Below are 115,343 nucleotides of genomic sequence, written 5' to 3' on the forward strand. Positions count from 1 at the left end.
CTAGGCCACTACTCAAAGCCGGCGACTTCCAGACCGCGACTACACCCTCGATTGGGATCAGCCCCGAAACCCATCCCGCGGTGCTCAGGCGCGCCACCCTGGGGGGTGCCCTGGCCGCGGTGCTCGTGGCGGGCGCCGTCGCCCCCGCCCAGGCCCTGGACGTCCCGCCGCGGCCCGAGGTGGGCGCCGTTCAGGACCAGGCCGACCTGCTGACGGACGGCCAGGAGGAGCAGCTCAACCGGTTGATCGGCGAGAAGAATGATGAAAACGAATACATCCGCGCGGCGGTCCTCACCGTGAACGACACCCAGGGCGAGAACATCGAGGATTACTCGCGCAAGGTCGCCACAGACTGGGGCGTGGGGGACGACGGGCGCAACAACGGCGTGCTGATCGTCGCGGACATGGGGGAGCGCGAGCTGCGCATCGAGGTCGGGGACGGCGCCCGGGAGGTGCTCTCGGACTCGGACGCCGAGAACATCATGGAGAACCAGCTCGAGCCCGGGTTCAAGGACGGGGACTACGCGGACGCGTTCACAAAGACGGTCACCAAGGTCTACGACGAGGCCGATCCGCAGGCCGCGGCGGACCGGGCGGCGAAGGGGCGCACGGTGGCCACGGTCATTTTGTCGATCGTCGGCGTGGTCGTGGTCGTGGTCGTGCTCGGGGTCCTGGTGATCGTCTGGCGCTGCCGCCGGAGCACCAGGCAGATCATGGATCAGGCGAAGCGGGAGATTGAGCAGTACGAGCGGGAGCATCCGGGCGAGGGGATCAGCGCGAGCATGCGCCGGGCCTACCTGAAGTACCGCCTGCAGAACCCCAAGGCGCCGGGCCTCAACGACGATCCCGTGCGCCGCACGGGCAAGGACGGCATCGAGCGGGAGGTGCACTACGCGCCCACCTTCCAGAGCTGGCTGCCGCTCTACGCGGTTTCCCCATCCCTGTACTCCGGGGGCGTGGTCAACGCCTCGAGCTCGTCGTCCGGCAGCTCCGGCGGCACGAGCTCGTTCGGCGGGGGCGGCGGCTTCACCGGGGGCGGGGCGTCCGGGAGCTTCTGAGCGGCACCCCCGCGGCCTGAACTGTTTTCGCGATGGCAAATCAGGTCGTGGCCAGGGGGTCATGACGAGACCCGCTGTGCCCCTGGTCACCCAGGGCGGCCATCGTGATCGCCATGCTCCCGTTCGGGTCCTGAGGCTGCCGGATCCTCCTACGACCGCGCTGCGGGACACCCTCACCGCGGTGTACGACCGGGCGACCTCGCAGGCCGCCTCCGACCGCGCCTTCTCGAAGTCGGGGTTCATTCTCCGATCGGGGCGGTGCTGCTCCTTGTCGTGGCGGACGTGCCGACCTTGGTGATGCGGGGCCTGCCGCGGAGTCCCGCCGAAGGGCGGCTCCAGCGGCCCCGCGTACGGCAACAGCTCGGGCCCGTCCGATGCCTCCGGTTCCTCATGCTCGTTCGGCGGCGGTGGAGGATTCTCCGGGGGTGGCCCCTCGGGGGGGCGTGGGATCCGGCCCGGTGCGCGGTTCACACTTCCCGGTTCACGACGACCCGGTGGCCGAGGAAGATCTCCCCCCCCACGAGGACCACCCGGTCACCAAGAGTTCCTGTTCACCGGGCTCCTGGAGCTGTGCGCATCACACGCACCGGCGGAGGCCCCGCACCTACAGGGAGGCGGATGGCCGCCGATCCTGTGCGGACAGGGGAGGTCCGGGGAAAGCGGGGCACCATGAAGCCGATCGAGCACCTGCGGCCGTCCCGGCTGCCGGCGGGACCGCTGCTGTCCGCCGTGGTCCTGGGGGCCGGCACCCACGTGCTGGTCTCCCTGGGCGACACGGGCGCCTGCCGCCGCGCTCACGGCCGTCTGGCACGCGTCCCGTCCGCGGCACCGCGAGTTCGACGCCCGCTGTGGAGGCAGGGTGCCGTGGAGATATCACGCCGTAGCGGTACCACGGGCAGCACCCGCACCGGGCGTCGTCGTCGGCACCCGCCGCCACCGGCACCGCCGCAACGGCGGGCGTCACGGGCTCACACGGCGTCGAAGACGTTGAGGTAGCGCCGGATCCGTTCACTGTCCGAGGCAAAGAAGTCCTCCGGGGCGCCGTCGAAGCCGATCCCGCCGTCCGCGAGGAAGACGATGCGGTCCGCGACCCGGCGGGCGAAGCCGATGTTGTGCGTGACCACCACCAGGGAACGGCGCTCGCGGGCCAGGTCCACCATGACCCTGATGACCTCGGCCTCCAGCTCGGGGTCCAGGGCGGAGGTGGGCTCGTCGAAGAGCAGGTAGTCCGGCTCCACGGCCAGGGCCCTGGCGATCGCCACGCGCTGCTGCTGCCCGCCGGAGAGGTTGTCCGGGTACTCCTCCAACCGGTGGCCCATTCCCACGGACTCCAGCAGCTCCACTGCGCGAGCCCGGGCCGTGACGCGGTCCGCCTTGCCGTTCAGTGCCGGGGGCATGGCCACGTTGTCCAGCACCGTCTCGTGCGGGAAGAGGTTGTAGCCCTGGAAGACCATGGCGGAGCGGCGGCGGATCGCGGAGATCTGCCTGCGGGTCAGCTGCGCCCCGAAGGTCACGGAGTCCCCGTTGATGTCCAGGCGCCCGGACTCGGGGACCTCGAGCAGGTTCATGGTGCGCAGCAGGGTGGACTTCCCGGAGCCGGACGGCCCGAGGATCACGGTGGTCTCCCCGTTGGGCAGCGCCAGAGTGATCCCCCGCAGGACGGTGGTGTCCCCGAAGCTCTTGGAGACGTCTGTCAGCTCAAGCATGGGAACTCCTGATGTAGCGGTTGGACACCCGTTCGAGGCGGGACTGCAGCAGCGAGAGGACAGTGAAGATCGCCAGGTAGATCACAGCCACCTCCGCGTAGAGCGCGAGGGGCTGGAAGTTGGTCGCGGCGATCTGACGGCCCACCTGGAACACGTCCGCCAGGGTGATGACCATGACCAGGGAGGTGCCCTTGACCAGGTCGATGAGGTCGTTGCCCAGGGGAGGCAGCGCGATCCGCAGGGCCTGGGGCGCGACGACGTGGCGCACCGTCTGCCAGCCCGTGTAGTTCAGCGTCCGGGCGGCTTCGAGCTGGCCCCGGGGGATGGACTGCACGGAGGCCCGCAGGGTCTCCGCCGCGTAGGCCCCCGTGTTCAGGGTGAACGCGAGGATCGCGGAGGTCCACGCGGAGAGCGTGATGCCGGCGGCGGGCAGCCCGTAGAAGATGATGAACAGCTGCACCAGGATCGGGGTGCCGCGGAACAGCCACACGTAGAAGCGGGAGATCCACTGCAGGGGGCGGATGCCGCTCAGGCGCATGGCGGTGGCGAGCACCGCCACCACCAGGGCGAGGACGAAGGCGATGATGCTCAGCGGGATGGTCACCTTGACGGTGGCCAGCAGCAGCTGCGGAAGGGAATCGGCCCAAAGGCTCAGGAAATCGGTCATGACTCCGGGGTGAGGTCGGTGGACACGTATTTCTCGAAGATCTTGGCCAGATCGCCGTTGTCCATGTGGGTGGTCAGGGACTTGTCCACGGCGGCTCGCAGCCGTGGCTGGTTGCGGGCCATGAGCACCGCGGACTCCGAGGCGTCTCCCACCTGGCCGTCCAGGAGACGGATCCTGGCGTCAGGGCGCTGCTCGAAGAACGCCTGGAACGTCACGAAATCGTTGGCGGTCATCTCCACGCGCCCGAAGGTCACGAGCATGATGGCCTCGTCGAACCCCGTGGTGGGCACCAGCTGGGCCCCCAGGGCGGCCATGCTCTTGCCGAAGTTGGAGGTCTCGGTCTGGGCGGAGGTGTGCCCGGAGATCTCGTCAACGGACGTCAGCGGGGAGTCCTGGGCGACCCCGGCGCGGCCCTGGGAGATCGCGTAGGGGATGGAGAAGTCGAAGTTCTCCCTGCGCTCGGCCGTGGGCGCGATGTTGTTCATGACAAGGTCGTAGCGGCCCGCGTCCACCCCCGCGATCAGCGAGTCCCACTGGGTCTCAACGTAGGTGGCGCGCACCCCGAGGTCCTTGGCGATCAGGTCCCCGATCTCCTTTTCATAGCCCACCAGGGCGCCGGAGTCGTCGTGGTAGCCGTACGGGCGGAACGTGCCCTCCATGCCGATGCGCACCTCACCGGTGCGCTGGATCCTGGTCAGCAGGTCCTCGGAGGCACCCGAGTCCTCGGAGCCGCCGCCCGGTGAGCAGGCGGCCAGCACGGCAACCAGCCCCGCCAGGCCGGTGCCGCTGAGCACGGCCCGGCGGGATGCTCGACGTGAGTCCACGGTGGGTTCCCCTCTCAGGCCGCGTCGAGGGCCTGGGCGAGGTCCGCGATGAGGTCCTCGACGTCCTCGATGCCCACGGCCACGCGCAGCAGGTTCTCGCTCAGGTGCGCCAGCTCGCGGTCCTCAGGTGAGTATGCCCCATGGGTCATGGATGCGGGGAGGCAGATCAGAGACTCGATGCCGCCCAGGCTCACTGCGAAGCCGAAGATCTCCAGGCGGCCGAGGAACGCCCGGACGTCCTTGCCTGGGAGGAGCTCGAAGGAGAACAGCCCCCCGAGCCCGTCCGCCTGGGCCTCCTGGATCCGGGCCTCCTCCTCGTCGAAGGATCCGGGGACGAGGACTCGCGCCACCTCGTCCCGGCCGCGCAGGAACTCTACGATCCGGTGGGCGTTCTCCTGCTGGCGGTCCAGGCGGATGCCGAGGGTCTTCACGGACTGGATCAGTCGGTAGGAGTCGATGGGGGAGAGCACCCCGCCCGAGACCATCTGTGCCAGGTGCAGCTGCTGGGCCATCTCGTCGTCGTTGGTGCTGACCACGCCGCCCAGCAGGTCCCCGTGGCCGCCGAGGTACTTGGTGGCGGACTGCACGGTGACGTCCGCGCCCAGCTCCAGCGGGCGCTGCAGGTACGGGGTGAGGAACGTGTTGTCCACGACCACCATGGCGCCGTGGCGGTGGGCAAGCTCGACGACACGTCGGATGTCGGTCACGCGCAGCGTGGGGTTGGACGGCGTCTCGAGGAACACGATGCGCGTGCTCTCGTCGAAGTCCTCGTCCGAGAGCCGGTTGAGGTCGTCGTGGAAGTGCGTGGTGATCCCGCGCTTGGGCAGCTCAATGGTGGCCCACCGGTAGTTGCCGCCGTAGACGGGCAGGCCCATGATCACCGAGTCACCGGCGTGCAGGGTGCCGAGCACGGCCCCGGTGGCAGCCATGCCGGTGGCGAACGCGAAGGAGTGCCGGGCGCCCTCGAGCGCCGCCAGGGTGGTCTCGGCATCGGTGCGCGTGGGGTTCGACCCGCGCTGGTACTCGAAGGGACCCTCGCCGCCCTCGGTGGGCTGCAGGAACGTGGAGGCGGTGTGGATCGGGGGCACCACGGCACCCAGGGCGACGTCGTGCAGCGCGTGGATGGTGCGTGTGGTGAAGCCGGCCAAGAGTTCCTCCGTCGTGAGTAGTCAGAGAGGCCAGGTCTACACGGATCGGCGCGCCGGTGCGAGTCTGTTGCGCCGGAAGTCGTGATGTGGCGCACCGGGGTTTCCCGTCCCGGTGCTGGTCGGGGGGGGGCGTCCTGCGCCCTGCCCGAGTTCGTCTGGGCGCTCACCCCGACCGTGCTCACCCCCGGCGGGCGGCCACCTGCTCCAGCAGCATCCGGTGCAGGGTGGTGTCCCCCGTGAGCTCCGGGTGGAAGCTGATGCCCAGCACGCTGCCCTGGCGCACCGCCACCACCGCACCCCGGTGGCGCGCGAGAACTTCCACGCCGTCGCCCGCACGGGTCACTTCGGGGGCGCGGATGAAGGCCGCGCGCACCACGTCACCGGGCGCCACGACGTCGCTCGCTGGGCCCTCCCACGCCAGCTCCACCTCCGCAGAGGCCACCTGCGAACCGAACGCGTTGCGGTTCACGCTCACGTCCAGCACCCCGAGGGACTGCTGGCCGGGGGCCGGATCCTCGATCTCGGAGGAGAGCATGATGAGCCCGGCGCACGTGCCGAGCGTGGGCAGGCCTCCGCGGACCACCCGTTGCAAGGAGTCGAACAGTCCGAACGTACGGCACAGCCGGTCCACCGTGGAGGACTCCCCGCCGGGCAGGATCAGCGCGTCGATGCGGGGGGCGCCGTCCGGGTCCACGAGATCGTCGGCGGAGCGCACCTTCACGGCGTGGGCGCCCAGGGACTCCACCGCGCGCACGTGCTCCACGACGCCGCCCTGCAGGGCGAGCACGCCCACAGTGGGGTGGGCGCTCGGGCCCGGCAGGGCGGCGTCGTCGTGCGGGTGGTGCTGCGAGGGGGACCCGCTCACCAACCGCGCTCCGCGAGGCGGTGCGGTGCGGGCAGGTCCGCCACGTTGATGCCGACCATGGCCTCGCCCAGGCCTCGGGAGGCCTCCGCGATGCGGGCGGGATCGTCGTAGTAGGCGGTCGCGGCCACGATGGCGCGGGCGCGCTCGGCGGGGTTGCCGGACTTGAAGATGCCCGAGCCCACGAACACTCCGTCCGCGCCGAGCTGCATCATCATCGCCGCGTCCGCGGGGGTGGCCACGCCGCCGGCGGTGAACATCACGACCGGCAGGGACCCGGCGCGGGCCACCTCGGCCACGAGCTCGTACGGCGCCTGCAGCTCCTTGGCCTTGACGTACAGGGCGTCCGGGGCAGCGGTGTACAGCGCCTGCAACTCCGCGATCTGCGCTCGGATGGTGCGGATGTGCTTGGTGGCCTCGGAGACGTCGCCCGTGCCGGCCTCGCCCTTGGAGCGGATCATGGCCGCGCCCTCGGTGATCCGGCGCAACGCCTCACCCAGGTTGGTGGCGCCGCACACGAACGGGACGTCGAAGCGGTGCTTGTCGATGTGGTTGGCGTAGTCCGCGGGAGAGAGCACCTCGGACTCGTCGATGTAGTCCACTTTGAGGTGCTGCAGCACCTGCGCCTCCACGAAGTGCCCGATCCGCGCCTTTGCCATCACGGGGATGGAGACGGTGTCGATGATGGACTCGATGAGGTCCGGATCGCTCATCCGGGCCACACCGCCCTGGGAGCGGATGTCCGCGGGCACACGTTCCAGTGCCATGACGGCCACGGCACCGGCGTCCTCGGCGATCCGTGCCTGCTCCGCGGTGACCACGTCCATGATCACGCCGCCCTTGAGCATGTCTGCGAGACCGCGCTTCACGAGGCGCGAGCCGGTCACAGGGGTGGGGTTCTGGGCGGAGGTCTGGGTGGCTTCAGTCATGCCCACCATCGTGGCCCGGAAAGTGGTCCAATGGTAGGACCAGAATTTGAGAGATCGACTGGTCCACTCTGAAGGACGCGCGGTGCGTCCGCCACCGAGCCCGAGGAGAGCCCGTGCGCCATCCCCGCGAGATCGACCTGCCGCTCACGCTGGACCGCACCCCGGGTGCGCCCCTGGGCGAGCAGCTCGTCCGGCAGGTCCGCGAGCTCGTGGCCCGGGGCGTGCTGCACCCTGGTGATCCCCTGCCGTCCTCGCGTGCGCTCGCAGCCCGGCTCGGCATCTCGCGCGGGACTGTCACGGCCGCGTGGGATGTTCTGAACGGCGAGGGCTATCTGGTGGCCGACCGCGGCGCCACGCGGATCACACCCTCCCTCGCGCCGGTCGTGCGGTCGGCTCCGAGCCTCCGCACGACCTCACCGGGGGAGCAGCGCAACGCCGCCGCGCGGCGTGGGGGTTCGGGTACGACGTCGCCCGGCGATCCTTCCAAGGCATCGGCGGGGTGGACGCCGGCACGGCGGGGCGCGGCAGGTTCGGCGCGGAACCGGGTCGCTCGGTCCGGCTCCCACCTCGACCTCCGGCCGGGCGCAGGCCCCGTGGTTGCCCTGGACACCCCCGCCTGGCGCGGTGCGTGGCGGGACGCCGCGGGAGCCACGGCCTTGGGCGACAGCGCGGAAACATCCCTGCGGGGGCATCTGTCCGACCATCTGCGGCTGAACCGGGGGATTGTCCGCGCGCCCGAAGAGATCCTCGTGACCGCCGGAGTGCGGGACGGGCTGCAGCTGGTGCTGCGCGTGCTGGGTACCGCGCGCCGTCGTCCCCTGCGCGTGGCGGTGGAGAATCCCGGCTACCCGGCCCTGCGCCGCGTGGTCGAGGCCACCGGGCACACCGCGCTGCCCGTGCGGGTGGACCAGCACGGGCTGGACCCTGCGGTGCTGCCCGCCGGTCGTTGGGGCGGGGCCGGCAGGTGGGACGTGGCCGCACTCCCGGACGTCCTGGTGGTCACACCCGGGCACCAGTATCCCCTGGGCGGCACCATGACGGTGGATCGCCGGGTGGAGCTGCTCGGCTGGGCCCGTGAGCACGGCACGGTGGTGGTCGAGGACGACTACGACTCCGAGCTGCGCCACACCGGCCAGCCGCTGCCCGCGCTCGGGGCCCTGGACACCCCCGCGGACACCGTGGTCACCCTGGGCAGCTTCTCCAAGGTCCTGGGCGGCTCGGTGGCACTCGGGCACCTGGTGGCCCCCGCACCGCTGCTGCCCGGGCTGCTCGCCGCCCGCGCAGACCTGGGCTCGCCCGTCTCGCTCGTGGGTCAGGACGCGCTGGCCCGTTTCATGGGCTCGGGCGAGTTCCAGCGGCACACGGCCAGGATGCGCCGATCCTTCCGACGACGCCGCTCGCTCGTCTCCGCCGCCCTCGCCGGGATCCCCGGTGTGGCCGTGGCGCCCATGGCCGGCGGGGCCCACGCGGTGGTGGAGGTGGCGGACGAGTCCCGGGTGCTCGCGCTCGCCCGGGAGCGCGGCGTGCTGGTGAGCGGGCTGCGGGAGTACTGGACCGCGCGCCCCGGCGAGGACGGCGTGGGAGGGGGCGCGGCGGCGGTGTCCTCCGCGGAAGGGCTTGTCCTGGGACTCACGGCATCGGACGAGGACCTCACGCGCGGAACCGCGGTGCTGCGCCGGATCCTGAGGGAGGCGGGCGGCTCCTAGGCAACTCCCCGGGGCGCCCTCGTTAGACTGGCCGGAACAACCACGGCAGATCAGGAGTTTCGGCGTGCCCCAGCAGATTTCCGCCCCGCACGGTGGGCAGAGCCGCCCCGGCACCAGCGCGGCGGACGTGCGCCACGACCTGTGGGCGCCCGTGCTGCTGCGCGCCGTGGTTGCGCTGGTCTTCGCGGCGGTGACCGTGTTCTGGCAGCAGCCGTCCCTGACCACCGGCCGGTGGCTCATGGCGTTCTTCCTGGTGGGCACCGGGATCTCCGCAATCTTCCTGCAGGTGCGCCTGAACCGCCGGGAGGACGTGGACCTTGGGGCGAGCCGCAGCATCCCCCAGTCCTACGGCGTGCTCTACGTGCTCGGCGGAGCGCTCACCGCCGTGGTCGCCAACAGCGACTGGCTGCTCGTCCTGCTCTGCGCCGTGATCATGGGGCTGTGCGGCATTACAGAGCTCGTCCTGGGCATGCGCTTCCGCCGCGAGTTCCCCCTGGGGCGGGACTGGAGCCTGTGCGGCGTCGTGACCGTGTTCGCGGCCATGGGCATGGTGCTCGTGGAGAACCTGGGGACCAAGGCGGAGCTCGGGGTCGCGGGCGGCGCCGCTATCATCCTCGGCGTGAGCCAGCTGGTTGCCGCACTGAGCCTGCGCCACGATGCGCGGGCGGCGGACGGCACCGGCCGGGGCCCGGAGCGCGTGGCCTGACCGCGTAGACTGACATGTCGGGTTGATGGGCGTGACCCACCCCCGAACCACACCCAGAGCATCGCCAGGAGGAATCACGTGGCCCAGCGCAGTGAGCACGACGGCCGGCGCAAAACCGACATCAAGGGGCCCCTGGTCATCTCCGTGGTCCTGGCGGTCGTGGCGTTCGTGGTCGTCTCCACGGTGGCCGCCGGTGGCACCGACAACGCCGCACGCGTGGGCCTCGGCCTGATCGCGGCGGGCATCGCGTTCATCGCCTCCGTGGTCGTGTGCGCCACCCTCATGCTGCTCGAGAAGCCCAACGCCGAGGAGCTGGGACAGGGCACCGGGGTGAACCGTTCCTCCGCCAGGATCTTCGCCGAGAGCCAGGCTCGGCGAGAGGCGGAGCGCGTCCGCACCGAGGCGACCGACGGGGCGGCCGAGGGGAAGACCTCCGGCGAGCCTGAGTTCGGCCAGCGCGTGCGCCCCGACACCACGGGCGAGGAACCGGGTTCGAGCGCCCGCTGACAGATCTTTGGTGCGCGGCCGTGGCGACGCCGCCACGACGCCGTCGCGTCCCGTGACGAAGGGCCCCGGAGAACCGTTCTGGTTCTCCGGGGCCCCTCCCATGTGCCGGTGGGTTCAATCGGGTGCACCGGTTTCCTCGGCGTCCGTGGTCCCACTGGGGTCGCCCGGGGTGTCGTGCCGGGCCCCGTGCTCAGCGGGCGAAGCCCCGCAGCCGCAACGAGTTGAGGACCACGAACACTGAGCTGAAGGCCATGGCCGCACCCGCGACCATCGGGTTCAGCAGGCCCAGCGCAGCCACCGGAATGGCCACCGTGTTGTAGGCGAAGGCCCAGAACAGGTTGGACTTGATGGTGGCCAGCGTCCTGCGGGACAGCCTGATGGCCAGGGGGATCGCGGTCAGCTCGCTGCGCACCACGGTGATGTCCGCGGCCTGCATGGCGGCGTCCGTGCCGGAGCCCATGGCGATGCCCAGGTCTGCGCGGGTGAGCGCGGGGGCGTCGTTGACGCCGTCGCCCACCATGGCCACCACGCGGCCCTGCGACTGCAGCTTTTCCACGGCCTCGACCTTGCCGTCCGGGGTGACGTCCGCGACCACGTCCTGCGGGTCGATCCCCACGGCGGCGGCAACGGAGCGTGCCACCGCGGCGTTGTCACCGGTGAGCAGCATGGGGCGCAGACCCAGACGACGCAGCTCGGCAATGGCCTCCGGCGCCTCCTCCTTGATCGTGTCCTGCAGGTCCACGAATCCGGCCAGCCGCCCGTCGACCGCCACGAGGATGGTGGTGGCGCCGTTCTGTCGGGCGCGGCTCAGGGCCGTGGCCTCCTCGGAGTCGAGCTTCACGCCGTTCTTCGCGAGCCACGACTCCCGCCCGACGACGACCGCCCGGGCGTTCATGCCGTCCGGGACGTATCCGCGCACCCCGCCGCCGGGGGCGGACTCGAAGCGGGTGACGTCGTAGCGGTGCGGGGTCGCCGCGGCGATGGCCTGGGCGATCGGGTGCTCCGAGTAGCGCTCCACGGCCGCCGCGAAGTCCAGGACCTGGTCCTTCGACCACGAGTTCAGCGGGGCTACCTCGCTCACGGCCATGCTTCCGTGGGTCACCGTGCCGGTCTTGTCGAGCACCACGGTGTCCACGGAGCGGGTGTCCTCGAGAACTTCCGCGGAGGTGATGAGGATGCCCAGTTGGGCGCCGCGCCCGGTGCCCGTGAGCATGGCGGTGGGGGTCGCCAGGCCCAGGGCGCACGGGCAGGCGATCACCAGTACGGAGACGGCCGCGACGAACGCGCGGTTGAGGTCTCCGGTGACGACCAGCCACACCACCAGGGTCAGCAGGGCGACCCCCATGACTACGGGTACGAACACGGAAGAGATGCGATCCGCAAGCCGGGCCACGGGGGCCTTGGTCGCCTGGGCGCGGGCCACTGTGCGGCCCATCGAGGCGAGGACGGTGTCCGCACCAACGTGGGTGGCGCGGGCCAGGAGCCGTCCGGTGGTGTTGACGGTGGCGCCGGTCAGTTCGTCCCCGGGGCCCACCTCCACCGGGACGGATTCCCCGGTCAGCATGGAGGCGTCCACGGCGGACTCACCCTCCACCACCACGGCATCCGTGGCGATCTTCTCCCCCGGGCGCACCAAGAAGGTGTCACCCACGGCGAGCTCGGACACGGGGACGGTGCGCTCGGTGCCGTCCTGGTCGACCACGGTCGCCTGCTGCGCGCCGAGGTCCAGCAGCGCCCTGAGCGCCTCGCCGGAACGGGACTTGGCGCGTGCCTCGAGCCAGCGGCCGAGTAGGAGGAAGGTGGTCACGAGTGCTGCGGATTCGAAGTACAGCTGGTGGCTGGACATGTCCATGGGCGTGCCCGGGTGGGCATGGGCGGTCATGCCGGGGTCCACCACCAGGTGCCACACCGAGAACAGGTAGGCCGCCGCCACGCCCAGGGACACGAGGGTGTCCATGGTGGTGGAGAGGTGGCGTGCGCCCACTGCGGTGGCCCGGTGGAACGGCCAGGCCGCCCATGTGACCACGGGCAGGGCGAGCAGCGCGGCCACCCAGCCCCAGTGCGGGAACTGCGCGCCGGGGACCATCGACATCACGAGCACCGGCACGGAGAACGCGGCGGCCACCCAGAACCGCTTCCGCAGGTCGGCCATCCGCCGCTGGGCGGGGGTGGTCTCGAGAGCGGGGTCGCGGTGCTCGTTCGCCTCGCGGTCGCCGGGGTCCTGGCGCGGTGCGGCGCCCGGGGACGGCGACGACGTCGTGCCCCGCGCGCCTGCCGCGCGGACACCGGGTGCCCCGCCGGAGTCTGACGACGAACCGGAGAGTCGCGCGGTCCTGGAACCGGCGGCGTCGGAACCCGAGTTGTCGGAACCCGCCGCGCCGGGGGACGTCGCCTCGGCGCTCTCCCCGCGCGACGTCGTCGGCTGCCCGCCTCCAGTGATGGTGGCCTGGTAGCCGGCGCGCTTGACGGTGTCGAGGATCTGCTGGTCGCTGACATCCGCCGGCACCTGGACCGCGGCGGACTCGAGCGCAAGGTTGACCGCGGGCTGCACCCCCTCGATCTTGCGCAGCTTCCGCTCGATCCGGCCCACGCAGGACGCGCAGGTCATGCCGGTGATCTCCAGGTCCAGCTCGCGAAGGGGTCCGTGGACCTGGGGGTCCACGGTGGCTGTGCGGGAGGTGTCGGGGTCAGACAACGCTGTACCCGGCTTCCGCCACGGCCTCGGTGACAGCCTGCAGGTCCAGGTCCCCGGTGCTCTCGATGGTCACGGGGGAGATCCCGCCGGAGTTCAGGTCCACGTCCACGGCGGTGACGCCGGGGACCTCGGCGAGTTCTTCCTTCACGGACGAGACGCAGTGCCCGCAGGTCATTCCGGAAACGTTCACGGTGGTGGTCATGGTGTTCTCCTTGGTTCTCGAGGGTTCTCGGGGGGGGGGCTGACGGCCCCGTGTGGTCTGGGGCGCTCAGCTCTTGACCAGGCGTGCGATGGCCGCGTTGGCCTCCGCGAGCTTGCTGTCCATCTCGGAGGTGTCCCCGGTGTCGTGTGCGTGCTCCACGGCGTGCTTGACGCAGTGGCCCAGGTGCTCCTCCATGAGCCCGAGACTCACGGACTTCAGGGCGGACTGGATGGCGGAGATCTGGGTGAGGACGTCGATGCAGTACGCGTCCTCCTCGACCATGCGCTGGATGCCGCGCACCTGGCCCTCGATGCGCTTGAGGCGGCGGGCGTACGCGGTCTTGTCCTGGGTGTAGCCGGGGGACGGGGTCTCGGAAGCGCTCATGCCTCGAAGTTATACCCTAGGGGGGTATTGTCGCAATGTGGTGGTGGACATGTGCGGGTGCAGGACGGTGCGCATCGAGGCGCGCAGCAGGTCGGTCATCGCGGTCGTGCTGGCCGTGGCGGTGGCCGCGCGCGCCTGCCGCCCGAGCACGGTGGCGAGCCCACCGGCCACGAAGTAGGCGCGCGCCCGGCGCTCGGTGTCCAGGTCCTCGAGCGCGGTGCCGTAGGAGGCCAGGGAGATCCGTTCGGTGAGCCACTGCTCCACGATGGGCCGCACCCGTGAGGCCAGCTGCTGGTTGCTGATCATCACCACGGGGCCGGTGCCGCGGGCGTGCACGAACGTCACCAGGCGCTCCAGGGGGTCGTGGCCGGGCGTGCCCTCGAACTCCTCGAGATCCTTCGCGGTGCGGGCGAGTTCCTGGCGCACGATGTCCGCGTACACGTCGTCGAGCCCGCAGTGGTGCTGGTAGAAGGTGCCGCGGGAGATCCCTGCCTGCTTGCACAGCTGGCTGATGGTGATGCTGCGGGCGTCGTGCGCCTCCAGCAGCTCCAGGCACGCTTCGCGGATCGTACTGCGCGTGTGGGTCACACGGATGTCCTGCGGGCGGTCCGGGTGGGGGTCGGCGGGGTCGTCCATGACGTCCAGGGTACGGCGACGCCGCGGGCGCGCTCCGCGCGCCCGGCAGGTCTCAGGGCGGGCGGGGTCCTTGGGGGCTGTTGGGTGGCGGGCGTGAGGGTCTTTGGCGCGACCGCGGATTGCAGGGAGGTGCGCCGAACCAGGGCGGGATCCGGGCCGAAGGGTTCGTCGCGATGAGGAGGCGGCTGGAGCAGTGGAAGAGCGCGCCCCGATGATGCGCAGCACGATGCCAACCGTTGTCCGTTCCGCTTCTCACTTCCCTTCCGAGGAGCCGGAGGGGCTCGGTATGAAGCCCCCCCGTTACCGGGGGGGGCAACGGTGCCGATGTGCAGTGGGGGCCGCCCGGGCCGACGTCGAGGCTCCCGTGTTCTGGGAGGCCGGGCCTCTGCGCGCCTCGGTGCCATGGGGCTTCACGGTGCGGGCGGCGGCGTCATCCACTCGCAGATCCGGACGCGCGGTCGGCGGACCGGATGGCTGGAGATCGTGGCGACCCAGGGCTTTCGTCCTGCCCGGTGTTGTCGGCGGGTGAAGCGCGCTAGTGTGACCCAAATCATAGCCTAGCCACATCAGGGAGTGACATGACTCAGACCCACGACCGTGCAACCGATCCCGGCGAGAGCTCCGCAGTGAGTGACGACCCGCAGGCGGCCAGCAGCGCCGTCGAGACGTGGCTCGCCGCCTTCGACCGGGCACTCCGTGCGCCCGACGAGGACGCGTTGCGGGAACTCTTCGCCGAGGACTGCTACTGGCGTGACTTCGTGGCATTCACGTGGAACCTCAAGACGCTCGAAGGCATCGATGAGATCGCGGCGATGCTCCAGGCCCAGCTGCCGACGGTCGATCCGCACGATTGGCAGCTCGCCGAGCCCGCATCGGGCACGGCCGAGAACGCAGAGGCATGGCTCAACTTCATGACCGCCGCCGGGCGTGGCTGGGCTCACCTGAGGCTCGTGGACGGACGTTGCTGGACACTGCTGACCACCCTGCAGGAACTGACGGGGCACGAGGAGAAGAAGGGCCCCCGCCGTGAGCTCGGCGTCACCCACGAGATCACCCGGGGGCGCAAGACGTGGAAGGAGTCCCGGGCGGAGCGGGACGCCCGGCTCGGTTTCGATGAGCAGCCGTACGTGCTGATCATCGGCGGGGGTCAGGGTGGCATCGGGCTCGCCGCACGGCTGCGACGTCTCGGCGTGCCGACGATTGTCGTCGAGAAGAACGAGCGGGCGGGTGACTCGTGGCGCAAACGCTACAAGTCGCTGCACCTGCACGACCCGGTCTGGTACGACCACATGCCCTACCTGCCCTTCCCCGACGACTGGCCGATCTTCCCGTCGAAGGACAAGATGGGGGACTGGCTCGAGCACTACGTGGACATCATGGAACTCGACTACTGGGCTGGCACACGGTGCCTGGGCGCGCAGTTCGACCAGGGCACGGGCACGTGGACCGTGCGGGTGGACCGCCGTGGCGAGGAGGTCGTCCTGCACCCCACCCAGCTCGTCTTCGCACTGGGTGTCTCCGGTTACCCGAACACCCCCCGTTTCGAAGGTGCCGATGACTTCGCCGGATGGCAGGGTCACTCCTCCGAGTTCACGGGTGGGGAAGAAGATCTCGAGGGCAGGCGAGCTGTGGTCATCGGGTCGAACAACTCGGCCCACGACATCGCGGCGACCCTGTGGGAGAAGGGCGCCGAGGTCACGATGATCCAGCGTTCCTCCACGCACATCTCCCGCAGCGACTCCCTGCGGGAGCTGGCGCTGGGCGCGCTTTACTCGGAGGAGGCCCTGGAGAACGGGGTGACCACGGAGAAGGCCGACATGCTCTTCGCCTCGTGGCCGTACCGGCTGCTGCCGGCTGCGCAGATTCCCGTGTACGAGCAGATGGCTGAGCGGGATGCGGACTTCTACCGTGCGCTCACCGATGCCGGTTTCGAGTTGGACTTCGGCGAGGACGGTTCAGGCCTGTTCTTGAAGTACCTGCGACGGGGATCCGGGTATTACATCGACGTGGGAGCATCGCAGCTGATCATCGACGGCCGGATCCAGCTGGAGCGCGGTCAGGTCACCAAGGTCGTGCCGGAGGGGGTGGTCATCGACGGCGACCGGCTGGTCCCCGTGGACCTGCTCGTCTATGCGACCGGGTACGGGTCGATGAATGCGTGGCTCGCGGATCTCGTCTCGCCGGAGGTTGCCGACGCAGTGGGCAAGTGCTGGGGGTACGGCTCGGACACGACCCGCGACCCCGGTCCCTGGGAAGGGGAGCTGCGCAACATGTGGAAGCCCACAGCGGTGCCGCAGTTGTGGATTCACGGCGGCAATCTGCACCAGTCCCGCCACTACTCGAAGTACCTCGCGCTGCAGCTCAAGGCCCGGGAGCTGGGGATGGACACGCCCGTCTATCAGCTGCAGGAATCGCACCATGTGCGGTGACCGCGAGAGAAGGGTCGAAGGGCGGCTCCCGCCGCCCCGTCAGGCGGCGGTCTCGGGTGCCGGGGTGAAGGCGGGTGCTGCATCCGTGTAGTCCAGCGTCACCCGGGCGAACGGGGCGCCGATGATGACTTCCAGCCCCGGGATGAGTTCGTAGCGGATCTCGTCCTTGATCCGCTGGTTCTTCAGGGCGGGAGTGAAGACCAGCGTGACCGTGAGCTCGGGAGCCAGAGGGCTGCCCGTGATGCTGAACTGCGCGGAGGCCACGGAGGGGTAGATCTGGATGCCCCTCGTGGCGGCGCGGGCCACGGCGTCGAGCGGCACGCCTGGTACGCGGGCGGGAACGGGAGAAGAGGGCTCGGCTGCGGTCGTCCCGAGGGGGCTCGACGTCGGTTCATGAGGGGGCAGCACGGCAGCCCCTCCCCTCCACCTGTAAACCGCCTGGCGGGGCGGTGGCAGGTTAGTGTGACTTCCACCCAAGCGGGTGGTCTACCGGAGTGTATGCGCACGACATGAACTTCCCGCACCAGGACGCGCCGTGGAGCGCCTGCATGACGTCTGGTTGCTCGGTGCGAGGTTCTCTGCCTTGCTAGAGTCTCCCACCATGTCGGTCGCAAAGCTCTCGGTGAGCCACCAGAACTACCTGAGGGCCATCTGGAACCTGGGGGAGTGGTCCGCGGAGCCCATCAGCACATCGGCGCTGGCCGCGAAGGTCGGTCTGCGGCTGTCCACCGTCTCGGATGCGCTCAAGAAGCTCACGGAGCAGGGTCTCGTGGCGCACAGCCCGTACGGCGCCATCGAGCTCACCGAGCAGGGCCGGGCGCTCGCGGTGGAGATGGTGCGCAGGCACCGGCTGATCGAGACGTTCCTGGTGGAGATGCTCGGCTACCGCTGGGACCAGGTGCACGACGAGGCGGAGCACCTGGAGCACGCCGTCTCGGACTTCATGATCGACCGCCTGGACGACCTCCTGCGGCACCCCTCGCGCGACCCGCACGGCGATCCGATCCCCGCCAAGGACGGCACCATCACCCCTCCCGACGCCGTCTCCCTCACCACCGTCCCGGACGGTTCCCGCGTGCGCGTGGAACGGATCTCGGACCGGGACTCGGGACTGCTGCGCTTCTTCGCCGAGCAGGGCATCGGCGTGGGGGTCCCCCTGGACATCCGCTCCGGCGGCCCCTACTCGGGTTCGGTCCAGGCCGTACTGGACGACGGCGCTCGCAGCGTCCCCCTCGGGCAGACCGCCACCGACGCGGTCTGGGTCTCGCTGGGCGAGGTCGGTTCCTGACAGGACCGGGGCCGTCGAGGCGAGCCCGGCAAGCCCAACGACAGAGAGAGGGGTGCGAGGGCGGAGACTTTCTGTCCCCTGGCCCTCGGGCGCCACCCTGCGCCAGGCCGCGGGTCAGAGGATGCAGAACTCGTTGCCCTCGGGGTCCGCCATGACGGCCCAGCCCAGGTCGTGGCGGCGGTCGTCGACCATGACTGCCCCCAGTCGAAGTGCCCGCGCGACCTCCTCCTCCTGGGAGGCTCCCTGGGGAATGAGGTCCATGTGGGCCCGGTTCTTCACCTTCTTGGCGTCCGGGACCCGGAAGAAGAGCACGATGTAGCCGTCGGGGGTCACCAGGTAGCACTCGTCGGAGCCCGGGTGGTAGCAGTCGGGTTCGTGGATCGCCCAGTTCGTGAGCTCGCGCCAGAACTCGGCGACGGCGTGCGGGTCGATGGCGTCCCAGGTGGTGTGCGACAGGCGGAGCGACATGAGGGGCCTCTTTTCTCGAGTGGTCGGCCGGTGCGTGGCTCTCACGGGTGAAATTGATGTTGCTTGTGAGAGTCAAACCCGGATCCCCCTCACATGCAAGACTTGACCTGTCTGTGAGGAGGGTGCATGGCGGCGTTCAGCCACATTTCGGGCGACCGGATGCTCGACCTGGTCAATACCGTGGAGTGGCGGCTCGGCGGCCCCGCGCGGGAGGAGGATCTGACCTCCTACGACCGCGTGCTCACGTGGTGCCGGGAGTCCGGGCTGCTCGATGCGACTGAGCAGGAACAGCTCCGGGTTCTTGCCGGAGAGGATCCGTGCACCGCCGCCGCTGAACTGGATCGGGTCGTTGCGCTGCGCGAGCGGCTCTACGAGGCCCTGTTCCACGGTGACGAGCACGCCGCAGAGACCATTGCCACTGCCTTCCGGGACACCTTGGGCCACTCCCACCTGTCCCGGCGCGGTGCGGGCTGGTGCTGGTCCGACAACGAGCTCACGCTGGCGACCGTCCGCCACCGCATCACGCGCGGCCTGGTGGAACTCATGAACCGGGACGACCTCGACCGCCTCCACCAGTGCGAGGACGCCACCTGCGGATGGGTCTACCTCGACACGTCCCCCCGGCGGAACCGGCGCTGGTGCGTCACGAGAGATTGCGGGGACCGGAACCGCTCCCGCGCCTACTACGCTCGGCAGCAGGAACGGAAGCGAGCCGCCCGGGCCAGGGACCGGAGCTCATAGCGCTGCCGCCCGGGCAACCTTGGCCCGGCGGGGATCGACGCCTGCCCGACGCGCACACGCAGGTCTCGTGTCGCAGGGGAAGGGCACGGGACGCCCCGACCCCGCCCGGGCGCGGAGGCGACCTACCCCGCCACCGCCCGCCGGCGACGTCGTGCCGCCAGCCTGCTGCCCAGCACCCCGTGCGCGGGGCTGAGCAGGTACGCGAGCGCGAAGACCGCCGCGTGGACGAGCACCACCAGCCCGCCGGGGGAGGCGTTGAGCCAGTAGCTGAGGTAGATGCCCAGCACCGCGGACGTGGCCGAGACGCACGGCGCGATCACCAGCATGACCCCGAACCGGTCGGTGAGCAGGTGCGCGGTGGCGCCCGGGATGATGAGCATGGCCACCACGAGCACCACCCCCACCACCTGCAGGGCGGCCACGGAGGTGACCGCGAGCAGCCCCAGCAGCAGCCCGCCCAGGAACCGGGGGGAGAGGCCGATCGCGTGCGCGTGCTGGGGGTCGAACGCGTAGAGGGTGAGGTCCCGCCGCTTGAGCACCATCACCGCCAGCGCCACCACTGCCAGCGCGCAGATCTGCAGCTGCTCCGCCGCGGAGATGCCCAGCACGTTGCCGAAGACGATGTGGCTGAGGTTCGTCTGGCTCGGCGTGACGGAGATGAGCACGAGCCCCAGTGCGAACAGGGACGTGAACACGATCCCGATGGACGCGTCCTCCTTGACCCTGCTGGTCCCGCGCAGCCCGCCGATCAGCACCACGGCCAGTACGCCCGCGACCAGTGCCCCCACGGTGAACGGGATGCCCAGGATGTAAGCGAGCACCACGCCGGGCAGCACCGCGTGGGACACGGCGTCCCCCATGAGCGACCACCCCACGAGCACCAGCCAGCACGAGAGCACCGCGCACACGGACGCCGCCGCCACGGTGGTGACCAGCGCGCGCAGCATGAACTCGTACTCCAGCGGCTGGGTGAACAGCTCCAGGGCGCTCATGCGCGGCCTCCTCGGTGCGTGGTGGGTGCGCCGGGTCCCGTCACGGCGGCGGATCCGTTGCGCGGGGGCACGACGCCGCCCGGGGCCGTGACGGCGCCCGGCGCCGGGGTGTCCCCCGCGGCAGGGCCCGGTGGCGGACCCTCGTGGGCCGCGCCCGCGGTGAGCGGCGTGCGGTCCGCGGGAGCGGCGTCGTCGTCCCCCGGGGACCGCGTGGAGGACGGGTCGGAGAGCACGTCCATGCCGAACGCGCGCACGAGGTGCTCGGGTGTGAGCCCCTCCGCGACCGGCCCGTGGAAGAGCACATGGCGGCGCAGCAGGACCACGCTCTCGGCGAGCTGCGGCAGTGCGTGCAGGTCGTGGGTGGCCACCACCACCGCGCAGCCCTGTGCGGCGAGCTCGTGCAGCAGCCTCACGATGGTCGCCTCGCTGCGCTTGTCCACGCCCGCGAACGGTTCGTCCAGGAGCAGGGTCCGCGCGCCCTGGGCGATCGCCCGGGCCACGAACACGCGCTTGCGCTGCCCGCCGGACAGCCGCCCGATCTGCCGCCCGGCCAGCTCCGTGAGCTCCACCCGTTCCAGCGCGTCCGCCACGGCGGTCCGGTCCGCGGGACGCGCCCGCCGGGTGGGGCCCATGTGCCCGTAGCGCCCGGTCATGACCACGTCCCGCACGGACAGTGGGAACGTCCAGTCCACGTCCTCGCTCTGCGGCACGTACCCCACCACGCCCTGCTTCCGCGCGGTGCGGGGATCCAGCCCGTCCAGCCGCACCTCGCCGGCCTCCAGGCGCACGGTGCCCATGAGCGCCTTGAACAGCGTGGACTTCCCGGAGCCGTTCATGCCCACCAGCCCGGTGACCTGCCCGTGGGCGATCTCCAGGTCCACGCCGTCCAGGGCGCGCACGCGGCCGTAGTCGACGACGACGCCGCTCGCCCGGATCGCGGGCGTCACCGCGCCCTCCCGGACAGGCCGTTGGCAATGGTGTCCGCGTCGTGGCGCAACAGGTCCAGGTAGGTGGGCACCGGGCCGTCCTGCTCCGAGAGGGAGTCCACGTAGAGGGTGCCGCCGTAGCGGGCGCCGGTGGCCTCCGCGACCTGCTGCATGGGCTTGTCCGAGACGGTGGACTCGCAGAACACCGCGGGCACCCTGTGCCGGTCCACGAACTCGATGGCGGAGCTGACCTGCTGCGGGGTGGCCTCCTGCTCCGCGTTGACGGGCCAGATGTACTTCTCAGTGAGCCCGGTGTCCCGCGCCAGATAGGAGAACGCGCCCTCGCACGTGACCAGCGCGCGCTCGTTGCGGGGCAGGGCCTCCAGCTTCCGGGTCAGGTCCGTGCCGATCGCGCGGATCTGCTCCTTGTACTTCTCCCCGTTGTCCCGGAACTGCTGGGCGTGCTCTCCGTCCAGCTCGCTGAGTGCGGTGACGATGTTGTCCACGTAGCGCTCGCCGTTGCGCGGGCTCATCCACGCGTGGGGGTTGGGGGTTCCGGGGGTGTCGGCGATGTCCAGGGCTTCCACGCCCTCGGAGACCACCTTGTGGGCCACGTTGGCGGACGAGGTGAACTGCTCGAGCCACTGCTCCAGGTGCAGGCCGTTGTCCAGCACCAGGTCCGCGCGGGAGGCCTTGGTGACGTCCTGTGGAGTGGGTTCGTAGTCGTGGATCTCCGCGCCCGGTTTGGTGATGGACTCCACGCTCACGTGGTCACCGGCCACCGCGGCGGTCATGTCCTGCAGCACCGTGAACGTAGTCAGCACGGTGGGCTTCTCGGAGCTGCCGCCGCCGGGCTCGGCCCCCGCGCAGCCTCCCAGCACCAGCACACCCGCGGCTGCGGTAGCCGCCACTGCCCATCCCGGACGACGTCCCATCCCAATTCCTCGCTCCCGTGGATCCTAAAGTTCGGTGTACCGAACTTTAGACCGGGGAGGTGGCCCGGGCAAGGAGCGACGTGGTCCTACCTCCCGGCGGGCATGACGGTCCCGGGGGCGGGCTGGGCGTCGAAGCGCACGCCCCGCGGGTCCGGGGGCAGGGCGGCCATGATCAGCAGGGCGATGCTGCCCAGGAACGGCACGAGGATCAGCAGGAACCACAGCCCGGAGAGGTTGCAGTTGTGCAGGCGTCGCACGGACAGGGCGGCGGTGAAAATGGCCAGCAGTACCACCGCGAGCAGCAGGACCAGAGACAGCAGCAGCAGAGCGATCGCGAATCCGCCGTCCACGTCCGGCCAGGCCAGGTAGCCGCGGTCCTCCGCGAGCACGTAGGCCCCCGAGAGCAGGACCGTGTACAGCGCGATCCACCAGTACTCGGAACGGGAAGCCCGCCCGGAGAACGTGGTGCCCCTGCGGACGAAGTTCTTGACGGCCTGCCACGGACCCACGGGTTCGCCGGGCTGGGTGTCGTAGTACACGGGCTGAGGGGGCAAGCTCATGGGTGGTGTCCTCCTGCGGGGTTATCGGATGCGCGCGGTCCGCCGGCCGGCCCGGAACGAACCCGACCGGCACGGGGTGAACCACCCACCGTATCGAGGAACCACCCAGCCCACATCGGCCGCACGGCCAGTGTCCCGTGCGAGGTGAGCCGCCCGCGCGTTCGTGAGATTCTGGGGGCATGGCTTCAAAGATCGAGGACTACGCCCTGCTGTCCAACATGCGCAGCGGGCCGCTGGTCTCCCGGCACGGGTCGGTGGACTGGTGGTGCGTGCCGCGCTTCGACTCCCCGGCACTGTTCGCGGCTTTGTTGGGCACCCCGGACCACGGACGCTGGCTGCTCGCGCCGTACTGCGCGGTGGACGACGACGCCGCGGTGGACATGTCCCTGCCCGGTGTGATCGCGGTGGAGCGCTTCTACGCGGAGAACACGTTCGTGCTGCACACGGTGTGGTCCACGGACACCGGCACGGTGCGCGTCACGGACTTCATGCCGCTCAACGCCCGCACCGAGCTGATCCGCCGGGTGGAGGGCCTCACGGGTGAGGTGGAGATGTTCCAGGACCTCCGGCTGCGCTTCAACTACGGCTCGTCCGTGCCGTGGCTGAGCCGCTTCGACGTGCTCGAGGACGAGTCGGAGGACGCCGAGGCCGAGTCCGTGCTGGTGGGCATGGCCGGTCCGGACTCCGTGGTCTTCCACGGCGATCCGCTGCCGGAGGCGGATCCGGACAAGACCAAGCGCCGCCACGCGGGCTCGTTCACGGTGGCGGCCGGTCAGACCCGGGACTTCACGCTCACGTGGTTCCCGTCCCACGGCGTGCCCCCGGAGGCGATGGACGTGAACGAGACGCTGACGGCCACCGTGAACCTGTGGCAGGAGTGGACAGAGCGCTACGAGCCCTACGACCCCCTCACGGATCCCGCGGCCATGAACCACACGGACCCGGACGAGCAGCCGCCCGCGCTGCACGCCTCCGGTGCGGGCGCCGGGGACCTCGACACCTCCGAGCGCCCCTCGGCACGGGACGTGGGTCGTCACGGGGACCGCCCCCACCACGAGGGCGCCGCCCTGGGCGGGTTCACGCTCACGGCCACGGACGACGAGCCCGCGGACCTCGTCCGGCGCAGCCTGCTGGTGGTGCGCGGACTGATGCACCAGGCCACGGGCGGGCTGATCGGCGCCCCCACCACGTCACTGCCGGAGGTCGTGGGTGCGGAGCGCAACTGGGACCACCGGCTTTCGTGGCCCCGGGATGCCGCGTCCGCGCTGGAGGTCATGCTGGACCACGGCCACGACCGCGAGGCCGCCCAGCTGCGCAACTGGCTGCTGCGCGCGGTGGCCGGGGACGTCAACAACCCCTCCAACATCTACACCCTGGACGGCTCACCCCAGATCCGTGAGCGCCTGGTGGACCTGCCGGGCTACGAGCGCTCGCGGCCCGTGCGCGACGGCAACTCCTCCGGCAGCCACTACCAGTCGGACGTGGCCGGGCACGTGCTGCGCGTGTTCGAGATGCTGCGCCGGCGCGGTGTGCAGGAGGACCACCTCTCGTGGCCGCTGCAGCAGGCGCTGCTGCGCGCCGTGGTGGCCAACTACGAGGAGAAGGACCAGGGAATCTGGGAGATGCGCGGTGAGCCCCAGTACTACACGCACTCGCGCGTGATGATGTGGGCCGCCATGCAGGCGGGTGTGGACGCCGTGCGCATCCACGGCCTGCCCGGGGACGTGGAGACCTGGGAGGAGCACCGCGACCAGCTCGCGCACGAGATCTGGACCAGCGGCTACGACCCCCAGGTGGGCTCGTTCGTGCAGTACTACGGCTCCACGGACGTGGACGCCTCCCTGCTGCAGCTGCCCATGGTGGGTTTCGTGGCCTACGACGACGAGCGCATGCTCGGCACCGTGGAACGCATCCGCACCGAGCTCACCGATAGCTCGGGGCTGCTGCACCGTTACCGCAACCTGCCGCAGCTCACGGACCTGGACGACGCCGAGGCGTTCGCGTCCTCGATCGGCCAGGACGGCTTCGCGGGGCAGTCCGCCCCGTCCATCTCCGCCACGCTGCAGCTCGCGGAGCAGCTGGCCATGTGCGGGCACACGGAGGAGGCCGTGCGGGTCACGGATCTCGTGCTCTCCACGGCCAACGATCTGGGTCTGCTGGCCTCCACCTACTCGCCGTCCCAGCACCGCGCCACGGGCAACTTCCCGCAGGCCGAGGCGCACCTGCACCTGATCCGCGTGATCGACATTCTGCAGGCGGAGCTCGGCTGAGCGCGGTGGTTCCAGGGCGCGCCGCCGGGGTCGACGACGCCGCGTGGCCCGCTGCCGGACGACGGGCCGGGGAGATGCGCGGGCGGCGTCGTGCGAAGCGTGAGGTGTGTTGCACGGCGCCGTGAGGGAGATTACTGGCGATGCCGCGCGCCACGGTAGCGTGGTGAGACCAGCCACGCCGGGCCCGGTGAGACTTGGCTGGTGGCCGAGGGAATGCCTCGGCACCTTCCCCGGGCCGAGACTCTTGGAGGCGCTGCAATGGCACGCACCGTCAATACCGGATCCGATCCCCATTCGCTCGCAGATCCCGCCGTGGATCTCGTGCGCACGTGGCTGCAGAAGGCTCAGGACAACGAGCGCAAGAGCAGGCAGAAGAACCCTGCCGAGGACCGCCTCGCCGCCGTGCTGCAGGACCCCAACGGGCTGGAGTTCACGGTGGGTTTCGTGGACCGCGTGATCCGCACGGAGGACACGAAGGCTGCGGCAAAGGCGCTGCAGGACATCGCCAAGCTGACCCCGCAGTCCATGCCGGCCGCGGACCGGGCCCAGATCCAGGCGGGCGTCGTGCTCTCCGGCGCGCTGCCCTCCGTGGTGGTCCCCGCGGCGCGCACCCGTCTGCGTCAGATGGTCGGCCACATGGTCGTGGACGCCCGCCCGGGCCCGTTCGGCAAGTCCGTGAAGGGCCTCAAGCAGCACGGTCACCGGCTGAACATCAACCTCCTGGGCGAGGAGGTGCTCGGCGAGGACGAGGCGAAGAAGCACCTCGCGGACGCCGAGGGCCTGTTGCGCCGCGAGGATGTGGACTACGTCTCCCTGAAGGTTTCCTCCGTGGTGCCGCAGCTGTCCCACTGGGGCTTCGAACGCACCGCCGAGCGCGTCGTCGAGCGCTTGCTGCCGCTGTATGAAACGGCCGCCACCAAGGGCACCGGCAAGATGTTCATCAACCTGGACATGGAGGTCTACTCGGACCTCGAACTGACCATCGAGGTGTTCCAGCGGCTGCTGAACAAGCCCCAGCTGAAGAACCTCGAGGCCGGCATCGTCATCCAGGCCTATCTCCCGGACGCCCTCGGCGCCATCCAGCGGCTCTCCGAGTGGTCCGGGCAGCGCGTCGCGGACGGCGGCGCACAGATCAAGGTCCGCCTGGTCAAGGGCGCGAACCTCGCCATGGAGAACGTGGACGCGGAAATGCACGGCTGGCCGCTGGCCACCACGGAGTCCAAACAGGCCACGGACACCAACTACAAGCGCGTGCTCACCTGGCTGTTTCAGCTCGAGCGCATGAAGGGCATGCGGCTGGGCGTGGCCGGTCACAACCTCTTCGACATCGCCTTCGCCCACCTGCTGGCCGGGCAGCGCGGCGTCACCGACCGCATCGAGTTCGAGATGCTCCAGGGCATGGCCACCTCCCAGAGCGAGGCCGTGTCCACGGACGTGGGCCAGCTGCTGCTGTACGTGCCGGCCGTGAAGCCCGCGGAGTTCGACGTCGCCGTGTCCTACCTGGTGCGCCGCCTCGAGGAGAACTCCGCGAACGAGAACTTCATGTCCGGGATCTTCGAGCTGGGTCCGGACAACTGGGTGTTCCAGCGCGAGGAGGGCCGCTTCCGGGCCGCGCTCGCCGAGCTGGAGACAGAGCCGCAGGCCCCGGGTCCGCGCCGCGTGCAGGACCGCACCACGGAGACCGCGGGGGAGCAGGCCACCCTGCCGCTGGACGAGCCGTTCCGCAACGAGCCGGACACGGACGTCTCCGTGCCCGCCAACCAGCGCTGGGCCGGGGGCCTGGCCGAGAAGATCGGCAGCAGCGAATGGTACGCCTCCGTGGCCGTGCCCGAGCTGCTGAAGGACATGGACCAGGACTCGGACGAGGCGATGCAGGCCGTGAACGACGTCGTGGCCACCGCCAAGGCCGCCGGCAAGCACTGGGCAGCCACCCCCGCCCGTGAGCGCGCCGAGATCCTCAACCGCGCCGCGGACATTCTCGCCGCGCGCCGTGGCCACCTCATGGCCGTGGCCGGTGCGGAGACCGGCAAGGTTCTGGAGCAGAGCGATCCCGAGGTCTCCGAGGCCGTGGACTTCTGCCGCTACTACGCCCGCCGCGCGCTGGAGCTGGAGTTCGTGGACGGCGGGGACTTCGTGCCGCACGCCGTGACCGTGGTGACCCCGCCGTGGAACTTCCCGCTGGCCATCCCCACGGGCACCACCGTGGCGCCTCTGGCCACAGGTTCGGCCGTGATCCACAAGCCGTCCCCCGAGTCTCGCCGCTGCTCCACCGCGGTGTGCGAGGCGCTGTGGGAAGCCGGTGTGCCGCGCGATGTGCTGCAGCTCGTGGACGCCGTGGAGGGTGAGGCCGGCAAGGCGCTGATCTCCCACCCGGACGTGGAGCGCGTGGTGCTCACCGGCGCGTACGAGACCGCGCAGCTGTTCGCCTCGTGGGACCCGGAGCGTCCGCTCACCGCGGAGACCTCCGGCAAGAACTCCCTGGTGATCACCCCCAGCGCGGACCGTGACCAGGCGGTGTGGGACCTCGTCTCCAGCGCCTTCGGCCACGCGGGGCAGAAGTGCTCCGCGGCGTCGCTCGGCATCCTGGTGGGCTCCGTGGCGAAGTCCGAGCGCTTCCGCCGCCAGCTCGTGGACGCGGCGTCGTCGATGGTCGTGGACTGGCCCGAGAACCTGCAGGCCACCGTGGGCCCCACGGTGCAGCAGCCCTCCGGCAAGCTGCTGAAGGCGCTCACCGAGCTGGAGCCCGGCGAGGAGTGGCTGATCGAGCCCAAGCAGCTGGACGACTCCGGCCGCCTGTGGCGCCCCGGGATCCTCACCGGCGTGAAGCCCGGGTCCTTCTTCCACCTGACCGAGTGCTTCGGCCCCGTCCTGGGGCTCATGTCCGCGGACAGTCTTGACGAGGCCGTGAAGCTGCAGAACGCCACGGACTACGGGCTCACGGCGGGCATCCACTCGCTCGACGCGGACGAGATCCTGCGCTGGATCGACACCGTGCAGGCCGGCAACCTCTACGTGAACCGCGGCATCACGGGCGCGATCGTGCAGCGCCAGCCCTTCGGCGGCTGGAAGCGCTCCTCCGTGGGCCTCGGCGCCAAGGCCGGCGGTCCGAACTACCTGGCCTTCCTGGGCCGGTGGACGCGGGCACCGTTCTCGGACTCGAGCACGGACCGCGGCGCGGCCGGCGCATGGGTCCTGGACCCGCGCGTGCACCGTGCGCTGGACGCCGTGACCCCGCTGATCTCGGACAATGACCTCGTGTGGCTGCGCCGTGCCGCGCAGTCCGACCAGTCCGAGTGGCAGCGTGAGTTCGGCCAGGTCAAGGACCCCACGGCTCTGCGCAGCGAGGCCAACCTGTTCCGCTACCGCCCCCGGACCGTGACGGTGCGCGCCCGTGAGGGTGCGTCCCTCACGGACGTCCTGCGCGTGGGCCTCGCGGCGGTGCGCTCCGGCTCGCAGGTGGTGCTCAGCGCCGCCGAGTCCCTGCCGGAGGCCGTGAACGGGCTGTTCGCCACCGTGCTGAACCCGGCCACGGACGCCGAGTTCGCGCACGCCCTGGACAGCGGCTCCCTGGGTGCGCTCGGCCAGCTCTCGGACCTGCGCGTCCTCGGCGACGACGCCCTGGACGTCCGCCACGGCGCCCGCGTCCGCGTGATCTCCCCGTGGGGCGGTTCCGAGGAGGACCTCAAGGACCTCTATGCGGTGCGCGCCGAGCACCCGGACATAGCCCTGATCACCGAGGACGTGGTGGGCACCGGGCGCGTGGAGATGATGTACATGCTGGCTGAGCAGGCCGTGTCCATCACCATGCACCGCTTCGGCAACCACAGCCAGTCCATGCAGCGGGTGGTGGACGAGATGGTGCGGTGACCGGGCGGCGTCATGCCTGCCGCCCGGCGGCCTGCGGGTCGCGGGCGCCTGGCGCTCCAGGGCGGACCGGCTGCTGACCCCGGACTCTCGAGGTCTGGCATCGGAACGGACGCGAGCCGCGCTCCCGGGGGACCGGGGGCGCCGCTCGTGCTGTGCCCGGACTCGGCAGGGGCGATGCGATACCGCGAAGCACGGGGCGTTTCGCGGGCCTCAGATCCGGTGGGTGTGCCTCCGTTGCTGACCGCGCCGGATCCCGCCACTCACCACCAGGAGCAGCGTCACCAGCAGCGGCCAGCCGATGAAGCCGCGCCAGGCCAGGTCGGTGAACGCGATCGGAGCCGCCGTCACGACGGCCACGAGGGCGCGCAGCCAGGGAAGTGGGATGTCGTTGTGGTAGCCATCCCACCGCGCTAGAAGGACACGTGACGGCGGCACCATGGTCGCTCGGCCAGTTGTTGGCGGCTTGCACCATGGACCCATGACGGGATTCGGGACTGCTACCTGTCACCTATCCGTGCAGCAGACCCGTTCGGCCACGAGAACATGGGGGAGGTCGTCGAGGTCGGTAGTGGCGTGGAGAAGGTCAGGGTCGGAGACCGGGTTGTGCTGCCGTTCAATATCTCGTGCGGATTCTGTAAGAACTGCGAACGCGGGCTCACGAACTATTGCCTGACGACGCAACCCGACCCGTCGACCGCCGGTGCGGCCTACGGGTTCGCCGCAATGGACCCGTACGGCGGTGGCCAAGCGGAACTGCTCCGGGTGCCTTTCGGTGATCACAACGCGCTGCGCCTGGGTGAAGATGCGGAGGAGAAGGAGAACGACTACGTCATGCTCTCCGACATCTTCCCCACCGACTACCACGCCACCGAGATGGCCGGCGTGATCCCGGGCGACAGTGTTGTTATCGCCGGGGCGGGTCTGGTCGGGCTGATGGCCGCCCTGTTCGCGATGATCAAGGGCGCCGCGAAGGTGATGGTGGTCGATCGTCACCCTGACCGGCTCGCGTTGGCCGAGCAGATCGGCGCGATCGCCATCGATGACTCCAAGGTCGATCCCGTGCAAACCGTTCTCGACGAGACGATGGGGCTGGGAGCCGACCGGGGCTGCGAATGCGTGGGTTACCAGGCCCACGATCCCCAGGGAAACGAAGACACGGCCGCTACCCTGAACATGCTCATCAACGCGGTGCGCTTCACCGGACGAATCGGCACCGTCGGCGTGTTCGTCCCCCAGGGCCCCGGAAGCAAGGATGACCTGCGCCAAGCAGGGAAAGGCGGCCATCGACTTCGGCACGCATTGGTTCACGGGTCAGACCATGGGTAGCGGTCAGGCCCCGGTCAAGCGGTACAACCGCCAGCTGCGGGACTTGATCGCCGCCGGCAAGGCGACCCCCTCGTGGATCGTCTCCCACGAGGGGGTCGCTGGACCAGGCCGCCGATGCCTACAAGAACTTCGACGCCAGGTCCGAGGGTTGGACGAAGGTCCTCATCAAGCCCGGGATGTCGACGGAGAAGAAGGCGAGCTGATATGTCCGAGACGCTATAGGGCATGAGAGTCGCCATCCTCGCCGCGGACGGGGTCGAGCGAGTCGAGCTCGAACAGCCCCGCGAGGCACTGGAGCGGGCCGGCGCACAGACCGAGGTGCTGTCGATCCATGACGGTGAGATTCAGACGCGTGAGAACGATCTGGATGCAGCAGGCACGTTCACCGTTGACGGGTTGGTCGCGGACGCCTCTGTCACCCACTATGACGCCCTGCTTCTCCCGGGCGGCACGGTGAACCCCGACCACCTCCGGGTTGACCCCGACGCGGTCTCCTTCGTCCGCGAGGTCGTCGAAAGCGGTAAGCCCGTTGCGGCGATCTGTCACGGGCCGTGGACGCTGATCGAGGCCGGTGTGGTCGAAGGCCGCACCTTGACGTCCTTCCCGAGCATCCGCACGGACCTGCGCAACGCCGGTGCTGACGTCGTCGACCAGGACGTCGTGGTGGACGGGAACCTGATCACCAGCCGCTCGCCCGATGACCTGCCTGTGTTCTGCGATACAATCGTGACGCAATTTGCGAGCAATTCGACCCAGGAAGAGGTGATGTCATGAGCGTGACCAAGGGACTGCTTGTCAGGCTGGAGGCCCTGCCCGGCAAGGAAGACGAGGTCCAGGAATTCCTCGGCATCGGGCGAGGGCTCGTTGAGGAGGAACCGGCCACCGTCGCGTGGTTCGCGATCCGTCTCGGTCCGTCCTCCTTCGGAATTTTCGACGTGTTCCCCGATGACGCCGGCCGCGACGCGCACCTGTCCGGCGCAGTTGCGACCGCTCTCGGCGAGCAGACCGGCAAACTGTTCAGCGAGCCCACGATCGAGAAGCTCGACGTCCTGGGCTCCAAGCTCCCCGCCTGACACCACAGACCGGGAGTACTGGCCCAGAGAGGAAGGGTCGCTGCGCGCGGTGACTTCGGGCTTACACAGCCCGCTGACGTCGTGGCAGCGGCCCCTTCTCTTGCGGCCTATCGCTAATCACCAACAGATCGAGGAACCGCGATGACAGGAACTGACGACGGCGCTGCCACGACGCGTTCACCCGAGGTAGCAGTGATCGGGGGCGGGATCATCGGTCTGTCGACGGCGTACGCGCTGCAGGAGCAGGGCGTGCCGGTGCGCTTGTACGAGGCTGGTCTGCCCGGGACGGGTCAGTCCGCAGGCGAGTCGCGGATCTTCCGGCATGCCCACGACGACCCGCGACTCGTCGCTTTCGCGCGCGAAAGCCGCGGGGTATGGGATGAGTGGGCCGAACACTTCGACGTCGAGCTGGTCTCATCAGACGGTGTCCTGGCGATCGGAGACAGCGCCCTGGCGCGGCTGCGGGTGCTCGACCAGGTCGGCGGCGTGGAAGCGCACGAGATCGACGCGGCCGAGGTCGCCCAGCGGATGCCGCTGCTCGCTGGGTACTCGGGGCCAGCGGTGCTCGACGAGTCGGGCGGCGCGATCCGCACCCGCGCCGCGATCAAGGCACTCACGGGTGCCCTCGCAGATGCGGTCACCACCGGTGAGGTCATCTCCATCGATCCCCTCGCCGACGGGACGGTCGAGGTGCGCAGCGTCACCGACCGGGCTGTCTACTCCAAGGTGGTCGTGTGCGCCGGCCGCGAAACCGCCCGCCTGGCACGCAGCGTCGGCCTGTCGCTGCCGGTTCGCCTCGCCGCACACGTACGGCTGACCTTCGACGTGAAAGCCGCCGCCCCGGCACGAGTCGCGTGCCTGCAGGACAGCAGCGGCGTCTTCGGCGAAGTCGGCGTCTACGCGACACCGCTACCGGGCAACAGCAGCTATTCGGTTGGACTCAGCGACACCGTCGGCGTCCGCGACGACGGAACTTTCATCGACCCGGCGGCGATTCGATCGCTGGACGAACGCGCACGCGAATACGTGACACGGGCGCTGCCCGGTCTCCACCCAGAGCCGCGCGACTTCCTCCACTGCTGGGTGACCGACCTCCCGTGGAGTGAGGACGGCGTGGCCGTGTGGGAGGCAGACTCTGTCTTCTTCGTGGCCGGTCACAATTTGTTCAAGCAGGCACCTGCACTGGGTCGCGCTCTTGCCCGGGCTGCGACCGGCGGCGGTCTCCGCGCCGAGCTCACGCCCGAAGCGCGCCTCGGCGAGGCCCAGGGCTAGCCCCCGGTCTTTCATGACGGCGGTCGGGATCGTGTCGGAGCCGTGTGGTCGAGTGCGCCCGTGTGCGGAGTGATTGCGGGTATGACGACGGGCCGGCTGGCGCTGCCGGGCTGCGGTTTTCCGGGTGGTGATGTCGTGGGCGGACGGGCCAGGTCGGGCCGGTTGCGGGATGGCGGCGATGTTCGCGAAGGCCGCGACGATGGCGGTTGCCCAGGGCCATGACTCCGGGATCTTGAGGCGACGTCGGCGTTGCCTGCCTGCAGCTTGGCGGCGAGGAACTCACTGGTGTTGTCGCACCAAACCCCGATCGGGTGGTAGCCGAAGGGCCGTTTGAACGTGGCGGCCGCGTTCTCCTTCTGGCTGTGCGCGATCACGCTCGTGGCGTCGATCTCTAGCACGATGACGTCGGCGAGGTTGGTCCCGGCGACCTTGGAGGCCGGGATGCCGCCGGGCAGTTGGGCCCACATGTGGCGCCGGACCCGAGCACGGGCGGCCGCGATCTTATTCCGTCGACCGGGCGTCATCGACTTCAGCGTGCGCCACACCGTCGGCCGTCACGGACAGGCCCGTCTTCCACGAAGTACGCTTCACCTACGGAGTGCCTTCCAACGCGGAGAACTTGGGACATCGCAATCACAAGTTTCCCCTGCTGTGCAGGCGCTTCCGTGCTTCTACGCGCCGATCACTCCGCGGCGTCGTGAACGATCCGGGCTAGCAGTTTAGTTGCGGTGGCAGCTCCAGCTCCTCCTGCAAAGAGGCCTCCGAAGCACTGCACCGTAGCCGCGTGCTCGTCAGGGGAGGGGCCTTGACCTCGAAATTTGGACCCGTGAGCCATGCATGCCCTGCATCGGGGTGCGATCAGCCGGTCAAGGGCAGGGGGTACTGCTCATCCCACTACGACAAGTGGCAACGGCAGCGTCCGAAGGAACAGTAATAGGCCTACAAGAAATCGCCCCCGGCCTAAGGATTCTGGCCGGGAGCGATCGGGTTCAACTCAAATGCTGCGATTTTCTGGCCCAGTACGATGTTACCGAAATCGCAATGATTGCTGTAGCTATCAACAGGACCACAAACGGCCCCCCATTTGAAAGCGTCAGAGCCAAGGCGAGGGCAACGCTGACCCAAGCTGCGATGATTGCATACATGCCAGTTCTTTGCTGGTTCACTTGCAGTCCTTCCAGGTCATCAGCAGGATGCAGCAGCGCCCACAGCGCCCACAGCGCCACCGCCAACGGCCCCGCCAATGGCGGTGCCAGTGGCCCATCCTGCAGCAGTTCCGGCCCCGGGCACGACGCTGCCGATGGTAGCCCCGGCAGTGCCACCTGCGATGTCCCCGGTCCCAGCACCCCCGCCGGTGCCGAGTGCGCACTTCCAGCCTCTGCTCACGGCTGCAGTCGCCATCGGATTATTGGTTGCCCTCGTCTTGGGATTCCACTGCAGGACGTTGATTGTCACAACGCCGTCTTTTTCCGCGTACTTCAAGGCGACGGTCTTGCCATTCTCGTCCTTCTCCTGAGAGGGAAGCGCCTGCTTGGTACCGTCCTTGGCGACCACAGCAGAGCCATCCTGGGCAGGCTTGTCGCCCTTGGAAAGACGGAACGCCATGTTGGAGTCATCAACCTTCTTGATGTTCCCCTGAACCTTTGCCACGTCGGCCTGGCTCGCTTGCTGTGACTGAGGGGCAGGTGCTTCGGCCGCCATTGACGCAGCGGCCATACCGCCAAGTAGTCCCAAGGAGAGAGCCGCTCCTGGTGGCGCGGTGATTAGTGTGCATCACGAGAACTTACGGAGGAGGCCGTGGTGATCGCAAACACAGGAGGGTCAATGCTACCAAATAGTTACATAAATTGGCCGTTTGGCTAGACTTCAAAAATTTTGAAATGACCAACCGGTTTGACTTCATCCTCAAACGGGCTTACGGCTTGCAAAGCCGATACACCTTTGGTGGTGGCGCGATAGCCATCATCTCGCGGGATGAGGGTGGGTGGAGGGGGAGCGGAAAAACGCTCATAACAGACATGATGTTAAATATGGGGCGTGAGGTGCAGCTCCACACCCCCCAGAATGGCCGATAATCGGGGCAGAACCTCTCCTTATGCGCTGCGCACGCGCCCGGCGGCGCCCCTCACGCCCCCGTCAACGCGTCCACGAACACCTTCTGGATGTCCTGCGGCGTACGCGCCACATGGGACGAGCCACCGGTGGCTTCCGCGATCTGCTGCAGCACCGTGGCGTCCGCGTCCTTCGAGACCCCCACGGTGATGATCCGCACCGGGTTCTCGGTGTCCTGCTCGGCCTTCAGCGTGCTCAGCAGCTCGTCCAGCGCAATGGAGCCGGGGTCGTGGTTCATGCCGTCGGAGAGCACGATCACCGTGCGCAGGTGATCTGGGGCGTCGTCGTGGAGTACCTGGCGGTAGGCAGCCAGGGTGGTGTCGTACAGCCCTGTGTAGCCGTCCGGGGAGAACGTCAGGGACTGCGCGTCCCGGGAGAGCTGGTCCCGCTGGGTACCGCCGCGCACCGGTGCGGAGAGCTCGCGCACGGGGGTCACCGACCGGTAGTCCTTGTCTCCGTCCAGGTGCCGCTCGAACGTCCAGAGCCCAAGCGCATCGTGCTCGGGGAACAGCCCCACGGCAGTGGCGGCTGCGGCCTTGGTGAGGTCCATGCGCGTGGAGCCGTCGGGCAGTGCCGTGGTGCCCATGGAACCTGAGATGTCGATGGCCACGAGCGCGTGGAAAGGCTCCGCGAGGTGCTGCCACTGCTCCAGGGCATGCGTCAGAGCGGCGTCATCCGCGGTGGGAGCCTCCGAGACGGGGCGGCTGCCCGGGGTGCTGGCCACGAGCGAGGTGTCCGCGTGCTGGGCGCGGTAGTCCTGCCACTCGCCGCGCGTGACCACGGTGGTCGAGGGGTGCTCTGCACCCGCGGCGTAGGCGGGGGCGCTCGGGTCTGCAGGCGCCGGAGAGCTCGGTGCAGGGTCCTCCGCGATCTGCTGCAGGCGCTGTGCTGCGTCCTGGACGGGGGCGGCGTCCCCCTCGGAGCGGGCCCGCCGTTTCAGTGCCTGCTCGGTGACCGACCGGTCCGCCTGGCCGACCTGCACCTCGCCCAGCGCGCGCGAGATCAGCTCGCGGGTCCCGGTGTCCTCGCCCGGGGCGCCCAGCTCCACGGCAGGGTCCTGCAGCACGGCGGACCAGGTCTTCGCGTCCGTCTCGGAGCCGGCGACGACGACGGGCTCGTCACCGCCCCCACTCGTCTCCCCGGAGGCGCCGGACGCCGTCGGAGAGCCGCCGTCCGTGGGATCGCCGCTCGCGTCGTTGTCCCCCCGTGGGATCAAGAAGATCGCGGCGAGCAGGAGCAGCACGGCCACCACCCCGAGGGCCAGCCAGATCAGCAGTGTGCGGCTCAGCCCCCGGCGTTCGGCGCGGTGCGCCCCGCGGTCTCGGTGCATTCCAGGCTCGGTCATCGTCTCGGTCCCCCATCCCAGGCGGCAGGCCTGCGCCGAGGCGCTACCGGGCCCCGACACCCACTCGGAAACCACACTACGTGGCCGGGACCCGGTGCGGGGTCATCCGGGTATCGGCACAGATGGGGACAACGCGTCGGCCACCTGCGGTCCCGGGTCCGCGAGACGGATCAGCTCCGTCATGAGCCGTGACCCGATGCCCTCCCACTGCCGCTCGGGTGCGACCGAGACCGGTCCGATCCCGCGCACGGGGGTTTACCCGCATGCCCCTCCCCGTGGCCTTGAGGCGGACCATGAATTCCGGGCCGTCGTCGTCGGGGAGCGCGCGGCGGATGTCGAGGTTCATGGCGCCACTGCGCGCAGGGTGGCGCAGGGTTCGCCCAACGTTCATTCGAGGGTGCGATGAGAATCGTTCACAGCGCGCTGGGGAATGGTTCTCACCGAGGCGGCCGTTCCGACGAATGCTGGCGCTCTCCTTGGTTTTTGCGAATATGAGCGCGGTGCTACCGATTGGCGGCACCGTCACCTATGGCCTGCGTGCTCTACGATGCGGCAGGCCCAAAGGAGCTAAGACGATGGCAAATGGCAATCGCGCAGTGGTGTTCCACGGCACCGGCAACATGCAGGTGGACACGGTGGAGTACCCAAAGCTCGTCATGCCGAATGGGAAGAAGGCCCCGCACGGCGTCATCCTCAGGATCGTGGCCACGAACATTTGCGGTAGCGACCTGCACATCTACCGCGGCTCGTTCCCCGTGCCTGAGGGCATGCGCATGGGCCACGAGATGACCGGGGAGGTCGTGGAAGTAGGCTCGGACGTCGAGTTCTTGAGCGAGGGGGACCTCGTCTCCGTGCCGTTCAACGTGGCGTGCGGCCGTTGCCGTAACTGTCGTGCCGGACGCACCGAAGTGTGCGAGACCACCAACCCGGACACCGCGTGCGCCGCGTACGGGTTCAACCTGGGCAACTGGGACGGCGGACAGTCTGAGTACATGTTCGTGCCGTACGCGGACTTCCAGCTGCTGCGCTTCCCGGACCGGGACCAGGCCATGGAGAAGATCCGGGACCTCGCTCTCCTCTCCGACATCCTGCCCACCGCATTCCACGGCCTCATGGAGGCGGGCGCCAAGCCCGGTTCTACGGTCTACATCGCGGGCGCCGGGCCCGTGGGCCGCTGCGGGGCCGCCGCGGCACGGCTGCTCGGGGCGTCCTGCATCATTGTGGGCGACTACAGCAAGGAGCGGCTGGATCTCGTGCGGCAGAACGGCTGCGAGACCATCGACCTCTCCGAAGACGTCCCGCTGACCGAGCAGATCGAGGCGATCCTGGGCGAGCCCATGGTCGACTGCGCGGTGGACTACGTGGGCACCGAGGCCCACGGCATCGGCTCCGAGGCGGAGAAGACGGATCCCGCATATGCCGTGAACCAGGTCCTGGACGCCACCCGCGCGGGCGGTGCCACGGGTATCATCGGCGTCTACGGCCCGGATCCGCTGGCGTCCTCGAAGGCGGAGCAGGAGGGTACGTACCCCATCGACTTCGGCAAGGCATGGATCAAGTCCCCGCGCATCTCTGCTGGCCAGGCGCCCATCATGCACTACAACCGTGAGCTCATGATGTCGATCCTCTGGGACCGCATGCCGTACCTGAGCAAGATGCTCAACACCAAGGTCATCAGCCTCGACGAGGTGCCTGAGGCCTACGCGGCCTTCGACGCGGGCTCGGATGACAAGTACATCATCGACCCGCACGGCATGATCAAGGCCTGAGCAGCCACCGTCTGACCGGACCGAGTCCGGACAGACGGAGGAACCGCGGACGACGACGAGCCCCACCGTACGGCACTCACGGTGGGGCTCGTCGCTGCTTGAGAAGGTCTCCGTCAGGCCATGACGGCCTTCAGGTACGGTGCCGTGGCGCTGTCCGCGTGCGCGGCGACGTCGTGCGGCGTGCCCGCCGCGACCACATGGCCGCCGTCGGCTCCCGCACCGGGGCCCATGTCCACCACGTGGTCCGCCTGGGCAACCACGCGCATGTCCAACTCGGCCATGACCACCGTGTTGCCTGCGTCCGCCAGGCCCTGCAGATGGTTCATGAGCCGGTCGCTGTCCGAGGGATGCAACCCGGCGGTGGGCTCGTCCAGCACGTAGAGGGTGTCCCCGCGCGAGGCCCGCTGCAGCTCGGAGGCGAGCTTGACCCGCTGCGCCTCACCGCCGGAGAGCTCCGTGGCGGGCTGGCCCAGCCGGAGGTAGCCGAGTCCCACGTCCCGAAGCACGCCCAGGGTGTGGTGGATGGCGTCCTCGCCCTCGAAGAACGTGTGCGCCTCGTCCACGCTCATGGCCAGCACATCCGCCACGGAGCGCTCCCGCCACAGCACCTCCAGAGTCTCGGCCTTGTAGCGGGTGCCGTGGCAGTCCGGGCAGGGTGCGTAGATGCTCGGCAGGAACAGCAGCTCCACCATCACGCTGCCCTCGCCCTCGCACGTGGGGCAGCGACCGCCGGCCACGTTGAACGAGAACCGCCCGGCCTTGTAGCCGCGCCGTTTCGCCTCGTCGGTTGCCGCGTAGAGCTTGCGGACGGCGTCGAACAGCCCGGTGTAGGTGGCCACGTTGGAGCGCGGGGTGCGCCCGATGGGCTTCTGGTCGATCACGACGACGCGCCGCACGCTCCCCGGCAGGGAGACGACGTGCCCGCGCACCTCGTCCGCGGCGTCGTCGGCGGTCAGCAGGTCCGCCTCCGGGTCCCCGGTGATCTCCGTGTCCTCCTGGCCGCCGTGGCCCAGCCGCTCGCGCACCAGCACCGGCAGCGCCTGACTGACCAGGCTGGACTTGCCCGAGCCGGAGATGCCGGTGACGGCGGTGAGGCACCCAGCGGGGAGGCTCACGTCCAGGCCGCGCAGGTTGTTGCGCGTGACGCCTTCGAGCTGCAGCCACCCCTGCGGCGTGCGGGGCTCGCGCGCCTCGGCCGACGGCGCATGCTCGGCGAAGAGGTAGCGGCGTGTCGCGGACTCGGGAACGTCCGCGAGACCGCTCGGCTTACCGCTGTAGAGCACCCGCCCGCCGCGCTCGCCGGCGTCCGGGCCGATGTCCACGAGCCAGTCCGCCTCGTGGATCACGGTCAGGGAGTGCTCCACCACGAACAGACTGTTGCCGCGATCCTTGAGCCCGTGCAGGATCCCGATGAGCGCGTCCAGATCCCGGGGGTGCAGGCCCGCGGAGGGCTCGTCGAGCACGTAGACCACCCCGAAGAGCTGGGAGGAGAGCTGGGTGGCCAGCCGCAACCGCTGCCGCTCACCACCGGAGAGTGTGGGTGTGGTGCGGTCCAGGGAGAGGTAGCCCAGGCCCAGGTCGATCATGGGCTCCAGCCGCGCCACGAGGTCCGCCGCGAGGCGCTGCGCGGCGGCACGTTTCTCCACCGAGAGGTTCGGGGTGCGCCGGACGTCCGGTGCGGCGTCGTGCGAGGCACCTCCCTCCGCGACCCGCGAGGCGGTGGAGGCGGCGCGGGCCTCGGCGTCGAGCAGGTGGTCCTCCAGGTGCTGGGCCTCACCCGGGGTCCAGTCCTCCGCGGTCACCGAGCGCGCGATCTCCGCCACGCGCGCGAGCGGCAGGTGCGAGAACTCCGCGATGTCCAGGCCCTCGAACGTCACGGACAGGGACTCGTGCTTGATCTTCTTGCCGTGGCACTCCGGGCACAGTTCGCTCGTGAGGTACTGGGCCGCGCGCTTCTTGGTGCTCGGGCTCTTCGCGTTGGCGAAGGTGTCCAGCACGTAGCGCCGCGCCCCGATGAACGTGCCCTGGTACGTGGCCTCCGCACCTTCCTCCTGGGCCTTGCGCGTCTGGTTCGGGGTGAGCCCGCGGTACACGCCCACCGTGGGACGGTCCTCGGTGTAGAGGATCCAGTCCCGGTCCTTCTTCGGCAGGTCCTTCCAGGGAGTGTCCACGTCGTAGCCCAGGGAGACCAGGATGTCCCGCTGGTTCTGCCCCGCCCACGCCACGGGCCAGGAGGCGACAGCGCGCTCGCGGATGGTCAGCGACGGGTCCGGGACCATGGTGTCCTCGGTAACCTCGTAGACCCGCCCGATCCCGTGGCAGGTGGGGCAGGCGCCCTGCACGGTGTTCGCGGAGAAGTCCTCCGCGTAGAGCATGGCCTGATCCGGCGGGTACCAGCCGGCGCGGGAGTACAGCATCCGGACCAGGCTCGACAGCGTGGTCACCGTGGCCACGTCCGAGCGCGCTCCACCCCCGCCGCGCTGCTGCTGGAGCGCGACGGCGGGCGGCAGCCCCTCAATCACGTCAACGTCCGGGACACCCGCCTGGTCGATCAGCCGGCGCGCGTACGGCGCCACGGACTCCAGGTAGCGTCGCTGCGACTCCGCGAACAGCGTGCCGAAGGCGAGGGAGGACTTCCCCGAGCCGGACACCCCCGTGAACACCACGATGGCGTCCCGGGGGAGGTCCAGAGAGACGTCCCGGAGGTTGTTCTGGCGCGCGCCGCGCACCACTACGCCGTGCTGCCAGGATGCGGTGTCGTTCTGTTCAGTAGTCACCTGGTCCACGCTACCCGGGGGTGCCGTCAGACGGAGCGGACCTGCCGTTCGGAGGTGTCCGGCATGGGGGACAACCAGCCATACAGCGTCCTCGGCACCGTCGACATCCCCGCGGGCGCCGCACGACCGCCGACCACGGGGCGCAGTCGAGTGCTGCTCGAACGCCCCGCAGAGCGACCCGGACCGGGGCCGCGCTCGCCCCGATTGAGCACCATGGGAAGGACGTGGAATTCGAGCGCACGGGTAATCTCAACCTGGCCGGGGAGCCTCACCGGGTGCGGTGGCTGAACGAGCCCACTGCCGAGGACGGTTCCAGCGTCTTCCTGGATGAGCGCGCAGTGCGTGGGCAGGTTCGCCCCCACGCACCCCGCCGGCGGTGGAGGAAGCGAACGTGTGCCATGGTCCACCCCGCCAAACTGGCCCGGGTGGTCACGGAGCTGGGTGGCGAGATCCACGAATACAGCCGCGCGACCGACCTGGGCACCTCGGTGACGGCGTGGTGGCCCACACCGACGCCGGGCTCGTGCGGGCGCCTCGCGCCGTGCTGGCCACCAACGTGTTCTCGTCCTGCTCAAGCACAACAGGCTCAAGTCCGCACCGGTCTACGACTACGCGATGATGACCGAGCCGCTCACCGACGGGCAGCTGGACCCGATCGGGGGGCGCAACAGGCAGGGCCTGGCGGATCTGGTCAACCTACCGGCTCAGCGGGGACAACGGGGTCCTCTTCGGCGGCTACACCCCCGCTGCTCAAGACCCTGGGCGCCATGGGCCTCGGCCTCGACTCCTGAGCCCGGCGGGGGGCGGTCCTACCGCGGTCAGAACAGCAGCACCAGCACCACGATGACCGCCACGATCACTGCGAACACGATGGCCCAGTTGCGGGCCACGTGGCGGTCCTCGGCCCGGGTCTGCTCGCTGTCCGGGTCCCGGTCCGCGTACCGGTCGCTGCCCACGCCGTAGTACAGCTCGTTGGTGGACGGTTCGCGCGGGGGCGCCGGCGGTCCGTGGCGGTCGGACGAGCCCGAGGGACTGGACGGGTGGGCGGCGTCGTTCCCGTCCTGGGACTCGCCGCTGGTGGGACGTCCCGAGAGGCTGCCCGGCTCCCAGGTCTGCAGCGGTGCGTTGACGCCAGGGCCTGCGATCGAGTCGCGCACGGGCACGCCCTCACCCGGGTAGCGGTGTCCGGGCCGGGAGGGCTCGTCCAGCTCGTCCTCGCCCAGCATCTCGGAGGCCGGGATGCCGGTGGTCGTGACCGCGGGGCCCTGCGAGCCGACGGGAGCCTGCGGCGTCGGCATCGAACCGGGCGCGGACGCCGCCGCCCCACCGTCCCGGGGGTTGTGCGCCGCCGCGCGCAGCACCTCCGAGAAACGGGCCAGTGGCTCCCGCTGTGCGGGTGCCACGTCGTGGGCGACCTGGTCCGCGCGATCCGCGACGGAACGCAGCACTGCAGCGTCGGACAGCCCGAGATCCCGGGCCGCCATGGCGAGTTCGAGGGGCGGGTGAGAAGGGTCCGCGGTGGTGGCCCACTCCAGCAGGCCGGTGCGGACGAGGGAGGACAGGGATTCCCGCAGGGCGGGCTGGAGCGCCGGGACGTCCGCGAGCGCGAGCAGTTCGAGTGGCGGGGTGCTGCCGTAGCCGTGGGCGGCCTGGTCCAGCGGGCCGCGGTGGCCGAAGAGGGCTGCGAGCATGGCGGCCGCCGCGTACCGGTCCTCCACAGTGCGCACGTCCGAAACGCGGCGCATCAGTTCCGCCTGGGCAGGGGAACCCGCCTGGCGGACCGTGTCCAGCAGTGCGGGGTCCGCGCGCACCAGCCGCGCCGGTTCCTGCAGGGCCCGGGCGAGCTCCGGATCCAGTGAGTCACTCATGGCGTCCGCCTTTCTCAGTCGTGGAGAAAGCCTACGGGAGGTCGAGGGCGCGGTGCGGGTCTAGGGTGATCGACTGTGACCCGCACCCCATCTTCGCCGACGCGCAATGCCCCCGGAATCCTGCTGGCGGTGCTCATGGCCGCAATGGCCGCCGGGCCGGTGTTCAACTACGGGGTGGGTGCGCTGAGCGCCACCATCGTGGAGAGCTACGGGATCACCGAGGGGCAGTATGGGTTCATCATCACGGCGGTGTTCGTGGTAGCGGGTCTCGCGGCGCCACTGCTGGGAGTGCTCGCGGACCGCATCGACACCCGCGTGCAGCTCACCCTGATCTTCGGGGGTGTGCTGGTGGCGTTCCTGCTCAGCGCCACGTGGCAGTCCTACGCCATGCTGCTGGTTGCGGCCCTGATTGCGGGTCTCGCGCAGTCCTTCTCCAACCCGGTGACCAACCGCATCGTCGCGCAGCGCGTGCCGCTGGCCCAGCGCTCCGCGTGGATGGGGTGGAAGCAGTCCGGGGTGCAGGTGGGTCTGCTGGTCGCGGGCCTCACGTTCCCGGTGGCGGGCGCGGCGTTCGGCTGGCGGGGTGCCGCACTGTTCGGCGCGCTGCTGTGCGTTCCCCTGCTCGTCACGGGGTGGACCGTGGTCACCCGGCTGCAGCGCCGCGCCCGCGAGAACACCCCGACGACGCCGCCCGCTCCCTCTCCCGCCGCACCCTCCGCCACGGCGTCGTCGGGGGCGCTGCCGCCCGCGGTGTGGCTGCTGACGCTGACGTCCTTCCTCAACGCGGTGGGCACGCAGGGCGTGAACGTGTACGCGTCCCTGTTCGCGGTGCGTGCCATGGGGTACACCGTCACGGTGGCCGGGCTCCTTCTGGGCGCGATGGGAGTGATCGGGATCGGAAGCCGGATCGGGTGGGGCCGGGTGAGCGGCAGGCTCGGCAGACCCGCACCGCTGATCCAGGTCATGAGCCTGGGCGGGATCGTGGGGCTCGGGCTGCTCGTGCTCGCGGAGACGACGCAGCAGCACTGGCTCATGTGGCTGGGCGTCGCCTTCCACGCCGCGCTGCCGCTGGCCGCAAACGTTGTGATCAACTCGGGAATCGTCGCCGCCGTGTCCGGGGAACGGATCGGTGTGGCGTCCGGACTGGTGGCCACCGGGATGTACCTGGGCTTCGCGCTGGGGCCCGTGGTGGTGGGCCAGCTCGTGGACCTCACGGAGGCGTTCACCGCCGGATGGGCCGCCGTCGCTGGGGCATACGTGCTGTGCTTTGTGGCCGCGCTGGTGCTCGGGCGGGTGCAGGCACGCAGAGCCTGAGATGTGAACGGGGCCCGGGGCGCGCAGCGCTCGCTTGGGCCTGGTCCCCCGGCCCGTTGCTTGTGGGAAACCGCACGGGGAGGCGGCCCTGCCGCGTGCCCCGGCCCCCGCACATGTGGTGCGATGGACCCATGAGCACACCTCGCACGGACCTCTCGCAGACCCTCCCCCGCCTGGATGGCAGCAGCTACAGCGCGTACAAGCAGCTCAAGGGTTTGTGGCGGCTCGGGGAGGTGGAGCTCGTCCTGGACCGCGTGCAGTCGGACCCGTACGCCCCGCCGTCCCTCGCGCGCGTGCGGCTGCCCCTGCGCAGCACGGGGATCCCGAGTGGGCTGATCGCCTCGAAGGACCGACGCGTGGCGGCCGGGGACTTCCTCACCCGGCAGTTCTCCCGTGCCGCCCGTGAGCTGGGCCCGCGCGGTGGCAAGGACTCGGGCGGGATCTCCATCCAGAGCACTGGCCAGGAGATCCTCGAGCGCTCGTCCGTCCTGGTGCCGGACCCCGCGGCCACGGATGCGCACGTGGAGGTGCGCTGCGAGATCGCCCTGCCCGCCGCGGGCCGCCGCATCAGGGGCCATGCCGCGCACCGGCTGCTCACCGAGGTGCTGCCGGGCGTCGTCGAGCGCGCGCTGCGGTACGAGAACCTGGACGCCCACGCCCTGCAGGCCCACGTGACCTCCCACCTGGACGCCCAGCACCTGCGGAAGCAGCTGCCGCAGCGTGGACTCGTGGCGTTCGTCGCGGACAGCGCCGTGCTGCCGCGCGCCTCGGGGCACCGGGACGAACCGCTGGCCCGGGGCGCCGTCCCGTTCGAGACGCCTCCGGAGCTGCGCGTGGAGCTCGAGCTCGAAGACGGGTCGACCGTGAGCGGCATGGGGATCCCCGAGGGCGTCACGGTGGTCGTGGGTGGCGGCTACCACGGCAAGTCCACGCTGCTGCAGGCCCTGGAGCGCGGGGTCTACAGCCACGTGCCTGGCGACGGCCGCGAACGCGTGGTCACCCTGCCGAGCGCCATGTCCGTGCGCGCGGAGGACGGCCGGGCCGTGAACCACACGGACGTCTCGCCGTTCATCAACAACCTGCCCACCGGCGCGGACACCCGCGACTTCAGCACGTCCAACGCCTCCGGCTCCACGTCCCAGGCGGCCGCCACTGTGGAGGCCGTCGAGGCACAGGCGGCGGTGCTCCTGCTGGACGAGGACACGTGCGCCACCAACCTCATGGTGCGGGACGAGCGGATGAGGGCCATGGTTCCGGGCGAACGCGAGCCCATCACCCCGTTCGTGGACCGCGTGGGCGCCCTCTACACGGAGCGTGGGGTGTCTTCCATCCTGGTCACGGGGGGCTCCGGGGCGTTCCTGGACGTCGCGGACCTGGTGGTGGCCATGGACGCCTACCGCGCCGTGGATGTCACCGACCGCGCCCGGCAGGTGGTGCGGGACTTCCCGCGCCCCGAGGACATTTGTCCTGCGGCATCCTTCGGGGAGATCCGCCCGCACGTTCCTGGCGGTGCCTCGGAAGCACCCGGCACGGTCCCGGCCGAACGCGGTGCCACCCCGTCCGGACCAGGTGCCGCGGGGCACGACGCCTCCCGGCCCGGTCCGCGCCATGGCGCCACCCAGCGGGGCGGCAGGGACAAACCCGCTCGCGCTCGCGGTCTCGACACCATCCAGTGGGGCCGCGAGGACGTGGACCTCTCCGCTCTGAGCCAGCTCGTGGACCCTTCGCAGACGGAAGCGATTGCGCGGCTTCTGGAGGAGGTCGAGCGCACGGCCGACGGCCGCACTCCTCTGACCGAGCTGGTGGACGCGGCACTGGAGCGGGTGGTGCGGGACGGACTGGACGCCCTGGCCCACCACCGCGGCCACCCGGGCCATCTGGCCCTGCCCCGTGCGCAGGACGTGGTGGCGGCCTACCACCGGGTGCGCCGATGAGGGGCAGCGCGTGATCTCGGCAGCGGTGTGCGTCCCCTCGTACGGCTGCTCCCTCGGGGCAGAGGAGGGGCAGAAATCCGCGGCGGTGGAGCGCCGGCGGTGCACAGGCCGAGACTCGCGGAGGAGAAGGGGAGGAGAGACGCGCAGGTGGGGAGCGACGTCGTCCGGGGTTAGTTATCCACCGCGCGGCGAATGTCCTCCAGCGAAGTCAGCTCGCCCGCGTTGATGCGTTCGCGCACCGACTCGTACTGCTCCTGGGAGGACGCGAACGGGATCTCTCGCCCCTGGGCGTCCAGCAGGCGGCCGTCCACGAACTGGTCGCCGTCCTGCAGTGCGCCGGCCTCGCGCGGGGAGAGCACCCGCAGCCCCACGGTGTTCATGCCCATGGCCTCGGTGGTGCGCCGGCTGCGGCCCACCTCGTTGAAGAAGAAGTTCAGGAGCAGCGCGGCCACGGCGGCGGACGAGATACCGGAGGAGAAGATGATGCCCACCCAGTCGGGGAACGCGTCGTAGAAGGTGGGGACCACGATTGGGACCATGCCGAAGGACAGGGAGACGGCCACGATGATCAGGTTCATGCCGCCCCGGTAGTCCACGCGGGCCAGCGTGCGGATGCCCGAGGACATCACGGTGCCGAAGAGCACAAAGCCCGCACCGCCCATCACCGGCAGGGGGATGGCGGCGATGACCTGGCCGAGCACGGGCAGCATGCCCAGTAGCACCATGAACACGCCGCCCAGTGCCACCACGTAGCGGCTCTTGACCTTGGTGATCGCCACCAGCCCCACGTTCTGCACGAACGCCGTCTGCGTGAACGAGTTGAACACGGGTGCTACGGCGGAGGAGAGCATGTCCGCGCGCAGCCCGTCCGCGATGCGTGCGGAGTCGATCCGCGAGCCCGTGATCTCGGACAGGGCCAGGATGTCAGCGGTGGTCTCCGCCATGTTCACCAGGATCACAATGCCCATGGCCACGATCGCCGCCATGTGGAACGTGGGCGCACCGAAGTGGAACGGCGAGGGCAGTGCGACCCACGGCCCCTGACCCACCTGCGAAAAGTCCGCCATCCCCGTGGCCCACGCGAGCACTGTGCCGGCCACGATGGCCACAAGGATGGCCAGACGCGAGAGCACGGCACCCCCGAACTTCGAGAGCAGCAGCACGGCGAGCAGGGTGAACCCGGCCAGGCCGATGTTGGCGAGGGAGCCGTAGTCCGGTGCGGCGGCGTCGTCGCCCATGGACCACCCGGCCGCCACCGGGACCAGGGTGACGCCGATGGTCGTGATGATGGAGCCCGTGACCACGGGTGGGAAGAAGCGCAGCACGCGGGCGAAGAACGGTGCCACCAGGAAGCCGAACGCGGAGGCCACCATGATGGAGCCCATCACCGACTGCATCCCGCCACCGGTGGCCAGCACGGAGAGCATCGTGGCGATGCCCGTGAAGGACACCCCCTGCACGAGCGGCAGCTGCGAACCCACCCGCGGCAGCCCCCACGACTGCAGGAACGTGGCGAAACCGCCCACGAACAGGGCGGCAGCCACCAGCAGGGCTGTGGTCGAGGCGTCGTACCCGGCGGCACTGGCCACCACGAGCGGAACAGCGATCAGCCCGCCGTACATCGTCAGGATGTGCTGCACCGCGTACGCCACCGTGCGCCCGGCCCCCAGCCGTTCGTCCTCCGGGCGGGCGACCCGCTCGCCGGGCAGGGTGGACGGTGCTGAACTGGCCATGGGGATCCTCGATCAGGAAGGGCAGGAGGGGACAGGGAAAGTGTAGGCGCGGTGGGACCGGGTTCCGATCTGGGGCAGGGAGGGCAGAGCGACCGGGCGGCACCGTGGGCCGGACGGCTGCACGTGCGTGCCGTGAAAACCGACTAACCTACGGGAATGGCCTTTCACGCGGACTCCACCGAACTGGACAACAAGGAAATCCTGACCTGGGAGGGGTTCGGCGCCGCCAGCCGTGAACTCGCCCAGCAGATCGTGGACTCGGAATTTGTGCCGGACATCATCATCGCGGTGGCGCGCGGTGGTCTGCTGCCCGCCGGGGCGCTGTCCTACGCAATGGGCGTGAAGCTCTCGGACGCCGTGAACGTCGAGTTCTACACGGACGTCCACGAGACCCTTCCGGACCCGGTGCTGCTCGCCCCCATGCTGGACACGGACTCCATCAGCGACAAGAAGGTCCTGGTCGTGGACGACGTCGTGGACTCCGGACGCACCCTTTCCCTCGTCCTGGAGCTGCTGCGCGGCTATGGCGCCGAGTGCCGCTCCGCCGTGGTCTACGAGAAGCCCCGCTCGGAGGTCCGTCCAGACTTCTCCTGGAAGTCCACGGACGAGTGGATTGTCTTCCCGTGGTCCGCGCAGGAGCCGGTGGCCAAGCAGGGCTGATCCGCCCGTCGACGCCGCCCCGCGCGCTGCAGAAGCTCAGCAGGTGCCGTCTACCGAACAGCAGATGGCACCTGCTCCGTTAAAGCACGCGATTGCGGGGGGCGGGGCGTGGGGGTGCTGGTGCGTGAGGTGCTACTTCTTGACCCGCTCCCACACCAGCCCGGCCGTGGCCTCCGCAATGGCCCGCTCCTCGTCCGTGGTCACCACGAGGACCTCGATTGCGGAGGTCTCCGTACTGATGCGGGCCACGTCCCCCCGGGGGGCTCCGTTGAGCGTGGGGTCCAGGGTGATCCCGAGCGCGCCCAGCTGGTCGCACACCAGGGCGCGGAACTCGGGGGAGTTCTCGCCGATGCCCGCGGTGAAGATCAGCGCGTGGGCTCCACCGACTGCCACGTGGTAGCCGCCGATGTACTTCGCCAGGCGGTAGGCGGCCATGTCCAGCGCGATCTGCGCCCGCCGGTCCCCGGAGCCGGCCCGCTGCGCCACGGCCCGCATGTCCGAGTTCCCGCAGACGCCCTGCAGACCGGACTCGTTGTTGAGGATCCGGTTCATGTCCTGGGCGCTCATCCCGGGGTTGCGCTCCAGCATGGCGGTGACCACGGAGGGGTCCAGGTCCCCGCTGCGGGTGCCCATGACCAGTCCGGCCAGGGGGGTGTAGCCCATGGAGGTGTCGTAGGAGCGGCCCTCGCGGATGGCGGTGGCCGAGGCGCCGTTGCCCAGGTGGGCCACCACGGCGTTGAACTGCTCCCGCGGGATGCCCAGGAACTCGCAGGCCTTGCCGGTCACGTAGTCGTGCGAGGTGCCGTGGAACCCGTAGCGGCGCATCCCGTCCATCTCGTACCACTGCTCGGGAATGGCGTAGCGCCAGGCCTTCTCGGGCATCGTGCGGTGGAAGGCGGTGTCGAACACGCACACCTGCGGCATGCCCGGATACGTCTTCTGGATGGCACGCAGCCCGAGGGCGTGCGCGGGGTTGTGCAACGGGGCGAGCGGTGCGAGGCGCTCGATCGCGCGGATGATCTCGTTGTTGACCAGCACGGGCGCGGAGAAGCGCTCGCCGCCGTGGACCACGCGGTGCCCCGCGGCGTCAATGGTGCGCCCGCCGAGCTCCTCGTCCAGGCGACGCGAGAGGATCTGCAGGGCCTGGGTGTGGTCCTTGACGTCCGAGGTGCCGATGTTCTCGATGAGCCCCTTGGTGATCACCTCACCGCCTGCCATGCCCGCGGTGGCCGTGGCGAGGGGGACGTTCTCGTTGATCGCGGGCATGGAGGAGGTGTACACGCTGGGCTCGGAGCCCTCCGGCGTGACCTCCCGCACCTGGTACTTGATGGACGAGGAACCGCAGTTGACGACGAGCACGAGCATGACGAGATCCTCCGGGATCGGCGGGCGGGCGAACACCTCCGATTTTCTCACGGCCCCCCGCTGGGTCCGCCGCGAGTCGGCCACGCCGCAGTGGGCCGGGCAGGGGATACGGCTCAACGCCGTGGTGCCGGGGGTGGTGACCGGCCCCGTGCTGCTGTGGCTCGCGAACCCCGCGAACGCCCACACCACGGGCCAGACCATCGTCTGCGACGGCGGCGCGGACATGGTGCTGCGCGGTGACGACGTCTGGGCCTGGAACGACACGATCCGGGACTGACCCGCCCGGGCAACGCCGTCGTCCCGTGGGGCCCCGCGGACGACGGCGCTCGCGGCCTTCCCGGCGCAGCCCACCGGCGTGCCCCCGGACGCGACACGCGTTGGCGTGACCCCGCCAGTACGACTCCCGGCGCGGCGGGCTCAGCCCCGCGGGCTCACAGCGTCTGCGCCTGGATCGCGGTGATGGCCACCGTGTTGACGATGTCGTCCACGGTGCAGCCGCGGGAGAGGTCGTTCACGGGCTTGCGCAGTCCCTGCAGCACGGGGCCCACGGCCACCGCGCCCGCGGACTGCTGCACGGCCTTGTAGGTGTTGTTGCCGGTGTTCAGGTCCGGGAACACGAACACGGTGGCCTGCCCCGCGACGTGCGAGCCCGGCAGCTTGGACCTGGCTATCGAGGCGTCCACGGCAGCGTCGTACTGGATGGGGCCCTCCACCTCGAAGTCCGGGTTCGCGGCGCGCACGAGCTCGGTGGCCGCGCGCACCCGCTCCACGTCCTCGCCGGAGCCGGAACCGCCGGTGGAGTAGGAGAGCATGGCCACGCGGGGGTCCACGCCGAACTCGCGGGCGGTCTGCGCGGAGGCCAGGGCGATGTCCGCGAGCTGCCGCTCGTCCGGGTTCGGGTTTACAGCGCAGTCGCCGTAGACGAGCACGCGGTCTGCGAGCAGCATGAAGAACACCGAGGAGACGATGTTCACGCCCTCCCGGGTCTTCACAAACTCGAGGGCCGGGCGGATGGTGTTCGCGGTGGTGTGTGCGGCGCCGGAGACCATGCCGTCCACGTCCCCCATCTGGACCATCATGGTGCCGAAGTAGGAGCCGTCCATCATGCGCTCGAGCGCCTGCCCCGTGCTCACGCCCTTGTGGGAGCGCAGCCGCACGTACTCGTCCGCGTACTTCTCGCGCAGGGCGTCGTCGTGCTGGAAGTCCACGAGGTCCAGGCCGTCGGCGTCGAAGTCGAGCTCGATGCCCTCGGACTGCGCGAGCGATCGGACCGTCTCGGGATCGCCCAGCACGGTGAGGTCGCAGAAGTTGCGCCGGTGGATGAGCTCCGCGGCGCGCAGGATGCGGGGGTCGTCGCCCTCGGGCAGCACGATCCGCTTGCGGTCCGCCCGCGCGGACTCCACGAGCTCGTGCAGGAACCGCAGGGGGGTGCGCCGCACGGGCCGCGGCAGGGTGAGCCGCCCCGAGAGCTCGTCGCTGTCCACGTGCTCCGCCCACGCGCCGCGCGCGGCGGCGATCTTGCGGGAGTGCGCGCCGGCCAGGGTGCCGCGCGTGCCGGCCACGGCCTGCGCGGTGGTGAAGGTGTCCCGCTCGGTGGTCAGCACGGGGAACGGAGCCGCGCCCAGCAGCGAGCCCACCGCGCCGGCGGGCCGGAAGCCTCCGGTCAGCAGCATCCCGGCGGGCACCGGCAGCGTGGGCGCCAACGACGACGCCAGGGTTGCCGAGACCACGTCCGTCCGGTCCCCGGGGGTGATCACCAGGTCCCCGTCCGCAATCTGGTCCAGGAAGTTCCCGGCGGTCATCGCGGCCACCTTCACGGCCTTGATGTCGCGGTCCAGGGGCGTGGAGTTGAAGTCCGTGCCGTAGCCCTGGGCATCCACGAGCTCGGCGACGGTGGGGTTCGAGATCGCGGGGATCTCCGGGATCACGTACGCGGGGAGGTTGTGGTTGCCGGGCTTGGCCTCCCGGCGGATCTGCTCCGCCTGCTCCGGGTCCGCGCGGTTGACGATCACGGCGTAGATGTCGCACCCGGCCTGGCGCAGCTCGGTGCGGGTCACGTCGATCGCGTTGAGCACGTCCTTCACACGCCCGGACTCGTGGGCTCCGATCACCGCGGCCACGGAGCAGCCCATGTTGTTGGCCAGGCGGGCGTTGAGGTCGAACTCGGCGGTGACAGCGTTGTGGGCCAGCAGGTCGGTGCCGTCCACGACGATCACATCGCACTCCAGCGCCATCTCGGAGTACACGGCCATGGCGGCGGAGTCGAGGTCGTCGTGCTCACCGGAGGCGAGGATCTCGCGGCAGCGCTCCAGAGACACCGCGCCCCGGCACCGGGAGTCCGGGAGGTCGAAGGTGCGCTTCATGAGCTGCAGGACGGAGTCGTCTTCCGGTGCCGCGCCGTCGAAGACCGGACGAAAGAAACCCAGGGCGTCCGTGCGCTTGAACATGGTGTCCGCGAGGCCCAGTGCCACCAGCGTCTTGCCGCTCCGCGGTGTCATGGCGGAAATGTAGATGCCCTGCGTCATGGAACGTGCTCCCTCGCGATCGGTCGGCTGTGCCTCCAGTCTATGGACCGGGGTGGGGGGGTCGCGCCCGCGCAGTGCCGGTGCCACACTGGTTACATGCTGGTTGCCTTCTCAGTCTCCCCGAGCGGTGGGGACAATCCCGATGCCTCCGTCCACGACGCCGTCGCCGCGGCCGTCCACGTGGTGCGCGAGTCGGGACTGCCCAACCGCACCGACTCCATGTTCACCACCATCGAGGGTGAGTGGGACGAGTGCATGGCGGTGGTCAAGGAGGCCACCGCCGCCGTGGCCGAGTACGGCCCGCGCGTCTCGCTCGTGCTCAAGGCGGACATCCGCCCCGGCCACACCGGTGAGCTCACGGGCAAGCTCGAGCGCCTGGAGTCCGCGCTGCACAGCCACGAACTTGGCCGCTCGAAGGAGCGCCGAGGGATCACCGCAGGGGGTTTCGACGGCGCCGCCGGGCAGGATTCCGACGGCCAGGATTCGGCGGCTCGACGCACTGCAGGCAAGCACGCCGCCGAGCGGAACGAACCGTCCGCGGACGGCCGGCAGTGACCCCTCGCCGCGCTCTGTGAGCAGGAAGGGCCAGAAGAAGAACCGGAAGCAGGCTGCTGAACCCGCGCGGGTGACGTCGTCGGACGCCCCCGGTCTCGTGGAGCGCACCTGGGTCACGGACACCGGCACTGTGGAGCTGCAGCAGGACACGTACGTGCCTGGCGCGTGGGTGCTGCGCGTGAACGGGGTGCCGTCCTCGCACATCGTTCCGGACCACCCGGAGCAGCTGGAGTTCGAGTACATGCGCTGGTTCTCCGCGGTGGCCGAGGAGCACGTCTCTTCCCGCCTGGATCCCACCGCGCTACGCGTGCTGCACCTGGGCGGTGGCGCGTGCTCGATGGCCCGCTACCTCGCGTGGCGCTACCCGCAGGCGCGGCAGGTGGTCGTGGAGCTCGACGCCGCCCTCGCCCGCCTGGTGCGCGAGTGGCTGGACCTGCCCCGCGCGCCCCTGCTGCGGATCCGGGCGGGGGAGGCCCGCGCGGTGACCGAGTCCCTCTCTGAGGGGTCACGGGACCTGGTGATCCGCGATGTCTTCGCCGGTGAGCAGACGCCTGGGCACCTGCGCACACTGGAGTTCGCGCACCACGTGGACCGGGTGATGGCCCCGGCCGGTCTCTACCTGCTCAACGTGGGGGACACCCGCAACCTCAAGGGGACGCGCGCGGAGATCGCGGCGCTGCTGGAGGTCTTCGAGCACGTGGCCGCCGTGGCGGACGCCGCGATGCTCAAGGGCCGCCGCTACGGCAACGTGGTGCTCGCCGCTTCCCACGCACCGCTGCCGCAGGCCGGTTCCGCCGACGCCGCCGCGCTGGCCCGCGAGCTGCTCGTCGGTTCCCTGCCGGCCCAGTACAAGGACACCGCGTGGTGCCGCGAACTGGCCGCCGGCACCCAGCCGTGGCACGACAAGCCGGCGGACCCGGTGCCCGAGGGGCCGGTGGCGGGCGGGGACGACGCCGCGTAGCGCCGTCGTCGTCAGGGAACGGGCGTCAGGCCGCCCAGCCCTCGATGACGCCCACGCCGAAGAACATCACGAAGGCCAGCGCCACCACGTACATCAGCGGGTGGATGTCTTTTGCGCGGCCCTGGACGAGACGGATGAAGACGTAGGAGACGAAGCCCGCGCCGATGCCGTCCGCGATGGAGTAGGTGAACGGCATGACGGCGAAGGTGAGGAAAGAGGGCACGGCCACGCCCCAGTCCTGCCAGTCGATGTCGACGACGTTGCGGGCCATCAGGAAGCCCACGACGACCATGGCGGGGGCCACGGCCTCGAACGGGACCAGGCTGACCAGTGGCGTCAGGAACATCGCAGCCAGGAACAGTGCGCCCGTGACGACGTTCGCGAGACCCGTGCGGGCGCCGTCGGCGATGCCCGTGGAGGACTCCACGAAGATCTGGTTGGAGGACGCGGACCCGGCGCCACCGGCAACGGCACCCAGCGCGTCCACGAGCAGCACACGGTCCACGTGCTCGATCTGGCCGTCCTCGGCCACAAGACCGGCCTGCTGGGAGAGCCCGACCATCGTGCCCATCGCGTCGAAGAACACGGACAGCAGGATGGTGAAGATCAGCAGCAGGCAGGAGATCGCCCCGAGCTGCTGGAACGCCTCCAGGGGCGCCGCCGAGCCGATCAGGGAGAGGTCCGGGAGGCCGAAGAACCCGTCCGGAGTGGCGGGCACCACGAGCGACCAGCCGTGCGGGTTCTCGGTGGAGGATCCCGAGGGTGCCACCGCCTCCAGCACGTGCGCCAGGACGGTGGTGAGCACCACCGAGATCAGGATTCCGCCCTTCACGTTGCGCACCATCAGCGCCACGGTCAGCAGCAGCCCCACCACGAAGGTCAGAGTGGGCCACCCGAAGAGCTGGCCCCCGCTGCCCAGCTGCACGGGCACGGTGGTCCCGGCGGCGTCCGGCATGCGGCGCACGAACCCGGCGTTGACAAAGCCGATCAGGGCGATGAACAGCCCGATGCCCACCACGATGGCCGTCTTCAGCGACGCCGGCACCGCGTTGAACACGGCGGTGCGGAAGCCGGTGAGCACCAGCACCACCATGATCACGCCGGCCCAGATCACCAGGCCCATCACCTCGGGCCACGTGAGCCCTGGGTTGGTGGCGATGGTGACGGCGAGGAACGCGTTTACGCCCAGCCCCGCGGCCATGCCGAACGGGGACCGGGCCCACACGCCCATGACGATGGTCATCACGCCGGCCACCAGGGCCGTCACGGCGGCCACCCGCGCGCCACCCAGGGTGTTGCCCGCCGCGTCCTGGCCGTAGCCGAGTACCAGCGGGTTGAGCACCACGATGTAGCTCATGGCGATGAACGTGGCCACGCCACCGCGGACCTCCCGGCCCACAGTGGAACCGCGCCGGGTGATGGAGAAGAAGCGGTCCAGCCCGCCTCGGGGCTCGCTGCGCTGAGCGGGCGGGGTGGATGACGACATAGGGATCCTCACGGGTGGGCGCGTTCGGGCGCCGAACGGGACGGGTGGGGGATGTTTGTGTAGAAATACTACGACGACGCCGCCCGCGTACCGTGCTGCCCCGCCGGTTCCGCAGGGCGGGGCGCGCATGTGGTGCGGGCGGCCACGCGAGCTCCTCCGCGTGGTTAGGCAAGACTGACCCGCGTTCACTACCGTTGATCCCAGTCCCTGCCAGCACGCGGGATCCGTGTGCGCGTCGAAAGGAGTCACCACCGTGACAACCCCCAGCTCCCGCCCGCTCCGCGTGGCCGTGATCGGTGCAGGCCCCGCCGGCATCTACGCCGCGGACATGATCACCAAGACCGAGGCGGTGCGCGAGGGTGAGATCGAGGTCAGCGTGGACCTCTTCGACCGCTACCCCACCCCCTTCGGCCTCATCCGCTACGGGGTGGCCCCGGACCACCCCCGCATCAAGGGGATCGTCACCGCGCTGCGCTCGATCCTCAGCCGCGGGGACATCCGCTTCTTCGGCAACGTGGAGTACGGCCGGGACATCACCCTGGGTGAGTTCCTGACCCACTACGACGCCGTCATCTTCGCCACCGGCGCCGTCAACGACGCCCCGCTGGACATTCCCGGCGCGGACCTGGACGGCTCCTACGGCGCCGCCCGCTTCGTCGCCTGGTACGACGGGCACCCGGACTACCCCCGCACCTGGCCGCTGGAGGCCAAGGAGATCGCGGTCATCGGCAACGGCAACGTGGCCCTGGACGTTGCGCGTGTGCTGTCCAAGCACGCCGAGGACATGCTTGTCACCGAGATCCCGGAGAACGTGTACGAGGGGTTGCGGAAGTCCCCGGTCACGGACGTGCACATCTTCGGACGCCGCGGCCCCGCCCAGATCAAGTTCACGCCCCTGGAGCTGCGCGAGCTGGCGAAGTCCCGGGACGTGGACATCGTGGTCTACGACGAGGACTTCGAGTTCGACGAGGCCTCCGAGAAGGCCATGGCGGAGAACAACCAGACCAAGGTCATGATGAAGACCTTGCAGAAGTGGCGCGAGGACGACTCGCCCAAGACGGCCTCGCGCCGGTTGCACCTGCACTTCCTGCAGACCCCGGAGGAGATCCTCGGGGACGAGAACGGCAAGGTGCGGGGCATCCGCATGGAGCGCACCCGCCTCAACGGGGACGCATCCGTGACGGGCACCGGAGAGTACACGCAGTACCCGGTGCAGGCTGTCTACCACGCGATCGGCTACCTGGGCTCGCCGCTGCCCGAGCTGCCCTTCGACCCCGAGCGCGGGGTGATCCTCAACGAGGAGGGCCGCGTGGTGGACGCCGACGGCGCCCCGCTGCCCGGCGTGTACGCCACCGGCTGGATCAAGCGCGGACCGGTGGGTCTGATCGGTGCCACCAAGTCGGACGCGCTGGAGACCGTGAACCACCTGATCGAGGACCACGCCTCCCTGGCGGACCCCGAGAACCCCGAGCCCGAGGCCGTGGTGGCGCTGCTCGAGGAGAAGGGCGTGCCCTACACGACGTGGGAGGGCTGGCTCGCCCTGGACGAGCACGAGCAGGGTCTCGGCCAGGCCTCGCAGGACGCCCAGGGCAACCCGCGTGAGCGCGTGAAGGTCGTGGAGCGGGACGAGATGGTGGCGGTCTCCCGCGGAGCTGTCCAGCAGTAGCGCCCATCGGGTCGTCCTCCCCTCCCCTGCACGCCGTTGGGCCGCCGCCTGCCCAGGCGCGCAGTGGGATCGGGTTGTGTGTCCTTGAGTGACGTGACGCATAGGCCTCAGCTCCCTCAGCCGTAGCGTGGCCTGGACCGGACAGCTACGACAGGAGTGTTTCCCATGGCCCCGATTTCCCTCCACTGGTTCCTCCCCACCGCGTCGGATTCCCGCGGCATTGTGGGCGGAGGCCACGGGGCGAGCATTCAGGCCACGGAGACCCTGCGTGGACCGCGTCTGCCCTATTTGGTGCAGGTGGCGCAGGCGGCGGAATACAACGGTTTCGAATCCGTGCTCTCGCCCACGGGCCTGTGGTGCCAGGACGCCTGGTTGACCACGGCCGCCATCTCCCAGCACACGGAAAGACTCAAGTTCCTCGTGGCGTTGCGTCCCGGAGCCATGTCCCCCACCCTGGCGGCCCAGATGGCGGCCACGTACCAGGACCTCACGGGGGGACGGCTCAACGTCAACGTGGTGGCCGGTGGGGAGTCCACCGAGCAGCGCGCCTTCGGAGACTTCCTGGACAAAGACGGTCGCTACGCTCGGACCGGAGAGTTCCTGGACATCGTGTCCCGCCTGTGGGATCACGAGCCACCCTTCGACTACCGAGGTGAGCACCTCGCCGTGGAGCAGGCCAGGCTGGACTTCCCGCCTGCGCCCCGTCCGCAGGTGTACTTCGGGGGTTCCTCCGCAGCTGCGGCCACCGTGGCTGCGGAACACGCGGATGTCTTCCTCACGTGGGGTGAACCACCGCAACAGGCAAAGGAGAAGATCGACCGGATCCGTGAACTCGCAAGGGCACGCGGACGCAGCGTGCGCTTTGGCATCCGTCTGCACACCATTTCGCGGGAGACGTCGGCTCAGGCATGGGCGGTGGCCGAGGGCATGCTCGCGGGCGTGGACGAACGGATGATCCAGGAGCAGCAGGAAGCGCTGCGCCGTTCAGAGTCCGAGGGGCAGCGCCGGATGCTGGATCTGCACGGTGGTTCCGCAACCAAGTTGCAGGTCCACCCCGGCCTGTGGGCAGGAGTGGGCCTGCTGCGTGGTGGAGCGGGGACGGCCATGGTGGGGTCCCACCGGGAGGTGGCCGACCTCATCGCGGAGTATGTTGCCGCGGGCATCGACGAGTTCGTGCTCTCCGGATACCCGTGCCTCGAGGAGGCCTACTGGTTCGGCGAGGGCGTCCGTCCGCTCCTCCAAGCCGACGGTCTGCTCTGAGCAGTGCAGGCTCCGCGCAGGGGCGGAACGAGCGGGCATCAGAGTCCCAGCAGCCTCCGGAGGTGGGGGTTGAGCAGGGTGCCCTGGGGGTCCATGGCGGCGCGCAGGGTGAGGAACTCGTCCCACTGGGTGTAGAGGGGCGCGAGTTCCTCGGCGGTGCGGGTGTGCAGCGTGCCCCAGTGGGGGCGGCCGCCGTGGTCCACGAGGATCTGCTCGGCGGCGGTGAGGAAGGTCTGGCTGGGGCGCCGGCCGTACTGGCGCAGGTTGATCCACCCCGTGTACCGGCCTCCCGCGGGGGAGAGGTGCCCCTGGTCCGGCGGGGAGCAGCGCACGGTCATGGGGAACGCGAGGTCGTACACGTGCGCGTCCACCAGGGTGCGCAGCTCCCGCACCGCGGAGGCGGTGGCCTCCAGCGGCAGGGCGTACTCGGTGGCCACGTAGCGCACCGGGCGGGCCACCGTGAACACGCGGTAGGACACGTCCGTGTAGCGCCGGGAGCTCTCCGCGAGGGACTCGATCCGGTTGAGCCGGCTCACCGCGCGCGGGATCAGGTTCCCGACGCGGCCCAGCCCGGCGGTCAGGGAGGTGCGCAGGACGGCGTCGTCCGCGCGGCGCAGCGCGCGGGAGATGGGCGAGGCGGGGCGCGTGTAGGTGTCCGGGAGGCGGTGCAGCCGGCTCAGGATGCGGGTGTGGGCCACGGTGGTGCCCGGCATCCACGAGAACTCGAAGTGGTCCGCGCCGGACATCCGCTCCTGCATGGTGTCCAGCAGGGATCCGATCGGCTCGCGGAACTCGGCGCAGTGCAGCCGGAAGGCGTTGACGCACTGGAACGTCACGGAGACCACCACGCCCAGCACGCCCAGGTTCACCCGGGCGGCGTCGAGCAGCTCGGGGCGGTGGGTCTCGGAGCAGGAGATCAGCTCGCCCTCCGGGGTCGCGAGGCTCAGCCCGATCACCTGCCCACCCAGGGACGGCTGGCCCAGCCCGGTGCCGTGGGTGCCCGTGGCCAGCGCCCCGCCCACGCTCATGTGCGAGGAGTCCGGGAGGTTGGCCAGCGCCAGCCCGTGCTGCTCCAGGACCACGTTCAGCTCCTGCAGGGTGGTCCCGGCGAACACGGTGACCTGCTGGCGGTCCTCGTCCACGGACACCAGACCCTTGAGCGCGGAGGTGTCCAGCAGCACGCCCCCGGTGGGGACCAGCGGGGAGCAGCTGTGCCCGGACCCGGCGGGGCGCACCGCCACGCCCTGCGAGGCGGCCTCCTGGAGAACCTCCAGCACCTGGTCCGAGTCCGTGGGGCGCACGGTCACGGCCGGCTCGATGCTGAGGTTGCCGCCCCACGACCGCCACGTGCCGCCCCTGACCTGCGCCGTCATGGTGGGGTGCTCGGATCTTGCGCTCACGGTTCGCCTCCGTTCCGGGGGTTCGGCCCCTCGATGTCGTCCTCCGGGACGCGCTGCGTGGAGCACGCCCGGGGCGCGTCCATCATCTCACCGCCTCCGCGGTGTGGGGGGAGCACGCGACTAGGCTGGAACCAGGACATCCTGCCCAGGGAGGGAGCACCATGAACGCACGTGAGGCCGAGATCGTCGTGGGTGTGGACGGTTCCGAGCAGAGCCTGGCCGCCCTGCACTGGGCCGCCCGGGAGGCCCACCGCCGCGGGGCGCCGCTGCACGTGGTGACCGCCTACTCGGTGCCGATGGTCGGGGGCTCCACCTTCGACGTCGGCTACGCCGCGTTCGACGACGCCGCCATGAACCGCGCCGTGCAGGAGCTCGTGGACGACGCCCGACGCCGCGTGGCAGAGCTGGACGTGGACGTCCGGTCCACGGTCGAGGCCGGGGACCCCTCCGGCGTGCTCGTGGAGCTGAGCAGGGATGCGCAGCTGCTGGTGCTGGGCTCCCGAGGCCGGGGCGGTCTGATCGGACGTCTACTGGGCTCGGTCTCAACGGCCGTTCCCGCGCACGCGCACTGCCCCGTGGGGATCATCCCCCTCCAGTGGGGCACCGAGTACCGGCTCCACGAGAACGTGAGCCGTCACGGAGCTTTCGTGGACGGTGTGACCGTGGGCTCCGACGGCTCCGAGCGGGCCAGTGCCGCCATGCTGTGGGCCGCGGAGGAGGCCGAGCAGCTCGGTGTGCCGCTGACCGTGGTGTGCGCCGCACCCTCCGAGTCCGGGTCCTCGGTGTGGCTGCCCTCCCCGGTGGACTTCGACGACCTCCGCGGACAGGTCCAGAACGCGCTGGACGCCAGCGTCGAGTGGTTGCGCGGGCACTTCCCGGACCTGGAGATCACCGGCGTGCTCGCGGACGGGTCCCCCATCCACGTGCTCGTGGAGCGTTCCGCGCAGAACCAGCTGGTGGTCACCGGAACCCGCGGGCGCGGCGGCTTCGCCGGGATGCTGCTGGGCTCCACGTCCCAGGGCGTGCTGCACAATTGCGTGGGCCCGGCCATGATCGTCCCGTGCTTCGCGGACCCGCGGCTCGCGGACCGCCCGGACGTGGGCATCTGAACCGTCCGCGGCCGGGCAGGGAACCGGGGCGCGCGGTCGTCACAGGGCTCCCGCTGCGGTTTCCGCAGGCTCACGGTCCGTTTGTGAAAGACGGCACCTTCCCTCTAAGCTACTGACGGTCCATCGTCCGAGGGGTGGCCTGTTACCACTCGGAGGAGGTTCTGGCCCCCATCGTCTAGCGGCCTAGGACACCGCCCTTTCACGGCGGCAGCACGGGTTCGAATCCCGTTGGGGGTACGTTTTCCCACGGGGGCTCCCGCGGGGGCGCCGATTTGCACAGTGAGTCGGTTGTCCTGGTAAGATCTTCTCTCGTTGGAAACAATCAAGGCCCTGTAGCGCAGTTGGTTAGCGCGCCGCCCTGTCACGGCGGAGGTCGCGGGTTCAAGTCCCGTCAGGGTCGCTCAGGCGGCGATGAAAAGGCAACTTTTCGCGCCGTCGCGGCATATCACCGTGGGTTTCACCCCGGCGTGTGCCTGGCTCTGTAGCTCAGTTGGTAGAGCGTACGACTGAAAATCGTAAGGTCACCGGATCGACGCCGGTCGGAGCCACTGAACCCTCGCGTGGCTTCTACACGCGGGGGTTCTTCTCATTCCCGGCCACATCTGCCAGCCACCCCACCCTCAGCCTGCGCGGAGGTTCGCGCCCTAGCGTGTGGTTCACCGGACCCGCCCCGTCGCCGAACCTGGCGGACGCGCATGGGCGGGCTTCTGGGCAGCGGGAACGTGGGAAAGGACCGGGCATGGACCAGCGAGCGCGAGCGCTGTGCGCGGGTGCGGCGGCACTCGTCGTCGCCGCCCTGGTGAGCGGGTGCAGCGTCCACAGGGACCAGGCCACGACCATCGATCTGGTCCCTGCATCCTCCTCGCCCTCTCCCTCCGCCGCGGCGGCGACCCCCCAGGGGCACGCGGACACCACCGCCTGCTTCGACGTGGCCGAGGCCTACAGCGGGCTGGAGCTGCTACCACTCACGGACCAGGACGGCGACGGGGACGAGGGGGACGACGACGCCCTCGGCCAGGCGCGGGACTCCCTCACCTCGGTGCGTGAGCACCTCCCGGACGCCGTGCGACCGGCGTTCGACGACGTCCAATCCATCCTCGACGACGCCGGCGGCACCCTCCAGCCCCGCGAGGCCGTGCGGCTGCACCGGGCCCTGGAGCCCGCGGAGTCATGGCTGCAGGCCAACTGCGCGAGCACGCCGTCCGGCTGAGCCGCGCCCCTGCCCTCCGCTCGCCGCCTTCGAGACGCCGCACCCGGCTTGGGCGCAGGTCTGCCGCGCATGCGAACGGCCGGGCGGAGGGGACACCTCCTGCCCGGCCGTGCGCGCCGCGTCAGCCGCTCAGAGCTTGAGCCACACTGCGCTGTCCACGCTCAGGCGGTCACCCACCACGGCGTCCTGACCGCTCGCGAGCAGCAGCTCGCCGCGGGAGAGCTCCTCAAAGCCCATGGCGGACTCGCCCAGGTTGGCGGCCACCAGGACGTCGCCCTCTGCGCGAGGGAGCACGTACGCGAGAATGCCCTGCTCGTCCTGGCTCAGGGGATGCCATGCAAAGCCGGTGGCGCCCAGACCCAGCTCGTGGCGCAGCCGCAGGGCACGCCGGTAGAGGTTCAGGGTGGACTGCGGATCGCCGAGCTGGTGGTCCACTGTGATCTCGGCGAAGGACTCCGGCTGGGGTAGCCACGGCGCGGGACCGAAACCCAGCCCCTCGCCCACGGGAGACCACGGAAGGGGTACGCGAGCGCCGTCGCGCCCCAGCTCCGCGCCCAGGGTGCGGTGGAACGTGGGGTCCTGGCGGGCGTCGTCGGGCAGCTCGGTGTGCTCCGGCAGGCCCAGCTCGTCCCCCTGGTACACGTACGCGGAACCGGGCAGGGAGAGCTCCACGAGTGCGGCGGCCCGGGCCCTCCGCAGGCCCTGGCCGTGGTGGGGCTGCTCGTCCTGCGCGCCGATGCCGTTCGGGTACGCGGTGCGCGAGCTCAGGCCGTAGCGGGAGGGGTGACGGACCGTGTCGTGGTTGGACAGCACCCACGTGCACGGCGCACCCACCTCGGCGTTCGCGCGCAGGGAGGTCTCGATGGTGTCCCGCATGCGGTCCCGGTGCCACCCGGCCACCAGGAAGTCGAAGTTGAACGCCTGCTGGGCCTCGTCCTCCCGCACGTAGCGGGCCAGCCGCGACGCCGGGCCCACCCACGCCTCGACCACCAGCATCCGTTCACCGGGGTACTCCTGCAGCACACGGTTCCAGTCCCGGTATATCTCGTGCACACCGTCCTGGTCGAAGTACGGGCCGGTGTCCATGGTCTTGGTGGGGGCGGCCTCCTCGGCGTCGGCTGCGGGGGCGGCGGCGCCCTCGGCGCTTCCGGCCGCGAGGTCACCCTGCTCGACCCCGACCGTCTCAGGGCCGAGCGCCGCGGCATCGTCGTTCCCGGAATCCACGGTCGACGCCGAGGCGACGTCTGTGGGGCGGGTGGCCGCGGCGTCATCGTCCTCGGCGGCGTCCGTGCCCTCGACCATGTGGACCTGCTCGTCCCAGTCCGGCAGGCCATCCGCCTTGATCATTCCGTGGGCCACATCCACCCGGAAGCCGTCCGCACCGCGGTCCAGCCAGAAGCGCAGGATCGCGCGGAACTCCTCCCAGACCTCCGGGTTCTCCCAGTTCAGGTCCGGCTGCGAAGAGTCGAAGAGGTGCAGGTACCACTGCCCGTCCGGCACGCGGGACCACGCGGCGCCGCCGAAAAGGGACTTCCAGTTGTTGGGCGGCAGCTCGCCGTTCTCGCCGGTGCCCTCGCGGAACATGTAGCGCTCGCGCTCGGGTGAGCCCGGGCCGGCGGCGAGAGCGGCCTGGAACCACTCGTGGTCCTCGGAGGTGTGGTTGGGGACCAGGTCCACGATGATCTTCAGGCCCAGCCGGTGGGCCTCCTCGCGCATGCGGTCGAAGTCCTCGAGGGAGCCGAAGCGCGGATCGACGGTGCGGTAGTCCGCGACGTCGTACCCGGCGTCGTGCTGCGGCGAGAGGTAGAAGGGGGAGAGCCAGACGGCGTCCACGCCCAGGTCCTTGAGGTACGGCAGCTTCTCGGTGACACCGCCGAGGTCACCCATGCCGTCCCCGTTGGAGTCCTTGAAGGAGCGGGGATACACCTGGTAGATGACGGCGTCGCGCCACCACTCGGAACCGGCCGGGGCTGAGAAAACTGTTTGCGAAGAAGACACGTCCCCCAGGCTACGCCGCGGCCCCGCCCACCCTCACGTGCATGTGCTCCGCTGATGCAGATCGAGGGGTCTCAAAGCGCATTTGCTCCGTCAAAGCAGCGGGTGGGGTGCGGGTGGCGGGCGACGGCGGCTGTGGACAACGTCTCCTGTCTCCCCTTGCGAGCATCTACAGTCCGAGCACGGGGCCGTGCCAGCAGCATCTCGTGGGGTTCCCCGTCGAGCGTCATGTGGTCACCACCGCGGAGACGGGCAGCCGGGCCTCGCAATTCGTGAAGAATCCTCAGATCCAGCGCCTCGCGCGGGGGCTCTGGATGCTTCGAAGGGAACCGTTGACGCTTTCTAAGGGGGCGCTGCTGCGGCAGAAGCACCTCGCGGGGCCGGATTCGGGGCCTCTGGTGAGCGGTGTGAGCGCACTCGATCTGATGCGCATGCCGGTGGGCGGAACGGATCCGTGGGTGGAAGTGGCACTCGGACGTGGCCGTTCTGCGAGTGTTCTGACCCGGAGGAGCGCGAACAGCGAGGGGCTCGCGGCGACCGGGCAGCGGGTGGAGCTGCTCTGGACCACACACCGGATCCAGTCCCAGCGGGACAGCGTGCGGATCGCGGAGTCCCGTTGGTTCGCCGCTCTTCCCGGACCGTGGGAAACGCAGATCGTGCATCCGCTGGAGGTCCTGGCGCGCCTGGCAGGACGCGCGTGTGGCGGTGGAGTTCAACGGCGCCGTCCACGCCAGGGAGGTCGCGCAGTACCGTGACGAGATGCACCGGATCTCGCTGCTGCGGGATGCAGGGTGGGACGTCTCGCTGCTCACCGGGGACGACCTGCGCTCACCAGCCCGCCGGGACACATGGGTGAATCGGGTGCGACGGGGCCTGTCCTGGAGCAGAAGCACCCCAGCCCGTGCGACGCGTCACCCCTCCTCCCCATGTGCCCGCCGCCGGCCTCCTGCAAAAACTGAGCTAATGCCAATTTCCGGGCCGGATTTTGCACTAGGGGAGCAAACGCGGGGGGGGGCGACGGCGCCGTCGCCCCCGCCGCGTGTCAGTTCGCCTGCTGCAGGTGGGCCAGCGGGGCCCAGCGCACGAAGATGCGGCGCAGCGCCGCGGTGGCGGAGCCGAAGTCGCCCTCGCGCAGCAGCTCCACGGCGTCGGACACGTCCCGGGGGCTCTCGTCGGGCTGGATCCGGTCCGCCACCGAACCGTAGTCCAGGCAGAGCAGGGAGTCGGGGCTGAACGCATCCAGCCAGCGTCCGAGGCGGGTGAGGTCCTGCGCGAACGCGGCGGCCTGCTGCGCCTCTTCGGGGACGTCTCCGACCTCGTCGGACGGGCCCGCCCCGGAAGGATTCTCACCGGACGGATCCTCCCTGGACAGGTCCTCGCCGGCCGGGCCCCGGGCGGCCCCGGAGGAGCGTGGCATCCGCGTGACGGATCGGGCGGCGTCCTCCACGGCCCGGGCGGCCCCAGCCACCCGGGCCGCGGCGGTGTCCGCGGGGACTATCAACCGGTGCACCTCGTGGCCCGAGTGGTGGGAGGACACGTGGTCCTCGGGCTCGAACGCGGCGAACCACGCGAGGGGCACCACGTAGGCGGACTCCCGCGTGTAGACGGGCAGGAACGCCTCACGAGAAGTGGCCTTGGCGGCCGCCTCAACCTGTTTCTCGGGAACGAGCAGGGGGAGCAGCTGGGCGCTGTTCTCGTCCTCGGCGGCGGTGAACAGGCGCAGGGAGCGTCGAAGCCGCTGGGCGGGGTGGAAGACCGGGAAGTCCCCCCCACGGCCCGAGGCCACACGCCGCGCCCCGGCCGGTGCGGTGGAGAACGGCATGGTCCACAGCGGTTCGTGTGCGGGCGGAAGCAGGGGCTGGGTGGTGTCGGCGAGCCGGGCGAGCTGCTCGGAGAACTCGTGCACCCCGGCCGTGAACGGGTCCATGGCGCGGGGGATGCCAGGGGCGTAGGCCGCGTCGAGCTCCTGCTGGGGCACGTAGATCCGCAGGGCGAAGCGGATGGGTGAACCGGTGACGCTGCGGTACGCGCTGCCCACGTTGAGGAGGGGCACGGTCAGTCGATCTCGATCACGACGGGTGCGTGGTCGGACGCGCCCTTGCCCTTGCGCTCGTCACGGTCGATCCACGCGTCCGTCACCCGAGCGGCCAGGGCGGGGGAGCACAGCTGGAAGTCGATGCGCATGCCCTCTTTCTTGGGGAAGCGCAGCTGTGTGTAGTCCCAGTAGGTGTAGACACCGGGGCCGGGATGGCGGGGCCGGACTACGTCCTGGTAGCCGGCGTCCTCGACAAACGCGTTGAACGCCGCGCGTTCCGGCTCGCTGACGTGCGTGTATCCGCCGTCCTTGAAGAGCTGGATGTCCCACACGTCCTCGTCCCGCGGGGCCACGTTCCAGTCGCCCACCAGGGCGATCTGCGCGTCCGGATCGTCCTGCACCCACTGCCTGGCGTGGCCCTCGAGCACCCGCAGCCACTCGAGCTTGTACGGCATGTGGGGATCCTCCAGCCCGCGCCCGTTGGGCACGTAGAGGGACCAGATCCGCACGCCGTCGCACGTGGCGGCGATCGCCCGGGCCTCCTGGGCGGGCTCCTGGCCGGGCTTGCCGAACGTGGGCTGGTCAGGGAAGGTTCGCTCCACGTCCTTGAGCCCCACGCGGGAGGCGATGGCGACGCCGTTCCACTGGTTCACGCCGAAGTGCGCCACCTCGTAGCCCGCGAACTCGAAGAGCTCCCACGGGAAGTTCTCGTCCTTGGCCTTGGTCTCCTGGATGGCCAGGACGTCCACGTCCGAACGGTCGAGCCACGCCTCGATGCGGTCGGCGCGGGCACGGATGGAGTTCACGTTCCACGTGGCGATTCTCATGCTCCCCACGGTAGCCACCCGCGCGGGCCCTGAGAAACCAGCCGTGCGACGTCGTCGTCGGGAGGGCCGCGCACCCTCGGATCCAGGACGACTCCCAGGCGGCGCCCCCGAAACCGTGGTGGCTGCGGGGTGAGCGGCACTACTGTGGCGTCATGAACGCAATGCGGGCGCTAGCCGAGATCAGGGAACGTCGGATCATCCTCAAGGCCGCGGGAGTGGGGGCGGCCTCGCTGCTCGGGGCGCAGGCCGTGGTGGTTGCGTCCCTCGTGAGCGTCGACTGGTGGAAGCAGCGCGGGCGCAAGCAGCGTGATGCTCCTCGCCCGGGCACGTACACCGCGCAGGTGCAGGACTCCGCAATGACCGTCTACACCTCCGGTGAGGACGTGTACGAGGACATGCTCGAGGCGATCGACGGTGCCGAGCGCTCGATCCACATGGAGACGTTCATCTGGAAGGGCGACGAGATCGGGCAGCGCTTCCTCGACGGCATGAACCGTGCGGCCGAGCGGGGCGTGAAGGTCTTCGTGATCTACGACGGGTTCGCGAACACCGTGGTGCCGCACTCGTTCTACCGGTTCTCCGAGAAGGTGGACGTCTTCCGCGTCCCCGCGGTGCGGCGTCCGTTCTGGAAGGGCCCCCTGCGCTTCTCGGGGCTGTGCCACTCGAAGATCCTGGTGGTGGACGACAACATCGGCTTCGTGGGCGGCTTCAACATCGGCTCGATGTACTCCCGGCGCTGGCGCGACACCCACATCCGGGAGATCGGCCCGGCGGTGTGGGGACTGCGCAACGCCATCGCTGCCGTGTGGAACGAGGACCGCGCCCCGGAGCACGCGATCGAGTGGATCCCGCCCAAGAACTGGAATCCGGAGGTGCGCGTCTCGCCGAACCTCCCCATCCAGCTGGTGTATCCCATCCGCGGCATGTACTTGAGCGCGATCGAGCGGGCCAGGGACCACATCTGGATCAACACCCCGTACTTCGTGCCGGACCAGCAGATCCTGGACACGCTCCTGGCCGCCGCCCGCCGCGGTGTGGACGTGCGGATCATGGTGCCCAAGGACTCGAACCACATCGTGGCGGACTGGGTCTCCCGGGGCTTCTACGGCCAGCTGCTGGAGGCCGGGGTGACCATCCTGCTGTATGCGGCGTGCATGATCCACTCCAAGACCGCCACGATCGACGGCGAGTGGTCCACCGTGGGCACCGCCAACCTGGACCGGCTCTCCCTGTCCTTCAACTACGAGACCAACGTGGAGATCGTGGACAAGGACTTCGCCGCGGAGATGGAGAAGGTCTTCCTCTCGGACAGCACACACTGCGACGAGCTGACCTCGCCGGCGTGGCGTGACCGCCACCCCATGGCGCGGGTGGCCGAGGTGGTGCTCGCGCCGCTGCGGCCCCTGATGTGATCCGGGAGACCTGAGGGGACGACGCCGCCGCGTTCCGGCACCCACGCCGGTCGCCTCGTCGCCGGGGCCCGATCTGCGCCTCCACCCGGGCCTCCACCCGGAGCCAGGATCCGCCTGCTCGTCTCCGCACGACGCCGCCGCGCCCCACGAACGGGGCGCGGCGGCGTCGTCCTGCCCGGCTCAGACCTGCGAGAGGTGACCGCGCAGCGTGGTGGCGGTGTACTCGGTGCGGAACAGGCCGCGGCGCTGCAGCTCCGGGACCACGAGGTCCACGAAATCGGCGAGGGAGTCCGGCTGCACGGGCGGCATGAGGTTGAAGCCGTCCGCACCACCCTTCTCCAGCCACTCCTGCATCTGGTCGGCGATGCTCTGCGGCGTGCCCACCATGGTGCAGTGCCCGCCGCCGGCGGCCAGGCGCCCGAGCAGCTGCCGGACGGTGGGGTTCTCGGCCTCGACGATGCGCAGGATGGTGCCGTAGCGCCCCTGCGGACCGGTGAACTTCTCCAGGGGCGGCAGCGGGGGAACGGGCGCGTCCAGCTCCCACTGGGAGCAGTCCTGCTCCACGAACGTGGAGAGCTGCGCGAGGGACTGCTCCACGGGCAGCAGCCGGTCCACGCGGTCCTGCTTGGCGAGGGCCTCCTCGTGGGTGCGGCCCACGTAGGTGACCAGCCCGGGCATCACGGCCACGGACTCCGGATCGCGGCCGGCCCGCGCGACCTCCGCCTTGACCGAGGAGTAGTACTCCTGGGCGGCCGGGAGGTCGTAGGCCACGGCGTAGATCCCCTCCGCGCAGTCCCCGGCCAGGGCCTTGCCGGGCCCGGACGCACCGGCCTGGAACAGCACCGGCTCGCCCTGCGGGGAGCGCGGGACCGTGAGGGGTCCGTCCACCAGGAAGTGGCGGCCCTCGTGGTCCAGGCGGTGCAGCTTGGAGGGGTCCGCCCACTGGCCCTCGGGGTCCGCGGTGACGGCGTCTTCGTCCCAGCTGGCCCACAGGGCGCGGGCCACCTGCACGAACTCGCGGGCGCGCTCGTAGCGCTCGTCCTTGGGCGGCATGGCCCGGTAGCCGTGGTTGCGGGCTTCCGCATCCCACATGGAGGTCACCACGTTCCAGCCCGCCCGGCCGCCCGAGATGTGGTCCAGGGACGCGAGCATCCGGGCCGCGTGGAACGGGGTGAAGAACGTGGAGGAGACCGTGCACACCAGGCCGATGCGCTCGGTGGCGCGCGCCATCGCGGACAGCGCGGTCAGCGGTTCGAGCGACCAGTGGGGTCCGCCGGACACGTCGCCCACGCTGTGGCCGTCCGCGAAGAACACGGCGTCGAACAGGCCGTGCTCGGCGGTCTGCGCGAGCTCCTCGTAGTAGGTGATGTCCGTGAGGCGGTGCACCGAGGAGTTCGGGGCGCGCCACGCGGCCTGGTGGTGGCCGGCGCCGTAGAGGAACGCGTTGAGGTGGAGGCGGCGGGCCGGTGCGGTCGTGGGCGACGACGCCGCAGCGGCCGTCCCGAGCGTCGGCCCGGCTTCGGGGGTGGTTGCCGACGCCGCGCCCCCGGCAGGTGCCGTGCGCGCGGGACCGGGCTGGGCGGCGTCGTCGTGCGGGGAGGGGACGGCCATGTCAGTCCATCACCAGCCCGCCGTCGACCACCAGGTTCTGGCCGGTGACCCCGCGGGACCAGTCCGAGGCGAAGAACAGGGCGGTGTTCGCGAACTCCTCAGGGGTGGTCACGCGGCCCAGGGGGGTGCCGGCGGCGATGAAGTCGAAGACCTCGTCCGGGGTGGCGGCGCTCGCGTCCGTGGTGCGCAGCAGGCCACCGGAGATCATGTTCACGGTGATGCCCTGCGGGCCGAGGTCCTTGGCGGCGGTGCGGGTGAGCGCGAGCAGGGCGGCCTTCGCGGCGGTGTAGTCGTGGTAGGGGACCACCGGGTTCTGGAAGAGGTTGGTGCCGATGTTGATGATGCGCCCCTCACCGGCCTGGCCCATGCCCGGGGTGACCGCCTGCATCACGTTGAGGGCGCCCACCACGGCGCCGTGGAACTGCTGCGTGAGGTTCTCGGCGGTCAGGTGCTCCAGGGTGGGGCGGGCGTCCCCGTTGAAGCTGAAGTCCACCAGGGCGTTGTTCACGGCCACCGTGATCGGCGCGCCGAAGTGCTCCCGGGCCTGGGTGACCATGTCCCGCACCTGTTGGGCATCGGTCACGTCCGCCTGGACGGCGAGCGCCCTGTCCTCCCCGAGCTCACGGACCAGCGCCCGGGCGCGGTCCTCGCTCGCGTGGTAGTTCACGACGACGCGCGCACCCTCGCGCGCGAATGCCCGGCTGAGGTGCTCCCCGAGCCCACGGGCTCCGCCGGTGACCAGGACGATGGCGTTCTCGATCCGCATGCTCACTCCTGTGGCTCACGGCGAAGAAAGCGGTGCGCCACCTGCGCGGTGCGACCGTGACATCCCTTCGCCAGTACTAACTGGACAGGTTCGACGGGTGTCATCTCAGCCGCCTTGGCTTCACGCTCCGTGCGCCCGGTGGGGCTGGAGGGAAGGGTGGCGGCACCCCGTGTCACTGGTGGTCAGTGTAGTCAGGGAGGTTTGGCGAGGATCAAGTGAGCGGATTGACCGGGAAGGATGGGGTCGCAGGGAACCCTGATAGGAAAGTGGCGAGACCAAATAACCGGCAGCGCGCTCGGCGGAGGGGCACGGCAGCCAGAACGGAGACGGGCGAATGTCACACCGAACAGCCGCTTCGCGGGCAAGGAACGTTGGATGGGTGCTGTGGCTCGCAGCGGTACTCGCCTGGATCGGAGGGCTTGTGGCGGAGCGACTCGTGTACTCCGGATCCCTGTCCTGCGAACTGGGCGACGGAAGCTCGATCTACGGTGAGCCGGAGTGGAGCTGGGTGCCACTGGGCCACACATGCACCTGGGAGAACGTGGGCGGCGTGACAGTCGTGGACGAGCCGTCCATGATGACTCTCGTACCGCTGCTGGTCCTGTTCCTGTGGGGAATCAGCCTGATGTTGGCTCGTGTTTCCAAGCCACAGCCGCACCGCAGTCCGGTATAACCGGTCCTGCCGGTGGCAGCTCGGTCAAGACAGGCCGTTGCTCGCGGGGCGGCGCGCCGCTCGACGGCGCTGTGCCGCGACTTCTGCACGCCGTTCTTGCACCGCCTTGGTGAAAAAGATGACGGCGAAAAGCAGTTCCAGGGTCATGAGCAGCCATGATTCCCGCGCTCCAATGAAAGTGATCACGAAGAGGGCCACCATCGCGGACCCCTGGATCAGCAAGCCCACCGATTTCCGTTTCAGCATGCCCCCACCGTAGGCAGGTCACTGCCAGATCGTCTCGTGTACCGGGTCGCAGCGACAGAGAAGCCGAGTGGGTTGCTGCGGGACCGCCTTTCTGAAAGCCGCCCCGGGTGCGCCACCCAAAAGCGCCCTGCTACCCTTGCTGGCTGGTGTGCCGGGAAGTCTGGTCGGCGGTAATGAGCGTGATGCCCGTCGACATTGGAGTAGTCCATGCCCCTGCACCACACGACCACCCCTGCCCACCGTGAGCCCGGATCCCCGGAGCCCGTGGCGCAGGAAGAGCCCTCCGGCTTCGTTTCGGAGCCCGGTTTCTTCAACCATCCTGAGCCCCCGTGCGAGCCTGACCACCCCGCGGGCGGCGCCCTCTCCCGCCTCCAGGACGTCCTGCGCCGCGAGACCGTGGCCGGCATCCTCCTGGTGGTCGCCGCCGTCCTCGCCATCGTCTGGGCCAACTCCCCCTTTGCGGAGAGCTACTTCGCGTTGCGGGACCTCGACGTGGGCTACGAGCCGTGGCACCTGAACTTCAGCCTCGGCGCCTGGGCCGCGGACGGGCTGCTCGCGATCTTCTTCTTCCTCGTAGGCCTGGAGCTCAAGCGCGAGTTCGTCGCGGGTGATCTGCGGGACCTCGGCAAGGCAGCGGTGCCGATTGCGGCGGCGGTGGGCGGCGTCGTCCTCCCGGCTCTGATCTACGCGGGCGTGAACCTCGGCAGTCCCGAGACCCTGGGCGGCTGGGCGATCCCCACCGCCACCGACATCGCGTTTGCGGTGGCGGTGCTCGCGATCGTGGGCTCGCACCTGCCCAGCGCGCTCCGCCTCTTCCTGCTCACGCTTGCCGTGGTGGACGACCTGCTGGCCATCACGATCATCGCGGTCTTCTACACCGACGAGGTGCACGTGCTCCCGCTGCTCCTCGCGCTCGTCCCGCTGGCCGTGTTCGGGCTCCTGGCGCACCGCTTCCCCCGCTTCTTCGCGCACCGCACGTGGGCCGCCTGGGCGATCCTGGTGCCGCTGGCCGTGATCACGTGGGCCCTGGTCCACGAGGCGGGGATCCACGCCACGGTCGCGGGTGTCCTGCTCGGTTTCGCAATTCCCGTCCTCGCGGGAAAAGCTTCCGGGGACCCCGTGGAGCTCGCCGAGCACCTGGAGCACCGCGTCCGGCCCCTGTCCGCCGGGTTCGCGGTGCCGGTCTTCGCGTTCTTCTCCGCGGGCGTCGCGGTGGGCGGCTGGGACGGATTGACGACGGCGCTCGCCGCCCCCGTCACGCTCGGCACCATCGCGGGCCTCGTCCTGGGCAAGCCGCTGGGCATCATTGCCGCCACGTGGCTCACCACCGTGCTCACCGGGCGGAAGCTGGATCCGTCCTACCGGTGGATCGACCTGGTGGGGATCGCGCTGCTGGCCGGCATCGGGTTCACGGTGTCTCTGCTGATCTCGGAGCTCAGCTTCGACCCGTCCGCGGCCGCCGGTGACCAGGCCAAGGTGGCCGTGCTGACCGCCTCGGTCCTGGCGGCCGTGCTGGCCGGCGGTGTGCTGGCGGTCCGCAACCGCCGCTACCGCAGCGCGTCACCCCGGGTGTTCGGGAACGACGCCGCAGAGGCGTAGGGACCGGGGGCTTCCGTCCCCTGCGGTGGTCGTTGCGGAGGGCATGTGCCGGGCGCTTCCCGGGGCCGAAACTGTGTCAGTCGCGAGGTCGGATCGCGTGGAACGGAGCCGTGCCATGGCACTCCACGACGCGCTGAGGGCCCGCATCACCGGGGCCCCCAGTGAGTGACGCCGCCGGGCACAACCCGCTCGGCGTCGTCGGCGCTGAACGGGAGCGGGCTCAGCCCTCCCGCCACCACGCATCCGCCGGGGTCACTGGCACGGTGCGCTTGTGGCGGGAGCGCAGGAAGATCTGCTCCAGCTTCTCCGCGACCTCCACGTGGACGTCCTTGCCCTCGAGGTAGTCGTCGATGTCCTCGTACGTGAGGCCCAGCTCGTCCTCGTCCGTGCGGCCGGGGTTGTCGTTGAGCAGGTCCGCGGTGGGGACCTTCCCGACCAGCTGCTCCGAGGCTCCCAGGTACTCCAGCAGCTGCCGGTTCTGCCGCTTGTTCAGCCCGGCCAGCGGCAGGAGGTCCGCGCCGCCGTCCCCGAACTTGGTGAAGAACCCGGTGATGGACTCCGCCGCGTGGTCCGTGCCGATCACCAGCAGGTTGTGGTCCCCGCCCACCGCGTACTGCGCGGTCATGCGCACGCGGGCCTTGGTGTTGCCGCGTGTGAAGTCGCTGAGCTGCTCACCGGTGGCGGCGGCGTAGGCGGCCTCGAACCCGTCGACGGCCGGCGCGACGTCGTACGTGACCACCCGGTCCGGCTCGATGAAGGCGAGGGCGGCCTGGGCGTCGTCCTCGTCCTGCTGGGTGCGGTACGGCAGGCGCATGGCCACGAACTCCGCAGGGATCTCGTCCTCGCGCAGCTTCTCCACGGCCAGCTGCGCGAGCCGACCCGCGAGCGTGGAGTCCACGCCGCCGCTGATGCCCAGCACGAAGCCCCTGGTGTGCGTCGCCTGGAGGTAGTCGCACAGGAAGTCGACGCGCCGCGCCGCCTCCGTCTCCGGGTCGATCCGCGGGGCCACCCCGAGTTCGGCGATGATCTGTGCCTGCAATTCACGCATGCCGCCATGCTAGCGACCGTGTGTTTCCGGCACGTCACGTCCCACTCCCCCCCCGCAGATGACGACGACGCCGCACGTGCGCCTGCTCCGACGCGCGCCAGGCACGGGGCGGTGTGAGGCGGGGAACGGCGGGGTCGTGAGATGCTGGTCACATGACTGAGAACACCTACGACACCATCCTGGTCCGCCGCGAGGGACGCGTGGGCGTGATTGCGCTGAACCGCCCCAAGGCGCTGAACGCGCTGAACGAGCAGACCATGACCGAGCTCGTGGCGGCCGCCACCGACCTGGACCGTGATCCGGAGATCGGTGCGATCGTCCTCACCGGCTCCGAGAAGGCGTTCGCCGCGGGTGCTGACATCAAGGAGATGGGCTCCAAGACCGGTTCGGACATGTACCGCGAGGACTTCTTCTCCGCGTGGGACACCTTCGCCCGGCTGCGCACGCCGAAGATCGCGGCGGTCGCGGGCTACGCCCTGGGCGGTGGCTGCGAGGCGGCCATGATGTGCGACATGATCATCGCCGCGGACACTGCCAAGTTCGGGCAGCCGGAGATCACCCTGGGCGTCATTCCCGGTATGGGCGGCACGCAGCGGCTCACCCGTGCGGTGGGCAAGGCCAAGGCGATGGACCTCATTCTCACCGGCCGCCAGATGGACGCCGAGGAGGCGGAACGCTCCGGACTCGTCTCCCGAGTGGTCCCCGCCGACTCCCTCATGGACACCGCGCTCGAGGTCGCCACGACGATCGCCGGCATGTCCAAGCCGGTGGCACAGCACGCCGTGGAGACGGTGAACACCGCGTACGAGACCACCCTGGCCGCCGGCCTGCAGTACGAGCGCCGCGTGTTCCACGGGCTGTTCTCCACTGCGGACCAGAAGGAGGGCATGGCGGCCTTCACGGAGAAGCGGAAGCCGAACTTCTCCCACGAGTGAGCACCAGAGGTGCACCGCGCGGGGTGGTGCACCACCCGGTGACACTCATCGACGGCGCCGTTCCGGGGGAGGCCCGGGAGCGGCGCCGTCGTGCTGCCCGGCGGCGGTCGCAACAACGGAGCAGATGCAGAAATTGAGCGGTTCTGGTGCGTTTGCTCCGTTCTTGCGCGGGGGTGGAGGCGAGATGTGGGCGGTTTTCCGGGGGCGTGCACCAACGGAGCAAACGTCGACATCCGGGCCGTTGTGTGCACTTGCTCCGCCAGTCAGCATCGGAAGGGCGCCAGGCCGACTCCGCGAGCCCGTGACCACGGACTGTCCCCGCATCTGCGGTCCTCTTCGTACCTATGACCCGCAGCTGCGGATAGGGTGTGTCCATGACCTTCCTCCGCGTGGCCCGGGCGGCCACCTTCCTGGGCGTCAGCGACGACACCGTGCGGCGGTGGATCGAGCAGGGCGCGCTCACCGGGCACAAGAACTCTGCGGGGCACACCGTGGTGGACGGGGCGCAGCTCGCGCAGCTTGCCCGCCGCAATGCCGTGAGCCCCGAGGACCCCGCGAAGGTGGGCAGCTCGGCCCGGAACAGGCTGGTGGGGCTGGTGACCGCGGTGAAGTCCGACCCCGTGATGTCCCAGGTGGAGCTGCAGTGCGGTCCGCACCGGATCGTGTCCCTCATGAGCACGGAGGCGGTGGAGGACCTCGGGCTCGAACCGGGATCCGTGGCCACTGCCGTGGTGAAGTCCACCGCGGTGATCGTGGAGACGGAGGGGCGCAAGTGATGGCGCGCGCAGAGCGGAAGACACCGGGCACCGCGGGTAAACGCCGACTCACGGCCCTCGTGGCCGCTGCGGGTCTGGGTGCCCTGGTGCTCACCGGCTGCGGTGGGCAGAGCGGGGCAGGTGACGCATCGGCGTCGTCCTCGGAGGCCGGGGGCGGGGACAAGACCCTGCGGGTGTCCGCGGCGGCGTCCCTCACCACGTCCTTCGAGCAGTTGTCCGACGAGTTCGAGAAGGACCACCCCGGCGTGCACGTGGACGTGAACTACGGCGGATCCTCGGGGCTCGTGCAGCAGCTCACCGAGGGCGCGTCCGCGGACGTGTTCGCCTCCGCGGACCAGAAGAACATGAAGAAGCTCACGGACGCGGACCTCGCCCAGGGGGAGCCGAAGATCTTCGCGACCAACGTGCTGACCCTCGTGGTGCCCAAGGACAACCCGGCGGGGATCACGAGCGTCCAGGACGTGCTGGACAAGAAGGTCAAGCTCGTCACGTGCGCGCCCGAGGTGCCGTGCGGCGCCGCCACGCAGAAGGTGGAGAAGGCCAACGGTGTGGAGCTCAAGCCCGTGAGCCAGGAGAACGCCGTGACGGACGTGCTCGGCAAGGTCACCAGCGGCCAGGCGGACGCCGGGATCGTGTACGTCACGGATGCCAAGGCTGCCGGGGACAAGGTCACCACCATCGAGATCCCCAAGACGGACGAGGCGATCAACAAGTACCCGATCGTGGCACTGAACAAGTCCGAGCAGCCGGAGCTCGCCGCGCAGTTCGTGGACCTGGTCACGGGTGAGCGCGGGCAGAAGGTGCTGAAGGACGCGGGCTTCGGCACCCCGTGACGCGCGGCTTCTCCGCCACCCCGCGGTGGGTGCTGCTCCCGGCGGGCGTGGGTGCCCTGCTCATCCTGCTGCCCCTGGTGGGGATGCTGCTGCGCATCGACTGGGCGCACCTGGGGGAGCTGCTCACGAGTGAGTCCTCGCTCGCCGCGCTGTGGCTGAGCCTGCGCACGGCGGTGGTCTCCACCGTGCTGTCCGTGGTCCTGGGTTGCCCGCTGGCCCTGGTGCTGGCGCGGTCCACGGCCCGGGGCCTCACCGTGTTCCGGTCGCTGGTGCTGCTTCCGCTCGTGCTGCCCCCGGTGGTGGGCGGTATCGCGCTGCTCTACACGTTCGGGCGCATGGGATTCCTGGGGCGTCCCCTGGGCGCACTGGGGGTGGACATCGCGTTCTCCACCACGGCGGTGGTGCTCGCGCAGACCTTCGTGGCACTTCCGTTCCTTGTGGTCTCACTGGAGGGCGCACTGCGCACCACGGGCACCCGCTACGAGCAGATCGCCGCTGGCCTGGGCGCCTCGCCCACGCGCACGCTCTTCCGCGTGACGCTGCCCGTCACCCTGCCCGCCGTGCTCTCCGGCGCCGCGCTGTCCTTCGCGCGCTGCCTGGGCGAGTTCGGCGCCACCCTCACGTTCGCGGGCAGTCTGGAAGGTGTCACCCGCACGCTCCCGCTGGAGATCTACCTGCAGCGCGAGACCGACCCCGACGCGGCCGTGGCCCTCTCACTGCTGCTCGTCCTGGTCGCGCTGCTGGTCGTGAGCCTCAGCGCCCCCGCACGACGACGCCGCGGCGCCGGCTTCCGCGCGAACCTCACCCGGTGGTTCGGGTGGGATGGCGCCGGTGCGCCGAACGGTAAGACCGATCCTGAGCCGCGCGCAGACGCCGCTGCAGCGGCCTCCGCCGAGGGGGTCCCTGCCGCGCCGGCCACGGTCGCAGCTGGCAGTCCGGCGCAGGGGTCCCACAACACCATCGGGCTGCGCGTGGACGTGCTTCACGAGCAACGGCATGCAGCTGCCGAGTTCACCGTGGAACCGGGCGCCACCGTGGCGCTGCTCGGGCCCAACGGGGTGGGGAAGTCCACGGTGCTCGGCGTGATCGCCGGGCTGCTCGCCCCGGACCGCGGACGTGTGGATGTGGGGGAGCGGTGCGTGGTCCGTGCGTGGCCCGGGGAACGGGCCGTGTGGGTCCCCGCGCACCGCCGCGGGGTAGCCCTCATGGCGCAGGAGCCTCTGCTGTTCCCCCACCTGAACGTGCTGGACAACGTGGCGTTCGGGCCCCGGGCGTGCGGGGCAGGGAGGGCGGAAGGGCGGCGTCGTGCCCGGGCGTGGCTGCGGGAGGTGGACGCGGAGGAGTTCGCGCAGCGGCGCCCGGACGAGCTCTCGGGAGGGCAGGCGCAGCGGGTGGCGATTGCGCGCGTGCTGGCCGCGGACCCGCGCGTGATCTTGCTCGACGAGCCCATGAGCGCACTGGACGTGGCCGCCCGCCCGCGGATGCGCGAGGTGCTGAAACGCGTGCTGGCCGGGCGCACCGCGGTGGTGGTCACGCATGACGACGCGGACGTCGCCGAGCTCGCGGACCGGGTGGTGCGGATGGATCGGGTCATCCGTGGTGGGAATGGCCGGTCGCACCAGGCTGAGACGACGTAATTTCACCATGACCGGCCCGCCTGTTCCACAGGTCAGGGCCGGTCCTCGTACGTACGGAGGACATCGATGTCCGCTGTGCCGGACAAGCCCTGGCCGTCAGCCCTGCGAGGGCTGATCTCCCCTTGCGATCACCCGCGGGGGTGCCGGGGCCCCTACTTCACTTCGCGGGTGAGCACCCGCCAGATGCCGATCAGCAGCGGCACCCCGATCCACAGCAGCGAGGACGTTCCCAGCTGACCCCACTCCGTGGCGGTGAGGTCCACTCCCTCCATGAGCGGGGCGGAGGCCGCGGTGATGCTCACCCACGCGCCGAGATCATGCAGCGCGGGCACCATCAGGGCAGCTGCCGAGTGCAGGATGGGCAGGACGAAGTACGCGACGATCGCCAGGGGCACGGACAACAGCGCCAGCCCGAACGCCACACCCTGCAGGAGGGCGAGCATCTGGCTGAGCCACTGGCCCGCCAGCTGACCGGGATCGAGGTCGATGCTCACGGGACTGCCGGAGAGACCGGCGGAGATCAGGTGTGCGATCAGTGCCAGGACCCACGCGGCCGCGAGGGCAATCGTCCCCAGGACGAGTGCTGCGAGCAGCTTGGCGAGCACCACCCGGATCCTGCGGGGTTCCTGCGTGAATGTGATCAGGGCGGTGCGCTGACTCCACTCGTTGCACGCCGTGATGATCCCCAGCACGGGCAGCAGCAGCCCCTGCGGCGTCAACGTCACGACGAACAGCCCGGGGAGGTCGGCCCCCTGCTCGCGGGTCAGCCAGGTGGCGAGCCCCAGCGCGAGGGCGGTGAGCACGCCCATGGCGATCAGCAGACCGCGCCCGGCGCGCGTGTCCACCTGTTTGCGCAGCTCGACGCGCAGCAGGGTGAGGAACGAGAGCCCGCGGCCCGTTGGTTCGGCGTGGCCCCACGGGGCCGTGGTGGTGGTTGCGGTGCTCATGCGGTGGGCTCCTCTCGGGCGGGCAATCCCTGGGCGGGTGACGGCTGCGCGGGCGGTGTGGTGGCGGACGACGCCGCCGCGCCGGGTGCGGGCGTTCCGCGCCCCTGCTCGTCGCGGGCGGTGTCCGCGGTGAGCTGCAGGAACATGTCCTCCAGCCGGGTGCCGTCCGCGGGGCGCAGCAGGGTGAGGGGCACACCGGCGTCGAGCGCCACGTGACCCACGCGGGCGGCGTCGGCCTCGATCTCGGCGGCACCGTCCGCGCGTCCCGAGAAGGCGATGCCCGCGGCGCTGAGCGCGGTGGCGAAGGCCGGGCGGTCCTCGGCGTCGGCCACGCAGCCGGGGCGCGTGGTGAGCAGGTCCGCCATGCTGCCCTGGGCGACGATCCGGCCGTGGCCGATCATCACGAGGTCGTCCGTGACCTGCTCCACCTCGTGCAGCAGGTGCGAACTCAGCAGCACGGTGCCGCCCTGGTCCGCGAAGTCCCGGAGCAGGCCACGCATCCAGCGGATGCCGGCGGGGTCCAGGCCGTTGGCGGGTTCGTCGAGCACGAGCACCTGGGGTTTCCCCATCAGTGCGCCCGCGAGCCCGAGGCGCTGGCGCATGCCCAGGGAGTAGTTCTTCACGCGGCGGCGTGCCTCGGAGGGCTCCAGCCCCACGAGGTCCAGCATCTCGTCCACCCGTGCCTTACCCGCACCCGTGATGGTGGCGGCGAGCTGCAGCACCTCGCGGCCGGTGCGCCCGGGGTGCTGCGCGGCGGCGTCGAGCATCACGCCCACGTGCCGGCTGGGGTTGGGCAGCTCGGCGTAGCGGCGGCCGAGCACGAGCGCCTCGCCCGAGCTGGCCGGCGTGAGACCGGTGAGCATCCGCAGTGCCGTGGACTTCCCGGCGCCGTTGGGCCCAAGGAAACCGGTGACCCGGCCGGGCTGTGCCACGAACGAGATGTCGTGCACCGCGGTGAATCCGCCGTAGCGCTTGGTGAGGTGCTCGATGCGAATCATGCTCTCCATCCTGACGGCCGAACGGGGTGGGACGGCGGAGGTGGGGGATGCGGGCGAGTCTCGTAGAACGGTGCGTCAGGAGAGGAGTGTCGACGAATTCACGCAGACAGGGTTCTCAGGCACGCTCGGAGGGTGAGCGGACGACCCGCCTTCACCGAGGCAGACGTGGTTCGTCGACATGCACCTCCCACAGGTGCAGGTCGATGGTGACCTCTGGGCCCACCGCGTCTTGCACCCTCTCCGCGAGTCGTTCGCCCTCGCAGCGGCTGGCCTCCCGCTGCTCCGGCGTGGGCCAGCCCCTCTCGTGGTCGAAGTGCTGCTTGAAGTTCCGGGTCCACGCCAGGACGTCTCGGGTCAGTTCCGGCGGGAGGGGGAAGTTCTCCTGGTCCAGGAGACCTTCCTCTCCCCAGAACGGCCAGCTGCAGCCGTATTCGTTGAACATGCGAACGGTCGTCGGCGTGGACACGGGGTCGTTCCTCTTGGGGGGACGGCTGGTCCCACGATCTTCGCCCGCCTCGAGGTGTTCGACAAGGGGTGGAGACTGCGCCGGTCGGCGGCGTGATTGCAGAACGAGCCCCCGCCGTCCGGCGCCCGCCTCCGGGTCGGTAGCATGAGTCGGGCCGGTGACCGTCCGGCGTCAACATCGAGAGAGGACAACCCATGGCCTTCGTCTGCAGCGCCACCTGGACTGCGAAGCCCGGAGAGGAGGACACCGTGCGTGACGCGCTCTCCCACCTCTCCCCGGCCGCTCGCCAGGAGCCCGGGAACCTCTACTACCAGGCGTACCAGAGCCCGGAGGAGCCTGCCGTGTTCCGCATCTTCGAGGTGTACACGGACAAGGATGCGTTCACGGCCCATGTGAGCTCCGAGCACTTCGACCAGTGGGGAACAAGCCAGGCGATCCCCGCCCTGGCGGAGCGTGCGCACAAGACCTACGAGACGCTCGACTTCTGACCGCCACACGTGACCAACCACGAGGAGACAATGCCGCCGCGCCCGGATCCTGCCCCGGCTGAACGAGGGCCCGCGTGGGCCCTTGTCCTCAGCGAGGTCTTCCAGGCGCCGCTCGTGCTGGCCGCGCTGCTGGTGGTCCTGCCGTGGACCGTGCACAGGAGCCTCGGGGCACTGCTGTGGGGCGTGATGGCGGCGCTGGCGGTCTGCGGGGTCTCACTCGCCACGGTCACTGTGCTGGCGCGCCGGGGTGTGCTCACCGACCACCACGTGAGCGTCAAGGAGCACCGCCGCCCAGTGATGGTCGGAACGTTCCTGCTGGTGGCGGCGTTCCTCGCCGTGACTCTCGCGTTCCACGGGCCCGTGGAGATCACGGGCCTGCTCACCGCCACGCTCGCCGCGAGCGCGGTGGTAGCCCTGGTGAGCCCGTGGTGGAAGATCTCGGTGCACGGCATGATGATGGGCGGCACCGCGGTGATCCTGCCCGTCGCGTGGGGGCCGTGGGGCCTGCTCTTCATCCCCGTGGCGGTGGCCGTCTGCGTGAGCCGCCGCATCCTGGGCGCGCACACGTGGCCGCAGCTGGTGGCGGGTTCCGCCTACGGGGTGGTGTTCCTGGGCGGGATCTACGCGCTCGTCGCGGGGTGATCCTACGGCGCCGTTCCGGAGTACGACGCCGCCGCACCCCACCTGGACGGACCGCCCCAGATCACGGCTCTGCCGTGCTCGCGCGAGGAGCTCAACGCTGGAACTCAGGCGGCGCCGTCGGCACCCTTCTTGGCCGCGAGAACAGGGGTAACAGCCGCGGCCAGAATTGCTACCGACGGTATGACCCCGAGCCACGGAACCAGACTCGCGGGGCCCAGGAAGATCAAGGCCAGACACACCAGGTCGAGAACCAGGATCACAAGGCACGCGCTTCTGACCACGGGGAGGGCTGCGGTATGACCGGCGCGCCATGCGGCGTCACTGCGCTTCGTGGCCCTGGTGCGGATGCCCACGGCGCCGTTGCGCCCCATCTCCCCGCTGGCTCCCATGCGGGTGACCATGAAGAGGATCCCGAACACCACCACGGACATGACGATGCCAATGAGGGCTCCCCCGCTGGACTCGTCCATGGGAGGGAGGATATCCCAGCGAACTCGTGGCGGTCACCCACGACTGGGGATGCCGGTGATGTAAACCCTCCAGGGGCCACCTGGAGATTGCCGGGGCGATAAATTCGACCCATGACGACCTCACTTGCCCTCCGGCCTCTGAGCGCGACCGATGCCCCTGAGATGGCGTTGGTCCTGGCCGATCCCGCGCTGTACCGGTACACGGGCGGCGAACCTCCGAGCGTTGAGGGCCTGGAGGGGCAGTACGCGGTGCAGACCCGTGGCCGATCTTCAGACGGGACCGAGCTGTGGCTCAACCGCATCGTGGTGGTGGGACCGGGGGAACAGGCGGTGGGCTACGTGCAGGCCACCGTTCCGCTGGACGGCTCACCTGCGGAGATCGCCTGGGTCATCGGGGTCCCGTGGCAGGGGCGCGGATACGCGCGCCGAGCGGCGGCACTCCTGGTGGGGGAGCTGCGCGATCACGGCGTCGAGGGGATCGTGGCGCACATCCACCCGGACCATGCGGCCTCTCAACGGGTGGCGCGTGGTCTGGGAATGGCGCCCACTGGTCTTGCGGTGGAGGGCGAGGTCAGGTGGGTGGGGGCCACTGCCGAGGTAGCCGGAGCGAGCGGCGTCGTCAGCCCAGTGCCACCAGGAGCCCGGCCGCGATGAGGCCGCCCACCACAACCCACCCGGTGACGAGCAGGGTGGTGCGGATCCCGAAGTGGCGGGCGACCATCACGATGGACGGAATGCTCAGCCCGGGCAGCGTGATGAGCAGGACCCCGGCCACGCCGTAGCCGGCGCCTGCGGCGGTGAGACCCACGACCACGGGGATCTCGCCGCCCGTGGGGATCACCAGTGCCGCACCGATCACGCCCACCAGGAGCAGTGCGAGCGGCCCGGCGTGCTGGCTCAGGGCCGCGAAGTCCGAGAGCCATCCGGAGAAGAACCCGACGAGCACCACCAGGAGCACGTACTCCGGGACCAGGACCATCAGGTAGAGGCCAAGTGCCCTGCCGAAGCGGGAGAGCATCTCGCCCCACGTCCGCGGGTCGGAGGGCAGGGTCTCGGGGGTCTCGACCTGCACGGTGGAGAAGCGTCGGCTCACGAGCACGGCCGCAATCAGGACCACCACGATGCCCACGACCACGCGCGTGGTTACGAACGGCCAGGACATGGTGAGTCCCAGAAATACCAGCACTGCAGGATTGAGCAGCGGATTGGCCAGCCAGTACGCCACGGTGGCCCCCGCCGGCGCCCCGGAACGCCGCAGGCCGATGGCCACGGGGGCGGTGCAGCACGTGCACATCATGCTGGGCAGAGCGAGCAGCGCTCCCGAGATGCCCTGTCCCCAGGACGTTCTGCGGCTCAGCGCCCGCAGCAGCCAGCGGCGCGGCACCAGGGACTCCAGTGCGGCGGCCACCAGAAGGGCGACGAGCGCGGCCTTCCACACGGCCTTGAGGTAGACCACCGTGAAGTCGAACGCGCCCTGCAAGGACAGAGTGGAACCGGCCGCGCCGAAGATCGCCTCGCCGCCCCACACGCCGGTCTCGGCCAGCTTGTGGCCCTTGAGGTCGTACGGGAGCCACTTGGCCCACAGCAGCCCGGCCACCAGGATCACCAGAGTGAGGGCGAGTCCTGCCCAGCCCATGCGTTTCGCACGGGCGGGGGTGGCGGCCTCGGGGGGATCGAGGGGCGTGATGGTGGTGCTCACCGGGGAGCCTTTCGGGGCGGGGACTGGGCGCGATGTCGTCACCGGAGGCGACGCCGCCGGCTCAGCCTACGCCCGAGGCTCGCTTCCGCGCGGGCGGCCTCCTACAAGGGTGCGGGCGGGCTCACTCCCAGCTGGCAGTGTCGGGGTCAACTCCGTGGAGCCGTGCGCTCTCGTCGATGGCCTCTCGAAGCCACATCGCGAGGCCGGGGTGCAGCGCATCGTAGTGGGCAGCGAACGCCGGGTCTGACTCGTATACCCGCCCCAAGCAGACCTGCATCTGTCGTGTGAGGGGAAAGTACCGGCTGAACAGCTTGCGGTGCCGTTCCACGAGGTCGTTTGCCCGGGCGTCTCCAGGGACTGCGCCGTCATCTACGGCCCGAACGAGGTCGCCGTCGAGCTCCTCCGTTTCTCGGGTGAGTTCCGACCACCCCTCCGGCGCCCGTACGGCCGCCCGTTCGGCGTACTGCCGCCACTGCGCCGTGTGGCCCCAGCGAGCCCTGGCCTGTGCGGGCCAGTCGGGGTTCCACCCCTCGCCCAGCACCTCTTCCTGACGCTCAGGGCCCACGAGCGGCCCGCGTTCGTGCGCCTCGATCATGTTCCGCAGGCTGCCCTGCAGCTGCTGCAACCGGTGGATATGTTCCTCTGTCTGGGCGCTCTGCTCGTGCAGGGTGGCCACGGCGTCCATGTCGGGATCGTCGAGCAGGCCGCATATGGCGTTGAGCCCCAGGCCGAGCTCGCGGTAGAGCACCACCCGCTCCAACCTGTCGAGGTCCGCCTGCGTGTAGAGCCGGTACCCTGCGGCGGACCGCGCGGAGGGCTGGGCAAGACCCTCCGCGTCCCAGTGGTGCAGCGTCCGGACGGTCACGCCGAGGCGCTGCGCAGCCTGGCCCACTGTCAGCTGGTCATCCGTCATGCGGCTCATTGTGGTCTGCCTCGGAGCCCGGGGCGGTGATTCCCACGGCCCGGAGGTTCGCCGCTTCCTGGGTTGTGGGGTCATATGGCTTCGCCGCAGTGAAGACCACCCGAACCCGTTCGGGGGTCACGACCTCCACCTCGCGACTGTTCCAGGGCGTGTCCCGCGGACCGGTCACGGCGACGTCATCGAACCGTCTGCATGCCGTTACGAGCGGCTCGATCTGGTGCAACACGCACGAGAAATTCACGACGGCGGGAGAGGCGGCTTCGCCCGCACGGGCGCCGGGAACCAGGAGCACGTCCTGGAACGCCCACCTCCGCAGATGAACCAGTTGTCCGGGGATCTCGAAAAGCGTGAAGAAGCCCAGCGCGTTGGTCCAGAATCTCACGGAGGCGGGCAGATCAGCGGTGCAAACGGTGGTGAACGCCGGCATGCCGTAGATGCCGTGGTAGTCCTCGGGAGGGGTGGCGTCCCAGGCGGGCGTGGGAACGGGGCTGAGGTCGAATGCGTCGAAGGGAGTGCTCATAACGGAGACTGTTCTTCCTCACGTCGCGTGAGGGTCAAGCGGGGAGCGATCTACACGGAACTGAGAAGGCCACCGTCTGGCTCATCGTCGGGGAAAATTCCTCGCAGCTCCTCCATGAAGCCCGTGGGGGTCAGACCGTCCCAGTAGGCGCTGCCACGTTGCGGTTCGACGGCCGGATCGAAGGGGAGGATCTCGAGCGACACGGGCCCGCGGTCCACGGCCACGATCTCGCAGCGGTACTCACGCCGCGCGGTGCCGTCCGAGACCACGACGTGCCCGTACCCCTCCTGCAGGTGCGCCGAGACGACCCGGAGGCCCGGGTGCAGGTCGTCGAGCACTGCAGGAGTCAGCGACAGGTCGTAGAGGAACCCCGCCCAGTTGCACCGCAGGTTCTCCGGGAACTCGCCGTACTCCAGTGCCACCCGTCCGTCCTCCGCCACGGTGATCCCCACGATGTTCTCCCCGGCGGCGACATCGCACGCCCGGTGGTAGAAGTTGTGGGTCTTTCCCATGGATGATTCTCCGTACTACGAGTGGGGGGGCGGGGCGGAACGGTCGAGTCTTGGGCTCGTTGAGAAGTGCCTCACCGATGGGGCCTCACGATCCCTGAAGGAGTGTCCCATGAACCATCAATACCTCTCGTCGGTCCGACCTCTGTCGAGTCGGGACGTCGAGGCTCTCCGTGCGGCCACCCTGGGCAACGTGAACTGGCGCGGAGAACGCTTCTCGCGCGAGGAGGTTCTTGCCGATCCCGCAGTCGCCCACTACACGGTGTTCGAACCTGAGCGCGGAGACTTCGGCTTCATCATGGTGGACCCTTCGGGCGTCGTCGGCGTGGCCTGGGCGCAGTTCCTGGGCGTGGACAACCCCGGGTACGGGTTCGTTGCCGCTGACGTTCCGGAAGCCAGTCTGTGGGTGGCTCCCGAATGCCGGGGTGCCGGGCAGGGGCGTTGTCTGCTTCGAATGCTTCTCGTGGAGAGCGCCGCGCGCGGGCACGACCGCGTCAGCCTCTCCGTGGAGGACGGCAACCGCGCGAGAGACCTCTATGAGTCCGAAGGGTTCTCAGCGGTCCCCGAACGAGAGCATGACGGGGTCATGGTGTGGAAGGCGGGGTGATACGGACCGGTCGCTCCGCAGGAGCACTGCAGGAAGTCACCAGCAGCGACCTCGAAGGTCGACACTGCCCGGGGGCCAGGTGTCCACATCGCGCGTTCCAGTGCACACCATCACCGGGGCGCCTGTTTCTTCGACCGTTTGGCTGGAACCGTTGCGGGAACGGAATCGCTCGGTGACCTCAATGCGCTTGTACCCGCACGACTCGTAGAACGGGACTACCTCTTCTCGACAACCGAGGTATCCGTAATCGGCTGGTGCAATGGATCGGGCGGTGTGCTGCGCGGCAGCGAGCAGCCGCGCACCACAGCCTTGGCCCCGATGCGAGGGGGAGACCAGCACTCCGCCTGTTCCCGCAACCAGCACTTCGCGGTCACCCACGAAAATCATCCGCCGCTGGGTGCCCACGTGACCCACGACCCTCCCGCCCTCCACTTCCATGACGTGCAGCTCGGCGGGGGCGTAGCCGTAGGGTGCGTCAGGGTTCCACGGCCCCTCGTCGGTTCCGTACTCCGCATCGAAGAGCTGCCCCAGCTGGTCGGTCTGCTCGGTTGTCAGCTCCCGGTGCCACACCGAGCTGATGTCAGCCACCAGGCTCACTCACCCCGCAGCGACGGGAAGTCCGTGTCCGCATACTCCACGGAGTCGCCGGAACCGGCCCCGCCTGACGACTCGTCCGCTCCACCCGACGCCGCACCGGCGTCCCCCAGCGTGTCCGGGTGCAGCAACGCCTCCCGGCGGCGCAGCTCCACCCGGCGGATCTTGCCGGAGATGGTCTTGGGCAGGTCGATGAACTCGAGGCGCCGGATTCGCTTGTACGGCGCGAGGTTCACGCGGCAGTGATGCAGGATGCTCTCCGCGGTCTCGGCGGTGGGCTCGTGACCCGCGGCGAGCACCACGTACGCCTTGGGAACGGCCAGGCGGATGGGATCCGGCGAAGGCACCACTGCCACCTCCACGACCGCGGGGTGTTCGATCACCACGGATTCCAGCTCGAAGGGAGAGAGCCGGTAGTCGGAGGCTTTGAAGACGTCGTCCGCGCGGCCCACGTAGGTGAAGACCCCGTTCTCGTCCCGCGAGACCACGTCCCCGGTGTGGTAGACGCCGTCCCGGAACGCCTCATCGGTCTTCGCGGCGTCCCCGTGGTAGCCGGGTGTCAGGCTCACGGGACGCGGGTCCAGACGCAAGCACAGTTCGCCCTCGGTCTCGCTCACCTCACCGGTCGTGGTGTCGATCAGCACGGTCTCGTACCCAGGTAGCGCACGGCCCATGGCCCCGGGCTTCACGGGGATCCCGGGGGTGTTGGCGATCTGCAGTGAGGACTCGGTCTGACCGTACCCGTCACGGATCTCGGTGCCCCACGCGGCCTTGACCCGCGCGATGATCTCCGGATTCAGTGGTTCACCCGCGGACACCGTCTTGCGCGGCGGGTTCTTCAGATGGGTCAGGTCCGACTGGATGAGCATGCGCCACACGGTGGGCGGTGCGCAGAAGGACGTCACGCCCTCGCGGTCCATCTGGTCCATGAGTGCCACGGCGTCGAAGCGCGAGTAGTTGTAGAGGAACACGGTGGCACCCGCGATGAACGGTGCGTAGAAGTTGGACCACGCGTGCTTGCCCCACCCCGGCGACGCCACGTTCAGGTGCACGTCCCCGGGTTCCAGCCCGATCCAGTACATCGTGGACAAATGCCCCACGGGGTACGTGACGTTGGTGTGCTCCACGAGTTTCGGCAGGGACGTGGTCCCGGAGGTGAAGTACAACAGCAGCGGGTCATCCGCGGGCGAGGGCTCGGCCACCTCGAACTCCTCGGGACCCGCGGAGGAGTCCCGGTAGTCGATCACGGGGTGCTCCCCGATCTTCCGCGGGCTCGGTTCTTCACCCTCGCCCGACGACGCCGCAGTCCCGGCTTCCGGCGCTCCCGCAGCGTCGTCGTCGGCAGCAGCGGGCGACGACGCGGCGTCGTCGTGCCCAGCGGAGGACGCGAAGACCGACGGTGCGGAACGGGGACGGTGATCGGGCTGATCGGGAACCTCGATGATCGTGAAGTCCCCGGGGACGTCCTCGAACTTCAGGGCGTTCGTGTGGGACGTGACCACCCAGGCCGCCCGGCCGCGCTCCACGCGGTCCTGCAGATCGGCGGGCCCGAGCATCACGGTCGTGGGGATCATGGGTGCGCCCAGTTTGGTGCACGCAAGCATGGTTTCCCACAACTCCACCTGGTTGCCGAGCATGAGGATGACCCGGTCACCGCGGCGCACGCCCCGCGAGCGCAACCACGTGGCCAGCTGCGACGAGCGCCGGGACAGCTGCGCGTACGTGCGGCGGGTCTCGGTGCCGTCCTCCTCCACGATCACGAGGGCCTCGCGGTCCGCTTCCTCGCCGTTGCCCAGGACGTCGAACCAGTCCAGGGCGAAGTTGAAATACTCGAACCGGGGCCACTCGAACTCGCGGTGTGCGGCGTCCAGGTCGGTGCGTAGGCGCAGCAGCTGGTCCCGTGCGGCACGGAACCGCTGCGTGACGGAGTGTTCTGAGGCGGTGGTCTCGCTCATGGGATCCTCGCTGCGACGTGTGCGGATCCCCGGCCCGTCCACGGGAGGGCGGCCCGGCGCGCCTGTGGTGCTCGCGCCTCGAACCGGGGGTGGCTGGTTCCTCAAATTTACTGCACCGCACCGGGGCGTCGTCGCTGGTCGCGCGCTGACCGGGGCTTGCCGGCTCATGGGGCCCGTCGACCTGCGCGCACCGGAGCCGTACGATCGGGCGGAGAAAGCGACGAACGGCGTCATCAACAGCGTGCTGGACCGCCCACGAGGCGGGGAACGGAGCGGACATGGACATCAGGGACTCGACGGCGGTCGTCACGGGTGCGGCCTCCGGGCTGGGGGCGGCCACGGCCGCGGAACTCGTGGCGCGTGGGGCGCGCGTGATCGGCCTGGATCTGCCGCAGGTCGTGCACGCCGCCGCGCCGGTCGATGGCGTGCAGTACGTGTCCGCGGACGTCACCGACGAGGAGCAGGTGCGGGCCGCCGTGGCCACCGCCGCGGACGTGGCGCCGCTGCGCACCGTGGTCAACTGCGCGGGCATCGGGACCTCCGCGCGCGTGGTGGGCAAGAACGGCGTACACGACCTCGCGTTGTTCGAGCGCGTGGTGCGGATCAACCTGGTGGGCACGTTCACGGTCCTCGCGCTCGCCGCGGAGGTCATGACCGCGCAGGAGCCCGTGGATGAGGCCGGTCAACGCGGCGTCATCATCAACACCGCCTCCGTGGCTGCCTTCGAGGGACAGATCGGCCAGGCCGCGTACGCCGCGTCCAAGGGTGGTGTGCATTCGATGACGATCGCCGCGGCGCGTGACCTCTCCTCCCGCGGGGTGCGCGTGATGACGATCGCCCCCGGGATCGTGGACACCCCCATGCTCGGTCGGGTGAGCGAGGATTTCCGCAGCGCCCTGGCGGAGTCCGTCCCCTTCCCGCACCGCCTGGCCCGCCCGGACGAGTACGCCCAGCTCGCGGGGATGATCGTGGAGCACGACTACCTCAACGGGGAGACCATCCGCATGGACGGCGCCCTGCGCATGGCGCCGCGTTGATCCTCGCTGCCGCGCGCCTGTCCCGCCCAGGGCAGGCAGCCACGGGCGACGACACCGCACGGCCCCCGCACATGACGATGCCTCGTCACGGTCCACCCGTGACGAGGCATCGTCGTGATGTGGTCAGAGCTCCATGGCTCCGGCCTGCGCGAAAGGCCCCCGGGAATCGCCTCGCTGAGGTCGAGACGTCCCCCGGGGCGTTCCGCGGATCAGTCGACCGTGAGCACGACCTTGCCCACGGTGTGGCCCTCCTGGCTCGCGGTGAATGCGTCCGGCAGCTGCGCGAGCGGGAAGGTGCGGTCCACGCGGACGGTGAGCTTGCCGTCGTCGGCCAGGCGAGCAAGCTCGGTGAGCTGCTCTGCGTCCGGAGAGACCCACATGTAGCTGCCGCCGTGCTCCTCCACCTCGGGGTCCGCGATGGAGGCGTGCTGGCCGCCGTCCGCGAGCACGGCGACGGAGTCCTCCACCACGCCGCCCACGAAGTCCACGACGATGTCCACCCCGTTCGGGGCGAGCTCCTTGACGCGCTCCACGAGGCCGTCCCCGTACTCCACGGGCTCCGCGCCGAGCTCACGCACGTAGTCGTGGTTCTTGGTCGATGCGGTGCCGATCACCCGCGCGCCGAACGCCTTGGCGATCTGCACGCCCATGCTCCCCACACCACCGGAGGCCGCATGGATCAGCACGGTCTTGCCCTCCGCGACACCAAGTCGGGTGAGCACCTGGTACGCGGTGAGTCCGGCGAGCGGCAGCCCTCCGGCCTGTTCCCAGGAAAGACTCTTCGGTTTGGGGGCAAGTGCGCGCACCGGGACCGAGACGTACTGGGCAAACGTACCGCCGTGGATCCAGTCCTTGCGGGCGTAGGCGATCACCTCATCGCCCTCGGAGACGCTGGGGGTGTCGAAGCCCTTGCCCACGACGACGCCCGCGACGTCCCAGCCGGGGGCCGCCGGGAACTGGACGGTCATCATGGGATCCAGCCCGCCGGACATGACCTTCCAGTCCACCGGGTTGATGCCCGCGGCCTTCACCTTCACCAGGACCTCGCCGGGGCCCACCTTGGGCATGGGCTGGTCGGTGAGCTCCAGCACGGAGGTGTCACCGTACTGCTGATATGTCTGCGCCTTCATTGTGGTCATGTCTGTTTCAACGGCCCCGGGCGGCGCCTTATTCCATGCCGCGGCAAGTTCCTCGTGCGCGCTGCCGGACGACGCCGCCCGGTGGCCGTGGTCTTCCAGTCTCCCCGGGGGTGCCCGGGCGAGTGGGGGAGCAGCCTCAGGCGGAGATCAGCGCAATGCCCGTGAGCACGGCGGTGCAGCCGATGAGCCGCGGCACCAGGCGGTTCTCCTTGTAGATCCACCACGCGAGCAGCGAGCCCACCACGATGCTCGACTCCCGCAGGGGAGCCACGAGCGCCACCGGGGTGGACTGCATGGCGAAGAGCACCAGGATGTACGCGAGCGGGGACAGCAGGCCCACCGCGACGATCCGGTTCCGGTCCACGGCCCACGAGCGCACCATGTCCTGGCGCTGCCGCCACGCCTTGGGCGTCAGGGTGAGCACCAGGACCACCGAGGTCAGCGCGAAGTACAGCACGGGCGGCAGGTCCAGGGTGGCCATGGAGTGGTCGTCCCACAGGGTGTACCCGGCGATGCATGCGCCCACCGCGGCACCCCACAGCACGCCGGTCAGGGCGGACCCGCGGGTGGGTGTGGCAGCGGAGTCGCCCCCCGGTGAGTGCCCGTCCGCCCCTTCCGGGGTTGACGTTCCGGACGCGGAGGAGTCCAGCGGGGCGGCGTCGCGCGCGATGACCGCGCCGGGATCCGACGCGTCGGACGAACTCGGCGGGGCGGCGTCGTCGTCCCGGGTGGAAGTGGGCGTGCCGAACGTGGCGACCACGGCCACGCCCACGAGCACGGCGATCGCCCCAGCGGCGGCCGTGAGGGAGAGCTGTTCACCCAGGAACAGGACCGCCACGATCATGGTGATCATGGGTCCGGTGCCGCGGGCCACCGCGTAGACCACGCCCAGGGGTGCGCGGTCGTAGCCGGTCTGCAGGGCGGTGCCGTAGACGGTGTGCAGCAGCCCGGAGACCACGGCGGCGCCCACGAGGGGCCACCCCCAGGACTGCCACGCCCCGGGTTCCAGCAGGCTCACGGGGATCAGCACCACCGAGGAGACGAGCCCGTACCACCACACGAACAGGGTCCGTTGCCGCGGATGCCCTTGGCGAGGATGTTCCAGACCGCGTGCACCACGGCGGCCAGGAGGATCAGGGACACGCTGAGAGTGGACATCACCGTCCATTGGAGCGCACGCGGGGACGCGCGGGCGAATCGGAGCGCGGATTTGTCGCCGCGCCACGCCCGCCGGGCGGCGTCCGGGACGGCTCAGTCCCGCCGGTACTTCAGCAGCTCCGCCATGGCCGCCACGGTCTCCCGGGCGATCCCCGTGCGGTTCTCCACGTGCAGCTTGAACATGACGCCCTCCCCCAGGGAGATCACCAGCTCCGCGGGAATGCTGGTGCACCCGCTGACCCGCAGCAGCTCGCGCGCCTGCCCCTCGAGCCGCACGCGCTCCTCCGCGAGCACGGTGGCCAGCTGCGCGTTCTCCCGGGTGGTGTCCACGAGCCAGCACAGGGTGCCGCGCAGCTCCGCGTCCTCCAGCCCCCGGCCGGTGATGACCCGCAGCATGCGCTGCGCGGTGACCTCCGGGTCCGGGCGGGCGGCGTCCGCGGCCGCCTCGGCCAGCACCCGCCGGGCCTCGGCGTCCCGGCGGGACTCGATGTCCTCCACGCACGCCGTGAGCAGGGCGTCCCGGGTGGCGAAGTAGTAGCGGATGGAGCCGTTGGGGACCCCCGCCCTCTCGGCCACCTGGCGGTGGGTCACGGCGGCCGTGCCCCCGTGCGCGAGCAGCTCACACGCGGCGGCGAGGATGTCCGCCCGGCGCTCCACGGCGCGGGCCTGTGTGCCTGCGATGACCACCACTCCTCAAAACTAGTACGGGCGTACAACTATGCTATATCCTCGTCGAGTGCCACCCGCCGTGCGGGCATAGACAGCAAGAAGGCAAGCTCAGCCATGACAGCAACCCTTGACACCCCCGAGGTGATTCCAGCCCCCGCGGCCCCGCCCCGTTCCTTCCTGCTCTCCCTGGCCGCCGTGCTGGGCGTGGGTCCCTTCGCGATCGACATGTACCTCGCGTCCCTGCCCGAGATCGGCGCGGACTTCGCCGCCCCGTCCTGGACGGTGCAGCTCACCCTCACGGGCTACCTCATCATGCTCGGCGCGGGGCAGCTGGTTGCGGGGCCCGTGACGGATGCTATCGGACGGCGCCGCCCGCTGCTGCTGGGCCTGAGCATCTTCATCGCGGCCTGCCTGCTCGCGGCCGCGGCGCCCTCCATGGCCGTGCTCGTGGTGGCCCGCATGCTCCAGGGCGCGGGGGCCGCCATGGCGTTCGTGGTGATCAACAGCGCCGTGCGGGACCGCGTCTCCGGCGACGCCGCCACCCGCGCCTTCGCCGTGCTCGTCACCGTGACCTCGGTGATCCCCATGATCTCCCCGGCCGTCGGCGGCTGGGTGGGCGAGCTCTTCGGGTGGCGCCCGGTGTTCCTGGTGCTCGCGCTGATCGGGGCCGTGTCCCTCGGTATCGCGTTCCGGTGGCTGCCCGAGTCACTGCCGGCCCAGCGGCGGGTCCCGCTGGCCTTCGCGCCCGTGCTGCGCGCCTACGCCGGGCACCAGCGCTCCCGCTGGATGCTCGTGCCCCTGGGGGCGCTCGCGGGCACGTTCGTGTACCTCTTCTGCTACCTGGGCGGGGCGTCCTACGTCTACCAGGGCCACTACGGGGTGGGTCAGGCGGACTTCGGGATGATCTTCGGGGTCACGGGCTTCGCCTCGGTGGGCGGCGCGGTGATCGGCCACCGCCTGGCGCACCGGCTGACCACGGGCCAGCTGGGCGTGCTGGGGATGCTCATCATGGTGGCGGGCGGCGTCATGGCCACCGCGACCGCGCTGTGCACCGAATCCCTGTTCCTGCTGGCCCTGAGCGTGGGCTTCGGGCTGCTGGGCCTGGGCGCGTGCGAGCCCGCGTTCATGTCCCTGTGCATGTCCTCGGCCACCAGCAACGTGGGGGCGGCCTCCGCGCTGCTCGGCGCCACCCAGTTCCTCTCCGGCGCGCTGACGACGGCGCTGATCGCCTTTCCCGCCACGCTCGCCCCGTGGGCGTGGGCGGCCACGATGCTCGGGGTGGCCGTGGTATCCCTGGGGCTCGCGCTCCTGGCGTCACGGTGGTCCGTTCCGGTCCGTCAGGTTTGAGGGCCCGGGCCGCGTGGAGGCCCGCCGGGCCGTGCCGTGCCCGCGCCGCGCGGCCGCATGCGTCCCCGGGAGCGCCGGGGCATCCAGGCCGCCCCTGCCGGCGACGGCTAGTGTGAACTGTGTGCAGCATACGGCCGGGGCAGGGGCCGTGACCTCCCAACCTCTGCCGGCTTGGAAAGGCGTTCTCCCGTGAAGAAACGACTTGTCGCCGAGTGGGAGCCCGCGCTCGGGGCCTTCGTCACCTGGCCCGCGGCGCTTCCGGGTGCCCTGCTGCGGGACCTCGCGCTGGACGCGCACCTGTGGGTCCTCGTCACGGACGCCGCCTCGGAGACCGACGCCGCCGCGTGGTCCGCGTCCCAGGGCGTCTCCCCGGACCGGGTCACGTTCGTGCGCGCGCCCCAGGGCGACGACGCCGTGTGGGTGCGCGACTGGGGCCCGCACCCCGTGATGGACGAGCACGGTCAGCTGTGGTGCGTGGGCCCGCGGTACGTCTACGCCACCCCGTTCACGGCCCATGAACCGGGCGCGCCCCTCGAGACCGCGGACCGTGAACCGCTCGCCGCGCTCGAGTACGAGCCCGTGGACCAGCGGGCCCAGCCCGCGCTCGCACGGGCGCTGGGGCTGCCGTTCGAGAAGCTCCCGCACGCCTTCACCGGGGGCAACGTGCTCTCGGACGGCCACGACCTGCTCATCAGCACCGAGGTGCTCGTGGCCGAGAACGCGTTCGACGGCGCCACGTGGGACGAGGCGCGCCAGGACGCCTCCGCAGCCACGGGCATGAGTGAGCACGTGGTGCTGCCCGACTACGAGAACTGGGGCATCCAGCACGCGGACTGCCTGCTCAAGGTCCTGGACGAGGAGCGGCTGCTGGTGCTGCGCCCGCCCGCGGACCACCCGCTGCGGGAACGCTACGACGCGATCGTGACCGAGCACCTGGAGCCGCTGCTCACCCGCTGGGGGCGGCCCTTCGAGATCCTGCGCATGGACACCGGAATCAGCCCCCACGGCGGGCTGGCGCCGTACGTGAACTCGGTGGTGCTCAACAAGGTGGTCTACGTGCCGCGCTACGGCATCCCGGAGGACGAGACGGCCCTGGAGCAGTGGCGCGCGGCCATGCCGGGCTACGAGGTCCGCGGGTACACGTTCTCCTTCGACAAGGAGCCCCACGCGGTGCGCAACCCCCGCAACACGGGCCCCACCGGCTGGCGGGACGGGGACGTGCTGCACTGCCGCGTGCGCGGGGTGTTCGACCCCAGGATGATGCACGTGTCCGTGCGACGCCCCGGCCCCGAGAACCCCTCCCTGGTGCGCGTGCGCGCGGAGGGCTGCGGCGGCACCCGGGTGAAAGCGGTGACCCTGCTGAGTCGCCGGGCGGACGGTGCGGAGACCACCCGCACCCCCATGCGGGAGACCGCGCTGAACGGCGAGTACACGGCCCACCTGCCGCAGGGCCCGGCCTCGGGTGAGATCGAGTACGCGGTCGAGGCCACCTCCGAGGACGGCCGCGTGCAGCGCTGGCCGCGCCCGTCGAAGGCGTGGCTGCGGGCGGCGATAGACTGACCGACCGTGGCCAAGCTCTACTTCCGCTACGGCGCGATGAACTCCGGGAAATCCACGGCGCTGCTCCAGGCCGCCTACAACTACGAGGAACGCGGGCAGCGCGTGCTGCTCGCCAAACCCCACGTGGACACCAAGGGCGAGGACCAGATCCTCTCCCGGCTGGGTGTCACCCGCACGGTGGACTTCCTGATCCAGCCCGGCGAGAGCGCCATGGGCCTGTTCAAGCGCCACTCCACCGGCGATGACCCGGAGGCCCTGCTCGAGCACGTGGACGCCCAGCCCGTGGCGTGCCTGCTGGTGGACGAGGCGCAGTTCCTGGAGACCGGGCAGGTGGACGACTTGCTACGGATCGCCGTGCTGCTGGACGTGCCCGTGATGGCCTACGGCATCCGCACCGACTTCCGCACCCGTTCCTTCCCCGGCTCCGAGCGGCTCATGGAGCTCGCCCACACCCTGGAGGAGCTCAAGACCATCTGCCGCTGCGGACGCAAGGCCCTGTTCAACACGCGGAAGGTGGGCGACGACTTCGTGTTCGAGGGGGACCAGGTGGCCATCGACGGCGTGGCCGTCACCTACGAGTCCCTGTGCGCGGCGTGCTACCTGCGGGAATCCGGCGGCAGGCTGGGCTGAGAGGACAGCCCGGCACGTAAACTGCCCGTATGAGCACCGACTTCTCTCCCGTGGACCTGGCCACCGCCCGTGAGCGCCTGCGCGAACTGATCAAGGACCTCGCCGTGGTGCGGGGCAAGGTCACGCTGGCCAGCGGCATCGAAGCGGACTACTACGTGGACCTGCGCCGCGTGACCCTGCACCACGAGGCCTCCCGGTACGTGGGTCAGGTCATGCTCGGTCTGCTGGACGAGGCCGGGACCGTGTTCGACGCCGCCGGTGGGCTCACCATGGGCGCGGACCCGGTGGGCAACGCGATCATGCGCACGGCCGGGGACCAGGGCCGCGCCGTCGACACCTTTGTGGTGCGCAAGGCTCAGAAGTCCTACGGCATGGGGCGTCAGGTGGAGGGCCCCAGCGTGGTGGGCCGCAACGTGGTGGTCGTCGAGGACACCTCCACCACCGGCGGTTCCGCCCTGACCGCCGTGGAGGCGCTGCAGAAGGCGGGCGCGAACGTCGTGGCCGTTGCCGTGATCGTGGACCGCCGCACCGGCGCCAAGGAGCGCATCGAGGAGACCGCGGGCGTCCCGTGCCTGTACGCCTACTCCAAGGACGAGCTGGGGCTTGACTGACTCTGAACTGCCCGCTGATCGAGAGGTCGGCGTGGGCCCCTGGCAGGGCGAGTGGCCCGACGGGGAGCACTGGGACCCGGAGCTGCTGCGCGCGGGCGACCGCCGCAACGTGGCGGACCAGTACCGCTACTGGCGCATGGACGCGATCATCGCGGACCTGGACGCCCGCCGCCACGCCTTCCATGTGGCCGTAGAGAACTGGGAGCACGACTTCAACATCGGTTCCGTCGTGCGCACCGCCAACGCGTTCCTCGCGCGTGAGGTCCACATCATCGGGCGACGCCGCTGGAACCGCCGCGGGGCCATGGTCACCGACCGATACCAGCACGTGCGCCACCACGCGAGCGTCGCGGAGTTCATGAACTGGGCGCGCCAGGAGGGGCTTGCGGTGCTGGCGATCGACAACGTTCCCGGCTCGCAGCTGATCGAGATGTTCGACCTGCCAGAGCGTTGCGTGCTGGTCTTCGGCCAGGAGGGCCCGGGGGTCTCGGAGGACCTCGTGGCGGAGGCGGACGCGGTGCTGGCCATCGAGCAGTTCGGCTCCACCCGCTCCATCAACGCCGGAGCGGCCGCCGCCGTGACCATGCATGCATGGATCCGCCGCCACGTGTTCGAGCAGCGTCCTGCGCCCTCGTCCGACGTCACGAAGGGCGCGGGAGCGTGAAAAAGCCCGGCCGACCATATCCAGGAGACAGAAGTTACCGTATGGTCATGTGAGTTAAATCACATGATGAAAGGTTCGCATGCTCATGGCTGCCTCGACCACACGGCCATCGTCCTTGCGGCGTTCTGCGGGTGCCCTCGCCCTGGGTGTTGGGCTGCTGCTTGCTGGACTGCAGCCCGCGCATGCGCAGAGCGCAGCAGGCTCCGCACCAGATGGCGGTTTTTCCGAGCTGCCGCGCAGCGAGCAGGACCAGAAGCTCCAGGAGCAGGGTCTGACCCGCGATGATCTTGCCCGCGAGGATGCGCTGAAGAAGCTCCGCAGCTCCACGGACACGGACTTCTACAGCACCCCGGCGCAGCTGCCTGCCGCCAACGGGGGCGTGGTGCGTTCGGAGCCGTCCACGTTCTACCTGGACCCCGTCAAGCTCATCAAGCCCAATGCGTCCGCCACGCGCATCATGTACAGGAGCACCAACAGCAAGAACCAGGCCGTGGCCACCACGGGCACCGTGCTGCAGTCCAAGGCTGCGTGGCGCAAGCCCGGTCCACGGCCGCTCGTGGTGCTGTCCTCGGGCACCCAGGGTATGGGCGACTCGTGCGCGCCGTCCCGTCAGATGGCCATGGGCACAAACTACGAAGGCCTCAGCCTGGCCGGCCTGATCAATGCCGGCTACAACGTGGTGGCCCCGGACTACATCGGTCTGGGCACTGACGGCGCCCACACCTACATGAACCGCGTGGACCAGGCTCATGCCGTGCTCGATGCCGTGCGCGGTGCGCAACAGCTCGGCATGGAGGGAGTGGACGCTAAGACCCCCGTGGCCGCCGTGGGATATTCGCAGGGCGGCGGTGCCACGGCTGCAGCCGCGGAGAGCGCCCCTGAGTACGCCCCGGAGGTGCAGCTCAAGAGTGCCTGGGTGGGTGCGCCGCCCGCGGACCTCACACTCACGGGTCAGCACATCGACTCCTCTCTCTTCTCCGGCCTGTCCTTCTACGTGATGGGGGCGGCCGAGGACTCCGGGGTGGCGGTTCGGGACAGACTCAATGCGGAGGGGCAGAGGCGCTATGACAAGGCCCAGGACAGCTGCCTGGTGGGCACCGTCCTCTCCGACGCCCTGGTGCCGTCCGAGAAGCTCACGGCTGACGGGCGCTCCTTCTTCCAGCTGCTCGGAGACCCCGCTCTGAAGGCGTACCTGGAGGAGCAGACCATCGGTGCCGCGGGCCGCCACCCTCGTGTCCCGGTGCGCATCGCCCACACCGTGGCGGACGACGTCGTGCCCTACCAGTCGGGCCGACGGCTCGCCCAGAAATGGTGCGCCTCCGGCGTGAACGTCTCCATGCAGACGCTCGCCACGCCCACCCATGTGGGGGCCTCCCTGGAAGGCATTCCCTCGATGCTCGTCTACCTGGACGCACGGTTCAAGGGCATCCCGCAGACCAGCTCGTGCTGGCGGTTGTGATGTCACGAGATGAGCCACCGCACCCCGGCACCGCATCCTGCGGTGCCGGGGTGCGGTGGTGACCCCTCGGCGTCGTCCGCGCCGCCCCGCAAGGTGGGGCTTGTGGTGGGTGGGAACCATAGCGCGGATCACAGGTGCCCGCCCCCGGTCGCCTAGACTGGGAAGAGGCCTCAGGCCACGGTCCAACCGTGCATCGGGAACCCAGAAGAAGGAGCACACCATGCCCATCGCAACCCCTGACGTTTACTCCGAGATGATCGACCGTGCCAAGGAGAAGGGCTTTGCCTACCCGGCCATCAACGTGACCTCCTCGCAGACCCTGAACGCCGCGATCCGCGGCTTCGCCGAGGCGGGCTCGGACGGCATCATCCAGGCCTCCACCGGCGGCGCCGCGTACTGGTCCGGTGCGTCCGTGAAGAACATGGTCACCGGTTCGCTGGCCATGGCCGCGTTCGCGCGCGAAGTGGCGAAGAACTACGACGTCAACATCGCCCTGCACACGGACCACTGCCCGAAGGACAAGCTCGAGGGCTTCGTGCTGCCGTTGCTCGCCGAGTCCGAGAAGGCCGTGGCCCGCGGCGAGGACCCCATCTTCCAGTCGCACATGTGGGACGGATCCGCGATCCCCCTGGACGAGAACCTCAAGATCGCCCAGGAGCTGCTGGAGCGCACCAACAAGGCGCACATCATCCTGGAGGTGGAGATCGGCGCCGTCGGCGGTGAGGAGGACGGCGTGGTCGGCGAGATCAACGACTCCCTCTACACCACCGTGGCGGACGGCATGAAGACCATCGAGGCGCTCGGCACCGGTGAGAAGGGCCGCTACATCACCGCCCTGACCTTCGGCAACGTCCACGGCGTCTACAAGCCCGGCAACGTGCGCCTGCGCCCGGAGCTCCTCAAGGAGATCCAGGACGAGGTGGGCAAGAACATCGGCAAGGACCGCCCGTTCGACCTCGTGTTCCACGGCGGCTCCGGCTCCACCGCCCAGGAGATCGCGGACGCGGTGTCCTACGGCGTGATCAAGATGAACGTGGACACGGACACCCAGTACGCGTTCACCCGCCCCGTGGCCGGCTTCATGCTGCGCAACTACGACGGCGTCCTGAAGGTTGACGGCGAGGTCGGCGACAAGAAGAAGTACGACCCCCGCGTGTGGGGCGCCGAGGCGGAGGCTGGCATGGCCGCCCGCGTAGTGGAGGCCTGCCAGAACCTCGGTTCCGCGGGCACGTCCATCAAGTAGCCCGCACGTCCCTCCCCGGTGCCCCGCACGTCCGCGTGCGGGGCACCGTTGTGTTGTGGGTCATGCCCTTGCTACCGTCCTGGGCATGGCATCCCCGCGCGAGCAGTCCACGCCGCCCGCACCACGGTCCGCCCCGGAGCACGAACCGCCTGAGCCCTCGCGCGCCTACCTGGGCCAGCTGCAGCGGGACACGGAGCGCCGCAAGAGGGAGCTGGCGCACCACCTGCGGGACCACCACGGTGCGGGGCCCGCGGCGCAGGAGCGGCTGGAGACCCTCGTGGACGCGCAGTCCGAGGACCTCGTGCGCATCCTGCACGAACTCCACCGGGACCCGGAGACGGCGTTCCATGAGCACCGCGCCGCGCGGCGCATCAGGGAGCACCTCACGCGGCACGGGATCGAGGCGCAGAGCCCCGCGTTCGGGCTGGACACCGCCGTTCACGCGGAGGTCTCCTCCGAGGACTTCGACCCTCGATCCCACCGCACCATCGCCGTGATGTCCGAGTACGACGCCCTGCCGGGGATCGGCCACGGCTGCGGGCACAACGTGATCGCGGTGACGGGCCTCGGGGCGTTCGTCGCGCTCGCCGAACTGCTGCGGGAGGAGCCCGGCGCGTTCTCCGGACGCGTGGTCTACCTGGGCACCCCCGCCGAGGAGGGGGAGGGCGGCAAGGAGATCATGGCCCGCAACGGTGCGCTCGAGGGCGTTGACGCCGCCGCCATGGTCCACCCATACATGACCGACCTGACGGACCAGGTGTGGCTCGGACGGCGCCAGTGCGAGGTGACCTTCCACGGCCGGGCCTCCCACGCGTCGTCGCACCCCTTCATGGGCCGCAACGCGCTCGACGGCGCCGTGCTCGCCTACCAGGGCCTCGGGCTGCTGCGTCAGCAGACCCCGCCCACGGACCGCATCCACGCGGTGCTGCCCGAGGGCGGCGAGCGGCCGAACATCATCACCGAGTCCGCCACCCTGCGGCTCTACGTGCGGTCCCAGCGCCCCGAGACGCTCAGCGCCCTGTCCCAGCGGGTGGGCGAGGTCATGGAGGGCGCAGCGCTCATGGCCGGGGTGGGCGTGAGCGTCGCGTGGGACACCTCCCCGGCCACGCTGCCCGTGCTCAGCAACGGCCCGCTGTCCGACCGCTGGGTCCTCGCGCAGCAGCGGCGCGGGCGGGACCCCTACCCCGCGGGCACACTGTCCGAGGTGCTGGCCGCTTCCACGGACTTCGGCAACGTCAGCTACCGCGTCCCCGGGATCCACCCGCTCATCGGCATCGCCACGGAGGACACGGGGCTGCACTCCCGCGAGTTCGCGGAGGCGGCGGGCTCCCCGCGCGCGGAGCGCGCCGGTCTCGACGGCGCGTACGGACTGGCCGCTGTGGCCCTCGACTACCTGACGGACGACGAGCTGGCCGCCGACGTCGCGGAGGACTTCCGGGCGAGCGGTGGCGGGATCTCCGTACCCGACTACTTCGACTGAGCGCCCGGGACGGGGCGTTCCACCGTTTCTCCGGCACCGGCTCGACGACGCCGCCCCGGACCACACCTTCCACACCACCGACCACCACGGAGCACCCATGAACGCCACCGCCACCACCAGGCCCAGCCGGGGGGATCGTCTTCTCTCCGGAATCGAACGGGTGGGCAACAGGCTGCCCGAGCCCTTTGCGCTGTTCACCATCCTGTTCCTGATCACCGCGGCGGTCTCCACGGCCATGGCGTGGGCCGGAGTGGTGGTGCAGGTTCCGGGCAAGGACGAACCCGTGGCCATCCAGGGCCTGTTCACGGGGGACGGGATCGCATGGTTCACCACCACCCTGGGTGAGAACTACATCGGCTTCCCGCCGCTCGTCACGGTGGCCACGATCCTGCTGGCCATCGGCATCGCGGAGAAGTCCGGGTTCCTGGCCGCGGCCATCCGATTCACGATCGGCAGCGCCCCGCGGTGGCTGCTGCCCTACACCGTGGGGTTCGTGGGCGTGGTGGGCTCGATCATGGCGGACTCGGCGTTCGTGGTGATCCCGCCGCTCGCGGCGCTCGCCTTCAAGGCGGCGGGCCGCCACCCCGTGGCGGGGCTGCTGGGCGGCTTCGCGGCCGCGGGCGCCGGGTACTCCACGAACATCTTCCCGACCTCGCTCGACGCCCTGTTCGCGGGCATCACCAACGCGGTGATCCCCACCGTGCCGGCGCTCGCGGAGAGCGCCACTGAGGTGAACCCGCTGTCCAACTACTGGTTCAACATCGTGGCCGCGCTTGTGCTGTCCCTGGTGGCTGGGTGGGTCATCGACAGAATCGTGGAGCCGCGCGTGGAGCGGGCGGGTGTCTCCCGGGACGAGGTCAACCCGGAGACCGCCCAGCTCATGACGGACACCCGTGCCATCCGGATCGTGGGGGACGAGCAGACCGTGGCCGAGTCCCGAGAGCCGGACGTGGAGGCGGCGCTGTCCCCGAGGGAGAAGAAGGCCCTGGCATGGGCGTGCAGTGTGTTCGTGCTGATCGGCGTGGCCATGGTGGTCTTCGCCCTGCTGCCGGACTCGCCGTGGCGCAACGAGGCTGGGCACTTCCTTCCCAAGTCACCGCTGCTGGCGTCCATCGTGTTCATCATCTTCGCGTTCTTCTCCGTGAGCGGCTACGTCTACGGCCGCGTGGCGGGAACCGTGCGCGGGTTCCGGGACGTGCCCGTGATGATGGGTGCCGCCCTGCGGGACATGATCTCGTTCCTGGTGCTCGCCTTCGTGCTGGGGCAGTTCATCGCCCTGTTCAACTGGTCCGGGATCGGCTCGTGGATCGCCGTGACGGGCGCCGAGGGCCTGCAGAACGCCGGGGTGAGCGGCTTCCCGGTGATCATCGGGTTCATTGTCCTGTGCTCGCTGCTGAACCTGTTCATCATCTCCGGCTCCTCCATGTGGACGCTCATGGCCGCCGTGTTCGTGCCCATGTTCGGGATCCTCGGCTTCGAGCCCGCGTTCATCCAGGCCGCGTTCCGGGTGGGGGACTCCGCCACCCAGGTCATGACGCCGCTGAACCCCTACATGGTGGTGCTGCTGACCATGCTCAGGAAGTACGAGCCCTCGGCCGGGCTCGGCACGGTGATGGCCCGCATGATCCCCTTCGTGGTGCCCTTCTGGGTGGTGTGGGTGCTCATCCTCACGCTGTTCTACGTGCTGGACCTGCCACTGGGCCCGGGCGTGGGAATCATGATCGGGGGCTGAGGCAACCCTGGTGGCGAACGGCCTGGAGCGGCGTCGTCGTGCGTGCGTACAGTGACAGCGGACCCCGCACGACCGTGGAAAGGAACCACCGTGGCACTGCTCGGCAAGAACCTGCTGGACGAACCGGCTCCCACCTACCTGGAGGAGAACTCGGAGCTCGTGGCCCGCTTCGACGCGGGCGACGAGGCCGAGGACCTCGCCGCCGCGTTCCCCAAGGAGCAGCTGCCGTGGGCCATCCTCGCGGAGGACGCGCTCGCGGACGGCCGCACCCTGGAGGGCTACGCGTACGCGCGCGTGGGCTACCACCGCGGCCTGGACGCACTGCGCGGCCACGGCTGGAAGGGTCACGGCCCCGTGCCGTACTCCCACGAGGCGAACCGCGGGTTCCTGCGCGCCCTGGCCGCGCTCGGCCGTGCCGCCGCGCAGATCGGCGAGATGGACGAGGCCGCGCGGATCGAGAAGTTCCTGGACGACTCCGATCCGCAGGCCGCCACGCAGATCGAGGCTCACTGAGGTCAGCGCCCGCGGGAACGCGCGGCTCCGAGGACCCGTCCCTCCAGGGGGCGGGTCCCCGGTCACATTGCCCGTTCCCCTGTCCCGGGGGCGGCGAGGACGGGCACAATGAGGGCACAGCCGGGGCTCACCGCCGAGCCTGAGCGCATCCCCTCCGGGCGGCGCGCCCCACGAGAGGAGCATGCCGCCATGAGAATCTCCGTACCCCGCGAGATCAAGCCCGAGGAGGCCCGCGTGGGCCTCACGCCCACCATGGTCACCGCGCTGGTCGCCCGGCACCACGAGGTCTTCGTGGAGGAGGCCGCGGGCCTGGGAGCGGGATTTGCCGACGACGACTACCGCGCCGCCGGTGCGCACGTCACCTCCCAGGAGGAGACCTGGGCGCAGGCCGAGCTGATCGTGAAGGTCAAGGAGCCCGTGGGCACCGAGTACCGCTTCCTCCGCCCGGGCCTCACGCTCTTCACGTATCTGCACCTGGCTGCGAGCCGGGGGCTGACGGAGGCCATGCTGGAAAGCGGCGTCACCGGCATCGCGTACGAGACCGTGCGCGTGGGCCGGGTGCTTCCCCTGCTGCGTCCGATGTCCGAGATCGCGGGGCGCCTGGCGATCGCGAACGCCGCCCACCACCTTCAGTTCCACGCCGGTGGCCCCGGGATCCTGCTGGGCCGTGTCCCCGGCGTGGTGCCGTCCACCGTGCTGGTGGTCGGCGGCGGAACCGTGGGTGAGCACGCCGCACGGGCCGCGGTCGGTGCCGGGGCGGACGTCACGATCCTGGAGGCGAACGGGGACAGGCTCCGGCAGCTGGACTCGCTCTTCCCGACCGCACGCGTGCTGATGAGTGACACCCACCGGATCGAAGAGGAACTTCCCCGCGCGGACGTGGTGGTCGGCTCCGTCCTCATCCCCGGGGCCGCGGCTCCCAAGCTCGTGCGGCGCGAGCACCTGGCACTGCTCAAGCCCCACGCGCTGCTGGTGGACGTGGCCGTGGACCAGGGCGGTTGCTTCGAGACCACGCGCCCCACCACCTACCACGACCCCGTGTATTCGGTGGACGGCATCCGCCACTACTGCGTGGCCAACCTCCCGGGTGCGGTGCCGGTGACCGCAACGCAGGCGCTGACCCACGCGACCACGCCGTACGTGATGGGGCTCGCCGGTGGAGTCGACGCCGCCCTTGCCACCGACGCCGCCCTGGCCGCCGGGCTCTCGACCCGTGCGGGGCAGCTGTGCTCACCGGGTGTCGCGGCGGCCTTCCCAGACCTGCCCGCGGCGCTGTGACGGCACGAGCACGAGGTGGGCGGTGCACGGCATAACGGAATGACCGCACGACCGCAGTGATGACGCGAGGAAGTCCCCGGTCCGCGGACCGGGGGCTTCCTCGCGTCCCGCCCGTGCGGAGCGGTTCAGGCGCGTGGCGGACAAGCCGCGCCGGGGCTCAGACCAGGGGAGCGGCGTCGTCGTGCGCGGCACCGTCACGCGAGGCACCGGAACGACGGCGCTCGCCGTCGTCGCCCCGGATGAGGAGCTTGCAGGCCAGCGCGATCAGGCAGACCAGCACGAACGTGGCGATGAACTGCAGGCGCACCGAGGGGTCCAGCAGCCCGAGCACCACGATGGCCGCGAGCAGCGCCAGCGCGAAGTAGGACAACCACGGGAACGCCCACATCTTCAGCGGGGAGGACACCCCGGCGCGGTCCGCGCGGCGGCGCAGGATGATCTGCGAGACCAGGGCCACGCCCCACACCACCAGGCACGTGGAGCCGATGACGTTGAGCATCACGTTCAGCACCGTCTCCGGCCACACGTAGTTCAGGACCACGGCGATGAACCCGAAGACCACGGAGGCCACCACGGCGGCCCGCGGCACGCCGCGCTCGCTGGTGCGGCCCAGGGCGCGGGGTGCGGAGCCGCGGCGGGCCAGGGAGAAGAGCATGCGCGAGCTGCCGTAGATGTTGGCGTTCAGGGCGGAGAGCAGCGCCAGGATGATCACCACGGTCATCAGGACGTCCGCGCCGGGAATGCCCGCCTCGGTGAGGACCGCGACGAACGGGCTGGAGGACAGGCCCTCGTTGTTCCACGGCAGCACCAGGACCATGACCGTCACGGAGCCCACGTAGAAGATGAGGATGCGCACCAGAATGGTGCGGATGGCGCGGGCCACGTTGGTCTGCGGGTCCTCGGTCTCGGCGGCGGCAATGGTCACGAGCTCCGTGCCGCCGAAGGCGAAGACCACCACGAGCAGCGCGGCGGCCACGCCCGTGAGCCCGTTGGGCATGAACCCGCCGTGCTCCGTGAGGTTCGACAGTCCCGGGCTCGGGGCGGGAAGCACGTTCAGCAGCATGAGCACGCCCACCACCAGGAAACCCACCACGGCGGCCACCTTGAGCAGGGCGAACCAGAACTCCGTCTCGCCCAGCGTACCCACGCGCACCAGGTTGATGACGGTGAACGCCACCATGAAGACCAGCGCCCACACCCACTGGGGCAGCCCCGGCCACATCTCCGTGACCAGCTGGGCCGCGGCGGTGGCCTCAGCGGCCACCACCACCACGATCTGCGCCCACCACAGCCACCCGAGGGCACGGCCCATGGTCGGTCCCATGGCCTTTCCGGCATACGTGGAGAACGCCCCGGAGGACGGGTCCGCCGCGGCCATCTCGCCCAGCGCCCGCATCACGAGCACCAGCAGCGTGCAGGCCACCAGGTAGGAGATCAGCACCGCGGGCCCGGCCGTCTTGACGGCCGCACCCGTGCCCACGAACAGCCCCGTGCCGATCGCCGAACCCAGCGCCATCATCACCAGGTGGCGGGGCTTGAGGTAGCTGCTCTGCGCCGGCTGCGACGGCGCGTGCGGGGAGTGCTCGCGGTTCCCGCCGTGGATCACGCTCGACGAGCTGCGCGGCGCGGGCGAGGGATCCTGGGGTGAGCACGGGGAGGTCATGGGAGAAGAGGTTACCGGGCCCGCGGGTAGCCTGCGTTCATGCGCACCCTCCTGAAGGACCACCGCCGTGTCGTGGCCTCCCGCAAGCCGCCGATCTACCTGATCTCCTGGGCGGGCTACCCGAACTTCGGGGACGAGCTGATCGCGGCGGCGTGGGTCAATCACCTTGCGAAGGTCGCGCCCACCACGGATGTGTGGCTGGACGTGCGCGAGCCGGGAACCGCCACCGCCCTGCTGCGCGGGCTGCACCCCCGCCTGCACGTGGTGAACACTCTCTTCCGCGCAATGCACGAGATGAACCACGGCTCCGGGCGCTCCATGCAGAGTCTGATCGCGGACCTCGGCTCGCCCAAGTACGACGCCGGGCTGCTCGCCCTGCGCGAAGCAGCCACCGTGCACCTGCTGGGCGGCGGGGTGCTGCACCAGGACTGGATCGAGAACTTCCGGATCGTGGAGGCCATGCGTGCGGTGCGCAAGCTCACCGGTGCGCGGCTGTTCGCCACGGGGCAGGGGCTCATGCCCTTCGCCGGGGACACCCTCGCGGACCTGGACCACCTCAGTGTGCGGGACCGCCCGAGTGCCGAGGCCGCTGGTGTGCCTCTGGGGTTCGACGACGCGTTCCTCCTGGCCGAGGACCCGCGCCACGCCCGAGCGCTCGGGCTCCGGGCCGGGCAGAAGGGCGAGGGAGCGGCAACCGCGGTCACCCCGAGCGAAGTGGTGGTGTGCGTGCAGTCGGACACCCTCGCGGAGGGGGCGTTCGAGCGGATGCTGGACTACACCCGGGCCCAGCTGCGGCGTTGGGACCTGCCGCGCGAGTCAGTGCGCTACCTGGAGGCGATCCCCGGGGAGGACCACCTGGGCTGGGAGCGGCTGCGCGACGTCGTCGCCCCCGAGGGGTTCATCCCGTTCCAGGCTGCGTGGGACGGCGAGTTCAGCTTCGGCCCGCACCAGGTGTGGCTCACCACCCGCTTCCACCACCACCTCACGGCCGCACTGCACGGAGCCAGGGGCGTGGCGCTCAGTGGCAAACCCGGGTACTACGACATCAAGCACCAGTCCGTGGTGGACGTGGGCTCCCGCTGGAACCTGGTCCACGCGGGCGGGGACGCAGGTAGGTGCGCGGAGACCGTAGGCCTCGAGCAGCTGGCGGCGCCGGGGAGTTTCGGTGAGGCCGTGGCCGCCAAGCGGGACGAGGCGGCCCTCCTGTACGGGCGGTAGACCGGGCCCGTTCCCAGCGCAGTGGCCCGGGCTGTGGGGTCGACCAGGACGTGGGCCCGCAGATCCACCGCAGGACCCGGCCGCAAGCCGCCACATGCCGTCGGGCATGGGAAGGGCCCGTGGCTCCCACACGGTGTGGGTGCCACGGGCCCTCGTCCTGGGGCGGTCTGCCGACGCGTCGGAGACCTGCCCGGGACCAGATCCCTACTTCAGCTGGTCGTAGCGGAAGAGGAAGGCGGCCATCTGGTCACGCTGCACGGCCTGGCCCGGGCGGAAGGTGCCGTCTGCCCAGCCCTTGGCGATGCCCTGCCCGTTCATCCAGGAGATCTCCTTGTAGAAGACGTCCGTGGTGCGCACGTCCTTGAAGGGGGAGACCTTCGGGGCCGTGTAGGAGGGTGAGCCCGCCATCCGGTAGAAGAAGGCCGCCATCTGCTCACGGCTGATCTTCTGGGTGGGGCGGAACGTCCCGTCGGACCAACCCTTGGTGATGCCCTGCTCGCTCAGCCAGGAGATCTCCTTGTAGAAGACGTGGTTGGTGGGCACGTCCTTGAAGGGAGACTTCGTGGGAGGCGTGTACTGCGGGGAACCGGCCATCCGGTAGAGGAACGCGGCCATCTGGTCACGCTGCACGGGCTGGGTGGGGCGGAAGGTGCCGTCCGGCCAGCCCTTGGTGATGCCCTTGCTGGCCAGCCAGGAGATCTCCGAGTGGAACACGTAGTTCTTCGGCACGTCCTTGAACATCGGATCCTGCGTCCCGGGGACCGACGCCGCGGGCTGGACCCGCTTGACGTCGGCCTTCGCGCCGTCCTCACCCTTGTGGATGCCGGAGAGGTCCCCGGTGCCGTTGTGCAGGTGCAGGAACAGTGCCTCGCCCTCGGCCTTGTCCGAACCGCGGTGCGCGGTCAGCTTCTTGCCGGGCAGGTCCGTGAACAGCGAGTTGTTGAACTTCTCCCCGCGGAACGAGACGGTCGGGGCCACCGGGTTGAACGAGATCGTCTCGGTCTGGTCCACCGCGCCGTCGATGTTCGCGGAGTAGGTGGAGACCTGGTAGTTCAGCCTGGTGCCGCTCTTGGTGGGGTCGATGCCCAGCTTCGCGGTGCTCACGGGCAGGACCACGGCGTTGGTGTCGAAGGTGTTCGTGTCCGTGTCACCCCAGGAGCCATTCACCGGCTGGCGGTCGATCACCTTCAGCTCGCCGTTGACGTAGCCGTAGAGGTTCGCCACCGGGTAGTCCAGGCCGTCCGCGCGGCCCAGGGCCACGTAGTGGTCGGCCCGGCCGTTGCCGGTGCTGTCGATGGCGATCTGGATCTCGGCGTCCGGCTTCATGGTGCTGGCGTTGCCCCAGCTGGAGACACCGAAGTTCACCAGGCCGTCCCTGGCGGCGTCCCCCTTGTCAGCCTTCAGCTGCGGGAGATTTGAGGACGCGCCCACGTACTGCAGGTCTGCGAACTGGGAGTTGCCGCCGGCCAGCTTGGTGGACGCCAGACGGTCGGACTTCGCACCCAGCTCGAAGGCGCCGACGGCGGACTTCCAGCCGCCCTGGTCCACTCCGGTTCCGGTCAGGGGGACGGTGGCGTCACCCTGCTTGTCCCACTGGTTCAGTGCGGCGCCGTCCACGCGCATGTCTGCCACGGGCTTCGGGGCGATCGAGACCGGGACGCGCATGTCCTGGCCCTTCTCGCTCAGCACCAGGCGGCCGGACTCGGTGGCCAGGAACTGACGGGCGAGACCCAGCTGGGTCACGGCCTCCGAGGGGTCGTGGGTCTTCTCCAGCTTCGCCCGGTCCACGGTGGCGGTCACCTTGACGGTGGTCTTGCCGCCCTTGGGCACGGCGACCGAGGCCGGTGCGGTGATGCTCACGCCCGGGACCTCGGTGGAGGGGTCGAAGCGCACCTGGTAGGTGTGCGCGGCCCCGCCGGTGTTGTCCACCACGAGCTCACGGGAGAAGGTGTCCCTCGCGTTCCTGATCTCGGTGACCCCGAAGGTCGAGGAGACCACGGACGTGTCCGCCTTGTCGTAGACCATGACGTCCTGGTTCACGGCGCGCAGCGCATCCACGCGGCCCGAGCCCACGCGGTCCACCGCGGAGGTCTTGCCGTTCGCCGCGTGGACGTCGTGAACCGCCGAGTTCATGATGGCGGACTTGATGTTCTGCGGGCTGTAGTTCTGGTGCTTCTGCTGCACCAGGGCGGCGATGCCGGCCACGTGCGGGGTGGCCATGGACGTGCCCGTCTTGACCGAGACACCGTTGCCCATGGACACGCCGGCCGAGCCGATGTTGGTGCCGGGAGCCGCGACATCCGGCTTGAGCACGCCGTTGCTGCCGTGCTGGCCGCGGGACGTGGAGTCGTTGACCTGGTCCTTGGAACCGGTGTCCGTCCTGGCTGCGCCGATCCACTCCGGGGCCAGCTTGATCTTCGCCCCGCCGGTCTGCACTGCGGGCTTGATCTTGTCCACGGACTTCTTGCCCATCAGCAGACCCGGGATCTTGGCGTTGCCGGCGATCGCAGAGGGGTCCACCGCGTAGTCGGACTCGAGCACCACGCCCTTGCCCCCGGCGGCCGCCACGTTGTCGAAGCGCACCTTCGAGCCGCAGGGGAACGGGCCGTTGTCCTCCCAGTCGAGCATGACCCACTTGCCCGCGAAGTTCTGCGAGAACGGGGTGCAGCCGAACTTGTTGTCCACGGGGGCCGCCACGATGTCACCCTGCAGGTCCTCGGGCTTCGCGCCGGAGTAGTCGTAGCTGCCGCTGTAGGAACCGGTCAGCTCACCCTTGGCGCTGTCCGGGGAGAGCGCCTGCGCCTTGTCCTGGGCCGCCGTGCTGCCCTGTGAGTTGGCCACGGTCAGGGCGGAGCGGGCGCTGCCCGGGGAGCCGGAGATCTCGTGGAAGTCCCCGGCGTTGCCCGCGGCGATCACGGAGAGGATGCCCTGCCGTGACAGGGCGTCGATCAGGTCGTTCTGGGGATCGTCCGCCGGGCCGAAGTCGGAGCCCAGGGACATGTTGACGATGTCCGCCTTGTCCGAGAAGTCCCCGTCCATGTTGGGGTCCAGGGTGCGGTCCAGCGCGTTGATCGTGAGGTTTGTGGAGCCCTCGCAGCCGAAGACGCGGAAGCTCATCAGCTGGGCCTCGGGCGCGGTGCCCGGGCCGATCTTCATCTTCTTGACCTGGTCCTCGGTCAGCTTGGTGAAGTCGCCCTTGAAGGTCTTGCCGTCCGCGCCGACGCCGTAGCCGGCCGTGGTGCCTGCCACGTGCGTTCCGTGTCCACCCGCCTCGCAGTCCAGCGGGTTGGAGTCCGGCTTCGGCACGCTGCCGGCCACGCGGGCGTCGTAGGAGTCGCCGGCGAGGTCGTAGCCGCCCACGAACTTCTTGGGGTCGTACAGGTCGGAGTCCTTGCCCGGCAGCTCGGTCGAGGCCTTGGCCTTCTTGTAGCCGTCCGTGGTGCCTGGGCCGCCGAAGTCCGCGTGGGTGTAGTCCAGGCCGGAGTCGATGACCGCGACCTTCACGTCCTTGCCCGTCTGGCCGGTCTGGGACCACGAGTTCAGGGCGTTGGTGTCCACCACGGAGCCGGCGTTGCTGCGGTACTGGGGGGTGATCTTTGAGATCTTGACGACCTCGGAGCGCTTGGCGAGATCCCGCAGCTGGGCGGCGTCGCCCTGCAGGGCCACGCCGCGCAGGGCGTTGGCGGTCGTGTAGAGCAGGTCGGAACTGGATTCGGAGGCCAGGGATGATGCGGCGCTCTGAACCGACTGGCGGATGGCCTGCACCTGCGCCGCGGCCTGCACCGGATCCTGGGTGCCGGTGCGCACGCCCTCCGGTTGGGTGGCCTCGAAGGCGCTCGGGCCCTGGAGTTGGACGAAGACGGCTACCTGGCCCTCGGCGTCCTTGAGGTCCGAGCTGATCAGGCGGTCCGGGCCCTGGGGGTTGAGGTCGTCCGCGGGGGCGCCCGGGGGGACCTCGACGGCGCTCGCCGGCAGCACTGTGCCCAGGGCCAGTGTCAGGCCGAGGGCCGTGGCCAGGCAGGTCTTGGCGGCTCTGCCACGACCTGCCCCTGTCTCATGATTCATGGTGTGTTCCTTTGCCCGTCGAGTAATGCAGTCAGACGCATCACAGTGTCCCCAAGAGTGCGCTCTGACATGCGCAAAAGCAACGATTTCGTCCAAATTCCCTGTGTCGACACTGATTGCGACCTGTGTGACGCCGTTCACCGCCCGGTCTCAACCGCTGTTCCGGCCCGACCGGCCTCCGGAGGGCTTGGCCGGGTAGACTGGGCTGCTGGTTCCTCCGGCCGTCGGGCCACACCCGGATAGAGAGTGTTTCCATGCCAGCAATCGTGATAGTCGGCGCCCAGTGGGGCGATGAAGGCAAGGGCAAGGCCACGGATCTCCTGGGCGGCCGCGTGGACTACGTGGTCAAGCCCAACGGTGGCAACAACGCCGGCCACACCGTGGTGGTGGGCGGTGAGAAGTTCGAGCTCAAGCTCCTTCCCGCGGGCATCCTGAGCCCCAACGCGACCTCCGTGATCGGCAACGGCGTGGTCATCAACCCGCAGGCCCTCTTCGAGGAGATCGACGGTCTGGAAGCACGCGGTGCGGACACCTCCCACCTGCGCATCTCGGCGAACGCCCACCTGGTGGCGCCATACCACCAGACGCTCGACCAGGTCACGGAGCGGTTCCTGGGCAAGCGCGCCATCGGGACCACCGGCCGTGGCATCGGCCCGTCCTACATCGACAAGGTGGGCCGGCTGGGCATCCGGGTGCAGGACCTCCTGGACGAGTCCATCCTGCGGCAGAAGATCGAAGGCGCCCTGCGGCAGAAGAACGAGCTGCTGGTCAAGCTCTACAACCGCCGCGCGTTCGAGGTGGACGAGATCGCGGACTACTTCATGGGTTTCGCGGAGCGTATCGAACCCATGATCGTGGACGCCACGCGCATGCTCAACGAGGCCCTGGACCGTGACGAGGTGGTGCTCATGGAGGGCGGCCAGGCCACGTTCCTGGACGTGGACCACGGCACCTACCCCTTCGTGACCTCATCCAATCCCACGGCCGGCGGCGCGTGCGTCGGGTCCGGCGTGGGCCCCACGCGGATCACCCGGGTGATCGGCATCCAGAAGGCGTACACCACACGCGTGGGCGCCGGTCCGTTCCCCACCGAGCTCTTCGACGAGATGGGCGAGCGGTTGCGCACCACGGGCGGCGAGTTCGGGGTCAACACGGGCCGCCCACGCCGCACGGGCTGGTACGACGCCGTGATGGCCCGCCAGGCCGCGCGCATCAACGGCTTCACGGACCTGTTCATCACCAAGCTGGACGTGCTGACCGGGATCCCGCAGATCCCCGTGTGCGTGGCCTACGAGGTGGACGGCCAGCGCTTCGACGAGATGCCCATGACCCAGTCGGACTTCCACCACGCCAAGCCGGTCTACGAAATGTTCCCCGGCTGGAAGGAAGACATCACCGGCGCGCGCACCCTCGAGGACCTGCCGCGCAACGCCCAGGACTACGTGGCCGCACTGGAAGACCTCTCCGGGTGCCGGATCTCCGCCATCGGCGTGGGACCGGATCGCGACGACACCATCGTCGTTCGGGACCTGATCTCGGACTGAACGGCCGAAGTCGCCTCGCCCGGTGCCAGGGTCCCGGGTGCACGGCGACCCCTGCCAGTGCAGGATTCTGACAGGTGGGGGTTCCCGGCGGATGCAGGATCCCGGTAGCCACTGATTTCCCATGCACACATCTCCGCCCCGGTTCCCACGGAACCGGGGCGGAGATGTGTGCGAGGTGCGCGGGCGGCGGCGTCCATGACGGGGGACGACGCCGCCGGGCGGCTCAGTGGTGCGCCGGGGAGACGTCCGCGGTGCGCAGGTCCACGGGCTCGTCCTTGGTGACCAGCTTGTGGCCGAGCCACAGGGCCAGGAAGATCGGCAGACCCAGGTAGGAGGACAGCAGGCTCAGGGGGTTGACGTCCCCAGCAGTGAAGAGGCTGTAGCCCTGCCCCACGATCACGACGGCGCACATGACAAGTGCGATCACGGGCCCCAGGGGAAAGAAGCTCGCCCGGTAGAGCAGGTTCTTCGGGTCCCCGCCCTGCAGCACGTACGCCTTGCGGAAGCGGTAGTGGCTCCAGGCAATGCCCATCCACACGATGAATCCGGCCAGGCCGGAGGCGTTGATGAGCCACACGTACGCCTCGCCCTCACCGATCAGGGTGGTGAGGAAGCAGAACATGCCGATCAGGGTGGTGGCAAGCAGCGCGTACATGGGTACGCCGCGGCGGTTGACCTTTGCCAGGAACCGCGGGGCCTTGCCGCTCTTCGCAAGAGCGAAGAGCATGCGCGTGGAGGCATACAGGCCGGAGTTGCCCGCCGAGAGGATGGCCGTGAGGATCACCGCGTTCATGACGGAGGCCGCGGCCAGCACGCCCGCGTGCTCGAACACCAGGGTGAAGGGGGAGATGGAGACGTCCTGCACGTCGCTCGCGAGCAGGTGCGGATCGGTGTAGGGGATCAGGAAGCCGATCACCGTGATGGCACCGATGTAGAAGAGCAGGATGCGCAGGAACACGGTGCGGATGGCCTTGGGGACCGTCTTGCCGGGGTTCTCGGCCTCGCCGGCGGCCACGCCCACGAGCTCCGTGCCCTGGAAGGAGAAGCCCGCGACCATGAAGATGGCCATGATGCCCGTGAAGCCGTTGACGAACGGCGCCTCGCCCGCGGTCCAGTTGTGGAAGCCGGGGGAGGGCCCGCCCAGGATGCCCAGGATCATGAGCACGCCCAGCACCAGGAAGATCACCACCGTGATGACCTTGATGAGGGAGAACCAGAACTCGCCCTCGCCGTACGCGCGGGCGCTGAGGGCGTTGAGGGTGAAGAGGATGACCAGGAACAGTGCGGACCAGATCCACGCGGGGGTGTCCGGGAACCAGTAGCGCATCACGAGTGCTGCGGCCACGAGCTCCGCGGCCACGGTGATCGCCCAGTTGTACCAGTAGTTCCAGCCGATGGCGAAGCCGAACGAGCGGCTGATGTAGCGGGTGGAGTACTCCTCGAAGGAGCCGGCCACGGGCAGGTGCGTGGCCATCTCGCCGAGGGACTGCATGAGCAGCCACACCATGAAGCCGATGGCCGCGTAGGCCACGAGCGCGCCGCCCGGGCCTGCGGTGTTGATCGAGTTGCCGGAGGCCACGAACAGGCCGGTGCCGATGGCCCCGCCCATGGCGATCATGGTCAGGTGGCGGGGCTTCAGGGTGCGGTGCAGGGAACCGTCGGCCGGCTCATCCTGCCCGGTGCGCGGAGTATCTGGGTGGTGGGAATCGTGCGGGGCGGTCGGTGCGGGGACCGCCTGGCTGTTTCCCCCACCGGTCGAGGATGAGGCCACTGGGTACTCCCAAAAGTGTTGGTCCGGTGCCGGCGCAGGAGGCGCGACGGCTGACCGCTATTATGCGGCGTCAGCCGATTCCGTGGCCCGTTCCCACGCCCGGGTGGGCGGAAGTGTCTACAACTC

At 70.0% G+C, this 115,343-nt stretch carries 97 protein-coding genes, 3 tRNA genes, 1 pseudogene and 1 riboswitch; of the genes and pseudogenes, 51 read left to right on the top strand and 50 right to left on the bottom strand.

What is annotated here, in order from left to right:
• Nucleotides 1-1,058 (top strand): TPM domain-containing protein (locus FS770_RS10990; protein WP_342353664.1); only part of this gene is annotated, 1,058 nt, incomplete at its 5' end.
• 968 nt (nt 1,059-2,026) lie between these two features.
• On the opposite strand, the gene FS770_RS10995 is transcribed toward FS770_RS10990, so the two are convergent.
• From FS770_RS10995 to pdxS, 6 genes are all read right to left on the bottom strand, one after another.
• A complete protein-coding gene (locus FS770_RS10995; RefSeq protein WP_144941408.1) occupies nt 2,027-2,764 on the bottom strand; it encodes an amino acid ABC transporter ATP-binding protein in 738 nt (245 codons plus the stop codon).
• Complete coding sequence (locus tag FS770_RS11000; RefSeq protein ID WP_012397183.1) at nt 2,757-3,431, bottom strand: amino acid ABC transporter permease; 675 nt, start codon at nt 3,429-3,431, stop codon at nt 2,757-2,759. The genes FS770_RS10995 and FS770_RS11000 overlap by 8 nt, the downstream gene beginning before the upstream one ends.
• Nucleotides 3,428-4,255, bottom strand: a complete 828-nt coding sequence (locus FS770_RS11005; RefSeq protein ID WP_167317907.1) for an amino acid ABC transporter substrate-binding protein — start codon at nt 4,253-4,255, stop codon at nt 3,428-3,430. Before FS770_RS11005 ends, FS770_RS11000 begins: the two co-directional genes overlap by 4 nt.
• A 14-nt stretch (nt 4,256-4,269) precedes the next feature.
• Nucleotides 4,270-5,403: a trans-sulfuration enzyme family protein gene (locus tag FS770_RS11010; RefSeq protein ID WP_094393213.1), complete on the bottom strand. Its 1,134-nt coding sequence runs from the start codon at nt 5,401-5,403 to the stop codon at nt 4,270-4,272.
• Nucleotides 5,404-5,581: 178 nt separating this feature from the next.
• Nucleotides 5,582-6,268 carry a pyridoxal 5'-phosphate synthase glutaminase subunit PdxT gene (gene pdxT, locus FS770_RS11015; RefSeq protein ID WP_186366765.1) on the bottom strand — a complete coding sequence of 229 codons (687 nt, stop codon included), beginning with the start codon at nt 6,266-6,268 and terminating at the stop codon, nt 5,582-5,584.
• Complete coding sequence (gene pdxS / locus FS770_RS11020) at nt 6,265-7,194, bottom strand: pyridoxal 5'-phosphate synthase lyase subunit PdxS (protein ID WP_144941406.1); 930 nt, start codon at nt 7,192-7,194, stop codon at nt 6,265-6,267. Before pdxS ends, pdxT begins: the two co-directional genes overlap by 4 nt.
• A gap of 113 nt (nt 7,195-7,307) precedes the next feature.
• Here pdxS and pdxR point away from each other — a divergent pair, with 113 nt between their 5' ends.
• The 3 genes from pdxR (at nt 7,308) to FS770_RS11035 (ending at nt 10,113) form a co-directional block, all read left to right on the top strand.
• Nucleotides 7,308-8,900: a MocR-like pyridoxine biosynthesis transcription factor PdxR gene (pdxR, locus tag FS770_RS11025; RefSeq protein ID WP_145011813.1), complete on the top strand. Its 1,593-nt coding sequence runs from the start codon at nt 7,308-7,310 to the stop codon at nt 8,898-8,900.
• A gap of 64 nt (nt 8,901-8,964) precedes the next feature.
• A complete protein-coding gene (locus FS770_RS11030) occupies nt 8,965-9,606 on the top strand; it encodes a DUF308 domain-containing protein (protein ID WP_244944891.1) in 642 nt (213 codons plus the stop codon).
• Nucleotides 9,607-9,684: 78 nt separating this feature from the next.
• The gene (locus FS770_RS11035; protein ID WP_144941402.1) at nt 9,685-10,113 is read left to right on the top strand and encodes a hypothetical protein; all 429 of its coding nucleotides are present in this window, start codon (nt 9,685-9,687) and stop codon (nt 10,111-10,113) included.
• Between the two features lie 190 nt (nt 10,114-10,303).
• Here the strand turns inward: FS770_RS11035 and FS770_RS11040 are convergent, their stop codons facing one another.
• From FS770_RS11040 to FS770_RS11055, 4 genes are all read right to left on the bottom strand, one after another.
• Complete coding sequence (locus tag FS770_RS11040; RefSeq protein ID WP_145011816.1) at nt 10,304-12,808, bottom strand: heavy metal translocating P-type ATPase; 2,505 nt, start codon at nt 12,806-12,808, stop codon at nt 10,304-10,306.
• A complete protein-coding gene (locus FS770_RS11045; RefSeq protein ID WP_144941398.1) occupies nt 12,801-13,010 on the bottom strand; it encodes a heavy-metal-associated domain-containing protein in 210 nt (69 codons plus the stop codon). Before FS770_RS11045 ends, FS770_RS11040 begins: the two co-directional genes overlap by 8 nt.
• A gap of 66 nt (nt 13,011-13,076) precedes the next feature.
• A complete protein-coding gene (locus FS770_RS11050; RefSeq protein ID WP_055085697.1) occupies nt 13,077-13,394 on the bottom strand; it encodes a metal-sensitive transcriptional regulator in 318 nt (105 codons plus the stop codon).
• Between the two features lie 9 nt (nt 13,395-13,403).
• Entirely contained in the window at nt 13,404-14,030 is a 627-nt protein-coding gene (locus FS770_RS11055) for a TetR/AcrR family transcriptional regulator (RefSeq protein WP_144941395.1), read from the bottom strand.
• 578 nt (nt 14,031-14,608) lie between these two features.
• Here FS770_RS11055 and FS770_RS11060 point away from each other — a divergent pair.
• Nucleotides 14,609-16,459: an NAD(P)/FAD-dependent oxidoreductase gene (locus FS770_RS11060; RefSeq protein ID WP_186366766.1), complete on the top strand. Its 1,851-nt coding sequence runs from the start codon at nt 14,609-14,611 to the stop codon at nt 16,457-16,459.
• Nucleotides 16,460-16,498: 39 nt separating this feature from the next.
• Here FS770_RS11060 and FS770_RS11065 read toward each other — a convergent pair whose 3' ends face one another.
• Nucleotides 16,499-16,780 (bottom strand): hypothetical protein, encoded by a 282-nt coding sequence (locus tag FS770_RS11065; protein WP_186366767.1) that lies wholly within the window; start codon nt 16,778-16,780, stop codon nt 16,499-16,501.
• A gap of 280 nt (nt 16,781-17,060) precedes the next feature.
• Between FS770_RS11065 and FS770_RS11070 the strand changes: the two genes are divergently transcribed.
• The gene (locus tag FS770_RS11070) at nt 17,061-17,747 is read left to right on the top strand and encodes a metal-dependent transcriptional regulator (protein WP_144941393.1); all 687 of its coding nucleotides are present in this window, start codon (nt 17,061-17,063) and stop codon (nt 17,745-17,747) included.
• A gap of 114 nt (nt 17,748-17,861) precedes the next feature.
• On the opposite strand, the gene FS770_RS11075 is transcribed toward FS770_RS11070, so the two are convergent.
• Nucleotides 17,862-18,215, bottom strand: coding sequence for a VOC family protein (locus tag FS770_RS11075; protein ID WP_055085568.1), 354 nt, complete (start codon nt 18,213-18,215; stop codon nt 17,862-17,864).
• 126 nt (nt 18,216-18,341) lie between these two features.
• Between FS770_RS11075 and FS770_RS11080 the strand changes: the two genes are divergently transcribed.
• Nucleotides 18,342-18,956, top strand: coding sequence for a CGNR zinc finger domain-containing protein (locus FS770_RS11080; RefSeq protein WP_055085566.1), 615 nt, complete (start codon nt 18,342-18,344; stop codon nt 18,954-18,956).
• Between the two features lie 122 nt (nt 18,957-19,078).
• On the opposite strand, the gene FS770_RS11085 is transcribed toward FS770_RS11080, so the two are convergent.
• The 4 genes from FS770_RS11085 to FS770_RS11100 form a co-directional block, all read right to left on the bottom strand.
• Nucleotides 19,079-19,948: a metal ABC transporter permease gene (locus FS770_RS11085; protein ID WP_144941391.1), complete on the bottom strand. Its 870-nt coding sequence runs from the start codon at nt 19,946-19,948 to the stop codon at nt 19,079-19,081.
• Nucleotides 19,945-20,895 carry a metal ABC transporter ATP-binding protein gene (locus tag FS770_RS11090; RefSeq protein ID WP_144941389.1) on the bottom strand — a complete coding sequence of 317 codons (951 nt, stop codon included), beginning with the start codon at nt 20,893-20,895 and terminating at the stop codon, nt 19,945-19,947. Before FS770_RS11090 ends, FS770_RS11085 begins: the two co-directional genes overlap by 4 nt.
• A complete protein-coding gene (locus FS770_RS11095; RefSeq protein WP_144941387.1) occupies nt 20,892-21,809 on the bottom strand; it encodes a metal ABC transporter substrate-binding protein in 918 nt (305 codons plus the stop codon). Before FS770_RS11095 ends, FS770_RS11090 begins: the two co-directional genes overlap by 4 nt.
• 86 nt (nt 21,810-21,895) lie before the next feature.
• Entirely contained in the window at nt 21,896-22,369 is a 474-nt protein-coding gene (locus FS770_RS11100) for a DUF805 domain-containing protein (protein ID WP_244944892.1), read from the bottom strand.
• 179 nt (nt 22,370-22,548) lie between these two features.
• On the opposite strand from FS770_RS11100, the gene FS770_RS11105 reads away from it, so the two are divergent.
• Both FS770_RS11105 and FS770_RS11110 read left to right on the top strand, forming a co-directional pair.
• Complete coding sequence (locus FS770_RS11105; RefSeq protein ID WP_144941385.1) at nt 22,549-24,639, top strand: glycoside hydrolase family 15 protein; 2,091 nt, start codon at nt 22,549-22,551, stop codon at nt 24,637-24,639.
• A 258-nt stretch (nt 24,640-24,897) separates the two neighbouring features.
• Complete coding sequence (locus FS770_RS11110) at nt 24,898-28,506, top strand: bifunctional proline dehydrogenase/L-glutamate gamma-semialdehyde dehydrogenase (protein WP_145011819.1); 3,609 nt, start codon at nt 24,898-24,900, stop codon at nt 28,504-28,506.
• A 210-nt stretch (nt 28,507-28,716) separates the two neighbouring features.
• On the opposite strand, the gene FS770_RS11115 is transcribed toward FS770_RS11110, so the two are convergent.
• On the bottom strand, nt 28,717-28,944 hold the full coding sequence (locus FS770_RS11115; RefSeq protein WP_244944893.1) for a hypothetical protein: 228 nt from the start codon (nt 28,942-28,944) through the stop codon (nt 28,717-28,719).
• 135 nt (nt 28,945-29,079) lie between these two features.
• On the opposite strand from FS770_RS11115, the gene FS770_RS11120 reads away from it, so the two are divergent.
• From FS770_RS11120 to FS770_RS11135, 4 genes are all read left to right on the top strand, one after another.
• Nucleotides 29,080-29,832 (top strand): zinc-binding dehydrogenase, encoded by a 753-nt coding sequence (locus FS770_RS11120; RefSeq protein WP_244944894.1) that lies wholly within the window; start codon nt 29,080-29,082, stop codon nt 29,830-29,832.
• 225 nt (nt 29,833-30,057) lie between these two features.
• Nucleotides 30,058-30,606, top strand: coding sequence for a type 1 glutamine amidotransferase domain-containing protein (locus FS770_RS11125; RefSeq protein ID WP_202975512.1), 549 nt, complete (start codon nt 30,058-30,060; stop codon nt 30,604-30,606).
• A complete protein-coding gene (locus FS770_RS11130) occupies nt 30,603-30,905 on the top strand; it encodes a putative quinol monooxygenase (RefSeq protein WP_012397129.1) in 303 nt (100 codons plus the stop codon). Before FS770_RS11125 ends, FS770_RS11130 begins: the two co-directional genes overlap by 4 nt.
• A gap of 141 nt (nt 30,906-31,046) precedes the next feature.
• A complete protein-coding gene (locus tag FS770_RS11135) occupies nt 31,047-32,177 on the top strand; it encodes an NAD(P)/FAD-dependent oxidoreductase (protein ID WP_186366768.1) in 1,131 nt (376 codons plus the stop codon).
• Between the two features lie 11 nt (nt 32,178-32,188).
• Here the strand turns inward: FS770_RS11135 and FS770_RS11140 are convergent, their stop codons facing one another.
• From FS770_RS11140 to FS770_RS11150, 3 genes are all read right to left on the bottom strand, one after another.
• Nucleotides 32,189-32,644, bottom strand: coding sequence for a transposase (locus FS770_RS11140; protein ID WP_186366769.1), 456 nt, complete (start codon nt 32,642-32,644; stop codon nt 32,189-32,191).
• 718 nt (nt 32,645-33,362) lie between these two features.
• The gene (locus tag FS770_RS11145; RefSeq protein ID WP_145011825.1) at nt 33,363-33,827 is read right to left on the bottom strand and encodes a Pathogenicity island protein; all 465 of its coding nucleotides are present in this window, start codon (nt 33,825-33,827) and stop codon (nt 33,363-33,365) included.
• A gap of 475 nt (nt 33,828-34,302) precedes the next feature.
• Entirely contained in the window at nt 34,303-35,634 is a 1,332-nt protein-coding gene (locus FS770_RS11150; protein ID WP_145011828.1) for a vWA domain-containing protein, read from the bottom strand.
• 575 nt (nt 35,635-36,209) lie between these two features.
• Between FS770_RS11150 and FS770_RS11155 the strand changes: the two genes are divergently transcribed.
• A complete protein-coding gene (locus FS770_RS11155; protein WP_055083551.1) occupies nt 36,210-37,403 on the top strand; it encodes a glutathione-independent formaldehyde dehydrogenase in 1,194 nt (397 codons plus the stop codon).
• 113 nt (nt 37,404-37,516) lie between these two features.
• On the opposite strand, the gene FS770_RS11160 is transcribed toward FS770_RS11155, so the two are convergent.
• Together FS770_RS11160 and FS770_RS11165 are read right to left on the bottom strand one after the other, a co-directional pair.
• A complete protein-coding gene (locus tag FS770_RS11160; RefSeq protein ID WP_144941373.1) occupies nt 37,517-40,180 on the bottom strand; it encodes an excinuclease ABC subunit UvrA in 2,664 nt (887 codons plus the stop codon).
• Nucleotides 40,181-40,998: 818 nt separating this feature from the next.
• Entirely contained in the window at nt 40,999-42,048 is a 1,050-nt protein-coding gene (locus FS770_RS11165; protein ID WP_145011830.1) for a hypothetical protein, read from the bottom strand.
• Between the two features lie 75 nt (nt 42,049-42,123).
• On the opposite strand from FS770_RS11165, the gene FS770_RS11170 reads away from it, so the two are divergent.
• Nucleotides 42,124-43,362: an MFS transporter gene (locus FS770_RS11170; RefSeq protein WP_145011832.1), complete on the top strand. Its 1,239-nt coding sequence runs from the start codon at nt 42,124-42,126 to the stop codon at nt 43,360-43,362.
• A 131-nt stretch (nt 43,363-43,493) separates the two neighbouring features.
• Complete coding sequence (locus tag FS770_RS11175) at nt 43,494-45,296, top strand: ABC-ATPase domain-containing protein (protein WP_145011835.1); 1,803 nt, start codon at nt 43,494-43,496, stop codon at nt 45,294-45,296.
• Between the two features lie 170 nt (nt 45,297-45,466).
• On the opposite strand, the gene FS770_RS11180 is transcribed toward FS770_RS11175, so the two are convergent.
• Nucleotides 45,467-47,029: a nucleobase:cation symporter-2 family protein gene (locus FS770_RS11180; protein WP_145011838.1), complete on the bottom strand. Its 1,563-nt coding sequence runs from the start codon at nt 47,027-47,029 to the stop codon at nt 45,467-45,469.
• A 156-nt stretch (nt 47,030-47,185) separates the two neighbouring features.
• On the opposite strand from FS770_RS11180, the gene FS770_RS11185 reads away from it, so the two are divergent.
• Nucleotides 47,186-47,689 carry a phosphoribosyltransferase gene (locus FS770_RS11185; protein ID WP_145011841.1) on the top strand — a complete coding sequence of 168 codons (504 nt, stop codon included), beginning with the start codon at nt 47,186-47,188 and terminating at the stop codon, nt 47,687-47,689.
• Nucleotides 47,690-47,821: 132 nt separating this feature from the next.
• Here the strand turns inward: FS770_RS11185 and FS770_RS11190 are convergent, their stop codons facing one another.
• Nucleotides 47,822-49,054 carry an acetate kinase gene (locus FS770_RS11190; protein WP_145011843.1) on the bottom strand — a complete coding sequence of 411 codons (1,233 nt, stop codon included), beginning with the start codon at nt 49,052-49,054 and terminating at the stop codon, nt 47,822-47,824.
• Here FS770_RS11190 and FS770_RS11195 point away from each other — a divergent pair.
• The gene (locus tag FS770_RS11195; protein WP_055083564.1) at nt 49,053-49,331 is read left to right on the top strand and encodes a hypothetical protein; all 279 of its coding nucleotides are present in this window, start codon (nt 49,053-49,055) and stop codon (nt 49,329-49,331) included. The two genes, FS770_RS11190 and FS770_RS11195, sit on opposite strands and share 2 nt — an antisense overlap.
• Nucleotides 49,332-49,485: 154 nt before the next feature.
• Here the strand turns inward: FS770_RS11195 and pta are convergent, their stop codons facing one another.
• Entirely contained in the window at nt 49,486-51,579 is a 2,094-nt protein-coding gene (gene pta, locus FS770_RS11200) for a phosphate acetyltransferase (RefSeq protein WP_145011846.1), read from the bottom strand.
• A 96-nt stretch (nt 51,580-51,675) separates the two neighbouring features.
• Between pta and FS770_RS11205 the strand changes: the two are divergent.
• Together FS770_RS11205 and FS770_RS11210 are read left to right on the top strand one after the other, a co-directional pair.
• Nucleotides 51,676-51,969: pseudogene (locus FS770_RS11205) on the top strand (thiamine-binding protein); the annotation flags it as partial.
• A gap of 181 nt (nt 51,970-52,150) precedes the next feature.
• Complete coding sequence (locus FS770_RS11210) at nt 52,151-53,095, top strand: spermidine synthase (RefSeq protein ID WP_145011847.1); 945 nt, start codon at nt 52,151-52,153, stop codon at nt 53,093-53,095.
• 25 nt (nt 53,096-53,120) lie between these two features.
• Here FS770_RS11210 and FS770_RS11215 read toward each other — a convergent pair whose 3' ends face one another.
• Nucleotides 53,121-54,581, bottom strand: coding sequence for an NCS2 family permease (locus FS770_RS11215; protein ID WP_186366770.1), 1,461 nt, complete (start codon nt 54,579-54,581; stop codon nt 53,121-53,123).
• Between the two features lie 226 nt (nt 54,582-54,807).
• On the opposite strand from FS770_RS11215, the gene FS770_RS11220 reads away from it, so the two are divergent.
• Nucleotides 54,808-56,247: an FAD-dependent oxidoreductase gene (locus FS770_RS11220; protein ID WP_186366771.1), complete on the top strand. Its 1,440-nt coding sequence runs from the start codon at nt 54,808-54,810 to the stop codon at nt 56,245-56,247.
• Between the two features lie 165 nt (nt 56,248-56,412).
• Nucleotides 56,413-57,507, top strand: coding sequence for an LLM class flavin-dependent oxidoreductase (locus tag FS770_RS11225; RefSeq protein ID WP_145011853.1), 1,095 nt, complete (start codon nt 56,413-56,415; stop codon nt 57,505-57,507).
• 38 nt (nt 57,508-57,545) lie between these two features.
• Here FS770_RS11225 and FS770_RS11230 read toward each other — a convergent pair whose 3' ends face one another.
• Nucleotides 57,546-58,907, bottom strand: coding sequence for a D-arabinono-1,4-lactone oxidase (locus tag FS770_RS11230; protein ID WP_244944895.1), 1,362 nt, complete (start codon nt 58,905-58,907; stop codon nt 57,546-57,548).
• Nucleotides 58,908-59,068: 161 nt separating this feature from the next.
• Between FS770_RS11230 and FS770_RS11235 the strand changes: the two genes are divergently transcribed.
• The 5 genes from FS770_RS11235 (at nt 59,069) to FS770_RS11255 (ending at nt 61,226) form a co-directional block, all read left to right on the top strand.
• On the top strand, nt 59,069-60,016 hold the full coding sequence (locus FS770_RS11235; protein WP_145011856.1) for a universal stress protein: 948 nt from the start codon (nt 59,069-59,071) through the stop codon (nt 60,014-60,016).
• 164 nt (nt 60,017-60,180) lie between these two features.
• Nucleotides 60,181-60,253 (top strand) — tRNA-Glu (locus tag FS770_RS11240).
• Between the two features lie 89 nt (nt 60,254-60,342).
• Nucleotides 60,343-60,416, top strand: a tRNA-Asp gene (locus FS770_RS11245).
• Nucleotides 60,417-60,491: 75 nt separating this feature from the next.
• Nucleotides 60,492-60,564, top strand: a tRNA-Phe gene (locus FS770_RS11250).
• Nucleotides 60,565-60,755: 191 nt separating this feature from the next.
• Nucleotides 60,756-61,226, top strand: a complete 471-nt coding sequence (locus FS770_RS11255; protein ID WP_145011859.1) for a hypothetical protein — start codon at nt 60,756-60,758, stop codon at nt 61,224-61,226.
• Nucleotides 61,227-61,355: 129 nt separating this feature from the next.
• On the opposite strand, the gene FS770_RS11260 is transcribed toward FS770_RS11255, so the two are convergent.
• The 3 genes from FS770_RS11260 to FS770_RS11275 all read right to left on the bottom strand — a co-directional run bounded on the left by FS770_RS11260 (nt 61,356) and on the right by FS770_RS11275 (nt 66,083).
• A complete protein-coding gene (locus FS770_RS11260; protein WP_145011862.1) occupies nt 61,356-63,224 on the bottom strand; it encodes a glycoside hydrolase family 13 protein in 1,869 nt (622 codons plus the stop codon).
• A gap of 1,039 nt (nt 63,225-64,263) precedes the next feature.
• Nucleotides 64,264-65,274, bottom strand: coding sequence for a DUF8083 family protein (locus FS770_RS11270; protein ID WP_145011865.1), 1,011 nt, complete (start codon nt 65,272-65,274; stop codon nt 64,264-64,266).
• Nucleotides 65,275-65,276: 2 nt separating this feature from the next.
• Nucleotides 65,277-66,083: an exodeoxyribonuclease III gene (locus tag FS770_RS11275; RefSeq protein WP_055086002.1), complete on the bottom strand. Its 807-nt coding sequence runs from the start codon at nt 66,081-66,083 to the stop codon at nt 65,277-65,279.
• Between the two features lie 152 nt (nt 66,084-66,235).
• On the opposite strand from FS770_RS11275, the gene FS770_RS11280 reads away from it, so the two are divergent.
• Complete coding sequence (locus tag FS770_RS11280; protein ID WP_145011868.1) at nt 66,236-67,495, top strand: phospholipase D-like domain-containing protein; 1,260 nt, start codon at nt 66,236-66,238, stop codon at nt 67,493-67,495.
• 180 nt (nt 67,496-67,675) lie between these two features.
• Here FS770_RS11280 and FS770_RS11285 read toward each other — a convergent pair whose 3' ends face one another.
• The 3 genes from FS770_RS11285 to FS770_RS11295 form a co-directional block, all read right to left on the bottom strand.
• On the bottom strand, nt 67,676-69,106 hold the full coding sequence (locus tag FS770_RS11285) for an LLM class flavin-dependent oxidoreductase (protein WP_145011871.1): 1,431 nt from the start codon (nt 69,104-69,106) through the stop codon (nt 67,676-67,678).
• Between the two features lies 1 nt (nt 69,107).
• Complete coding sequence (locus tag FS770_RS11290) at nt 69,108-69,872, bottom strand: 3-oxoacyl-ACP reductase (RefSeq protein WP_145011874.1); 765 nt, start codon at nt 69,870-69,872, stop codon at nt 69,108-69,110.
• Nucleotides 69,873-69,917: 45 nt separating this feature from the next.
• Nucleotides 69,918-70,052, bottom strand: a riboswitch (TPP riboswitch).
• Between the two features lie 517 nt (nt 70,053-70,569).
• Nucleotides 70,570-70,791: a hypothetical protein gene (locus FS770_RS11295; protein ID WP_145011877.1), complete on the bottom strand. Its 222-nt coding sequence runs from the start codon at nt 70,789-70,791 to the stop codon at nt 70,570-70,572.
• 207 nt (nt 70,792-70,998) lie between these two features.
• Between FS770_RS11295 and nhaA the strand changes: the two genes are divergently transcribed.
• A complete protein-coding gene (nhaA, locus tag FS770_RS11300) occupies nt 70,999-72,390 on the top strand; it encodes a Na+/H+ antiporter NhaA (RefSeq protein WP_145011880.1) in 1,392 nt (463 codons plus the stop codon).
• Nucleotides 72,391-72,610: 220 nt separating this feature from the next.
• Here nhaA and nadE read toward each other — a convergent pair whose 3' ends face one another.
• Nucleotides 72,611-73,438: an ammonia-dependent NAD(+) synthetase gene (gene nadE / locus FS770_RS11305; protein ID WP_145011883.1), complete on the bottom strand. Its 828-nt coding sequence runs from the start codon at nt 73,436-73,438 to the stop codon at nt 72,611-72,613.
• Between the two features lie 152 nt (nt 73,439-73,590).
• On the opposite strand from nadE, the gene FS770_RS11310 reads away from it, so the two are divergent.
• The 4 genes from FS770_RS11310 (at nt 73,591) to FS770_RS11325 (ending at nt 77,619) form a co-directional block, all read left to right on the top strand.
• The gene (locus tag FS770_RS11310) at nt 73,591-74,373 is read left to right on the top strand and encodes an enoyl-CoA hydratase (protein WP_144941316.1); all 783 of its coding nucleotides are present in this window, start codon (nt 73,591-73,593) and stop codon (nt 74,371-74,373) included.
• 374 nt (nt 74,374-74,747) lie between these two features.
• Nucleotides 74,748-75,149 (top strand): TOBE domain-containing protein, encoded by a 402-nt coding sequence (locus tag FS770_RS11315; RefSeq protein ID WP_144941314.1) that lies wholly within the window; start codon nt 74,748-74,750, stop codon nt 75,147-75,149.
• Entirely contained in the window at nt 75,149-75,982 is an 834-nt protein-coding gene (modA, locus tag FS770_RS11320) for a molybdate ABC transporter substrate-binding protein (RefSeq protein ID WP_144941311.1), read from the top strand. Before FS770_RS11315 ends, modA begins: the two co-directional genes overlap by 1 nt.
• On the top strand, nt 75,979-77,619 hold the full coding sequence (locus FS770_RS11325; protein WP_145011886.1) for an ABC transporter permease: 1,641 nt from the start codon (nt 75,979-75,981) through the stop codon (nt 77,617-77,619). The genes modA and FS770_RS11325 overlap by 4 nt, the downstream gene beginning before the upstream one ends.
• Nucleotides 77,620-77,771: 152 nt before the next feature.
• Here the strand turns inward: FS770_RS11325 and FS770_RS11330 are convergent, their stop codons facing one another.
• The 3 genes from FS770_RS11330 to FS770_RS11340 all read right to left on the bottom strand — a co-directional run bounded on the left by FS770_RS11330 (nt 77,772) and on the right by FS770_RS11340 (nt 80,030).
• Nucleotides 77,772-78,566 carry a hypothetical protein gene (locus tag FS770_RS11330; protein ID WP_145011889.1) on the bottom strand — a complete coding sequence of 265 codons (795 nt, stop codon included), beginning with the start codon at nt 78,564-78,566 and terminating at the stop codon, nt 77,772-77,774.
• Nucleotides 78,563-79,564 (bottom strand): ABC transporter ATP-binding protein, encoded by a 1,002-nt coding sequence (locus FS770_RS11335; protein ID WP_145011892.1) that lies wholly within the window; start codon nt 79,562-79,564, stop codon nt 78,563-78,565. Before FS770_RS11335 ends, FS770_RS11330 begins: the two co-directional genes overlap by 4 nt.
• Before the next feature lie 151 nt (nt 79,565-79,715).
• Nucleotides 79,716-80,030 (bottom strand): hypothetical protein, encoded by a 315-nt coding sequence (locus tag FS770_RS11340; protein ID WP_244944896.1) that lies wholly within the window; start codon nt 80,028-80,030, stop codon nt 79,716-79,718.
• 194 nt (nt 80,031-80,224) lie between these two features.
• Between FS770_RS11340 and FS770_RS11345 the strand changes: the two genes are divergently transcribed.
• The gene (locus FS770_RS11345) at nt 80,225-80,518 is read left to right on the top strand and encodes a putative quinol monooxygenase (RefSeq protein WP_144941302.1); all 294 of its coding nucleotides are present in this window, start codon (nt 80,225-80,227) and stop codon (nt 80,516-80,518) included.
• A 30-nt stretch (nt 80,519-80,548) separates the two neighbouring features.
• The gene (locus tag FS770_RS11350; protein WP_244944897.1) at nt 80,549-81,160 is read left to right on the top strand and encodes a hypothetical protein; all 612 of its coding nucleotides are present in this window, start codon (nt 80,549-80,551) and stop codon (nt 81,158-81,160) included.
• A 104-nt stretch (nt 81,161-81,264) separates the two neighbouring features.
• Here the strand turns inward: FS770_RS11350 and FS770_RS11355 are convergent, their stop codons facing one another.
• Nucleotides 81,265-81,630 (bottom strand): SdpI family protein, encoded by a 366-nt coding sequence (locus tag FS770_RS11355; RefSeq protein WP_145011895.1) that lies wholly within the window; start codon nt 81,628-81,630, stop codon nt 81,265-81,267.
• 111 nt (nt 81,631-81,741) lie between these two features.
• Here FS770_RS11355 and FS770_RS11360 point away from each other — a divergent pair, with 111 nt between their 5' ends.
• Nucleotides 81,742-82,284 carry a GNAT family N-acetyltransferase gene (locus FS770_RS11360; RefSeq protein WP_145011898.1) on the top strand — a complete coding sequence of 181 codons (543 nt, stop codon included), beginning with the start codon at nt 81,742-81,744 and terminating at the stop codon, nt 82,282-82,284.
• Here FS770_RS11360 and FS770_RS11365 read toward each other — a convergent pair.
• From FS770_RS11365 to FS770_RS11380, 4 genes are all read right to left on the bottom strand, one after another.
• Nucleotides 82,250-83,329, bottom strand: a complete 1,080-nt coding sequence (locus FS770_RS11365) for a permease (protein WP_244944898.1) — start codon at nt 83,327-83,329, stop codon at nt 82,250-82,252. The two genes, FS770_RS11360 and FS770_RS11365, sit on opposite strands and share 35 nt — an antisense overlap.
• A gap of 121 nt (nt 83,330-83,450) precedes the next feature.
• Nucleotides 83,451-84,242 (bottom strand): MerR family transcriptional regulator, encoded by a 792-nt coding sequence (locus FS770_RS11370; protein ID WP_222126512.1) that lies wholly within the window; start codon nt 84,240-84,242, stop codon nt 83,451-83,453.
• Nucleotides 84,232-84,771, bottom strand: a complete 540-nt coding sequence (locus tag FS770_RS11375) for a VOC family protein (RefSeq protein WP_144941292.1) — start codon at nt 84,769-84,771, stop codon at nt 84,232-84,234. The genes FS770_RS11370 and FS770_RS11375 overlap by 11 nt, the downstream gene beginning before the upstream one ends.
• Nucleotides 84,772-84,821: 50 nt before the next feature.
• Complete coding sequence (locus FS770_RS11380; RefSeq protein ID WP_144941290.1) at nt 84,822-85,283, bottom strand: hypothetical protein; 462 nt, start codon at nt 85,281-85,283, stop codon at nt 84,822-84,824.
• 109 nt (nt 85,284-85,392) lie between these two features.
• On the opposite strand from FS770_RS11380, the gene FS770_RS11385 reads away from it, so the two are divergent.
• Entirely contained in the window at nt 85,393-85,887 is a 495-nt protein-coding gene (locus FS770_RS11385; protein WP_145011904.1) for a GNAT family N-acetyltransferase, read from the top strand.
• 36 nt (nt 85,888-85,923) lie between these two features.
• On the opposite strand, the gene FS770_RS11390 is transcribed toward FS770_RS11385, so the two are convergent.
• On the bottom strand, nt 85,924-86,475 hold the full coding sequence (locus FS770_RS11390) for a GNAT family N-acetyltransferase (protein ID WP_244944899.1): 552 nt from the start codon (nt 86,473-86,475) through the stop codon (nt 85,924-85,926).
• Between the two features lie 5 nt (nt 86,476-86,480).
• Nucleotides 86,481-88,436, bottom strand: coding sequence for an AMP-binding protein (locus FS770_RS11395; protein ID WP_145011907.1), 1,956 nt, complete (start codon nt 88,434-88,436; stop codon nt 86,481-86,483).
• 278 nt (nt 88,437-88,714) lie between these two features.
• Here FS770_RS11395 and FS770_RS11400 point away from each other — a divergent pair, with 278 nt between their 5' ends.
• A complete protein-coding gene (locus tag FS770_RS11400; RefSeq protein WP_064846471.1) occupies nt 88,715-89,473 on the top strand; it encodes an SDR family NAD(P)-dependent oxidoreductase in 759 nt (252 codons plus the stop codon).
• 209 nt (nt 89,474-89,682) lie between these two features.
• Here the strand turns inward: FS770_RS11400 and FS770_RS11405 are convergent, their stop codons facing one another.
• From FS770_RS11405 to FS770_RS11415, 3 genes are all read right to left on the bottom strand, one after another.
• Nucleotides 89,683-90,603: an NADP-dependent oxidoreductase gene (locus tag FS770_RS11405; RefSeq protein ID WP_186366774.1), complete on the bottom strand. Its 921-nt coding sequence runs from the start codon at nt 90,601-90,603 to the stop codon at nt 89,683-89,685.
• A gap of 145 nt (nt 90,604-90,748) precedes the next feature.
• Nucleotides 90,749-91,672, bottom strand: coding sequence for a DMT family transporter (locus FS770_RS11410; RefSeq protein WP_244944900.1), 924 nt, complete (start codon nt 91,670-91,672; stop codon nt 90,749-90,751).
• 191 nt (nt 91,673-91,863) lie between these two features.
• A complete protein-coding gene (locus FS770_RS11415; RefSeq protein WP_145011913.1) occupies nt 91,864-92,457 on the bottom strand; it encodes a TetR/AcrR family transcriptional regulator in 594 nt (197 codons plus the stop codon).
• A 96-nt stretch (nt 92,458-92,553) separates the two neighbouring features.
• On the opposite strand from FS770_RS11415, the gene FS770_RS11420 reads away from it, so the two are divergent.
• The 11 genes from FS770_RS11420 (at nt 92,554) to ald (ending at nt 104,956) form a co-directional block, all read left to right on the top strand.
• Nucleotides 92,554-93,786 carry a multidrug effflux MFS transporter gene (locus FS770_RS11420; protein ID WP_145011916.1) on the top strand — a complete coding sequence of 411 codons (1,233 nt, stop codon included), beginning with the start codon at nt 92,554-92,556 and terminating at the stop codon, nt 93,784-93,786.
• A 189-nt stretch (nt 93,787-93,975) separates the two neighbouring features.
• Complete coding sequence (locus FS770_RS11425) at nt 93,976-95,346, top strand: agmatine deiminase family protein (RefSeq protein ID WP_145011919.1); 1,371 nt, start codon at nt 93,976-93,978, stop codon at nt 95,344-95,346.
• Between the two features lie 6 nt (nt 95,347-95,352).
• Nucleotides 95,353-95,976 carry a thymidine kinase gene (locus FS770_RS11430; protein ID WP_035960877.1) on the top strand — a complete coding sequence of 208 codons (624 nt, stop codon included), beginning with the start codon at nt 95,353-95,355 and terminating at the stop codon, nt 95,974-95,976.
• Between the two features lie 29 nt (nt 95,977-96,005).
• Nucleotides 96,006-96,587, top strand: a complete 582-nt coding sequence (pyrE, locus tag FS770_RS11435; RefSeq protein ID WP_145011922.1) for an orotate phosphoribosyltransferase — start codon at nt 96,006-96,008, stop codon at nt 96,585-96,587.
• Nucleotides 96,580-97,251, top strand: coding sequence for a TrmH family RNA methyltransferase (locus FS770_RS11440; RefSeq protein ID WP_126874212.1), 672 nt, complete (start codon nt 96,580-96,582; stop codon nt 97,249-97,251). Before pyrE ends, FS770_RS11440 begins: the two co-directional genes overlap by 8 nt.
• An 85-nt stretch (nt 97,252-97,336) precedes the next feature.
• Entirely contained in the window at nt 97,337-98,710 is a 1,374-nt protein-coding gene (locus FS770_RS11445) for a lipase family protein (RefSeq protein WP_244944901.1), read from the top strand.
• Nucleotides 98,711-98,930: 220 nt separating this feature from the next.
• Complete coding sequence (fbaA, locus tag FS770_RS11450; RefSeq protein WP_055084213.1) at nt 98,931-99,953, top strand: class II fructose-bisphosphate aldolase; 1,023 nt, start codon at nt 98,931-98,933, stop codon at nt 99,951-99,953.
• Nucleotides 99,954-100,038: 85 nt separating this feature from the next.
• Entirely contained in the window at nt 100,039-101,433 is a 1,395-nt protein-coding gene (locus FS770_RS11455; protein ID WP_145011927.1) for a M20 family metallopeptidase, read from the top strand.
• Between the two features lie 97 nt (nt 101,434-101,530).
• Nucleotides 101,531-103,165: an AbgT family transporter gene (locus tag FS770_RS11460; protein ID WP_145011930.1), complete on the top strand. Its 1,635-nt coding sequence runs from the start codon at nt 101,531-101,533 to the stop codon at nt 103,163-103,165.
• 90 nt (nt 103,166-103,255) lie between these two features.
• Entirely contained in the window at nt 103,256-103,678 is a 423-nt protein-coding gene (locus FS770_RS11465; RefSeq protein WP_186366772.1) for a DUF3151 domain-containing protein, read from the top strand.
• 189 nt (nt 103,679-103,867) lie between these two features.
• On the top strand, nt 103,868-104,956 hold the full coding sequence (gene ald, locus FS770_RS11470; protein ID WP_145011933.1) for an alanine dehydrogenase: 1,089 nt from the start codon (nt 103,868-103,870) through the stop codon (nt 104,954-104,956).
• A 157-nt stretch (nt 104,957-105,113) separates the two neighbouring features.
• Here ald and FS770_RS11475 read toward each other — a convergent pair whose 3' ends face one another.
• Entirely contained in the window at nt 105,114-106,619 is a 1,506-nt protein-coding gene (locus FS770_RS11475) for an amino acid permease (RefSeq protein ID WP_244944902.1), read from the bottom strand.
• 39 nt (nt 106,620-106,658) lie between these two features.
• On the opposite strand from FS770_RS11475, the gene FS770_RS11480 reads away from it, so the two are divergent.
• Nucleotides 106,659-107,837, top strand: coding sequence for a polysaccharide pyruvyl transferase family protein (locus FS770_RS11480; RefSeq protein WP_145011936.1), 1,179 nt, complete (start codon nt 106,659-106,661; stop codon nt 107,835-107,837).
• A 204-nt stretch (nt 107,838-108,041) separates the two neighbouring features.
• Here FS770_RS11480 and FS770_RS11485 read toward each other — a convergent pair whose 3' ends face one another.
• Nucleotides 108,042-111,902 (bottom strand): S8 family serine peptidase, encoded by a 3,861-nt coding sequence (locus tag FS770_RS11485; RefSeq protein WP_145011939.1) that lies wholly within the window; start codon nt 111,900-111,902, stop codon nt 108,042-108,044.
• Nucleotides 111,903-112,156: 254 nt separating this feature from the next.
• Here FS770_RS11485 and FS770_RS11490 point away from each other — a divergent pair, with 254 nt between their 5' ends.
• On the top strand, nt 112,157-113,446 hold the full coding sequence (locus FS770_RS11490; RefSeq protein ID WP_145011942.1) for an adenylosuccinate synthase: 1,290 nt from the start codon (nt 112,157-112,159) through the stop codon (nt 113,444-113,446).
• 223 nt (nt 113,447-113,669) lie between these two features.
• Here FS770_RS11490 and FS770_RS11495 read toward each other — a convergent pair whose 3' ends face one another.
• On the bottom strand, nt 113,670-115,217 hold the full coding sequence (locus FS770_RS11495; RefSeq protein ID WP_425323837.1) for an amino acid permease: 1,548 nt from the start codon (nt 115,215-115,217) through the stop codon (nt 113,670-113,672).
• Nucleotides 115,218-115,343 lie beyond the last annotated feature (126 nt).

It is taken from the genome of Kocuria salsicia (assembly GCF_007681555.1).
In the GTDB taxonomy this organism is placed as follows: Bacteria; Actinomycetota; Actinomycetes; order Actinomycetales; family Micrococcaceae; genus Kocuria; species Kocuria salsicia.

What these genes read in the sequence shown, in the direction of transcription:
- FS770_RS11315 (WP_144941314.1), top strand. Translation starts at nt 74,748, where the DNA reads ATGACCTTCCTCCGCGTGGCCCGGGCGGCCACCTTCCTGGGCGTCAGC.
- FS770_RS11400 (WP_064846471.1), top strand. Translation starts at nt 88,715, where the DNA reads ATGGACATCAGGGACTCGACGGCGGTCGTCACGGGTGCGGCCTCCGGG.
- fbaA (WP_055084213.1), top strand. Translation starts at nt 98,931, where the DNA reads ATGCCCATCGCAACCCCTGACGTTTACTCCGAGATGATCGACCGTGCC.
- FS770_RS11185 (WP_145011841.1), top strand. Translation starts at nt 47,186, where the DNA reads ATGGCCTTTCACGCGGACTCCACCGAACTGGACAACAAGGAAATCCTG.
- FS770_RS11060 (WP_186366766.1), top strand. Translation starts at nt 14,609, where the DNA reads ATGACTCAGACCCACGACCGTGCAACCGATCCCGGCGAGAGCTCCGCA.
- FS770_RS11155 (WP_055083551.1), top strand. Translation starts at nt 36,210, where the DNA reads ATGGCAAATGGCAATCGCGCAGTGGTGTTCCACGGCACCGGCAACATG.
- FS770_RS11455 (WP_145011927.1), top strand. Translation starts at nt 100,039, where the DNA reads ATGGCATCCCCGCGCGAGCAGTCCACGCCGCCCGCACCACGGTCCGCC.
- FS770_RS11345 (WP_144941302.1), top strand. Translation starts at nt 80,225, where the DNA reads ATGGCCTTCGTCTGCAGCGCCACCTGGACTGCGAAGCCCGGAGAGGAG.
- FS770_RS11000 (WP_012397183.1), bottom strand. Translation starts at nt 3,431, where the DNA reads ATGACCGATTTCCTGAGCCTTTGGGCCGATTCCCTTCCGCAGCTGCTG.
- FS770_RS11190 (WP_145011843.1), bottom strand. Translation starts at nt 49,054, where the DNA reads ATGCTCGTGCTCGTCGTCAACTGCGGTTCCTCGTCCATCAAGTACCAG.
- FS770_RS11385 (WP_145011904.1), top strand. Translation starts at nt 85,393, where the DNA reads ATGAACCATCAATACCTCTCGTCGGTCCGACCTCTGTCGAGTCGGGAC.
- FS770_RS11475 (WP_244944902.1), bottom strand. Translation starts at nt 106,619, where the DNA reads ATGACCTCCCCGTGCTCACCCCAGGATCCCTCGCCCGCGCCGCGCAGC.
- FS770_RS11480 (WP_145011936.1), top strand. Translation starts at nt 106,659, where the DNA reads ATGCGCACCCTCCTGAAGGACCACCGCCGTGTCGTGGCCTCCCGCAAG.
- FS770_RS11050 (WP_055085697.1), bottom strand. Translation starts at nt 13,394, where the DNA reads ATGAGCGCTTCCGAGACCCCGTCCCCCGGCTACACCCAGGACAAGACC.
- FS770_RS11295 (WP_145011877.1), bottom strand. Translation starts at nt 70,791, where the DNA reads ATGCTGAAACGGAAATCGGTGGGCTTGCTGATCCAGGGGTCCGCGATG.
- FS770_RS11110 (WP_145011819.1), top strand. Translation starts at nt 24,898, where the DNA reads ATGGCACGCACCGTCAATACCGGATCCGATCCCCATTCGCTCGCAGAT.
- FS770_RS11460 (WP_145011930.1), top strand. Translation starts at nt 101,531, where the DNA reads ATGAACGCCACCGCCACCACCAGGCCCAGCCGGGGGGATCGTCTTCTC.
- FS770_RS11285 (WP_145011871.1), bottom strand. Translation starts at nt 69,106, where the DNA reads ATGGCCGTCCCCTCCCCGCACGACGACGCCGCCCAGCCCGGTCCCGCG.
- FS770_RS11355 (WP_145011895.1), bottom strand. Translation starts at nt 81,630, where the DNA reads ATGGACGAGTCCAGCGGGGGAGCCCTCATTGGCATCGTCATGTCCGTG.
- FS770_RS11140 (WP_186366769.1), bottom strand. Translation starts at nt 32,644, where the DNA reads ATGTGGGCCCAACTGCCCGGCGGCATCCCGGCCTCCAAGGTCGCCGGG.
- FS770_RS11095 (WP_144941387.1), bottom strand. Translation starts at nt 21,809, where the DNA reads ATGGGACGTCGTCCGGGATGGGCAGTGGCGGCTACCGCAGCCGCGGGT.
- FS770_RS11280 (WP_145011868.1), top strand. Translation starts at nt 66,236, where the DNA reads ATGAACGCAATGCGGGCGCTAGCCGAGATCAGGGAACGTCGGATCATC.
- FS770_RS11490 (WP_145011942.1), top strand. Translation starts at nt 112,157, where the DNA reads ATGCCAGCAATCGTGATAGTCGGCGCCCAGTGGGGCGATGAAGGCAAG.
- FS770_RS11225 (WP_145011853.1), top strand. Translation starts at nt 56,413, where the DNA reads ATGGCCCCGATTTCCCTCCACTGGTTCCTCCCCACCGCGTCGGATTCC.
- FS770_RS11075 (WP_055085568.1), bottom strand. Translation starts at nt 18,215, where the DNA reads ATGTCGCTCCGCCTGTCGCACACCACCTGGGACGCCATCGACCCGCAC.
- nhaA (WP_145011880.1), top strand. Translation starts at nt 70,999, where the DNA reads ATGCCCCTGCACCACACGACCACCCCTGCCCACCGTGAGCCCGGATCC.
- FS770_RS11375 (WP_144941292.1), bottom strand. Translation starts at nt 84,771, where the DNA reads ATGAGCACTCCCTTCGACGCATTCGACCTCAGCCCCGTTCCCACGCCC.
- FS770_RS11445 (WP_244944901.1), top strand. Translation starts at nt 97,337, where the DNA reads ATGGCTGCCTCGACCACACGGCCATCGTCCTTGCGGCGTTCTGCGGGT.
- FS770_RS11395 (WP_145011907.1), bottom strand. Translation starts at nt 88,436, where the DNA reads ATGAGCGAGACCACCGCCTCAGAACACTCCGTCACGCAGCGGTTCCGT.
- nadE (WP_145011883.1), bottom strand. Translation starts at nt 73,438, where the DNA reads ATGCGTGAATTGCAGGCACAGATCATCGCCGAACTCGGGGTGGCCCCG.
- pyrE (WP_145011922.1), top strand. Translation starts at nt 96,006, where the DNA reads ATGAGCACCGACTTCTCTCCCGTGGACCTGGCCACCGCCCGTGAGCGC.
- FS770_RS10995 (WP_144941408.1), bottom strand. Translation starts at nt 2,764, where the DNA reads ATGCTTGAGCTGACAGACGTCTCCAAGAGCTTCGGGGACACCACCGTC.
- FS770_RS11420 (WP_145011916.1), top strand. Translation starts at nt 92,554, where the DNA reads ATGACAGCAACCCTTGACACCCCCGAGGTGATTCCAGCCCCCGCGGCC.
- FS770_RS11310 (WP_144941316.1), top strand. Translation starts at nt 73,591, where the DNA reads ATGACTGAGAACACCTACGACACCATCCTGGTCCGCCGCGAGGGACGC.
- ald (WP_145011933.1), top strand. Translation starts at nt 103,868, where the DNA reads ATGAGAATCTCCGTACCCCGCGAGATCAAGCCCGAGGAGGCCCGCGTG.
- FS770_RS11150 (WP_145011828.1), bottom strand. Translation starts at nt 35,634, where the DNA reads ATGACCGAGCCTGGAATGCACCGAGACCGCGGGGCGCACCGCGCCGAA.
- FS770_RS11080 (WP_055085566.1), top strand. Translation starts at nt 18,342, where the DNA reads ATGGCGGCGTTCAGCCACATTTCGGGCGACCGGATGCTCGACCTGGTC.
- FS770_RS11070 (WP_144941393.1), top strand. Translation starts at nt 17,061, where the DNA reads ATGTCGGTCGCAAAGCTCTCGGTGAGCCACCAGAACTACCTGAGGGCC.
- FS770_RS11235 (WP_145011856.1), top strand. Translation starts at nt 59,069, where the DNA reads ATGAACGCACGTGAGGCCGAGATCGTCGTGGGTGTGGACGGTTCCGAG.
- FS770_RS11045 (WP_144941398.1), bottom strand. Translation starts at nt 13,010, where the DNA reads ATGACCACCACCGTGAACGTTTCCGGAATGACCTGCGGGCACTGCGTC.
- FS770_RS11135 (WP_186366768.1), top strand. Translation starts at nt 31,047, where the DNA reads ATGACAGGAACTGACGACGGCGCTGCCACGACGCGTTCACCCGAGGTA.
- FS770_RS11215 (WP_186366770.1), bottom strand. Translation starts at nt 54,581, where the DNA reads ATGTCGTCATCCACCCCGCCCGCTCAGCGCAGCGAGCCCCGAGGCGGG.
- FS770_RS11195 (WP_055083564.1), top strand. Translation starts at nt 49,053, where the DNA reads ATGACGAGATCCTCCGGGATCGGCGGGCGGGCGAACACCTCCGATTTT.
- FS770_RS11380 (WP_144941290.1), bottom strand. Translation starts at nt 85,283, where the DNA reads ATGGGAAAGACCCACAACTTCTACCACCGGGCGTGCGATGTCGCCGCC.
- FS770_RS11335 (WP_145011892.1), bottom strand. Translation starts at nt 79,564, where the DNA reads ATGATTCGCATCGAGCACCTCACCAAGCGCTACGGCGGATTCACCGCG.
- FS770_RS11115 (WP_244944893.1), bottom strand. Translation starts at nt 28,944, where the DNA reads ATGGTGCCGCCGTCACGTGTCCTTCTAGCGCGGTGGGATGGCTACCAC.
- FS770_RS11105 (WP_144941385.1), top strand. Translation starts at nt 22,549, where the DNA reads ATGGCTTCAAAGATCGAGGACTACGCCCTGCTGTCCAACATGCGCAGC.
- FS770_RS11275 (WP_055086002.1), bottom strand. Translation starts at nt 66,083, where the DNA reads ATGAGAATCGCCACGTGGAACGTGAACTCCATCCGTGCCCGCGCCGAC.
- modA (WP_144941311.1), top strand. Translation starts at nt 75,149, where the DNA reads ATGGCGCGCGCAGAGCGGAAGACACCGGGCACCGCGGGTAAACGCCGA.
- FS770_RS11330 (WP_145011889.1), bottom strand. Translation starts at nt 78,566, where the DNA reads ATGAGCACCGCAACCACCACCACGGCCCCGTGGGGCCACGCCGAACCA.
- FS770_RS11055 (WP_144941395.1), bottom strand. Translation starts at nt 14,030, where the DNA reads ATGGACGACCCCGCCGACCCCCACCCGGACCGCCCGCAGGACATCCGT.
- FS770_RS11180 (WP_145011838.1), bottom strand. Translation starts at nt 47,029, where the DNA reads ATGGCCAGTTCAGCACCGTCCACCCTGCCCGGCGAGCGGGTCGCCCGC.
- FS770_RS11165 (WP_145011830.1), bottom strand. Translation starts at nt 42,048, where the DNA reads ATGAGTGACTCACTGGATCCGGAGCTCGCCCGGGCCCTGCAGGAACCG.
- pdxS (WP_144941406.1), bottom strand. Translation starts at nt 7,194, where the DNA reads ATGACTGAAGCCACCCAGACCTCCGCCCAGAACCCCACCCCTGTGACC.
- pta (WP_145011846.1), bottom strand. Translation starts at nt 51,579, where the DNA reads ATGACGCAGGGCATCTACATTTCCGCCATGACACCGCGGAGCGGCAAG.
- FS770_RS11255 (WP_145011859.1), top strand. Translation starts at nt 60,756, where the DNA reads ATGGACCAGCGAGCGCGAGCGCTGTGCGCGGGTGCGGCGGCACTCGTC.
- FS770_RS11485 (WP_145011939.1), bottom strand. Translation starts at nt 111,902, where the DNA reads ATGAATCATGAGACAGGGGCAGGTCGTGGCAGAGCCGCCAAGACCTGC.
- FS770_RS11290 (WP_145011874.1), bottom strand. Translation starts at nt 69,872, where the DNA reads ATGCGGATCGAGAACGCCATCGTCCTGGTCACCGGCGGAGCCCGTGGG.
- FS770_RS11360 (WP_145011898.1), top strand. Translation starts at nt 81,742, where the DNA reads ATGACGACCTCACTTGCCCTCCGGCCTCTGAGCGCGACCGATGCCCCT.
- FS770_RS11130 (WP_012397129.1), top strand. Translation starts at nt 30,603, where the DNA reads ATGAGCGTGACCAAGGGACTGCTTGTCAGGCTGGAGGCCCTGCCCGGC.
- FS770_RS11125 (WP_202975512.1), top strand. Translation starts at nt 30,058, where the DNA reads ATGAGAGTCGCCATCCTCGCCGCGGACGGGGTCGAGCGAGTCGAGCTC.
- FS770_RS11370 (WP_222126512.1), bottom strand. Translation starts at nt 84,242, where the DNA reads ATGACGGATGACCAGCTGACAGTGGGCCAGGCTGCGCAGCGCCTCGGC.
- FS770_RS11085 (WP_144941391.1), bottom strand. Translation starts at nt 19,948, where the DNA reads ATGAGCGCCCTGGAGCTGTTCACCCAGCCGCTGGAGTACGAGTTCATG.
- FS770_RS11350 (WP_244944897.1), top strand. Translation starts at nt 80,549, where the DNA reads ATGCCGCCGCGCCCGGATCCTGCCCCGGCTGAACGAGGGCCCGCGTGG.
- FS770_RS11100 (WP_244944892.1), bottom strand. Translation starts at nt 22,369, where the DNA reads ATGAGCTTGCCCCCTCAGCCCGTGTACTACGACACCCAGCCCGGCGAA.
- FS770_RS11405 (WP_186366774.1), bottom strand. Translation starts at nt 90,603, where the DNA reads ATGAAGGCGCAGACATATCAGCAGTACGGTGACACCTCCGTGCTGGAG.
- FS770_RS11175 (WP_145011835.1), top strand. Translation starts at nt 43,494, where the DNA reads ATGAGCACACCTCGCACGGACCTCTCGCAGACCCTCCCCCGCCTGGAT.